This window comes from Achromobacter sp. ACM05, from assembly GCF_019218915.1.
In the GTDB taxonomy this organism is placed as follows: domain Bacteria; phylum Pseudomonadota; class Gammaproteobacteria; order Burkholderiales; family Burkholderiaceae_B; genus Achromobacter; species Achromobacter animicus.
In genome coordinates, this window is record NZ_JAHUWQ010000005.1 from 112,661 (window position 1) to 225,688 (window position 113,028).

The following is a 113,028-nucleotide window of genomic DNA, read 5'->3' on the forward strand; positions in this document are numbered from 1 at the left end:
ATGACCAAGATGCCCGAGCTGGTCGCCTTCATGCACAGCATGATCGGCCTGGCGGCGGTCGCGATCGCCGTGGCCGTCGTGGCCGAGCCGCACGCCTTCGGCATCGCGCCGCCCGGCATGGCCATCCCGACCGGCAACCGCTTCGAGCTCTTCATCGGCACGTTCGTGGGCGCCATTACGTTCTCGGGTTCGGTCATCGCCTTCGGCAAGCTGTCCGGCAAATACAAGTTCCGGCTGTTCCAGGGCGCGCCCGTGGTGTTCCCCGGCCAGCACATGCTGAATCTGGCGCTGGCGCTGGCGATGCTGGGTTGCGGCCTCTGGTTCATGCTCACGCAGGAATGGACGCCGTTCATCATCATGACGCTCATCGCCTTCGTGCTGGGCGTGCTGATCATCATCCCGATCGGCGGCGCGGACATGCCGGTGGTGGTGTCGATGCTGAACAGCTATTCCGGCTGGGCGGCGGCGGGCATCGGCTTCTCGCTGAACAACCCCATGCTGATCATCGCCGGCTCGCTGGTGGGCTCGTCGGGCGCCATCCTGTCCTACATCATGTGCAAGGCGATGAACCGGTCGTTCTTCAACGTGATCCTGGGCGGCTTTGGCGGGCAAGCGGGCGGTGGCGCGGCGGCAGGCGATGCGCAGCAGCGCAGCGTCAAGTCGGGCAGCCCGGACGACGCGGCGTTCCTGATGACCAACGCCGAAAGCGTCACCATCGTGCCGGGCTACGGCCTGGCTGTCGCGCGGGCCCAGCATGCGCTGAAGGAACTGGCCGAAAAGCTGACCGCGCGGGGCGTGACCGTGAAGTACGCGATCCATCCGGTGGCCGGCCGCATGCCCGGCCACATGAACGTGCTGCTGGCCGAGGCCGAAGTGCCTTACGACCAGGTCTTCGAGATGGAAGACATCAACAGCGAGTTCGGCCAGACCGACGTGGTGCTGGTGCTGGGCGCGAACGACGTGGTCAACCCGGCCGCCAAGAACGATCCCAAGTCACCCATCGCCGGCATGCCCATCCTCGAGGCCTACAAGGCGCGCACGGTTATCGTGAACAAGCGCTCCATGGCCTCGGGCTATGCCGGGCTGGACAACGAACTGTTCTACATGGACCGCACGATGATGGTCTTCGGCGACGCCAAGAAGGTGCTCGAAGACATGGTCAAGGCCGTGGAGTAACCACAACGCCAGGCGCTGCGCGGCGGCTAGCCCTGCGCAGCGCGGCGCAACTGCTCGTCGACCACTTCGACCCAATGGCGCACCGGCGTATCGGTGCCGCTTTGCAGATGCCCGATGCACCCGATGTTGGCCGACAGGATCACATCGGGACTGCCCACCGCGATGGCGCCCAGCTTGCGGTCACGCAGCTCCAGCGCGATGTCCGGATTCAATACCGAATACGCGCCCGCCGATCCGCAGCACAGATGCTTGTCCGCGAACGGCTGCAGCTCAAATCCCAGATCGACCAGCAATTGCTCTGACAACGGCCGCAGCCCTTGCCAGTGCTGCAACGTGCACGGCGGGTGAAACGATGCCCGCGTGCCGGCCGGCAGGCGCGACCGCAGCATGTCGGCGTGCGGCGCGACGATCTCCGCCACGTCCTTCACCAGCGCCACGATGTCGGCGGCTTTCTGCGCATACGCCGGGTCGTGGCGCAGATGGTGCGCGTACTCCTTGACCATGGCGCCGCAGCCCGACGCATTCATGACGATGGCCTCGACCTTGCCGTCCTGCACCAGCGGCCACCACGCGTCGACGTTGGCGCGCATCTGCGCCACGGCTTCGCCCTGCGCGTCCAGGTGAAAACTGACCGCGCCGCAGCAACCGGCGCCCGGCGCGATGCGCGCGCCGATGCCGACCGCATCCAGCACGCGGATGGTGGCGGCGTCGATGGTGGGCATCATGGCCGGCTGCACGCAGCCCGCCAGCATCAGGACCTGGCGATCGTGTCGCGCCACCTGCGGTAGCGGTCCGGCGTCGCGGCGTTCCGGCACCTTGCGCCGCAGGGCCTGGGGCAGGATGCCGCGCAGGCTCTGACCCAGACGCATGGCCGGCGCGAACATCGGCGACAGCATTGCCTTGCGCAGCAACGTGCGCTTGGTCTTGTCGCCCCACGACCGCTCCACGCGCTCGTCCACGATCTTGCGGCCGATGTCGACGAGGTGGCCGTACTCGACGCCGGACGGGCAGGTGGTCTCGCAATTGCGGCAGGTCAGGCAGCGGTCCAGATGCTGCTGCGTGGATTGCGTGGGCTCCTTGCCCTCCAGCACCTGCTTGATGAGATAGATGCGTCCGCGCGGGCTGTCCAGTTCGTCGCCCAGAACCTGATACGTGGGACAGGTGGCCGTGCAAAAACCGCAATGCACGCAGCGGCGCAGAATCGCGTCCGCCTCGTTGCCCAGATCGGTGCCGCTCGCCCAGGAAGCCAGATTGGTTTGCATGATGTCCTACAGCTCCAGGACCAGGCGGCCGGGGTTGAAGAGGCCGGCGGGATCGAGTTCCTGCTTCAGCCTGCGGGTGATTGCGCCGACACCCGGCGCAAGCGGATGGAACACGCCATCGGCGGGCGGCGGGGTATCGGCGGGCCGGAACAGCGTCGCGTGGCCGCCGTGGCGGGCCGCCGTCTCGCGTAGTTCAGCGGCATCGCGCGGACCGCTCAGCCAACGCTGGCCACCGCCCCACTCCACCAGCGTCGGTCCCAGTTCCAGATCGGCGGTGGTTGGCGGCAGGGCCAGCCGCCACAATGGCCGGTCTGGCGCAAAGAACGGGTGCGTCTGCTCGCGCAACGACCGCCACCATGCGTCGGCCGCATCCGGCGCCAGCACATCGCCGCCGATCAGCGCTCGCGCGCTGGCCAGCGCGGGCGGCGCGCCCGACAGGCGCACCATCGTCATGCCGTCCGCGCCTTCGGCATCGCTTGACCAGCCCGATGCCGAGATCGGCAGCGGCTTGCCCCGCCAGAAGGCAAAGTTGGCCAGTGCCTGCGCCTGCGTCGCGGGCAACGCCAGCGTCATCTCTTCCATCGGCTTGGGCACGACCTTCAGCGACACCTCCAGGATGGCGCCGAAGATGCCGTGCGAGCCGGCCAGGAGGCGCGACACGTCATAGCCCGCCACGTTCTTCATGACCTCGCCACCGAAGGAAAGGATGCGTCCTTCCGAATCCAGCAGTTGCGCACCGAGCACGAAATCCTTGAGCGCCCCCGCGCTCATGCGGCGCGGGCCCGACAGGCCGGCTGCGACGCAGCCGCCCACGGTGGCGGTGGGCGCAAAATGCGGCGGCTCGAAGGCCAGCATCTGGCCGTGCTCGGCAAGCGCGGCCTCCAGTTCGGCCAGCGGCGTGCCGGCGCGCACCGTGACGACGAGTTCGGATGGGTGGTAGCTGACGATGCCGCGGTACGGCGTCATATCCAGCAGGCAATGACCATCCTGCGGCCGCACGGGACGGTAGTTACCGTAGAACCGCTTGCTGCCGCCGCCCATCACGAACAGGGGTTTGTGGCCGGCACGGGCCGTCATGACCTGGTCGCACAATTCCGACAGGACAAAATCCATAAGGGATACGTCCTAGAAACGGGCGAGATCGGGGAAGCGCAGTTCTCCCGCATGGACGTGCATCTTGCCGTATTCGGCGCAGCGTGCCAGCGTGGGGATGACCTTTTCAGGATTCAGCAGGCACGGCGGATCAAAGGCCCGCTTGACTGCCAGGAACGCGTCGAGTTCTTCGCGAGAGAATTGCACGCACATTTGATTTATCTTCTCCATTCCCACACCGTGCTCTCCGGTCACGGTTCCTCCCACTTGCACGCACAGCTCAAGAATGGCCGCACCGAATTTCTCGGCGCGCTCCACCTCGTCCGGCTTATTCGAATCGAACAGGATCAGCGGATGCAGATTGCCGTCGCCTGCATGAAAGACGTTGGCGCATCGCAGGCCGAATTCGTCTTCCATCTGTTCAATGGCGCCCAGTACGCGCGCCAGATGACGGCGCGGTATCGTGCCGTCCATGCAGTAGTAATCGGGCGACACGCGCCCGGCAGCGGGAAACGCGTTCTTGCGCCCCGCCCAGAATTTCAACCGTTCCGCCTCGGACGCCGACACCTGGCAGCGCGTGGCGCCGGCTTGCCGGAACACGGCCTCCATGCGCGCGATCTCGTGCGCCACCTCTTCGGGCGTGCCGTCCGATTCGCACAGCAGGATGGCCTGCGCGTCCATGTCGTAGCCCGCGCGGACAAACGGCTCGACCATGTGGGTGGCGCGCCGGTCCATCATTTCAAGACCCGCCGGAATCATGCCTGCCGCGATCACCTGCGTGACCGCATTGCCTGCCGCCTCGACGCTGGAAAAGCTGGCCATGACGACCTGCTGGCAGGCCGGCTTGGGGATGAGCTTGACGGTCACTTCGGTCACGACGCCCAGCATGCCCTCGGACCCGACGAATACAGACAACAGGTCCAGTCCGGGCGCGTCCGGCGCGTGCGATCCCAGTTCGACCACGTCGCCGTCGATCGTGACCACACGCACGCGCAGCACGTTGTGCACGGTCAGGCCGTATTTCAGGCAATGCACGCCGCCAGAGTTTTCCGCGACGTTGCCGCCGATGGAGCACGCGATCTGGCTCGACGGATCCGGCGCGTAATACAGCCCATACGGCGACACGGCTTCGGAGATCGCAAGATTGCGCACGCCCGGCTCGACGATCGCGGTCGTGCTGGCCAGGTCGATATGCTTGATCCGGTTGAATTTGGACAACCCAAGCAACACGCCCTGGCTGTGCGGCATGGCGCCGCCCGACAATCCCGTTCCGGCGCCGCGCGCGACAATAGGCGCGTTCAGGCGCTTGCAGATGCGCATGATGGCCTGCACCTGCGCTTCCGTTTCGGGCAGGGCGACGACCGCGGGAATCGAGCGGTAAAGGGATAGGCCATCGCATTCGTAAGGACGGGTGTCCTCTTCGCGATAAAGCACACAGTGCGCGGGCAACGCGGCCGACAACGCCTCGATGAGCTGCTGCTGCGAATAAGGCGCCTGCACTTGTGCCAGGCCGGTTTCGACCAGTGAATTCATGAGCGCAACAATAGCGCGTGTGCCCATGTTAATCAGGCCGGGATTTACCCGCACCTGACGCATTTACCGGCATTTGCGGCCAGTTCATACGTAACCGGCCGTAAACCGTGAAGCAGCCTGTCGCGTAAAAGCAGCAGGCGCTGACGGATCGAGGGAGGCCTTTGCAGCCTCCCCCTGTTGATTACCAGGACACGATCTTGCCTGGATTCAGGATGTTGTTCGGGTCAAACGCGTGCTTCAGACTGCGCATCAGATCCAGCGCGTCTTCGCCGTGTTCTTCCGCCATGAATTGCATCTTGTGCAGGCCGACGCCGTGCTCGCCCGTGCAGGTGCCATCGGCAGCGATGGCGCGGCGCACGAGGTTGTGATTGATGGCTTCCGATTCCTGCCATTCCTGCGCGTTGTCGGCGTCCAGCAGCATCAGCACATGGAAGTTGCCGTCGCCCACGTGGCCGACGATGGTGTACGGGAAGCTTGCGCGGTCCAGTTCCTCGACGGTGTCGCGCACGCAGTCGGCCAGGCGCGAGATCGGCACGCAGACGTCGGTGGTGCTGGCGCGGCAGCCGGGACGCAACTGCAGGCCCGCAAAATACGCGTTGTGGCGCGCGGTCCAGAGGCGACTGCGGTCTTCCGGACGCTCGGCCCATTCGAAGTCCATGCCGCCGTGTTCGGCCGTGATGGCCTGCACGGTTTCGGCTTGCTCCTGCACGCCGGCGGGGCTGCCGTGGAATTCAAATACCAGCAGCGGCGTTTCGCGCAGGGTCAGCTTGCTGTGCAGGTTGACGGCACGCACGCTGGCGGCATCCATGAACTCGACGCGCGCGATCGGCACGCCCATCTGGATGATCTCGATCACGCTCTGCACGGCGGCATCCAGCGTCGGGAAATTGCAGACGGCGGCGGACACGGCTTCGGGCTGTGGATACAAGCGCACGGTCACTTCGGTGATGATGCCGAGCGTGCCCTCGCAGCCCACGAAAATGCGCGTCAGGTCGTAGCCGGCCGACGACTTGCGGGCGCGGCCCGCGGTGCGGATGATGCGGCCGTCCGCGGTGACGACGGTCAGCGACATGACGTTTTCGCGCATCGTGCCGTAACGCACGGCGTTGGTGCCAGACGCGCGGGTGGCGGCCATGCCGCCCAGGCTGGCGTCGGCGCCCGGGTCAATCGGAAAGAACAGACCAGTGCTGCGGATCTCTTCGTTAAGCTGCTTGCGCAGCACGCCGGCCTGCACCGTGGCGGTGAGGTCTTCGGCGTTGATGGCGAGGACCTTGTTCATCTGCGACAGGTCCAGGCTGATGCCGCCCTGGATCGCAAGAATGTGGCCTTCGAGCGACGAGCCGGCGCCGTACGGAATCAAGGGAACGCGGTGCTCGTTGCACACCTTGGCGACGAATGCGACATCTTCCGTCGAGTGCGCGAAGACCACGGCGTCGGGCAGCATGGCGGGGTAAGGCGATTCGTCGCGGCCATGGTGTTCGCGCACGGCGGCCGATTCCGACAGGCGGTCGCCAAAGTGCGCACGCAGGGCATCCAGACAGGCGGCCGGAACCGCGCGGCGCAACGATTCGGCGTGCAAGGGAGCGTTCATGATCTCGTGGTTTCCCGGGTTCGATAATCCGAATATTCTACGCCGCCTCGCGTGCTGCGCCGCACACCGTCCCAGGCTGACGGTGCGCGGCGTGAATCCCCCTCATTTTCCGGAATCGCTTGCCGGAATCACTTGCCGGATTTACTTGCCAGACGTCAGCGCCACGCGGCGGCGTTCGCGCACGGCTTGCGCCAGGCGCTCCAGCACGGCCACGGACGCATCCCAGTCGATGCAGCCGTCGGTGATGCTCTGGCCGTACACCAGCGGTTGGCCCGGCACCATGTCCTGGCGGCCGCCCAGCAAATGGCTTTCGACCATGACGCCGACCAGGCGCGCATCGCCGGCTTCCATCTGGCGCGCCACGTCTTCGACGACGAGCGGCTGGTTCTCCGGCTTCTTGCTGCTGTTGGCGTGGCTGGCGTCGACCATGATGCGCTGCGCGAGACCGGCCTTGGACACGTCCTGGCAAGCGGCGTCCACGCTGGCCGCGTCGTAATTCGGCGTCTTGCCGCCGCGCAGGATGACGTGGCAGTCCTCGTTGCCCGCCGTGGACACGATGGCCGAATGGCCGCCCTTGGTCACCGACAGGAAATGGTGCGGCTGCGAGGCCGCCTTGATCGCATCGACGGCGATTTTCACGTTGCCGTCCGTGCCATTCTTGAATCCCACCGGACACGACAGGCCCGACGCCAGCTCGCGGTGCACCTGGCTCTCCGTCGTGCGCGCCCCGATCGCCCCCCAGGAGACCAGATCCGCGATGTACTGCGGCGTAATCATGTCCAGGAATTCGCATCCCGCCGGCAAGCCCATGCTGTTGATGTCCAGCAGCAGTTCGCGGGCGACGCGCACACCCTTGTTGATGTCGAAGCTGCCGTCCAGGTCGGGATCGTTGATCAGGCCTTTCCAGCCCACGGTCGTGCGCGGCTTCTCGAAGTACACGCGCATCACGATTTCCAGGTCCGCGCTCAGGCGGTCGCGCACGGGCTTCAGACGCTTGGCGTATTCGATGGCGGCGCGCGTGTCGTGGATGGAACACGGACCGATCACGACGATCATGCGATCGTCCATGCCGTGCAGGATGCGGTGCATGCCTTGCCGCGCGGCGAAGACGGTCTCGGACGCCTCCTTGGTGCACGCGAACTCGCGCATCACGTGCGAGGGCGGATTCAGTTCCTTGATTTCTCGAATACGAAGGTCATCGGTGTTGTGCGACACGGTACTGCTCCTGGGTTGCCCGCCACGGCGGCATAAAAAAAGCCGCCAGATTTGCTGGCGGCTTTTTTGGGGGGATTCTGTCCAAACTTCAGATTGAGCGCGTCCCTTCCTCCGCCAGCGGCTTCAGAAAACCAAAAAAATAAAAATAAAAGGCGGGGGACGCGAATTTCATGGGGACCGACTCTAGCACAGTTTTTTGAGGGCGTCACGCCGGATTTTTGCCGGATGCCGCCCCCATTTATGCCATCAGGCCGTGCCGCCGACCGTCAGGCCTTCCATGCGGACCGTCGGCATGCCGACACCGACGGGCACGCTCTGGCCGTCCTTGCCGCAGGTGCCCACGCCAGAGTCCAGCTGCAGGTCGTTGCCGATCATAGTGACGCGGTTCATGGCGTCGGGGCCATTGCCGATGAGCGTGGCGCCCTTGACCGGATACGTGACCTTGCCGTCTTCGATCATGTAGGCCTCGGAGGCCGAGAACACAAACTTGCCGTTGGTGATGTCGACCTGGCCGCCGCCAAAGTTGACGGCATACAGGCCCCGCTTGACCGAGGCGACGATTTCGTCGGCGGGCTTGTCGCCGGCCAGCATGTACGTGTTGGTCATGCGCGGCATGGGCAGGTGCGCGAAGGATTCGCGGCGGCCGTTGCCGGTGGCGGCGGTCTTCATCAGGCGCGCATTCAGCGTGTCCTGCATGTAGCCGCGCAGAATGCCGTCTTCGATCAGGACATTGCGTTGCGTGGCATTGCCTTCGTCGTCGATGTTGAGCGAACCGCGGCGGTCGGGAATCGTGCCGTCGTCGATCACGGTGACGCCCTTAGACGCCACGCGCTCGCCGATGCGGCCGGAGAACACGCTGGATCCCTTGCGGTTGAAGTCGCCTTCCAGGCCATGGCCGACGGCTTCGTGCAGCAGGATGCCGGGCCAGCCCGAGCCCAGGACAACCGTCATTTCGCCGGCCGGTGCGGGACGCGCCTCGAGGTTGACCATGGCTTCGTGCACCGCGCGCTCGACATAGCCCTGCAGCATCTCGTCGGTGAAGTAGGCCAGGCCCAGCCGGCCACCGCCGCCGGCGTGACCCATTTCGCGACGGCCATCGCGTTCGGCAATCACGGTGAGCGACAGGCGCACCAGGGGACGCACGTCTGCGGCCAGGCGGCCGTCGCTGCCCGCGACCAGCACCACGTCATATTCCGCGCCCAGTCCGGCCATGACCTGGATCACGTGGGGATCGCGCGCCCGCGCCATGCGCTCGATGCGCTCGAGCAGTGCGACCTTTTCGGGCGCGCTGAGGCTGGCGACGGGGTCGATGTCCGCATACAGGCTACGGCCCATCTCGGCCTCGACGTGAGCGGCGACCCTGACCTTGCCGGCGCCGCGGCGCGCGATGCCGCGCACGGCGTGCGCCGACGACAGCAGCGCGTCGGGCGACAGGGAATCCGAATAGGCGAATGCGGTCTTTTCGCCGCTGACGGCCCGGACACCCACGCCCTGGCTGATGGAGAAACTGCCCGTCTTCACAATCCCTTCTTCAAGGCTCCAGCCTTCGCTGCGCGTGTACTGGAAATACAGGTCGGCGTAATCGACCTTGTGGGTGAAGATTTCACCCAGTGCCCGCGCCATATCCGCTTCGGTCAGACCCCAGGGGTCTAGCAGAAGGGATTTGGCGGTGGCCAGGGAAGCAATGGCGGGATCGATGATTTTCATAGGCTCAGTTCAGGAACGGCACCGGGGCCGCGCATGCGCGTCATGGCGCTCAAGACCGTATCGTACCGCCGACAAGGACCCGGCGTCGCGCCGGACACCAAAAGTCGCGGTGCGCCGTGGTGGCAAATGCGGCACGCCATGCGGGACAAAATGATCTCGCATTATCTTGCCCATACAGATGGGGGCGGCATACTGGGCATCAAGTTAAGTATCAAGTTAAGCAATTACGCCCGGACCGCATCGCCTATCAGACGATTTCGATCTTGTCGTACGACCTGACAACAAAATGAAATCCGAGGGACGGAACACCGTTGTTCCAGGGGTATACCAACGCAGGGGGGTCACAAAGCCATAATGTATAACGCGTGCGTTTGCGACAAATTCAGCACGCAGCGAGCGCTCGGTTATTGACGCCAGACTCGCATCGATAGTTCCCCGCGCTGGCTTGCAGACGGACGATTTCGTCAGCCTGCAAGCCATTCTTGGGGTTGTCCGACAATCAACGATCCCAATGCAAACCCGTTAGCCAAGCAGCCGGTTGTTTCAGTTTGTCCCAAATTTAAGATATTGCTTCCTATGTTGTGAAAATTGCGGCGACCCGCAAGCGATAAGTCTTCCCGCGCTTTTGATACAAAGTAATTAGTCTGAGAATGACGATACCCCGACTTAAATTCTGTATTATGCGAAGCACAACAAATAAATAACTTCGCCGGCGATTAAAGCAGTTCCATAATCAGGAATAAACCATGGCCCGAGAAACCTACGCAGCTCTGCAAGCAAAGATCGAAAAGGAAATCAACAAGCTCCAAAAGAAGGCCGAAGTCCTCCAGACGAAGCGCCGCAAGCCGGTGATCACGTCCATCATCACGTCGATGCGCGAGTACGACATCACGCCTGAAGAAATCATCGCCGCGTACGGCGCCGGCAAGCCCGCCCGCGCTGCCACGGGTGGCCGCCGCAAGGCCGGCGCCCCCGCCCGCGCAGGCGGCGCCGCGAAGCGCGCGGTGGCGCCCAAGTATCGCCACCCGCAAACCGGAGAAACCTGGAGCGGCCGCGGCAAGGCGCCGCGCTGGCTCGCTGCCGAAGAAGCCGGCGGCGCAACCCGCGAGAGTTTTCTTATCAAGGAATAAAACCTATTCCTCAGTAAGAAATAAAACGGCGCACCATCATGGTGCGCCGTTTTTATTTTAGGAAACCACCGCCGAGAACCTTCCCCGCTCAACGCGCGGGGAATTGAATCTCTCGTTCAGCGCCGTTATTGCCGGGGAAATTGTCGAATATGGCGCGCACCAGATAGGGCATGGTGCGAAGCAAATCATCGCGCTCGCTCAATATGAAGGCGGTCGAACGGTATACCTCGGCACCGCCCTGCTGGGTATCCCGTATGAAGAGCGACAGCGAATTGCGCTGGACCACCATGGGCACGTCGACCCAGTCCGGCCCCCAGAAACCCGCGCCCATGCCCCACGGTCCTGGCCCATAAAAACCGCCATAGCCGCCATAGAAATACGGATCGTACGGACGGCGCACCATCACCTGCGTCTGCGTGGTGCCATAACGGAACGAAACCTCGAAGCGGGCCTTTACGCCTTGGCGGGCTTCGACCAGACCCGTAGCGCCGATACCCGCGCGCACCATGTCCTGGAACGACTGATATTCCAGATTATTGACTTGGGATGGGTCGGCGGGAACAAACTGATAGGTCTGGCCTTCGACAGCCGCCGGCCATTGCTGAAACGACGTCACGCGGGCCGAGACGGTCGGCGCGGCGCAGCCCGTCAACGTCATCGCCCCCAGGACGGCAAGAATACCGGCCCACCGGCCAAGACTGCTGAACCAAGACGACCTGGACATTTGCAACTCCTTCAGCGCACGACGGCGCCATCATAACGAGCTTTGACATAAGCGCTTGCCAAAAGTTTTCAGGCTAGCCCGTAAGCCCAAGGTTCCGCTCATCGGCCAGCCACTACAATAGCCTTCTTGTTCATACAGGACTGCAAATCCCATGCGCACCGACACGCCCGTTACCGTTTACCGCAAGGATTACCAGCCCTACCCCTACGAAATTCCCGAAGTCGCCCTCGCCTTCGACCTCGCGCCCGACGCGACCGAAGTGCGCTGCACGATGCACGTGCAGCGCAGGCCTGAGGCCAGCGCAGACGCCGCCCTGATCCTGGACGGAGAAGAGTTGGAACTCGTGTCGGTAGGCGTGAATGGCGAGCCGCTGCCCGCCGCCAGCTACCAGCTGTCCGAGCACACCCTCACGCTGCGTGGCCTGCCCGCCGACGCCACGGTTGAAATCGTCAGCCGCTGCAAGCCGTCCGCCAATTCCACCCTGATGGGTTTGTACGTGTCGGGCGGCAATTTCTTCACGCAATGCGAGGCCGAAGGCTTCCGGCGCATCACTTGGTTTGCTGACCGCCCCGACGTCATGTCGCGTTATCGCGTGACGCTGCGCGCGCAGCCCGAGTATCCCGTGCTGCTGTCCAACGGCAACCTGATCGCCTCGCGCCAGTTGCCCGACGGCCGCAACGAGGTCGAATGGGAAGATCCGTTCCCCAAGCCCTGCTATCTGTTCGCGCTGGTGGCGGGCAACCTCACGCATCGCGAAACCACAGTCAAGACGGTCAGTGGCCGCGATGTGCTGCTGCAGGTCTACAGCGACCCCGGCTCCGAAACCAAGACCGAATGGGCGCTGGATTCGCTGGTGCGTTCGCTGCGCTGGGACGAAAGCCGCTTCGGGCTTGAACTGGACCTGGACCGCTTCATGATCGTGGCCGTCCATGACTTCAATATGGGAGCCATGGAAAACAAAGGCCTGAATATCTTCAACGCGGCTTACGTGCTGGCCGATCCGCAGACGGCCACCGACGCGAACTACGAAGGTATCGAATCGGTCATTGGGCATGAATACTTCCACAACTGGACCGGCAACCGCGTCACCTGCCGCGACTGGTTCCAACTGAGCCTGAAAGAAGGCCTGACAGTCTTCCGCGACCAGGAATTCAGCGCTGACATGATGGCGCGCGACATGGACGCCGCAGCCGCGGCCAGCGCGCGCGCCGTCAAGCGCATCGATGACGTCGTGGCGCTGCGCGCCGCGCAGTTCCCCGAAGACGCCGGCCCCATGGCGCATCCGATCCGTCCGGAAAGCTACCAGGAGATCGGCAACTTCTACACGGCCACCGTGTATGAAAAAGGCGCAGAGGTCATCCGCATGCAGCACACGCTGCTGGGCGAAACCGGCTTCCGCGCGGGCATGGACGAATACTTCCGCCGCCACGACGGCCAGGCCGTCACGTGCGACGATTTCGTCGCCGCTATGGAATCGGTTTACGTCAAACAGCATCCCGGCCGCGACCTGTCAGTGTTTCGCCGCTGGTACCGGCAGGCCGGCACGCCCCGCGTTTCGGTCAGGCTCGATCACGACGCCGCCGCGCGCTGTTGCACCGTGACACTTACCCAGTCGTGCCCGCCCGTCGGCGTCGAAAAGAAGGCCGGCCCCGACTACGTCAAAGCGCCCTTCCACATTCCCTTTGCGATCGGCCTGCTGGACCGCGATGGCAACGCGCTGCCGCTGCGCCACGAGGGCGCCGTCGTGGACACCGCACTGCTGGAACTGACCACGCAAAACCAGCAATGGGTGTTCGAAGATATCGCCGAACGGCCCGTGCCTTCGCTGCTGCGCGACTTTTCCGCGCCGGTCATCGTGGACTACGACTGGTCCAACGAGGAACTGGCGCTGCTGTCCGCACACGATGGCAATCCGTTTGCGCGCTGGGAAGCCGGCCAGGAACTGGCCACCCGCCAGATTCTGGCGCTCGCGGACGCCCGCCAGGCGGGCCGTACGCTGCACGCCGAGGCGGCTTTCATCGACGCCTGGCGCGCGTTGCTCACCGATCCCGCACTGGATGCCGCCTACCGTGCGCGCGCCTTGGCGCTACCGTCGGAAAAGACACTGGCCGAACGCATGCAGCAGGTGGATCCGCCCGCTCTGGCCGTGGCGCGCGACTTCCTGCGCGCCGAACTGGGCCGTCAACTCCAGGCCGAGTTCCGCCGCGCCTTCGACGAGAACCAGACGCCGGGCGAGTACAGCCCCGCCCCGATTCCCGCCGGCATGCGCGCCCTGAAGAATCTGGCGCTCAGCCACCTGATGGCGGCCGGCGAGCCCGAAGCCCAGCGCCTGGCCGAACAGCAGTACACCAATGCGGGCAACATGACCGACAGCATGGCCGCGCTGACTGCCCTGATCAATTTCGGACAAGGCGACTTCCCGCAGCAGGCGCTGGCCGCTTTCTATACGAAATGGAGCGCCAATCCGCTGGTGGTGGACAAGTGGTTCGCGTTGCAGGCGGCCGCCCGCTCGACAACCGTGCAAACCGCCCGCGAGCTGATGAAGCACCCGGCCTTCACGCTGCGCAACCCCAATCGCGCCCGCGCGCTGATTTTCCAGTTCTGCCTCAACAATGCCCGCGGCATGCACCATCCGGACGGCTCCGGTTATGCCTTCTGGGCCGAGCAGGTGCTGGCGCTGGACGCGCTGAACCCGGAAATCGCCGCGCGCCTGGCGCGTGCGCTGGACAACTGGTCGCGCTTCGTCCCCACGCTGCGCGCGCCCATGCAGGCCGCGCTTGAAAAAGTGCGCCAGCACGACGGCCTGTCGCGCAACGTGCAGGAAATCGTATCCAAGGCTTTAGAATTCGCCGCATAGGGAGATCCTTTTGAAACGTAAAACACTGACTCAATACCTGGTGGAGCAGCAACGCTCCGCCCAAGCCCTGGCGCCGGAAGTCCGGCTGCTCATCGAAGTGGTGGCGCGCGCCTGCAAGGCCATCAGCCATGCGGTCAGCAAGGGCGCGCTGGGCGGCGTGCTCGGCAGCCTGGAAAGCGAAAACGTCCAGGGTGAAGTCCAGAAGAAGCTGGACGTGCTGTCCAATGAGATCCTGCTGGAAGCCAACGAATGGGGCGGCCACCTGGCGGCCATGGCCTCGGAAGAAATGGAAACCATCCATCTGATCCCGAACCGCTACCCCAAGGGCGAATACCTGCTGCTGTTTGATCCCCTGGATGGCTCGTCGAACATCGACGTGAACGTCTCCATCGGCACCATCTTTTCGGTGCTGCACGCGCCGCATGATGTGTCGGGCGCCCCCGTCTGCGAAGACGACTTCCTGCAGCCGGGCAACAAGCAGGTGGTGGCCGGCTACGCCGTCTACGGTCCCCAGACGATGCTGGTGCTGACCATCGGCAACGGCGTCGTGGGCTTCACGCTGGATCGCGAAATGGGATCGTGGGTGCTGACGCACGAGAACATCCGCGTGCCGGAAGACACCAAGGAATTCGCCATCAACATGTCGAACATGCGGCACTGGGCCCCGCCGGTCAAGCGCTACATCGACGACTGCCTGGCTGGCTCCACCGGCCCGTTGGGCAAGGATTTCAACATGCGCTGGATCGCCTCGATGGTGGCGGACGTGCATCGCATCCTGACCCGCGGCGGCATCTTCATGTACCCGTGGGACGCGCGCGAACCCGGCAAGGCCGGCAAGCTGCGCCTGATGTACGAAGCCAACCCCATGAGCTTCCTGATCGAACAGGCGGGCGGCGCGGCCATCAACGGCACGCAGCGCATCATGGACATCCAGCCTGAAAAGCTGCACCAGCGCGTGAGCGTGATCCTGGGTTCCAAGAACGAAGTCGAACGCGTGGGCCGCTACCACGCCGAGGACGCGGGCAAGTAAACAGCGTCCGTTCGTCGCGCAGCAAAACAAAAGCCCCGGCCATGACAGCCGGGGCTTTTGCTTGGTGCAGACACTAAAGAGTCAGGCTGGCTTACTTGACCTCTTCGATCGACTTCACGTCGTCCTTGTTGATCTGAACCTTCTTGCCGTTCTGTTCGTATTCATACATGCCCGACTTCTTGTCGTATTCGGGCTCGTCGGGCGCTACGGTCGAAGATCCGTCGCGTTGGTTGATAACCGAAGGCGACGAGCATCCGGCCAGTACTCCAACGCCGGTCATCACCAGGGCCAACGTCATGGTCTTCAGGTTCATGGTCGTGTTCTCCGAGTGTTGAATAGTGATTTCACTCTAGCCGAATCGACCCCCGAAATCGTGTCGGGTTGTGCGCAAAATGCTTAAGAACGTAATCGGACCTGGCCCCAATAAAGAAAAACCCCTCTAAGGGCGCGCCTGAGAGGGGTTGCAACCGTATACAAGCGGCAAGCGTGCTTACACCTTGGCGTGCGCCTCGATGAAACGGCGTACGGACGCTTCGTCGCAGTCCATCACTTCGACGCGCTGCGGCAGCGATTCAAGATCGGCGAGGTTGCCGGGCGGCGTCGCGGGACGGCCAAGCGCTTCCTCGATGGTCTCGGAGAACTTGGCCGGCAGCGCGGTTTCCAGCACGAGCATGGGAATGCCCGGCTCGACGAATTCGCGCGCGACCTTCACGCCATCCGCGGTGTGCGGGTCAACCAGCACGCCAGTAGCGTCGTACAAGGCGCGAATCGTCGCCAGACGGTCCACATGCGAGCTGGCGCCCGACACGAAGCCATACTGCGACTCGAACTGATCCTTCATGTCGGACAGATCGAACGCGCCATCCCGCGGCAGCGCCGTCCACAGCGCCTTCACGCGATCGGTATCGCGGCCCACCAGATCGAACACGAAGCGCTCGAAGTTGGAGGCGCGCGAGATATCCATCGACGGGCTGGAGGTGGCGTACGTCTGCTCGGCGGGACGCGGACGATACACGCCGGTACGGAAAAACTCTTCCAGCACGTTGTTCTCGTTCGTGGCGAGCACGAGGCGGCGGATCGGCAAGCCCATGCGGCGGGCAATGTGACCCGACAGGATGTTGCCGAAGTTGCCCGACGGCACGGCAAAGGACACTTGCTGTCCGGCGCGTTCGGTGGCGCGCAGCCAGCCGTGGAAGTAGTAGACGACCTGGGCGGCAATGCGCGCCCAGTTGATCGAGTTCACGGCGCCCAGGCGATACCGGTTCTTGAAGTCCAGGTCGCCGGCCAGCGACTTGACGATGTCTTGCGCCTGGTCGAACACGCCGCGCACGGCGATGTTGTGGATGTTCTCGTCTTGCAGCGAATACATCTGCGCGCGCTGGAAGGCGCTCATGCGGCCGTGCGGCGACAGCATGAACACCGCCACGCCCTTCTTGCCGCGAAGCGCGTATTCCGCCGCCGAGCCCGTGTCGCCGGAGGTGGCGCCCACGATGTTCAGCGTGGTGCCGCGCTTTTCCAGCACGTATTCGAAAACCTGGCCAAGAAACTGCATGGCCATGTCCTTGAACGCCAGCGTCGGCCCTTCCGACAAGCCCAGCAACGACAGCCCGCCGTCGAGCGGACGCAGCGGCACGATGTCCTCGCTGCTGAAGATTTGCGGCGTGTAGGCGGCGCGAGTCAGACGGCGCAGGTCGTCCGCAGGAATGTCCGTGGCGAACAGCGACAGCACTTCGAATGCCAGGTCGGCATACGACAGGCCGCGCCAGGATTCCAGCGTTTCAGCGGAGACCTGGGGCAGCGTCTGCGGCACGGCCAGCCCGCCGTCGGGCGCCAGGCCTTCGAGCAGGATGTCGGAGAATTCGAGCGGGGCCATGCCCCCGCGCGTCGAGATGTATTTCATATCAATGGCTCCTCGATGGGCCGGACTCCCTGGCGAGGGAGCCAGGCTTCATCAGGTCAGGTTCTCCACGCGCAGACGCGTCACCTTGGACCGCACGAACGGCAGCGACTCGATGCGCTCGATGGCCTGGTTGACGTTGCCTTCCATGGCCTCGTGCGTGAGGAAGATGATGTCCGCGCCGCCGATGTGCGACGGTTGCTGGATCATCGAACCGATGGAAATGCCGCGGTCGGCCAGGATGCGGGCGATGTCCGCCAGCACGCCCGGCTGATCGTCGACGCGCAGGCGCAGGTAGTAGGACGTGCTGACCTGTTCGATCGGCAGGATGGGCGTGTCCGACATGGCGTCCGGCTGGAAGGCCAGATGCGGCACGCGGTTGCCCGGATCGGCGGTGTGCAGGCGCGTCACGTCGACCAGGTCGGCCACGACGGCCGAGGCGGTAGGCTCTTCGCCTGCGCCCTGCCCGTAATACAACGTGGGGCCGACGGCGTCGCCCTTGACCAGCACCGCGTTCATCGCGCCTTCGACGTTGGCCAGCAGACGCTCGGACGGCACCAGCGCCGGGTGCACGCGCAGTTCGATGCCGTCGGGGCGGCGCTTGGTGATGCCAAGCAGTTTGATGCGGTAACCCAGACGCTCGGCGTGCTCGATGTCTTCGGCTGCCAGTTGCGAGATGCCTTCGATGTGGGCGCGGTCGAATTGCACCGGCACGCCGAATGCCAGCGAGGCCAGCAGCGTCAGCTTGTGCGCGGCGTCCACGCCTTCCACGTCGAACGTGGGATCGGCTTCGGCGTAACCCAGGCGCTGGGCTTCGGCCAGCACGTCGGCAAACGGCAGGCCGCGCGAACGCATTTCGGACAGGATGAAATTGGTGGTGCCGTTGATGATGCCGGCCACCCACTGGATGCGGTTGGCGGTCAGGCCTTCGCGGATCGCCTTGATGATGGGGATGCCACCGGCGACGGCGGCTTCAAAGTTCACCATCACGCCGCGCTCAGAGGCGGCGGCGAAGATCTCGTTGCCATGCTTGGCCAGCAGCGCCTTGTTGGCCGTGACCACATGCTTGCCGTTGGCGATGGCTTCCAGCACCAGCTCGCGGGCCAGCGTGTCGCCGCCGATGAGCTCGACGACGATGTCGATCTCAGGATCGCGCACCAGCGCGTGACCGTCCGTATCAACCACGATGGAATCGCCCACGCGGGCGCGGGCCTTTTCCACGTCGCGCACGGCGGCGCGGACGACTTCAATGCGGCGGCCGGCGCGGCGCGCGATTTCCTCGGCGTTGCGGGACAGCACGGTCCACGTGCCGCCGCCAACCACGCCAAGACCCAGCAGACCCACCTTCATGGGTTTCATCGCGCCGCCCTCTGCGGGCGGGCGTTGAGGGGAATTCATTTCACTTCTCCATAATCCTGTGCATGAAGCTGTTGCCACCCGATCGCGATGCCGCGGATCCGGCTCCGCCGGTCCGCAGGCATGCCCCTTCAGAGGGGGAAGCGCGCAGCGCTGCGGGGGTGGGCACCCATCACTTCAGCAGACCGTCCTTGCGGAACATATCTTTGATGCCGCGCACCGCCTGGCGGGTACGCTGCTCGTTTTCGATAAGAGCGAAGCGCACGTATTCGTCGCCATACTCGCCGAAGCCGATCCCGGGGGACACGGCCACTTTCGCATCCGACAGGACACGCTTGGCAAATTCCAAAGAGCCCATCGCCCGGTAGGGTTCGGGGATCTGCGCCCAGATGTACATGGACGCCTTGGGAATTTCCACATTCCAACCTGCTTCATGCAGGCCGCGCACGAGCACGTCGCGGCGGCTTTGATACTGCGCCACGATTTCGTTCACGCAGTCCTGCGGACCGTCCAGCGCGGCGATGGACGCCACCTGGATCGGCGTGAACGTACCGTAGTCGTGATAGCTTTTGATGCGCGCGAGCGCGTTCACGAGCTCGCGGTTGCCGACCATGTAGCCGATGCGCCAGCCCGCCATGTTGTAGCTCTTGCTCATCGTGAAGAACTCGACGGCGACGTCGCGCGCGCCGGGCACCTGCATGATGGACGGGGCCACGTAGCCGTCGAACGTGATGTCGGCGTAGGCCAGATCATGCACGACGAGGATGTCGTGTTCCTTGGCCAGCGCGACCACGCGCTCGAAGAACGACAGGTCGACGCACTGCGCGGTCGGGTTGCTGGGAAAGCCCAGCACCATCATCTTGGGCTTCGGGATGGATTCGCGCACGGCGCGTTCCAGTTCCTCGAAGAAGTCCACGCCCGGCGTCATGCGCACGGAACGGATGTTGGCGCCGGCGATGACGGCGCCATAGATGTGGATCGGGTAGCTGGGATTGGGCACCAGCACGGTGTCGCCGCGGTCCAGCGTGGCCAGCATCAGGTGGGCCAGGCCTTCCTTGGAACCGATGGTGACGATGGCTTCGGAGTCCGGATCGAACTCGACCGCGTAGCGGCGCTGATACCAGTCACAGATCGCCTTGCGCAGACGCGGGATGCCCTTGGACACCGAGTAGCCGTGGGTGGTGGGACGGCTGGTCGCCTCGACCATCTTGTCGACGATGTGCTTGGGCGTTGCCCCATCCGGATTGCCCATCGACATGTCGATGATGTCTTCGCCACGCCGACGCGCCGCCATCTTGAGCTCGCCGGTAATGTTGAAAACGTACGGGGGCAAACGCTCGATGCGAGAGAACTTCCTCATGATGGGAATCCTTAGGGGCGAAAAGGCAAAAAGACCAGGGCGCGGTCGCGCGAAGGGGAAAGGGGGCTTAGAACCGCGCCAGCACACGATTGCAGCGCAGCAAAACCCTGTAATCTAGCGCAACGACGCCTGAGGGGCAAATGGGAAAAAAAAGCCCCTTTTCCCTCGTGGATACGTTGCAACATGCGCCGTGTCCGATGCGCTATTATCAAGCACGTATAGCCGGAGTTTTTATTGAAGCTGCATACCGATCCTGCGACGGCCGCTCTTAACACTGTCACCGCTTACGGCGATGGCTATATCGAGGTCAACCAGGTACGTTTTTCCTCCTCGGTCGCTTTCGGCCCCGAAGGCGAAGTGACCATCTGGCCCGTTGAGTCGCCGGCCGACATTACCTCCTCCCTCTTGCTCCAGGCAGCCGGATTGTCCGAGCCCGCCCGCAACCCCCTGGATTTTCTGGATGCCCCGGAAGCCGCGCCCAGCCGGCCGGCCAACGCGCCCGAAGTCCTGCTGGTGGGCACCGGCGGCAAGCAGCTGTTCCTGCGCCCTGAAGTATTGCGTCCCCTTTTGGCCGTGGGCATTGGCGTGGAAACGATGGACACCCACGCCGCCTCGCGCACCTACAACATCCTGATGGCTGAGGGACGGCGCGTGGTCGTCGCCCTCATCCCGCCCAATGGAGCTACCAGTCAATGACGCCGAGCATAGGCAAACCCGCCCCGCTGTTCACCGCCGAAAGCACGATAGGCCCCATCAGCCTTGAACAATGCCAGGGGCGGGCCGTGATCCTGTATTTCTACCCCAAGGACAACACGCCCGGCTGCACCACCGAAAGCCAGGATTTCCGCGATCTGCATGGCGACTTCCTGTCGGCCAGTGCGATCGTGATCGGCATCTCGCGCGACTCGCTGAAGTCGCACGAGAATTTCAAGGCCAAGTACGAGCTTCCTTTCCCTCTCATCTCCGACGCCGACGAAACCGTCTGCAACCTGTTCGGCGTCATCAAGCAGAAGAACATGTATGGAAAGCAGGTGCGCGGCATCGAACGCAGCACCTTCTTGATCGACGCCTATGGCGTGCTGGTGCAGGAGTGGCGCGGGGTGAAGGTCCCGAACCACGCGAAGGAAGTCCTGCAAGCCGCCAAGAGCATCGGTTAGCCGCACAGGAAACCCGTCAGGCGCTATAGCCGGCCCAAACAGGAGAGTGACGCATATGCCGCTTCCGAAGTTGCCTACCCGCCCCGCAGCCATCCTGACCTTCCCCTCGGGCGAATCCGCCCGGGCGCAGGCCCGCACGACCAAGACTGCCGCTGCGCGGTCCAACACCCAGGCTGCCCTCGCCGACGACGAGGACGAGCTGCTGGTCCAGCCAGAACTTGATGGCCTGGCGGCGCCGGCGCGCAAGGCCCACACGCCGTCCCCTGCCCACGAAACGCCACCGCCCGCCCCGGCCGCGCCCGCCGCCCGCGCCCCAGCGCGCCAGGCCAAGGCCACGCCCGCGCCGGCCAAGCGCAGCAAGGCGCGCGCCGAGAACGCCCCGCGCAAGTTGTTCGTGCTGGACACGAACGTGCTGCTGCACGATCCCAGCTCGCTGTTCCGCTTTGAAGAACACGACATCTTCCTGCCGATGATGACGCTGGAAGAACTGGATCACCAGAAGAAGGGCATGTCCGAGGTGGCGCGCAATGCGCGTCAGGTCAGCCGTTCGCTGGACTCGCTGGTGCAGGACGCCACGCACCTTGACGAAGGGCTGGAACTGGCAAAGCTGGGCAACAAGGACGCCACCGGCCGTCTGATGTTCCAGACGACCGCCATCCACAGCACCCTGCCCTCGGACCTGCCGATGGGCAAGGCCGACAACCAGATCCTGGGCGTGGTGCGCGCCCTGCAGGAAAAGTACCCGCAGCGCGAGGTCGTGCTGGTGTCCAAGGACATCAACATGCGCCTGAAGGCGCGCGCGCTGGGCATGGCCGCCGAAGACTACTTCAACGACCACGTCCTTGAAGACTCGGACTTGATGTATTCGGGCGTGATGCAGTTGCCCGAAGACTTCTGGAACAAGCACGGCAAGGACGTCGAATCCTGGCAACAGGGCGGCACCACCTTCTACCGCATTCACGGCCCGCTGTGTTCGCAGTTCGTCGTCAATCAGTTCGTCTACTTTGAAGGCCAGATGCCGCTGTATGCGCAGGTACGCGAAGTCAGCGGCAAGATGGCGGTGCTGGCCACCCTGCGCGACTACACCCACGGCAAGAACAATGTCTGGGGCATCACGGCGCGCAACCGCGAGCAGAACTTCGCCATGAACCTGCTGATGAACCCGGAATGCGACTTCGTGTCGCTGCTGGGCCAGGCGGGCACCGGCAAAACGCTGCTGGCGTTGGCGGCGGGCATCACGCAGGTGCTCGAAACCAAACGCTATACCGAGATCATCATGACGCGCGTCACGGTGCCTGTCGGTGAAGACATCGGTTTCCTGCCTGGCACCGAAGAGGAAAAGATGCTGCCCTGGATGGGCGCGCTGGAAGACAACCTCGACGTGCTGAACATGGGCGATGGCGAAGGCAACGGGGACTGGGGCCGCGCGGCTACCATGGACCTCATCCGCTCGCGCATCAAGGTGAAGTCCCTGAACTTCATGCGCGGCCGAACCTTCCTGAACAAGTACCTCATCATCGACGAAGCGCAGAACCTGACGCCCAAGCAGATGAAGACGCTGGTCACCCGCGCGGGTCCCGGCACCAAGGTGATCTGCCTGGGCAACGTCGCCCAGATCGACACCCCCTACCTGACCGAAGGCAGCTCCGGCCTGACGTTCGTGGTCGACCGCTTCAAGGGCTGGCCGCACTCCGGCCACGTCACGTTGCAACGCGGCGAACGTTCGCGTCTGGCCGACTACGCGGGCGACGTGCTGTAGTTCTTCTTCGCGCGCAACAAAAAAGCCCCTTGATTGCTCAAGGGGCTTTTTTTACCGCCGCGCGCCGATTATTTGTCGGCGGCGTTGGTGATGGCATTGCCCGCCCGGGACACATCCTTGCCCATGCCGGCAACGGTATTGCAACCGGCCAGCACGAAGCCGAATACGACAAAGGCAGTCAGCACAAACTTGCCGCGCATGCTCTAACTCCAAAATGAAAAGATGAAAGCGCCTATGCTCAGGCGATCTGCACGCGCAGTTCGCCCAGGCCTTCGACGCCGCCCGTGATCACGTCACCTTGGCGCACGGCGCCCACGCCTTCAGGCGTACCGGTGAAGATGATGTCGCCGGGCTGCAGTTCAAACAGGCCCGACAGATAAGAAATGCTTTCCGGAATGTTCCACAGCATCTGCGAAATGTCGCTGGATTGCTTGCGCTCGCCGTTGACGTCCAGCCAGATGGCGCCCTTGTCGAGCGTGCCGACCACGCTGCGCGGGTGGATGGGACCCAGCGGCGCGGACTGGTCGAACGCCTTGCCGATTTCCCAGGGACGGCCCTGCTTCTTCATTTCGCCTTGCAGGTCACGACGGGTCATGTCCAGACCCAGCGCATAGCCCCACACGCATTCGTTGGCCTGATCGACGGGGATGTCGCGGCCGCCCTTGCCCAGCACCACGACCAGCTCCATTTCGTAGTGCAGGTTGGACGTCTTGGGCGGGTACGGCATCTTGCCGGTTTCGCCATCGGCCACGAACAGCACCGCGTCGGCGGGCTTGCAGAAGAAGAACGGATCTTCACGGCCGGTGAAACCCATTTCCTTGGCGTGTTCGGCGTAATTGCGGCCGACGCAATACACGCGGCGCACGGGGAACAGCGCGGCGCTGCCGGCAACGGGAACCGCGACGGGCGGCTGGGGAGGCAAAACGTAGTCCATGAGCTATCAACCTATGACAAATACGTGACCGGAAAAACCGGGAAAAATATTACCCCGACGCGCGCGCGCTTGGCTTGCCCTGTGACCCCGCGATGGGGCGGTGTTGTTGTTGGGCGGCCGGGCGTTTGAAAAAGCACTCGCGAGTGTAGCCCTTTCTGCGGCCAAAGCGAGTGCCGGATGGATCGGAAGCCCACAAGACAGCGGCGCGGCTGCGACTGGCCGCAGCCGTCGCGGCCGCGCCGCAGGAAGGCGCCAGCCGGCGCGATGATGCCGGCTGGCCGATAGCCCGATCAGCCCTTGGTGTAGCGCTCGGCGCTGCGCACGATTTCCTCGTGTGCGGCGTCCACGCCCTTCCAGCCCTTGACCTTGACCCACTTGCCCTTTTCCAGGTCCTTGTAGTGCTCGAAGAAGTGCTGGATGCGGGAGATGTCTTCCGTCGGCAGATCTTCGTAGGACTTGATATTGCGGTACGGGGGGTACAGCTTTTCGATCGGCACGGCCAGCAGCTTGGCGTCGCCGCCCGACTCGTCGTCCATTTCCAGCACGCCGATGGCGCGGCAGCGCACGACGGCGCCGATCTGGATCGGGAACGGGGTCAGGACCAGCACGTCGGCGGGGTCGCCGTCTTCGGACAGAGTCTGGGGGATGTAGCCGTAGTTGCACGGGTAGTGCATGGCCGTCAGCATGAAGCGGTCAACGAAGATCGCACCGGAATCCTTGTCGACCTCGTACTTCACCGGGTCGGCGTTCATGGGGATTTCGATGATGACGTTGATGTCTTCGGGCAACTTCTTGCCAGGGGAGACGCGATCAAGACTCATGGTTCAACCTTGTTTGTCTGAAAAGATATTCAAATCGAGCCGTCGTCCTCGAACGGCGGCTTGGTGGTCGGCACGGGCGCCGCGGGCGGCGCCGGCTTGGCGGCGGGCGCCGCAGGCGCAGGCATCGGCGCGTACGTGGGCACCGGCTCGTCGAAAGCGGCAGCCGGGATCGGCGCGCTGTCGAAGTATTCATCAATGTCGGACGTGCCGCGTGCCAGCGGCGCATCTTCGGGTGCAAGGGCGCGGTCGTGCTGTGCCTTGCTGACGCGCGCGTCCGGGTCCAACACGTAGTCCGAGGCCGACGCGGCGACGGGCGCTGCCGCGGCACCAGCGGGCAAGGCCGGGTAATCGCCGCCGACGTCCGTGTCGCTGTCGGTGTCCGACAGGCCGACGGCATAGCCGCCTTCGGCGTCCACGCGGTAGGGATCCGAACCGGTGTCCGCGGCGGGAAGCGCTGCATCCGAGGCCAGCACGGGCAGAGCCATGCTGGCGGCCGTCGCCAGGCGCCAGTGGCGCACGGCGTCGACCGGGCGATCCAGGCGATCATAGAGACTGCCCAGCAATGCATGCGTCTGCGCATCGCTGCGTCGCGCGAGGCTGCGCAGCAAATAGCGTTCGGCCTGGCCCCAAAGCTGGCCGTTCAGGCACAGCATGCCCAGCGCAGTCAGCAGGTCGGGATCGGTAGGACGTTGATGCAGCCAGGTTTCAGCCTTGGCCAGGCGGCGCGACACGTGTTCGGCGTCGCAGCGGGCGTAGGCCGCCACCAGGGCGGGATTGAACTTGACGGCGATGGCCGACTCCAGCACACGGGCGGCTTCGTTGGGTTCGCCAGCGGCTTCGAAGGCCGCCGCGCCCGCCAGGGCGATTTCAGGCAGCAGGCGCTCTTCGGCCTTGAGGTCTTTCCAGATGGGGCGCCAGGCATCCTGGCCTGCCGCAGCCCGCAGGCGCGCGGCGCCGGCCGCGTCGATCAGCACGTCGGCTTCAGGGCGGCCCAATGCATTGCGGCGCAGAAGACCGCGCGCCAGCGTGAAGACCTGCTCTTGGTGATTCAAGGCCGTATGTGCGCGCAGCAGCAGGCGCATGGTGTGCAGATGGCGCGCGCCACCGTCGGCCAGTGGCCCCAGCACGGTCAAGGCCCGCTCGGCGCGGCCCTGATCCAGCAGCATATCGGCGGAAACCGTGGCCGTGGCTTCAAGCAGGCCGGGATCCGTGCCGGCCTGTTCCTGCGCGTTGGCAAGCAGGCGATCGCGCCGGTCGAATTCACCGAGGCCATGCGCGGCACGGGCGGCCGACAGCGCGGCCAGGACGCGGCGCGTACGGACCTTGGTCTGGTCCAGAAGCTTCGTCAGGTCTTTTTCGGCATGGGAATAGCGGCCTTCGAGAAGACCAATCCAGCCACGTTCCAGCAATTCATGGTCGCGCGCCTGGGCACGCTTGCCGCGCCAGGCCCGGACGCGATCGGGAATGGCGAGCAGCCATGCCAGCAGGCGCAGGCCGACATACAGGATGATGAACGTCGCGACGATGAGCAGGACGGCGAGCGTCAGCGACATCTCGATGCGCCACGGCCACACCAGAAGCAGCACGTTGCCCGAATGCGAGCGCAGAACCACCGCCAAGGCGACGGCGACGACGGCGAGCAGCAGGGTCCAGAACCAGGTACGCATGAGCTCAGTCCTGCTCGCTGGTCTTGAAGCCCGCGGCGCGCAAGGCCGCGACGGCATTCAGGCTGTCCGCCACGTCCGGCATGCGCACGGCGATGTCGGTCTGGGCCAGCTCGCGCGCGAGGGTTTGCGCGGCGACGGTGTCGGGCGAACGGCCATCGAAGTATTTGGACAGCGTCGAACCGACGTTATCGAGCTCGCTCTTCCAGACGGACGGCTGGCGCATCAGCATTGCCAATTGCGCCGTCAGCAGCCGCTGGCGCAGCGTGCCGCGCACCTGATCGGCTTGCTCGGGCGACAACAACAGCGCGGCGGGTTCATCCACGCGCTGGATGGTGATGAGTCCGCCAAGTTCATGGGCCAGCGCGGAGCCCGCGCGGCCAGGCCACGAGGCGACTTCGGCGCGCCAGCGCTGCCACCAGGGCGCGTCGGCGGGGAGCCCTGCCTGCGGATCAACGACGGGGGCCGGCGCGGGAGGCTGGGCCTGGCCTACCGGCGCCACGCCGGGCGACACGGTGTCCGGCACCAGCAGCGGCGCCTTGCCGATCAGCGCGACCAGGCGCTCGATGCGGCCCGACTGGGCGGGGATATCGACGGTGGACACGGCGCGCAGGCGGTCCAGGTCGCCGTTGATCGATTGCTGCAGGCTGGAGAAACGCGGACGGTCGGCGCGCGCAAGGCGCGATTGGGCGGTTTCCAGCGCAACGATCGCGTTGGAGACATTGCCCGCCAGACGCAATTGCTGGTTGGCGATCGTCAGCAGACGCTCGACGTCGTTGGCCAGCAGTTCGTCGCTGGCGCTGTCGTTGAAGTTCTGCCAAGCCTGCTGCAGGGCGTTGTACTGGCTTTGCGTCTCGCGCAGCGTGTCTTCGAGTTCGGCGACGCGGCCCGACTGCGCCTGCGCCAGAGCGAGGGCTTCGCGGGTGTCCTTGCGGGCTTGCGCGACGTCGGCGCCGAGCGTATCCAGGCGCGTTGCGACTTCGCGGCCGGCGGAGACGAACTGGGTGCGTTGCTTCCACAGCGCATAACCCAGGCCAACGGCCAGCAGGATGACGATTATCAGGGCGGTGACCAAGGGGCCACTGCCGCGCTTGGCCGGACGGGCCTTGACGGAGTCGGCCGGGGCCGATGCGGACGCACTTGCGTCCGGGGCGGCCGGATGAACGGCCGAATCGGTAGCGGGAGTCTTATCTGTCATGACGCGATTGTATTCGGTGTCAGTCCGAACCAACGAATCAAGCAGCAACAAAAGCCTGGAATATCGACTCGTCGTTCGGCACGCAGATTTTTACCATCGCCGCTCCGGACGCGCCATGACAGGACGGTGGCAGGCGGCGCACCAGCGAGGGGTGCGTGATCACAAAGCGGCAGCGCAGCCACCAGTCAGTCAGACCTGCTGCGTGAAGCTGATTCTGGACGGCGTCTGCGCCCTCCCCGCTGGTGAGCAGCCAGGTGGCGATAACACCCGTATCGGCCCAGCGCCGCACGTTAGCGAGCTGATCAGGCGTCCAGCGAGCCGGCTGCCGCTGGTAGGCGGCGTGACGCGTTACGTGAACGCCATGGGCCTCGAGTTTGTCGCCGAGCCAATCGCGTCCCTGGGTGCCACGCACCACCAGCACGCGCGCGGGCAGCGTAGGCTGAGCCTCGAGCACTCGCCACAGCGCCTCGGAATCGTGGGTGGGTGCGGACTCGTCCGGATGCAGAACTGTTGTATTCGCGCCAAAGAAGCCCGTCTCGCGCAGCGCCTGTGCGCTGGCGGGCCCGACCGTGGCCGCGGCCACGCCCGCGGGCCAATCGGCGGCGCCTTCAGCCTGGGAAAGCTGGTTCAGGTACTGGCGGGCCGCATTGCCGCTGACGAACACGACGAGGTCGAACGCCGAAGGCCGGGGCAGGTCTTCGGATGCGACGGAGATGGGATGGATTTCAAGCGCGGGCAGGATGCAAGGCTGCCAACCGGCGCCCTGCAGGCGGCCAGCCAGCGCTTCGTTGCGCCCCGCGGGCCGCGTCAGGATGGCGATGCGCGGCCCTTCGGCGGCTGCAAACGCCGGATCCATCAGTGCGGCTCGTTGTGCAGGAGTTCGCGGAGGATCGCCGCGGCGCCCGCGTCCAGCAATTCGGAGGCGGCGGCTTCGCCGATGGCTTCGGCCTGATCCACCGGACCGGTGTGCGTGGCGTGAACGATGCGGGTGCCGTCGGGCGACGCGACCAGCGCGCGCAGCGACAGTGTGTCGCCGGCGATCTGGGCAAACGCGGCCAGAGGAACCTGGCAGGAGCCGCCCAGCTTGCGAGACACAGCGCGCTCCGCGAGCACGCAGGCGGTGGTATCTGCGCTGACCAGCGGCGCGAGCCACGCACGCATGTCGTCGCGATCGTCGCGGATTTCGATGCCAAGAGCGCCCTGCCCTGCGGCCGGCAGGCTGTCGGCCGGGTCGAGCAGGCTGCGAATGCGCTCGCCCAAGCCAAGACGTTCCAGACCCGCCGCCGCCAGCACGATAGCGGCGTAGTCGCCTTTGTCGAGCTTGCCGAGGCGCGTATCCAGGTTGCCGCGCAGGGGCTTGACCACCAGGGCGGGAAACCGGGCACGGATCTGGGATTCGCGGCGCAGACTGGACGTGCCGACCACGGCGCCCGCGGGCAAGTCCGCCAGCGAGGCATACCGGTTGGACACGAAGGCATCGCGCGGATCCGCGCGATCGAGGACGGCGCAAAGCTCGAACGGGGCTTGCAGATCCACCGGCACGTCCTTGAGGGAGTGGACGGCGAGATCGGCGCGCCCGTCGAGCAGCGCGTTTTCGAGTTCCTTGACGAACAGACCCTTGCCGCCCACCTTGGACAGCGTGCGGTCGAGGATCTGGTCGCCTCGGGTCGTCAGGGTAAGAAGTTCAACTGCGCACGCTGGGTACAGCGTGCGCAGCCGATCGCGCACATGCTCGGCTTGCCACAGGGCAAGCCGGCTGGCGCGGGTCGCAATGACCAGACGTTGCGGCAGAGACACGTGATGCCATCAAACGAAGTTGGAGACGATGATCGTCGCGACTACGCCGAGGATGGCCAGCACGAACAGACCCTGAAGAAGGCTCAGGCCCGATTCGGTTTGCTGGGGATCGGTGGATCTACGCAGACTCATGTGCTGATTCCTTGGAAGCGTTCTTGCGGCTTGCAAGCCACCGTCCAAGGACAACAACGAGCAAGGCGCCAATAATTTCAGCGGCGATTTTAACCGTAGTCGGCTGAACGCCAAATTGACGCTCGACAATAACGTCGGTGACCAGCATGCCACCAGCGATCCAGCCCAGGAGGCCCGCGCCGAAGGTGACGACCAGCGGATAGCGGTCGATGAGCTTGAGCACCAGCGTGCTGCCCCAGATGATGATCGGCACACTGACGACCAGGCCGAAGATGACCAGACCCAGCTGATGGTCGGCGTGCGCGTTCTGCGCAGCGCCGGCGATGGCGATCACGTTGTCCAGGCTCATCACGAAGTCAGCGATGATGATGGTCTTGATGGCCGCGACGATGGATGTGCCGCCCTTGATGTCGCCATGCGCATCGTCTTCGGGAACCAGGAGCTTGACGCCGATCCAGACGAGCAGCAGCGCGCCCACGACCTTCAGGAACGGGATGTTCAGAAGCTGCATTGCGAAGGCGATCAGCACGACGCGCAGAATGATTGCCCCTGCGGTGCCCCACAAAATGCCTTGCATCCGCTGCTTGGGCGCCAGGTTGCGACACGCCAGCGCGATCACGACAGCGTTATCGCCGCCGAGCAGGATGTCGATAAGGATGATTTGGAATACCGCTGCCCAACTCAGCGTCTGAAAAAACTCAAGCACTTTGAACCCCCGAAGGCATTTATGAAAAGAATGGCCGGTCCCGGCCCGGCCGCCCTGCCGCGCGCCTTCGCGCGGCAGGTTTATTTAGAAAAACATATTATTGTAGTTCAGCTTTCAGTCAGCTTTCTGGCGCATCAGTAAAACTTTACCAATCAGCAGCACCAGCACTGCACCGAGTGCGCCCGACATCAGCGCGAAGCTATGCTGCGTCACACCCAGCGCGGCGTCAATACGCGCAACGGGCTCTTGCAAAGCCGGATCGCCCACCAGCAGTTCGCCCGCGATGAAGCCCAACAGCGCCGCACCGACCCAGACGATGAGCGGGAAGCGTTCGATGACCTTCAGGAGCAGCGTGCTGCCAAAGATGACCAGGGGAATACTGATGGCCAGGCCGAGCACCAGCAACGTCGTATCGCCCATTGCCGCGGCGGCGACGGCCACCACGTTGTCCAGGCTCATGACCAGGTCGGCGATCATGATGGTGCGGATGGCGGTGAAAAGATTGCCCTGCGTCTTGCCGGCGCCGTCTTCTTCGCCTTCCGGCAGCAGCAGCGTCACGCCGATGTAGACCAGAAGCAGTGCGCCGATCAGCTTGAGCCACGGCAGCAACAGCAACTTGGCCGCCACGAGCGTCAGCACGATACGCATGATGATCGCAGCGGCGGAACCGACCACGATCGCTTTTTTCTGTTGTGCCGGAGGCAGTGAACGCGCCGCCAGCGCAATAACCACGGCGTTGTCGCCTGATAGCAGAATGTTGACCCAAATGATCTGGAGCAACGCGATCCAGAATGCCGCTGAACTGAGTTCCATGCCTCTCTTTCCTAGGTGTGATCCCCCTAGGACAAAACCAAATTAATGGATGAATTTGAACGGAGAAACGTACTGACCGTCTTGGTGCGAGCCCGACGGCATTCTTGCTGGTACGCGCAAAATTTCTTTCATTATAGTTTCGTTCAGCTTTCCGTATGATTGCCCCGACCGCTTCCTGGACGCGGGATTACCCTAAGAAATCACCAAAAAGATGGACGAAAAAAAGCCCGCCGAAGCGGGCTTTTTATTGCGCAATGCTGAGACTTACAGCACCGACTTGAGCAGCTTGCCCATTTCGGAGGGGTTGCGCGTGGTGCGGATGCCGCAGGCTTCCATGACTTCCAGCTTGGCGTCGGCCGTGTCGGCGCCGCCGGAGATCAGCGCGCCGGCGTGGCCCATGCGCTTTCCGGGAGGGGCGGTGACGCCAGCGATGAAGCCGACGACCGGCTTCTTCATGTTGTCCTTGGCCCACTGCGCGGCGTTGACTTCGTCCGGACCGCCGATTTCGCCGATCATGATGACAGCGTCGGTGTCGGGATCGTCATTGAACAGCTTGAGCACGTCGACGTGCTTCAGGCCGTTGATGGGGTCGCCACCGATACCGACAGCGCTGGATTGGCCCAGGCCCAGTTCGGTGACTTGCGCCACGGCTTCGTACGTCAGGGTGCCCGAACGGCTGACGATGCCGATGCGGCCCTTGCGGTGGATGTGACCGGGCATGATGCCGATCTTGATTTCGTCCGGGGTGATCAGGCCGGGGCAGTTCGGGCCCAGCAGCAGCGTCTTGCTGCCCTTGGCCTTCATGCGGTTCTTGACTTCGAGCATGTCGCGGACCGGGATGCCTTCGGTGATGCAGATGACCAGTTCCAGCTCGGCTTCGACGGCTTCCCAGATGGCGGCAGCGGCGCCGGCGGGCGGCACGTAGATGACCGACACGGTGGCGCCGGTGTCAGCCTTGGCGTCCTTGACCGATGCGAAGATCGGCACGCCTTCGAAGTCTTCACCAGCCTTCTTGGGGTTCACGCCGGCCACGAAGGCGGCCTTGCCATTGGCGTACTCACGGCACATGCGGGTGTGGAACTGGCCCGTCTTGCCCGTGATGCCCTGGGTGATGACCTTGGTGTCCTTGTTGATCAGAATCGACATTGTGAATCCTTGATTTTCTCTTTACTTGACGGCGGCTACGACGCGGGTGGCAGCTTCGGCCATCGTGTCGGCGCTGATGATGGGCAGACCCGATTCAGCCAGCATCTTCTTGCCGAGCTCTTCGTTGGTGCCCTTCATGCGGACGACCAGCGGCACGTTCAGGTTGACGGCCTTGCAAGCAGCGATCACACCTTCGGCGATGACGTCGCAGCGCATGATGCCGCCGAAGATGTTGACCAGGATGGCCTTGACGCTCTTGTTGGCCAGCATGATCTTGAAGGCTTCGGTGACCTTCTCGGCCGTGGCGCCGCCGCCGACGTCCAGGAAGTTGGCCGGCTCGCCGCCGAACAGCTTGATGGTGTCCATCGTGGCCATGGCCAGGCCGGCGCCGTTCACCAGGCAGCCGATGTTGCCGTCGAGCTGGATGTAGGCCAGGTCGAACTTGCTGGCTTCGATTTCAGCAGGATCTTCTTCGTCCAGGTCGCGGTAGGCGACGATTTCCGGGTGACGGAACAGGGCGTTGGAGTCGAAGTTGAACTTGGCGTCCAGGGCGATGATGTTGCCCTTGCTGTCGCGGTTCAGGGGGTTGATTTCGACCAGGGAGGCGTCGGTGTCCATGTAGCACTTGTAGAGCTTCTGGAACACGTCAACGGCCTGGGCAGTCGAGTCGGCGGGCAGGCCGATCGCGTTGGCGATCTTGGTGGCTTGCTCGGCGGACAGGCCGGTCAGCGGGTCGATGTATTCGGTGATGATCTTTTCGGGCGTGGAGTGAGCCACTTCCTCGATGTCCATGCCGCCTTCGCTGGAAGCGATGAAAGCGACATTCTGCGTGGCGCGGTCGGTGACCAGCGACACGTAGTATTCCTTCTGGATGTCGGCGCCGTCTTCGATGTACAGGCGGCGGACCTTCTGGCCTTCGGGGCCGGTCTGGTGCGTGATGAGCTGCATGCCCAGGATTTCGGAGGCCAGCTTGCGGACGTCGTCCAGCGAGCGGGCCAGCTTGACGCCGCCGCCCTTGCCGCGGCCACCCGCGTGGATTTGTGCCTTGACGACCCAAACCGGTCCACCCAGCTTTTCAGCGGCAGCCACGGCCTCGTCGACGGAAAGAGCGGGGATCCCGCGCGGCACGGGGACGCCAAATTGCTTCAGCAGTTCCTTGCCTTGATACTCGTGGATTTTCATGTGTTACCTGTCAGGACGTATGAGAAAAAGAAGGTGAATCGGAGGACGACTCGGCCGATGCCTCAGCGCTACCCCCGGTGTACCACTCGGGATAATGCTCAGCCACCACAGGGCCGCCAGTGCTGAGCGCATGGCAGCCGTCCAGTTGGAATGGACGCCGGTTCGGGTTGGGTTCCTGCCGCCGGCGGTTGGCCATGGTCTGGACCGCCGCGGTGGGAAGCACCTGCGACAGTTCGGTCATGTGCGTACAGCCTTCCACATGCCCGAACCGCTCTTTGACCTGGCGACGGAACCCCTTGAGCAGGTTCATGCCGATCAGGTCAGTGTACGCCGGCTCGATGGCCTTGCAATGCTCGCCGTAAGGCGCCGCGTCATAGACGGCCTGAGCCGCCACGATCGAGAATTGCTCGTCGATGGTGATGCGCAGGTGCATATGGTGGATGGGTTGCCCCGCCTTGAACATCTCGCCGTCGCGCTTGGGAAAATCGTACGCCTTGACGTCGATAAGCTCGGCTTCCAGGTCCCAGTTGCCGTCGTCGCGCGCGTACGACTGCACACGTATGGAACGCGTATGCAGCGGCTGACGAGGACAATCCGGCGGTGGCAAGGGCATGCGTGGGGCCTGCGGGGCAGAGACGGCCAGCGCGTAATGGTGCGCGGCAACAAAACCTTCAAAGTATAGCGCAGGCGGCCTGCCGCAATCGTATTAATTGGCCGGGGGATGGCCCGCTATCCCACACGCTGCCATGCGCGGCGGCGGCCACTCGCATTGGACCGTCGCCAGATCGGCCCTGGATTCACCGTCGGTGGATCGCAAAAAACCCGGCGCGCGCAAGGGAGCACGGCCGGGGGGGGGAATGCGGCGCCCGGCGCCCGCGCGCCGGGGACGGACCACGGCTTCAGGCCGCGTCGCGCAGCGCGCGGGCCGCCTGGACCATGCCAATCAGTGCCGCCTCGGTTTCCGGCCAGGCACGGGTCTTCAGGCCGCAATCGGGGTTCACCCACAGGCGCTCCTTGGGCAGGCGGGCGGCAGCCTTGTTCATCAGGTCCACCATCCAGTCCACCTCGGGCACGTTGGGCGAGTGGATGTCGTACACGCCGGGGCCGATGTCGTTCGGGTAACGGAAATCCTCGAACGCCTTGAGCAGTTCCATGTTTGACCGCGACGTTTCGATCGTGATCACGTCGGCGTCCATGGCCGCGATGGATTCGATGATGTCGTTGAACTCCGAATAGCACATATGGGTGTGGATCTGCGTCTCGTCGCGCACGCCAGCGGTCGACAGGCGGAAGCAGTCCACGGCCCAGTCCAGGTACGCCTGCCAGTCGGCGCGGCGCAGCGGCAGGCCCTCGCGGATGGCGGGCTCGTCGATCTGGATGACGTTGATGCCGGCCGCTTCCAGATCCACGACCTCGTCGCGCAGGGCCAGCGCAAGCTGGCGGCAGGTCTGTTCGCGCGGCTGGTCATCGCGCACGAACGACCATTGCAGGATGGTGACCGGACCCGTCAGCATGCCCTTGACCGGCTTGCCGGTCAGCGACTGCGCGTAGGACGACCAGCCGACCGTCATGGGCGCGGGGCGCGCCACGTCGCCGAAGATGATCGGCGGTTTCACGCAGCGCGAGCCGTAGCTCTGCACCCAGCCGTTCTTCGTGAAGGCAAAGCCGGCCAGCAGCTCGCCGAAATACTCCACCATGTCGTTGCGCTCGGGCTCGCCGTGCACCAGTACGTCCAGGCCCACTTTTTCCTGGAAGCGGATGACTTCCTCGATCTCCTTGCGGATGGCGGCTTCGTACGCGGAATCCGTCAGGGCGCCGGCCTTCCAGTCGCGGCGCAGCGCGCGGATTTCGGCGGTTTGCGGGAACGAGCCGATGGTCGTGGTGGGATAGGCGGGCAGCCCCAGCTGCTGCTGTTGGCGCGCGATGCGGCCGGCGAACGGCGCGCGGTCGCGCGACACGCCCGGGGCGGCAGCCATGCGCTGGGCCACGGCCGGATTGTGAATGCGCACCGAAGCGCGTCGCGCGGCCAGTGCAGCGCGTTGCGTGGCCAGCCCGTCCTGCACGGTCGGGTCCGTGGCGCTGTCGAGCGCGCGGCCCAGCAGGCTCAGCTCATCCAGCTTCTGGGCGGCAAAGGACAGCCAGCTCTTGAGTTCGGCGTCCAGATCCGTTTCGTTTTCCAGGTCGACCGGCACGTGCAGCAACGAGCAAGACGGCGCCAGCCACAGGCGGTCGCCCAATTGACGCGCGACCGGAGCCAGCGTGGCGATGGCGGCGTCCAGGTCGGTGCGCCAGATGTTGCGGCCATTGATGATGCCCGCGGACAGCACCTGCCCGTCATTCAGGCCGGCGACCACCGCGGCCAGCTGCTCCGGCGCGCGCACCAGATCCACGTGCAAACCGGCCACCGGCAAGGCCTGCGCCGTCGGCAGGTTGTCCTTCAGACCGTCGAAGTAGGTCGCGACGAGCAGCTTGACCGGGTTGGCGGACAGCGTTTCGTAAACCTGTTTGAACGCGTCGCGCCAGGCTTGCGGCAGATCGAGCGCCAGGATGGGCTCGTCGATCTGCACCCACTCGACGCCCAGCTTGGCAAAGCGCGTCAACACGTCCTGGTAGACCGGCAGCAGCGCCGTCAGAAGCTGCAGCTTGCCGGCATCGGCGGGACCGTCGGCGAATGCGTCGCCCTTGCCCAGGAACAGCCAGGTCAGCGGGCCTGGAATGACCGGCTTGACCTGCAGACCCAGCGCCTGCGCTTCCTTGAGCTGTTCAAACAGGGTGTCGCGGGCAACGCGGAAGGTCTGGCCGGGCACCAGCTCGGGGACGATGTAGTGGTAGTTGGTATCGAACCACTTCGTCATTTCGCAGGCGGCGGCGGGCTTGCCCGACGGCGCGCGTCCGCGGCCCATGCGAAAGAGCGTGTCCAGCGAGACCGCCTCATTGTCCTTCTGACCGAAGCGCGCGGGCACCGCGCCGAGCAGCGTCGTCCATTCGAGGATCTGGTCGTACCAGGCGAAATCGCCCACGGGCACAAGCTTGACGCCCGCTGCCGCCTGAAGGCGCCAATGGCGGGCGCGCAGTTCGCGGCCCGTTTCCTCCAATGCTTCGGCGGTTTGCTTGCCGGCCCAATAGGCTTCAACGGCGCGCTTGAGCTCGCGTTGGGCGCCAATGCGGGGGAATCCCAAATTATGAATCGTAGTCATGTGAACTCGCCATCCCACAAAATTTGTTCAAGTGACGAGCATTCTGACGCCAAATCAAAATGAATCAAAATCAATGTCTACATTCATAAGATGAAGAAATCTCATAGAATGCCGGCTTGGTCCCGGAAAGGTAGATTCATCGCCGGGATGCCCTCGTAGTTTCGTCTTGTATGAAGCCGCCCCGATGCTGGAAATTCGCCATCTTGAAACACTGACCGCCATCCGTGACGGCGGCAGCCTGCAGGAAGCTGCAGAGCGCCTGCACCTGACTCAATCGGCGCTGTCGCATCAATTGCGGGACCTGGAAACCCGGCTGGGTACGCCCCTGTTGAATCGCCGCACGCGGCCGGCCCGGCTGACGACGGCGGGCTTGCGGGTACTGGCGCTGGCCGACGAGGTCTTGCCGCGCATCCGCGCCACGGAGCGCGATTTGCAGCGCCTGGCTGCAGGACGCACCGGCCGGCTGCACCTGGCGATCGACTGCCATTCCTGCTTTCAGTGGCTGATGCCGGCGCTGGACGCCTTCCGCGTGCAATGGCCGGATGTGGCGCTGGACCTGTCCGCGGCGTTCTCCTTCGCCCCCCTGCCCGCGCTGGTGCGCGGCGACCTCGACCTGGTCATCACGTCGGACCCGCAGCCGCTGGACGCAGTGGACTACCTGCCGCTATTCAAATATGAACTGGTGCTGGCCGTGTCCGAATCCAACCCGCTTGCCGGCAACAAATTCGTCATGCCGGAGCAGTTGGCGGACCAGACGCTGATCACCTATCCGGTGGACAAGCAGCGCCTGGACGTCTTTACCGCCTTCCTGGACCCGGCGGACGTGGAGCCGGCCGCCATCCGCAAGGCCGAGCTGACGCCGATCATTGCGCAACTGGTGGCGAGCAATCGCGGCGTGGCAGCCCTGCCCAATTGGGCGTTGACGGAATACATGAATCAGGGATGGCTGCGGCTTTGCCGCCTGGGCCCGCAAGGCGTCTGGCGCACGCTGTATGCGACGGTGCGTAGCGAGGACACGGACGCCTCTTATATCGATGAATTTCTGACCATTACCCGCGACGTCTGCTTCAAGACGCTGTCGGGCATCAAGTCGGCGAAGTGATCACGTAAGGGACAGCGACGACTGCAGCGGCGCCGACTGGCCGGACGCCAGCGGGAACAACGCCCGCCGCCCCCGCGTCAGTCTTCGTCGCCCTCGCCCAGGATGCGCCGGATGACGTCGTGCGCGAAACCGCGGCTGGCCAGAAAGCGCGCCTGCTTTGCATAGACGGTGCGATCTTCGGGCTTGGCGCTGAAGCGCTTTTTCCAGACCTCAAGCGCCCGGTCGTATTCGGTGGCGCGAAGCTGGTCGCGCAATTCCGCGACCTGATTGTCGTCCACGCCGTGCTGGCGCAGTTCCTGCACGATGCGCGCCGCACCCTGCCGTGAGGCGCGCCGATGGACCAGGCTTTGGGCGAAGCGCTCGGTGGACAGCCAGCCCTCTTTCTCAAGCGCGTCCAGCACGGATTCGACTTCGGCTGCGTCTTCGGCGTAAGCGGCCAGCTTGCGCGCCAGTTCTTCGCGCGCGTGTTCGCGCCGCGATAGATACCCCACTGCCCGCATCTTCAACGACGGCCCCTTGCGGGCCTGCTTGCCATCAGACGTGGTTGCCTCGCCAGGGCTGTCGGCAGGGTCGGCACGCCGGCCGCGCGCGGCGCCGCGTTGAGCGGAACTACGTTGCTCGGAACTGCGCTGCCACAGGCCGGCGGGTTCGACGCCATCGGCCGAATCGTCAGGCGCCGCGGCCTCGCGGGCCACCCGCGCATCGGACGTGCGCTGCAAGCCTTGCGGCTTGGCGACCGTTTCGAATTCGTCGTCCAACCTGGCGCGTTGGCGCTCGGCGGATGCGGGAGTCGATTTCCAGCTCATGCGCTTTCCTGCTTGCTAAACAAAACGGCAGGCCCAAGGGAAAAACGGCAGGCCCAAGAAAAAACGGCAGGCCCAAGTGGCGCCTGCCGCGTTTCCCAGCCCAGACGGGCCGGCGAAGGGGCTAGCCCGAACCGCGGCGAGCCCAGTCGAATGCCCGGGATTACTCGGCGGTGTCTTCCGCCGTGGGCACGAATTCAGCGGCGCGGCTGACGATGCCCTGGTTTTCGCGGACGCGGTTTTCGATCTCGATGGCCATGTCCTTGTGTTCTTTCAGGTATTCGCGGACGTTGTCCTTGCCCTGGCCGATGCGGTTGCCGTTGTAGCTGTACCAGGCGCCCGACTTGTCGACGACGTTGGCGGCCACACCCAGGTCGATGATTTCGCCTTCGCGCGAGATGCCGGCGCCGTACATGATGTCGAACTCAGCCTGCTTGAACGGCGGCGCCACCTTGTTCTTGACGACCTTGACGCGGGTTTCGTTGCCAACGACCTCGTCGCCCTTCTTGATGGAGCCAATGCGGCGGATGTCCAGACGCACGGACGCGTAGAACTTGAGCGCATTGCCGCCGGTGGTGGTTTCGGGGTTGCCGAACATGACGCCGATCTTCATGCGGATCTGGTTGATGAAGATGACCATGCAGTTGGTCTTCTTGATGGTGGCGGTGAGCTTGCGCAGGGCCTGGCTCATCAGGCGGGCCTGCAGGCCGGGCAGCGAATCGCCCATTTCGCCTTCGATTTCAGCCTTGGGAACCAGCGCGGCCACCGAGTCGACGACGATCAGGTCGACCGAGCCCGAGCGCACCAGCGCGTCGGTGATTTCCAGTGCCTGTTCGCCCGTGTCCGGTTGCGAGATCAGCAGGTCGGACAGATTGACGCCCAGCTTGGAGGCGTACTGGACATCCAGGGCGTGTTCGGCGTCGACGAAGGCGCAGGTGCCGCCCAGCTTTTGCATTTCGGCGACGACCTGCAGCGTGAGCGTGGTCTTGCCCGACGATTCCGGACCGTAGATTTCAACGACGCGGCCGCGCGGCAAGCCGCCGACGCCCAGCGCGATGTCCAGACCGAGCGAGCCCGTGGAAACCACCTGGATGTCGTGCGAGACCTCGTTGTCGCCGTAGCGCATGATCGAGCCCTTGCCGAACTGCTTTTCGATCTGCGAAAGTGCGGCGGCAAGCGCCTTGGCTTTTTCCGAAGCGGCGGCCTTGGTGGTTTTGTCGTCCATGAGGAGTCCTGTCTGTAACGTATCTGGAAGTCGGAAAACTGCGGGTCTGGCAATGAGGTTCAGATTATGGCATCGGATTGTACTGGACAAATAACCAGTGTGCCAGTTCTTTGCACGTATACCCTGAGTGGCAAGCCCGGCGGCGTGTGACAGAATCCGGAGCGATCCCGGTATTTTGCCCTTTTTCCGCCCCCGGGCCGCGGTGTTTCTTCCTAGCAGCAGCCCATGCGTATCCTGATCGCCGAAGACGACAGCATCCTGGCCGACGGCCTGTCCCGCTCGTTGCGCCACAACGGCTATGCCGTGGATGCCGTGCGCGATGGTCTTTCCGCCGATTCCGCGCTGGCCGCCCAGGCTTTCGACCTGCTCATCCTGGACCTCGGCCTGCCGCAGCTGGCCGGACTTGAAGTGCTGCGCCGCCTGCGCGCCCGCAATTCCGCCCTGCCCGTCCTCATCTTGACTGCCGCCGACAGCATCGAACAGCGCGTCAAGGGCCTGGACTTGGGCGCCGACGACTATATGGCCAAGCCATTCGCGCTGTCCGAGCTCGAGGCCCGCGTGCGGGCGTTGACGCGACGCGGCGCGGGAGGCGGCGGCACCATGCTCAAGCATGGCAAGCTGCTCTTTGACCAGACCGGCCGCGTCGCCATCGTCGACGACCAGACGCTGGATCTGTCGGCGCGTGAGGTCAGCCTGCTCGAGATCCTGCTGACGCGCAGCGGCCGCATGGTCAGCAAGACCCAGCTCGTGGACCACCTGTGCGAATGGGGCGAGGAAGTCAGCACCAACGCCATCGAGGTCTATGTGCATCGCCTGCGCAAAAAGCTCGAGCCCAGCGGCGTGAAGATCGTCACCGTGCGCGGCCTGGGCTACTGTCTTGAGCGGGACCAGGGTGCGGCGTACCTCGCAAGCTGAGCCCGCCCCAGAGCCGCTCAACCAGGAAGCCCTGGACATCATGCAAGCCGGGTCCAAGGGCCCGAGTTTCGCGCCGCCGCAACGGTCGCTGCTGGGCGAGATCCTGGACTGGATGCTGGCGCCGCTGTTCCTTTTGTGGCCCATGAGTGTCGCCATCACCTACGTGGTGGCGCAGAACATCGCCAACGTTCCCTACGATCGCGCGCTGGCCAACAACCTGCACGTGCTGACGCGCCAGGTTCACGCGCAGGATGGCCGCGCCGTGCTGAAGATGACCGATGCCGCCCGCGACGTGCTGCGCGCCGACGAGACGGACAGCGTGTTCTGGCTGGCGCTGGGCAGCCGCGGCGAATACCTGGGCGGCGACCGCGCGCTGCCGCTGCCGACCACCGTGGGCCAGCCCCGCCCCGGCGAAGTCCAGTACGAAGACGACACGCTGCGCGGCTTTGGCATCCGGCTGGCCTTCACCTGGGTGGACCTGCACCTGCCCGGCACGCAGCCCGCGCTGTTCATCGTGGCCGAGACCGTGGAAAAGCGCACGCAGCTCGCCAACGACATCATCAAGGGCGTGATCATTCCGCAGTTCGTGGTGCTGCCCATCGCCGTGCTACTCGTCTGGTTCGGCCTGTCGCGCGGCGTGGCGCCGTTGAATGCGCTGCAGCAGCGGCTGCGCGCACGCCGGCCCGACGACCTCTCGCCCATCGACGAACGCGCCGCGCCTTCCGAGATTGCCCCGCTGGTCGCGGCCATGAACGACCTGCTGGACCGCCTGTCCGCCAACGTGCAGGCGCAGCGCCGTTTCGTGGCCGACGCGGCGCACCAGTTGAAGACGCCCCTGGCGGGATTGCGCACACAGGCTGAACTGGCGCTGCGGGACGCCAGTCCCGAGGAAATGCAGTCCAGCCTGCGCCAGCTCGTGACCGGTTCCGAGCGCGCGACCCGGCTCGTCAATCAGTTGCTGCTGCTGGCCCGGGCTGAAAATCCCAGCGCCATCGGCCTGACACGCACCGACATCAACGCCATCGCTTACGAGCAGACCATGCACTGGGTGCCGCTGGCGCTGTCGCTCAGCACGGATCTGGGGTTCGAAGGCTCGGACACGCCTGTCGAGATCAATGGCAATCCGCTGCTGCTGGCCGAGCTCCTGAACAACCTGGTCGACAACGCGCTGCGCTACACCCCGCGCGGCGGCCATATCACCGTGCGCGTGCTGCAAGCGGACGGCCAAGGCATCCTGGAAGTCGAGGACTCCGGACCGGGCATTGCGCCCGACGAACGCGAGCGCGTGTTCGACCGCTTCTACCGCGTGCTGGGCACGTCATCCGACGGCAGCGGCCTGGGCCTGGCCATCGTGCGCGAAATCACGCAGAAGCATCAGGCGAGCGTCGAAATCGGCGACCATCCCACCGAACACTCCGACTTGCCAGGCACCCGCATCCGTGTCGTTTTTCCCCTCTACACGCCGCCAGCCGAGACGTCCGACAGCTAAGGACTATCCCTAGCCTTCCCAGGCGCGTTTACTGTTTGTTTCAATTTTAAGATTCAAGTAAGGGTCACGTCAGAACCTCGTCAGCCTCGGCCCCCAATGTGGCGATAGCTCGATGTCGGTCTCGCCGGCGGAGGGTCAAGCACGGCGGAAAACCGCCGGCCTAAAAAACGAGGAGACATCATGAGCACAACTACCATGGCAGGCCGCGGTCCATCCGCGGATCCGCGTCCGATGACCAAGGAGGAGCGCAAGGTCATCTTCGCGTCTTCACTCGGCACGGTGTTCGAGTGGTATGACTTCTATCTGTACGGCTCGCTCGCAGCCATCATTGCCCAACACTTTTTCTCCGGCGTGAACCCGACCGCGGGCTTCATCTTCGCGCTGCTGGCCTTCGCGGCCGGTTTCGCGGTGCGGCCGTTCGGCGCGCTGGTGTTTGGCCGGCTGGGCGACCTGGTCGGACGTAAATACACCTTCCTGGTCACGATCGTGATCATGGGCCTGTCCACGTTCCTCGTCGGCATCCTGCCCAGCTACGCGAGCATCGGCCTGGCCGCTCCCGCCATCCTGATCGTCCTGCGCCTCTTGCAAGGCCTGGCGCTCGGCGGCGAGTACGGCGGCGCGGCAACCTATGTTGCCGAACACGCCCCGCACGGCCGCCGCGGCTTCTATACATCCTGGATTCAAACCACCGCAACGCTGGGTCTGTTCCTGTCGCTGCTGGTCATCCTGGGCATCCGCACGTTCATGGGCGAAGACGACTTCAAGGCCTGGGGCTGGCGCATTCCGTTCCTGATCTCGGTCGTGCTTTTGGGCATCTCGGTCTGGATCCGGCTGCAGCTGAACGAATCCCCCACCTTCAAGCGCATGAAGGAAGAAGGCAAGGGTTCGAAGGCGCCGATCGCCGAATCGTTCGGCCAATGGAAGAACCTGAAGGTCGTGCTCCTGGCGCTGCTGGGCCTGACCGCCGGCCAGGCCGTGGTCTGGTACACGGGTCAGTTCTACGCCCTGTTCTTCCTGACGCAGACGCTGAAGGTCGACGCCAACACCGCGAACATCCTGATCGCCATCGCGCTGCTGCTGGGCACGCCGTTCTTCGTGATCTTCGGCGCGCTGTCGGACAAGATCGGCCGCAAGCCCATCATCATGGCGGGCTGCCTGATCGCTGCCGCGACCTACTTCCCGATCTTCCAGGGCCTCACGCACTTCGCCAACCCGGCGCTGGAAAAGGCGCAGGCGTCCGCTCCGGTCACCGTGATCGCGGACCCCAGCACTTGCTCGTTCCAGTTCAACCCCGTGGGCACCGCGTCGTTCACCAGCTCTTGCGACGTGATCAAGTCGTTCATGGCCCGCAACTCGGTGAACTACCGCAACGAAGCAGCTCCGGCCGGTTCGGTGGCCCGCGTCAAGATCGGCAACGAAGAGTTCACCTCGTTCGACGGCCGCTCGCTGGCGCCCGCCGAGTTCAAGGCCAAGGTTGCTGAACTCGACAAGACGCTGACCGCCTCCATCCGCAGCCACGGCTACCCGGCCAAGGCCGATCCGGCCCAGACCAACAACGTGATGGTCGTGGTGCTGCTGACGATCCTGGTGCTGTACGTGACCATGGTGTACGGCCCGATCGCCGCCATGCTGGTGGAAATGTTCCCGACGCGCATCCGCTACACGTCGATGAGCCTGCCCTACCACATCGGCAACGGCTGGTTCGGCGGCTTCCTGCCTCCCGTCGCGTTCGCAGTGGTGGCTGCCACCGGCAACATCTACGACGGCCTCTGGTATCCGATCATCATCGCGGTCATGACCCTGGTCATCGGTACGCTGTTCGTGCGCGAATCCAAGGACAACGACATCAACGCCTGATAGACCATCCCCCGCCGGGCGGGACTGCTGCGCCTGCCCGGCCTTTCAAAAGCTCCTTATGGGAGCTTTTTTTTATTCGCACTTTCAGGACCATGTCAGACCGGCGCCAGTAGACTGAGCGCTCAGATTACGGCCTTGCGCAAGATTGCCTGACGATTGATCCCCCTGTCAGACGATTGCAGGGTTGCTCTTCTGACACCGATGCCGCGTTCCCCGCGAGCCTTTTATGACGCGGCATTGTGTGCTCCCGTACCGGCCCGACTCTTTATTGAGCCGGGCCGCTTTTTTTTGTGGCCGCGGATCGTGCGACCGCTCGTGCCAAGACAAAGGGCGGCCGCAATGCGACCGCCCTCTTCATGCCTTTCGATGGCACACGGCCGGCCTCGCGGCCGGCGCGGATCAACGACGCATGCCCACGCCGATCGCGACCACACCCGCCACGATCGCGGCAATGCCTGCCCACGTCGGGATGGGAACCGACTTCTCGGTTTCCGCGGTGGCCTTCACGGATCCGATCTGCAGGACCGTTTCCTCGGACTTGTAGCTGAAGCCCTTGTAGGCCAAGGCAACCACGCCCAGGACAATCAGGATCGCGCCAATGATTTTCATGTATTTACTCCAATCTCACGTTGGTGCGCGGGACATTACCGGATAGGCTGATCGCTGTCAGTGACAGAACGTGTCGCCTGTTGCGGGCGTACTCAGCCCCTTCGGCAAAGCCGCCGTGTCGTATAGAATCAACCCTTTTGGCCGACGCTCATGTGGTTCAAGAACCTCAAGATTTACCGCCTCTCCTCGCCCTGGACCCTGACCGGCGATCAGCTTGAAGACACGCTGGCAAAACATGCGTACCAGTCCGGCAACAACCTCGAAATGCAAAGCCTGGGCTGGGTGCCCCCGCGCGAGAACGGCGGTCTGGCCCACGAAGTCAATGGCCAGATCCTGCTCAGCCTGCGCGCTGAAAAGAAGCTTCTGCCGGGCACCGTGATCAACCAGGTCGCCAAGGCGCGCGCCCAGGAAATCGAAGAGCAGCAAGGCTACAAGCCGGGCCGCAAGCAGATGAAGGAAATCAAGGAGCGCGTCACCGACGAGCTTCTGCCGCGCGCCTTCAGCGTCTATCGCGACACGCGCGTGTGGATCGACCCGAAGAACAACTGGCTCGTCATTGACGCGGCTGCGTCGGCCAAGGCCGACGAAGTCATCGGCCTGCTGGCCAAGTGCGTCGATCCCTTCCCGCTGGAAAACCTGTACGTCGCCCAATCGCCAGCGTCGGCCATGACCGGCTGGCTGGCCGAGGACGAAGCGCCCAGCAACTTCACCATCGACCAGGACACCGAGCTGCGCTCGTCCGGCGAAAGCGGCGCGGCCATCCGCTACGTCAAGCACTCCATTGACGCCGACGACGTGCGCCGCCACATCCAGTCCGGCAAGCAGTGCACGCGCCTGGCCATGACCTGGGCCGACCGCGTGTCGTTCGTGCTGACCGAAGGCCTGGACGTCAAGCGCGTGGCGCCCCTGGACGTACTGAAGGAAGGCAACGAAGGCGTCGCCGCGAATGACGACGAAAAGTTCGATTCCGACATGATGCTGATGACCGGCGAACTGGCCAAGATGATGGCCGAGCTGGTCGAGGCGCTGGGCGGCGAAAAGAAGATCTAAGCCTTTACCGGCATCGGCAACAAGGGCTGCCCCTGACGGAGCAGCCCTTTTTCATGCCTCGACGCTGCGGTCGCGGCCGGCCTGCTTGGCCTTGTACAACGCCTTGTCGGCGCGATCGATAAGATACGCGTAGTCGGGATGGCCATCGAAGGTCGCCACGCCGATGCTGGCCGTCACCTGCAGCGCGCCCGCCTCGGCAAGCATGAAGCGGTGCCGGCGGATTTCGGCATTGAGTTTTTCAGCGGCGGCCAGCGCGGCGCCGGGTCCCGTGTCCACCAGCACGACCAGAAATTCCTCGCCGCCATAACGGAACACGAAGTCGCTGGAACGACAGGTCTGATGGACGACCTCGGCGAACTGGCGCAGGATCTGGTCACCTCCCGCGTGGCCATGCGCATCGTTGATGGCCTTGAAGTGATCGATGTCCAGCAGCAGCACCGAAAAGCTTGACCGCTGACGCTGGGCCAGCGAGATCTCACGGCCGATGACGGACGGCAGGAATCGCCGGTTCAGCACGTTGGTGAGCGGATCGCTGCCGCTTTCGATCTCGGCCACCATGTCGAACAGGCCGTTGAGCAGATGCTTGATACGCGCCACCAGCTCTTGCAGTTCACGAACCTGGTCGGGCAGCGATTCCTGTTCGTGGCCGCTGCCTTGCATCATCCGCGGCAGCACCGTGTCATCCAGGCGCGCCACGGCCTCCGTGATCTGGCGTAGCGCCGGCGCGCTTTCAAAGAGCACCGCGCCCTTGTGCTGCAGCCACAGACCGAACTCCGAGGCTGCCAGACGCGGCAGCGCCTGCTCCGGCGTCCGGTAATGCAGGCCGATCAGCACCGCCTGACTCCACTCCAGCAACGCGGCGCGTTGGCGCTCCCGTTCGGTCGAGATGTTCTGCCCCAGCGCGAAGAGGCGATAGGCCTCGTCGTTGCGCGCGCCGCGGTTGATGTCGCGCATGAACGCGCGGCTCATCTGCTCGATCGCCAGATCGAACAGGTTGCAGACGTATTGCGTGGCCACCGATGTCGCCATGCCATCCATGCCGCTTGCGCGCAGACGCTGCGCAATCTCGTTCTTCAGGATGCGGGCGCCTGCCATCACCAGATGGATCGGAATGTGGACGCGCGCATGGACCTCGCCGACCTTTTTCTGCGTGGCCAACAGCACGTCGATGTCGCCCTGGTCGCGCACACACAGCAGGCCCTTCAACCAATGCGTCATGCCGCGATGCAGGCGTGTCGACACAATTTCATGCGAGAGCCGCGGGCCGGCCTCGGCATCGGCGAGCAAGGTCGAATAGAAGGCATCGACGAGCTGCGTGGCGTGGTCCGACACCACCGCCGCAACCTGGCCGCGCGTATCGGCGTCGACCGATTGATAGACCGCTTCCCAGGCCTGCGCGTTGGATGCGCTCAGGTAGCAATCCTGGCCGCCGGCCGCGTTTGCGGGGACCGCGTTTGCGGGGGCTGCAGGAGGAACACCGGTACTGCTCGAAGACATAAGCTCATCCGCCCAAGAACGGCGTGCGCGCCTGGCAGCGGCGCGCGCCCGAAAAACCAGCGCGGATTATGCTTGAATTCACCGCGGCGGGGCCGCGCTTGCGGCGCCGCCAAGAACCGTTGACGTCAATCCAGGCCGTGGAAGACCGAATCGTCGGGACCGACATGCGACGGATGCTGCCACGTCACGTCACGCAGCGAATGCTGCACCAGCCCTTCCACCCCCAGCAGCACGGCGAAGATCGCCATGCGGATGGGAATGCCGTTATCGGTCTGGCGGAAGATGGCCAGACGCGGATCGTGGTTCAGGTCCACGCTGAGGTCGTTGGCGCCCGGGCGGCTGTCGCGCGGCAGCGGGTGCATCACGATGGTCTCGGGGCTGCAATAGGCGTCGATGATGGCGCGGTTGACCTGGAAGTCCGGCGTGTAGCCTTCGTTCTCTTCGTTGGCGAAGCGCTCCTTCTGAACGCGCGTCGCGTAGATGACGTCGGCGCCGGCCAGGCCTTCGGCCAGCGAAGACTTCTGTTCGATGATGTTGCCGTTGCGGCTGGCCTGCTCGACGATGTAGGTCGGCATCTCCAGGCCCTTGGGCGAGATCAGCGAGAACTTCACGTTCTTGTACAGCGCCATCAGCTTGATGAGCGAATGCACGGTGCGGCCGTATTTCAGGTCGCCGACCATCGCGATGTGCGCGCCGTCCAGCAACTTACCCAGGCGCGAGAACTCGGTCAGGATGGTGTACAGGTCCAGCAGCGCCTGGCTGGGGTGTTCGCCCGGGCCGTCGCCGCCGTTGACCACGGGAATGTTCGTGGCGCGCGCAAATTCCGCCACCGAGCCTTGATCGGGGTGGCGGATGACCATCGCGTCCACATAGCCGCTCATGACGCGGCTGGTGTCGTAGATGGACTCGCCCTTGGCCATCGACGAGAACGTGAAGCCGGTGGTGTCGCACACCGAGCCGCCCAGGCGGCAGAAGGCGGAACCGAAGCTGACGCGGGTGCGGGTGCTGGCCTCGAAGAACAGGTTGCCCAGCACGGCGCCTTCCAGCACGCGCGAGACCTTCTGACGGCGCGCGATGGGCTGCATCATGTCGGCCACGCGGAACAGGTCTTCGACGGAGTCGCGGGTGAACTGGTCTACCGACAGAAGCTGGTTCTTGCCTTCAACGGCGATGCGATCACGCAGGGGACCATCTTGTACGCTTTGCGTATATTTTTCCAGCAGCACACCGTTTTGCACGATTTCGCTGACAAAGCGCTGCACGACTTCCGGCATCGCGCGGAATTCCTGCGAACCTTCAGGCAGAAGCCAGGTATCAAGCGCCCGGCGCTTGACGCCAATGCGCGTGGCAAACACGTCGCGGGTGAGGTTGAGGCGGCGCATGGCGTCGCGCAGGAAGGCTTGCTGGGAGATGCTCATGACGGGCCCCAAAAAGAGGATTTATATACGCAGTGCGCATATTATTCCGACCATCTACACAAGTCCAATATTTTTGCGCATACGGGTTTACCCGCGCTTTTACCGCTGAGCGTAGGCCGCCGCCTGTGGTGTCGCCGTCACGGCCTGTCCGGCCGCGAACCAGCAAGCCGCGCAGAAGGCCAGCATGCTTGCCACGAAGCAAATCAGCGCCAGCAATTGCGCGGGCCAGTGGCCTCGCGTCAGGTGGCCGCTGTAGCCTTGCCGCAACAGGCTGACCTGCGCCAGGTACGCAAACGCCACCCCCAGGCCGGCCAGCACCAGACCGGCCAGGAAAAACAGCAGGGGAATCTGCAGATCGGGCGCGGCGATGTCCGGCCCCACGATGCCCAATGTGAATCCGACCAGGATCAGGGCGGCACCGCCATTCAACCATCCCAGAAAACGAAACGCGCCGGCCAGCAGCGCGAACGACGTGCCGTTTGCGCGGAGCTGCTGGGCGCGGGCGTCCATGGTATTAGCCGCCGGTCGCGCTACGGCACGTCGGCGTCGCGCTCTGTATCGACTTGCGCGCCGCCGCGATCTCGGCCTCGTCCCAGCGCCCTTCGCCCAGCACCGTCACGGTCACCTTGGAGGTGGCGGGACCATCGGCCTCCGCGGAAATCAGTTCGAGCACGGTTGCCGGCTGGCCGACCTTGTAAAGCTGGATTTCGTCCGGCGCGCCCTTCTCGCCAAGGCTATGGCGCCAGGCATAAGAGACGCCATAAGGATGGCTGACCTGCGTATGGCACGCGCGCACGTATTCGCCGGCTCGGCGGAATGCCGCCTGATAATTGGTGTCGACGCTGAAGGTTTCCTTCTTTGCGGTTTCCGACTCGTAGACCCCGGTGCTGGCGCATCCGGCCAACGTGGCCGCCAACGTGACAGCCACCCATACAGACTTGCGCATGATTCTTCCCGCCATTGCTATTCGGACTTTCGCGATTATGCCAGCGGCTGCAAAAAGGCCACGCCGAAAGTGCCCAAGTACGGCACTTCCTGCGCGGCCTTGCGCCGTCATGACGGCAAAGGGCCTGATGCCCTACCGCTTTTCCGCGGCTCCTTCGATCTTTTCCCCGCCCCGCTGAATATCTTTACCGGCCCCGGCGACGGTGTTGCACCCCGCCGTCAGCGCAGCAATAGAAAGCATCATGACGAGAAAGACTTTGTTCTTCATAAACATCTCCTGTCTGGGCATGGAAAAAACCGAACCCAGCATACCTCAAAGGCCGCCTCGGTGACACAAGCCGGTCACGTGTAACAACACCGACAAAAAACCGTCACCACCCTTACGCGCCGGTGACACTTGCGACGCATTCTCGCCTGTCGCGTATTTGCCGCCAATGGATTAGGATGCGCACATGACGAAGAAACAAGCATCACAATCCGCTGGCGCCAGCCCGCAAGGCTGGGGCTGGGAACAGCCCCAGTGCCGCGGACAGGCCGCCCTGGCGCTGTTCATCGACGACCTGCATCGCATCTTGCAGACCCATGCCGCCGGCAAGCTGGCGGATAGCAGCACGCTGGCGGACGCGCAGGCCCAGGTCAATGAATTGCTGGCGCGGTACAACGAAATTTCTGCCGCACCGGAAATTTTTCTGGGGCAGTCAGTCGAACTCAAAGAAGGCATCGACCGCAGCGGCGTAGCGCATACGGTGCCGATTTTTTCGCCGCGCCTGAAACAGTCGCTGGTGTCGATGCTGGGACAAGGTCCGGGATGACAACCCGGCAAGCGGCCCGGCTGGCGATCGCAGAGTACAGCCCCCAAAGGAAGGAGACTACAAGATGAGCACGGACAACGTTGTTGAGTTTCTCCGCCTGCTGTCCCTGGACGTCACGCTGGGCACCGCTGCCCAACACGCCGCAAGCCAGGCAGACGCGCCGCTGGCCCTGGCCCGCTTGGCAACCTCACACGGTCTGCCGTGCAACGCTTCGGATTGGTCTTCCTTTGCACGCAACTGCCTGGACAACCTCGACCTGACCGAGGGCGACACGGGCATGGCGAACGCCACGATCTGGCAACTGGTGCAGGATCCCGCCCACGGCACCACCATTCCCGCCAGTGCCATCACCCGTGTGATCGGCATCATCTCGCAGCCCGAAGGCGAGCCGCCGGTGGTTGGTCACGTCGTTAGCGATCTTGCGCCCCGCGCCCCGATGAGCATGGCGCCGCACCCCACGGGTTCCTGATCTTCCGGGGCTCGCAGCCCACTCAGGGATGCGGGTTCAGGACAGACCTTTCAAGCCTGTCCCTTCAAAAAATCAATCACGCCGGCCGCGCCGCATGCGCCGCTGGCCATGCAGGCGGTCAGCAGGTAGCCGCCCGTCGGCGCCTCCCAATCCAGCATTTCCCCCACACAGAAAACGCCGGGCACGGCGTTGAGCATCAGCCCGGCCGTCAGTCCCTGGAACGCAACCCCGCCCGCCGTGCTGATCGCTTCGTCGATCGGGCGAGCTCGCCGCAGCGTCAACGGCAAGGCCTTGATCCGCTGACCGAGGCGCTCGGGGTCCTTGAAGTCTTCGGCGCTGGCGCATTCCCGCAGCAAGCCCGCCTTCACCCCCGTCAGTCCCAGTCGGCTTTGCAGATGGCTTGACATCGAGCGGGCGCCGCGCGGATGCGTCACCGCCGCCATCACCTTTGCGTGCGGCCAGTCCGGTGCAAGATCCAGCATGGCCACGGCGCTGCCATCGGCCTCGATTTGGTCGCGCAGGGTTGCGGACAATGCATAGACGAGGCTGCCTTCAATGCCCGTTTCGGACACGACGAATTCGCCCTGGCGGACAGGCCCGCCGCAGGACATGGCCACCGACTTGACCGGCTGGCCGGCAAAGCGGCTGCGAAAATGATCGGACCAGTCCACGTCGAACCCGCAGTTGGCGGGCCGCAATGGCGCAACCGGCACGCCGTGCGCCTGCAGATCCGGCACCCAGGCGCCATCGGATCCCAGCTTGGCCCAACTGCCGCCGCCCAGCGCCAGCACGACCGCATCCGCTGCATGGCGCGCTTCACCGTCGGGCGTCGCAAAGCGCAGCAAGTCCACGCCGGGATTGTCACCACGCCAGCCAAGCCAGCGATGCCGCATATGAAACCGCACGCCCTGTCCGCGCAGCCGGGCAAGCCAGGCCCGCAACAGCGGCGCCGCCTTCATCTCCTGCGGAAACACCCGGCCCGACGAGCCCACGAATGTCTGGATACCCAACGCATGCGCCCAATCGCGCAGACCGGCGCCGTCTATCGTCTGCAGCCATGGCTGCACGAACGGGGCGCCGTCGCCAAAGCGGGCAAGGAAAGGCTCGGCGGGCTCGCTGTGCGTCAAGTTCAGACCGCCCCGTCCCGCCATCAGGAATTTGCGTCCCACCGAGGGCATGGCGTCGAAGACGTCCACCTGCGCCCCGGCTTCGCTCAGCCTTTCCGCCGTCATGAGACCGGCGGGGCCGCCCCCGATGACGGCAACGCGTTTGGCGGACAGGCTCATGGCGTCGTCGCCTTCATGACGGGACGCGAGCGGGAAAAGGCGGAGAGCATGCGGGAGAAGTCGGAAGGAAAAGGGACGAAAGCACGGCGCAGCCATGGGGCGCAGATTGTCTCACGGCGTCAGTGGGCTTCCCACGAGCGCGCGTCGCATCTGCGCGTTCCCTTGTCCCGAATGGCTCGCAGCGGCCATTTCTTGACCGCAGACGCCAAGCCTATGTTTTTGCGGGAAAAATTCGATATACGCAGCAGCTATCCCAAGGGTTTTCCACAATCCCTGTGGGTAACTGCCGCGTTCTGGGGATCGTGTCAGGCGCGCTCGGCCGCGTGCATGGGGCCGGACCAGGGCTCGGCATCGAGCTGGAAACGCAGTTCCTGATATTCGCCGTCGACCGCGACGCTGCGCAGCAGGCCGGCATCTAGCGCCTGACCGAGCGCGCGGCGGCACAGGGTTTCGGGATCGTCCGGCAGCGACTGGAACACGCCGTCGGGGATGCGCAGCCTCAGCAAGGCAGAGGGATCGCCGCGGTCGGCCGGACGGCCGATATGGATGTGGGCGGGATACCCGTGCGGGCACCAGATGCCCACGTGGTACTTGCCCTCAGCGCCCGTATCAGCAACGTAGCCGGGATGATCGTATTTTGCGGTTCCCATGGACACTCCTTCTGTGCGGCAATGTAGCGCGCGTGGCCCATGGTAGCGCAGGGTTGCGGCCGTGTGCGGCCGCGGATACCCGGGAAACTCCGGACGCGAACCGCGCATGACCCAACGCAATCGCCAGGCGAAAAAAAAGCCGCGACAATGTCGCGGCTTTTTTTACTGCGGTCTTGCCGGGCGCATTTGAAACGCGCCGCCGGGAGACCGGGTACTGCTTGAAACTGGTTGCGGGGGCAGGATTTGAACCTACGACCTTCGGGTTATGAGCCCGACGAGCTGCCAGACTGCTCCACCCCGCGTCTGATGTGTGAATCATACATCATTTTGAAATCTTGCGCAGCGCACCCACGCGAATGTTTCCGTTTTTCGACAGAAAACCGCGAAAAACATTGGCGACGTGGCGCAGGATCGTGCCAAGGCGCCCGGTGCAATTCAGGCAGATCACCTGCGCACTATCCAGCGCGGTGAGGCGCACCGCGCCGCCGTAGGACACCCCGTGAACCTCGCCCGCGTTGAGCCGGGCCGGTACGACGCGATGCAGGCCGCCTGCGGCTTCCAGGCCGCTTGCCGCTTCCTCGACGCGCACGCTGCCTTCGACGCAGACAACGGCAGCGCCTGCGCGCAGGACGAAACTCCGGCTGGCGCCGGCGGGTAGTTCCAGGCGAAGGCCTGGCGAGGCGGGGTCGGAATGCGGGGTCATGATGATCTCCAAAAGGACCATCACAGGCTACGCGCGCCCTGCTTTGCGCAACAGCCACAAAAATCGGCTTTCTGTACCGATGCAGAGGGTCGATTTTGTGGCTGTTATGGTGTACTTTGCCTGCATCTGTGCCTACCCACCGTCCAACTCCGGGGAGCAAGATCGGCGCATGGAACCTCAACCGCTGTACCTACGCCTGGCCAATCACTACCGGCGCGCTATCCAGACTGGCGTGCTGGCCCCCGCCCAGCGCATGCCCTCGGTTCGCACGCTGGTGCGCACCCATCATGTCAGCCTGTCCACGGCGCTGCAGGCCTGCCGCCAGCTCGAGGACGATGGCCTGATCGAGGCCCGTCCCCGCTCCGGCTACTTCGTGCTGAAACCTCGCCGCAACAGCATTCCGCCCGTGGCCGAGCCGGACATCCGCCAGACCCTGGGCGCGGCGCAGTATGTCGGCATCCACGACCGGGTTTCGGACTTCATCGCCAAATGTGAAGCGCACCCGGTCAGCGCCAACTTTGCGCTGGCCGCGGCGGTGCCCCAGGCTTATCCGATGGAGGCGCTCAAGCAGGCGATGACGCGCGCACTGCGGCAGTCGCCCGAGGTGCTGGTCAGCCCGGTACCGCCGCAAGGGCATCCTGACCTGCGCGGCGTGCTGGCCCGTCGCGCGCTGGCCAACGGCATCAACGCCACGCCGGACGACGTCATCGTCACGCATGGCTGTATCGAGGCCCTGAATCTGGCGCTGCGTGCCGTCGCCCGGCCGGGCGACACCATCGCCGTGGAATCGCCCGCCTACTTCGGTCTGCTGCAGATCCTGGAAAGCCTCGGCATGCGCGCGCTCGAGATTCCCACCAGCCCCCAGCACGGGCTGTCGATCGAAGCGCTGGACCTGGCCTTCCAGACGCACGGCAATATCCGCGCCGTCGTCGTCGTGCCGAACTTCCAGAATCCGCTCGGTTGCGTTATGCCCGACGCGCACAAGGCGCGGCTGGTGGCGCTGTGCGAGCGCCAGCAGGTGCCGCTCATTGAAGACGACACATACGGCGCACTGACCGACGACGACACCCCGCTGGCCGCGGCGAAATCCTGGGACGCCACGGGCAACGTCATCTATTGTTCGTCGATGCACAAGACGCTGGCCCCCGGCATGCGGCTGGGCTGGCTGCTGGGCGGCCGGTGGAAAGCCCGGATCGCCATGCTGAAGTTCGCGCAAAGCCGGCCCAACGAACCGCTGGCGCAGATCGCCGTGGCGGAGTACATGGGCTCGCGCGCCTACGATCGCCATCTGGCCCGGCTGCGGCGAGAACTGAAGACGCAGCGCGACCTGACCGCCGAGGCGATCGCCGCGCATTTTCCGCGGGGCACGCGGCTGAGCGTGCCGCAAGGCGGGATGCTGCTCTGGGTGGAAATGCCCGAGGGCGTGTCGGGCATGGACGTCTTCGAGGCCGGGCTGCGGCAAGGGATTCGCGTGGCGCCCGGCGCGATGTTCTCCAATGGCGCCCGCTACAACCACTTCCTGCGCATCAGTTGCGGACAACGCATCACGCCGGAGATCTCGCACGCACTGGTGACGCTCGCGCGCATCGTGGAAGAAAGGACAGCATGAACGCGGAACTGCATCAATTCATCGCGGACTATGGCCTGTGGGCCGTGCTGGGCGGGACCTTCCTGGAAGGCGAAAGCGTGGTGGTGTTTGCGGGATTCCTGGCGCACCAGGGATTGTTCCATCTGCCCTACGTCATGCTCTGCGCGTTCGCCGGCTCGTTCATGGCGGATCAACTGCTGTTCCTGCTGGGCCGTCGCTACCGCGACCATCGCTACGTGCAGCGCATCCGCGCCAAGCCGGCGTTCGGCAAGGCGCTGGCGGCCATCGACCGATATCCCAACGGATTCATACTGGCGCTGCGCTTTCTGTATGGGTTGCGTACGGTGGGGCCGGTTGCCGTGGGCGTGTCCAAAGTGCCGGCCTTGCGTTACCTGGTGCTGAACGCCATCGCCGCCATGATCTGGGCGCTCTGCTTCAGCCTGCTGGGTTTTGTCTTCGGCCGGACTATCGAAGCGCTGCTGGGACGCCTGCACGGCGTGGAAACCAAGCTGGCCGTGGCAGTGGCGCTCGGCGTGCTGGTGTGGCTGGCCTATCAGGTCTACGCGCGCCGCCGCAAATAGCGGCGGGCGCGTTCAGAACACCAGTTTGCCGTTTGCGCGCTGCACATGGCGGCGGCGCGCGTTGCGGTACAGCATGCCGATGATGGGCAGCTTTGCAAGGCGGCGCAGGATCGGGTGACGCTGGTCGAAGTCGTGCCAGGCCTTGAAGCCATGGCCCATGCGCTCCCAGCTCTCCCTCGCCTCGGGGGAAAGCTTGCCGGGGTCAAATGCCGCCAGCTTTGCCGCTTCCGAAACGCGCGCCACGAGGGCGCGGTTCCGGCCATCCAATGAATACTGATTCCGCATGGGGCCGCATATTACCCGGGCTTGGCCTGCCGTGGCGGCGGGCCGGTTGCGCGTTGCTTCGGCGCAATGGCGCCGCTTTTGACCGCCTCGCGCAAGCCGTTGTAATTGAAGGAGTTTGTGAATCTATGCCCGCGCTATCCCAAGGCTTGTCCACAGAACCTGTGGGTAACTGCCGCCGGGCGCATCACTTCAGGGCGGTCAGGACCATGTCACGCACGCTTTCGAAACCCGCGACGTATTGCGGATTCTCGGAACGCGCCAGCAGGCCGGAGTAATTCTGCTCCAGTTGCGCCTCGATGGCCTCGCGCAGGCCCGGCGAATTCTTCGCCAGATGCAGCATCGAGAGCAGCGTGGTATTGAGCGCGTCGATGCGCCCACCCTGATGCGAGATGGTGTGCACGACAACGGCGATCTGTTCCTGGATGTCCATGATGTAAGCCTCCTGGCGATGAAATCTGGCGCGAATCCTAGCATGGCGGCCGGGCGCGCCAGGGCTGACAGCAAGCGGCGCGCCTCCCCTGCCGCGGCTAGGCAAGCACCGGACGCGGCGCTAGCATGAAGCGTAGCCGCAAGAGGCACCGCGGCGCACGCCGCCGGCGCTGTCTCCGGGCGCCCGGCTCAACCGGAGCGCGCACATGAAAACGATCCAGAACTATGTCCCGCCAAGCGCCCAGTCGCTGCAACGGCTGCAAGACAGGCTGGGCTATTCTGACAGCAGAATGGCCGAGCTGGCCGGACTGGACGCTTCGACGCCATGGCCCAGTTATGTGGGCGGGCCCGAACCTCGCACGCTGGGCCGGCAGCGGCTGTTCTACATGATGGCCCGTCTGACGCTGGAAGAACCGGAATGGCAACGCGTGCTGGCCGCCATGCGTGAGGCCGGCGCGCATTTCGATTGCCAGGATCCGCACGGCGATGGCGCGGCGCCGCCGCCCGAACCGATGGCGGACGAAGAGCGCAAGTTCGGCATGCTGCTGGTCAGCCGCAACGGCTCGTTCCACGAAATGGAGCAACTGCGCGAGTTCGCCCATTTTGCGCACGAATCGGACGTCAGCCGCTTCGTGCACAGCGCGTTCTATGACAGCGACATCGACCTGTGCCGTTTCAGCTTTGCGGACCACGACGGCCTGGACGCCACCAGCCGGGACCGCATCTTCGATGCCGCGCACAAGACCATCACACGCTTCGAGTTCGACGGCCGCATCTATCACGGCGGCATTCCGCCCGAGTCCGACGGCTAGCGGCAACGCATTGACGCGGGCAGGCAGGCGCCTGTACCGTCGCCACTTCGCCTTCCCGCTCAACGCCATCGCTCATCGCATGAACGAACGACTTGACGCCATCGACCGGCAACTGCTGAGCCTTCTGCAGGCCAATGCGCGCGAACCCGCCGCCATCCTCGCGCGCAAGCTTGGGCTGGCGCGCACCACCGTGGTGGCGCGCATCGCGCGGCTGGAGCGCGAAAGCATCGTTTCCGGCTACGGCGTGCGCCTGGGCCGGCTGCTCGAAGAGGCGGCGGTGCGCGCCTATTGCTTCATCAGCGTGCTGCCCAAGACGCCGGCCGCCGTGATCCGTGAACTGGAGCGGATGCCGGAGGTCGAGGAAGTGTCCTCGGTCAGCGGCCCCTACGACTACCTGATCTTCCTGCGCTGCGAGACCCACGAACAACTGGACGCGCTGCTGGACCGTATCGGACTTATCGACGGCGTGAAGCAGACGCAGACCTCGATCGTGCTCAGCCGCAAGGTTGATCGGCGCAGCGCGGTTGCCGCTCCCTGAGCCGCCGCGCGCCCCTCGCGCGTCTTTCCGGCAGGCGTCACATGGTGGTGTAATGGGGCCTGTCGCGAATCCTGGATTTTTCATGCTTGCTCGCCTTGCCCCTGCCGCCGCCCTCCTCGTCCTGTTGACCGCGTGTTCCAGCATGAGCGAGGTCACGTCCGTCAACAAGGACCAATACAGCGTCACCTATAGTTCCGGCACGCAATTGCTGAGCTGGGTCGAGATCAAGAACCAGGCATTGCAGCGCGCCGACCAGCACTGCCAGTCGCTTGGCCGCAAGCTGGTCAAGCCCAGCGTGACGTCCAACCACGCCACCGGGCTGGGTTCCAAGCGCGCCACGGTCACGTTCGAATGCGCGCCCATCGATCCTCCCAAGAACACCGCTCAGTAAGCGCCCACGGCCACCATCGTGAACACTCTCCTGCCTGTGGGCATCACCATGGGCGATGCCGCCGGCATCGGTCCCGAAATCGTCGTCAAAGCCTGTGCGCAGGGATTGGGCGCGCCCTGTGTGGTGTATGGCGATGCTGGCGCGCTGCGCCGCGCGGCGACGCAATTGGGCGCCCGCCTGGATATCACCGAGATCGCGGACATCAGCCAGGCCCGGCCGGACGCGGCTGGCATCCAGGTGGTGGCTTGCAGCCCCACCCTGCCCGCGGACCTGCCGCTGGGTAAGGTCAGCGCCCTGGCGGGCCGCGGCGCCTACGATTATGTGTGCGCGGCCATCGACGATGCGCTTGCCGGACACATCCGCGCCATCGTGACCGCCCCGCTGAACAAGAAGTCCATGCACGAGGCCGGCATCGACTATCCGGGCCACACCGAAATCCTGGCGGACCGCTCCGGCACGCAGGACTTTGCGATGATGCTGGCCAACAATGAGCTGCGCGTGCTGCTCGTGACCATCCACGTCGCACTGGCCGACGTCATGGCGCGCATCACGCCGCAGGCCGAATTGACCGCGATGCGGCTTGCGGATCGCGCCTGCCGCCAGATGGGCATCGCGCAGCCGCGCGTCGCCGTCGCGGGTCTGAATCCGCATGCGGGCGAAGGCGGCAAGTTCGGCCGCGAAGACATGGACATCATCGAACCGGCCATCGCTGCCGCCCGCGCGGAAGGCATCGATGCCAGCGGCCCCTGGCCGGGCGATACCGTCTTCATGCGCGCCCGCCGCGGAGAGTTCGACATCGTGGTGGCGCAGTACCACGACCAGGGCCTCATCCCGGTGAAGTATCTGGGCCTGGACCACGGCGTGAACGTCACCGTCGGCCTGCCGTTCGTGCGCACCAGCGTGGACCACGGAACCGCATTCGACATCGCCGGCCAGGGCGTGGCCGACCACGCGTCGCTGGTGGAAGCGTTCGATCTGGCGCTGGCGATGACGCCTTGAGCGCGTAAAGATCCGCAGACTGCCTCAGCGCGCGGACGCTTGCGGCCTTCTCGCGACGGGTCCGCGACGGTGCGGGTCTACAATACGCCCCGTTTCCGGCGCCCCGCGCCGCCGCTTTTCCGTTCTTCCTCCCTTCCCATGTCCCGCCTCGTTCGACTTCTGCCCGACCGCTTCACCCTCTACCTGATCTGCACCGTCATCATCGCCAGCTTCCTGCCCGCCCATGGGCAAGGCGTGGTGGTGTTCGGCTGGATCACCAACGTGGCCGTCGGCCTGCTGTTCTTCCTGCACGGGGCGCGCCTTTCGCGCGAGGCCATCATCGCCGGCCTCACGCACTGGAAGCTGCATCTGACCATCTTCTCGGCCACGTTCCTGATGTTCCCGCTGCTGGGGCTGGCGCTGCAACCCGTGCTGGAGCCGCTGGTCACCCCGGAGCTTTACCTGGGCATCCTGTTCCTGTGCTGCCTGCCTGCCACCGTGCAATCGGCCATCGCGTTCACCTCCATGGCGCGCGGCAACGTGCCCGCCGCGGTGTGCAGCGCGTCGGCCTCCAGCCTGCTGGGCATCTTCCTCACGCCCCTGCTGGTCGGTACGGTCGTCGCCAACGCCGGCAGCGCGCCGATCTCGTTCGACGCCGTCGGCAAGATCATGCTGCAACTGCTCCTGCCGTTCGTGCTGGGCCAGTTCGCCCGGCGCTGGATCGGCGCGTGGGTGCACAAGCGCAAGGCCATGCTGAAGTTCGTGGACCAGGGCTCTATCCTGCTGGTGGTCTACACGGCGTTCTCCGAGGCCATCAATGAAGGCCTGTGGAGCAGCACCCCGATTCCCGCGCTGGTCGGCCTGGTCGTGAGCTGCGGCGTGATCCTGGCGCTGGCGCTGGGCCTGTCCGCACTGGCCGGCCGGATGTTCGGCTTCAGCATCGAAGACCGCATCACGCTGCTCTTCTGCGGCTCGAAGAAAAGCCTGGCCAGCGGCATTCCGATGGCCCAGGTGCTGTTCGCCGGTCACGCCGTGGGTGCTGTGGTGCTGCCGCTGATGCTGTTCCACCAGATCCAGCTCATGGTCTGCGGCGTATTGGCGGCGCGCTACGGCAAGCGCCCCGACGCCACGCACTGATCGCCGTCTCGTAAAAAAACCGCGCTGCTGCGCGGTTTTTTTTTGATGTGGCGATGTGCGGAATCAGTACATGTCCCGCGGCTGCGCGCCGGAGAAGTTCAAAAAGCGCGTGCTGGAACCCTGGAACGTCAGGCGCACCGTGCCGATCGGGCCGTTACGCTGCTTGCCGATGATGATCTCGGCCGTGCCCTTGTCTGGCGAATCGGGGTTGTAGACCTCGTCGCGGTAAATGAACAGGATCACGTCCGCATCCTGTTCGATTGCGCCCGATTCGCGCAGGTCGCTCATGACGGGGCGCTTGTTGGGACGCTGTTCCAGGCTTCGGTTGAGCTGCGACAGTGCGATCAGCGGGCAATTCAGTTCTTTGGCCAGACCCTTGAGCGAGCGGCTGATTTCCGACACTTCGGTGGCCCGGTTTTCGCCGGAACCGTTGCCGGACATGAGCTGCAGGTAGTCGATGATGATGAGGCCAAGCTGGCCGCACTGGCGCGCCAGACGACGCGCGCGGGCGCGCACTTCCATGGGACTGAGCGCCGGCGATTCGTCGATGTAGACCTGCGCATCCTGCATGAGCTGCACGGCGTGCGTGACGCGCGGCCAGTCTTCAGCGATCAGCTTGCCCGTACGCATGCGGTGCTGGTCCAGGAGTCCCACGGAACCCAGCATACGCATGGCGAGCTGCACCGCGCCCATTTCCATGGAGAACACCGCCACGGGCAGGCCCTCTTCGATGGCGACGTGCTCTCCGATGTTCATGGAGAACGACGTCTTGCCCATGGACGGGCGGCCGGCCACGATGATCAGGTCGCCACCCTGCATGCCCGACGTCATCTTGTCCAGATCGGTGAAGCCCGTGGGCACGCCCGTCACGTCGGACGTGCTCTCGCGGTGGTAGAGCTCGTCAATGCGCTCGACGACCTGCGTCAGAAGTGGTTGGATCTCCTGGAAGCCGGCCGCGCCGCGCGCGCCTTCCTGGGCGATCTTGAACACCTTGGATTCGGCCTCGTCCAGCAGCTGCCGCGCTTCCTTGCCCTGCGGGTTCATGGCGGCCGACGAGATTTCGTCCGCGATCGACACCAGCTTGCGCAGCATCGCGCGCTCGCGCACGATCTCGCCGTACCGGCGGATGTTGGCGGCCGACGGTGTGTTGTGCGCCAGGGCATTCAGGTAAGCCAGCCCGCCGGACTCTTCGGCCTTGCCCGCGCTGACGAGGGACTCGTGCACCGTGATGACGTCGGCCGGGCGCGCCAGACCAATCAGGCGCGCAATGTGGTGCCAGATCAGCCGGTGGTCGTGACGGTAGAAGTCTTCTTCGAGAAGCACATCCGCGATACGGTCCCAGGCAGCGTTGTCCAGCAGCAGTCCGCCCAGGACCGACTGCTCCGCCTCGATGGAATGCGGGGGGACGCGCAGGTACTCGAGCTGGGAATCGGCGGGTGTGTTCATGGCTTCAATAGTAACGGCTGCAGGATATCCGCGACGCGGAAAAACCCTTGGATGTCGCGCGAGGGGAATCGGGCAAGGATGGGGCGCAGCGGCATGGCGATGCCGCACAGCACGCGCGCCAGGCGCTTCAAGCGGGCCCTGACCTCGGGGTCGGGATTGCAGTCCAGGTAGACATCGAGCGCCAGCTTGCCCAGCGTGCGCGCATCTGCATCACCCAACTTGCGCAGCGACACCAGCGAGGCCAGCATCTGGAACAGGTCATAGGCCTGCGCCAGCGGCCGCGACAGCGTCGCGCCGATGTTTTCCTCGAAGTCGATGCGCCAGATCTCGCCATCGCGCAGCGTAACGTTGCGGATCTGCGCCCCGCCATGCCACATGCCGCGGGCATGGAAAGCGGCCAGATCGGCCGCCGCGGCGCGCGCGAGCCACATGCGCGAGGTGGAGTCTTCGTTGCGGATGAGGTCCGCCAGGTCTTCGCCCACGAACTCCAGCACCAGCAGGTTCTGCTCCCGCCACCACACCTCGGGGACGCGCGACCCTGCTTCCAGCAACTGCGCCAGGCGCTGCCCTTCGTGGGCCAGACCGTTGCGCAACAGCACGCTGGGACGCGGAAACTCGCCCAGGAAGACCTTGCAGCCCACGGCGAGGAACAAGGCGCGCACGTAGCGCAGCACATAGCTCACGCTCTGCAGGATGCCGGGCCGGCGCCGCTTGATGATGCAGCGCACGCCATCTATCGTCACATCCCGCACCGAAGGTTCACGCGACGCATCCACGCTGTCGAGCCAGGCTCGCAGGCCGGGCGGCGCGTTGTGATGGACAGGCGGATGAGTCAAGAGGTCCTCTGGAATGACAGCGTAAAACGAGGGTGCGTCGCCGCGCACCATTCAGCACGACATCGGCACAGGGCTGAAAAAAGAAAAAAAGCCGGCGCGCGGGCCGGCTTCTTTTTACCGCGACTGCCGGATCAGGACAGTTCGCCTTCGACCAGAACCGTGATGTCGACCACGACGTCGGCGTGCAGGGCGACCTGGACCGGGTACTCGCCGATGGCCTTCAGCTGGCCATTGGGCAGACGCACTTGGGCCTTTTCGACAGCTTCGAACGAAGCCTTCTTCAGACCTTCGGCGATGTCGGCGTTGGTGACCGAACCGAACAGACGACCGTCAACGCCGGCCTTCTGAACGATCTTGAGCTGGTAGCCGTTCAGGCGCTCGCCCAGGGCTTGGGAAGCGGCCAGCTTTTCAGCCTGGACCTTTTCCAGCTCGGCGCGGCGGGCTTCGAATTCCTTCAGGGCGGCGTCGGTTGCGCGACGGGCCTTCTTCTGGGGAATCAGGAAGTTGCGGGCGTAGCCATCACGCACACGCACGACTTCACCCAGGTTGCCCAGGTTGACGACTTTTTCGAGCAGAATAACTTGCATTTCAGTGCCCCGGATTAGTTGTGGTTGTCGGTGTAAGGCAACAGAGCCAGGAAGCGCGCGCGCTTGATGGCGGTGTCCAGCTGGCGCTGGTAGATTGCCTTGGTGCCGGTCAGGCGAGCCGGGATGATCTTGCCGTTTTCTTGCACGAAGTCGCGCAGGGTGTCCAGATCCTTGTAGTCGATCTCTTCGACGCCGGCTGCGGTGAAGCGGCAGAACTTACGACGCTTGAAGAGCGGGTTCTGCTGCGTGAATTTGCGTTTTTCTTTGCGTTTTCCGAAGAAAGCCATGATATGTGCCTTTATGTTTGAGGGGACGGGGTCAATGCCCACTTCCCCATAACCTATCCGAATTCAGAAGGCGCTCTCGCACCCTGTGTCTCATTGCCTTCAGGCCACCTGCGGATCGCGTCCAGCGCTTCCGCTGATCTTGCGCGCCTGCTGCAGATGCAGCTTGATCTTCACCGAGTCCTTGCGGGCGGGAGCCAAAAACCCCTGCACCAGCAATTCAGACCCTAAAGCGGTGTTTCTCAAGAGCAGCGCCAGATCTCCCAGTGCCACGGCGGAAATCGTCAGTTCGACACGGCGCGGGTGGCCGGCTTCGATGACTTCCGACTCGTGCGCCAGCAGCATTTCCAGCGCTGGCAAACCGGCGGGTGTGTGGCGCAAAGGCTCGCATTCGAGAACGCGGGCGCTGAGTTCCAGCTTGTTCATCCTGCCTGGTACCGAGGGGACTTGATGCAATGAGCTCTGCGTGAGCCTGCTTACTCGGCCTGAGCCGGAGCAGCTTCCGCCGAAGCCTTGCGGGCTTCTTCGCGCTCGACCGACTTCATCATGATCGACGGGGTGGTCTGGGCCTTCTTGGTCTTGATGACCAGGTGGCGCAGCACGGCGTCGTTGTAGCGGAACGAGTGTTCCAGCTCATCCAGCGTGGCTTGGCCGCACTCGATGTTCAGGCAGACGTAGTGAGCCTTGACGAGCTTCTGGATCGGGTAGGCCAGTTGACGGCGGCCCCAGTCTTCCAGGCGATGGATCGAGCCGCCTTGGCCCGTGACCAGCGCTTGGTAACGCTCGACCATGGCGGGCACTTGCTCGCTTTGGTCGGGGTGAACAATAAACACTACTTCGTAGTGACGCATGAGTAAAACTCCTTGAGGATGTCTTGCTGGCCAAACGTCTTGCACCCGCGCTTTCCATCATGGGTGGATCAACATCGTTGACGTTTCGCCGCAAGGGGCAGCCCGCTACCCAAAACCATGGGTGGTCGAGCAAGAAAGCTCTCGATTATCACCGATTGGGCGGTCGCTTGCAAGCCGGCGTAGGCTTAAGAAATAAGGGACGCGTTTCGGGCAGGTTCCTGCCCGCCAGTTGCAGGCAGGTCGGCGGCGGTAATCGCCCGAGGCCGGTTGACGGCGCTGACCATGACGTAGCTGATGATCATGAGCAGGAACCAGGATCCCAGCTTGGCGATGGACACGGCCTGCCAGACCTGCGCCTGGTTGGGATAGCGCCACGCATTGGCGAAGGTGCCGATGTTTTCGGCAAACCAGATAAAAAGCGCCACCAGCACGAAACCCAGCAGCAGCGGCATGCTCCGGTAGACCTGCCAGATCCGGAAATACACCCACGTGCGCGCGAACAGGACGGCGGTCATGGCGAACAGCGCCCACCGGAAGTCCATCACGTAATGGTGCGCGAAGAAGTTCACGTAGATCAGCACCGACAACACTGCGGTCGCGGCCAGCGGCGGATGCGCGCGAAAGCGGAAATCGAACAGCCGCCACACGCGGGCCAGGTAGCTGCCCACCGCGGCGTACATGAAGCCCGTGAAAAGCGGCACACCGCCGATGCGCAGCACGCTGGCTTCGGGATAGATCCACGAGCCGGCGGCGGTCTTGAAGATTTCCATGCAGGTGCCGACCACATGAAACATCAGGATCACGCGCGCTTCGCTCCAGGTTTCCATGCGCAGCGCGAGCAGCGCGGCCTGGATACCGAGCGCGGCGAGCGTCAGGAAGTCGTAGCGCGCCAGCGCGGCATCCTTGGGATACCACCAGTGCGTGCCCAGCAGCAGCGCGCACATCAGGCCGCCGAACAGGCACGCCCACGCCTGCTTCACGCCGAAGCGGAAGAACTCGTAAAGCGCCACGCCAAAGCGGCCGCGGCTCGCCAGATTGCTGGCCAGCCGCGCTTCCCATTGCTGCAGATCGGCGATGAGCGGCCAGTCGCTGGCCGCCGGGTGGCGCACGGGCGTTCAGCCTTCGACGACGGCGTAGGCCGAGTGGTTGTGAATGGACTCGAAGTTTTCCGCCTCGACGCGATAGCGCGCGATGCCGGGGTGCGCGTTCAGGCGGGCCGCCACGTCGCGCACCAGGTCCTCGACGAACTTGGGATTGTCGTAGGCGCGTTCAGTGACGAACTTTTCGTCAGGGCGCTTGAGCAGCCCCCACAGTTCGCACGAGCCTTCGTCTTCGATCAGGCGGATCACGCCGTCCATCGAGATGTCTTCATTCAGGATGGCCGACACCGTGACGTGCGAACGCTGGTTGTGCGCGCCGTATTCGGAGATGGCCTTCGAACACGGGCACAGGCTGGTGACCGGCACCTGGACCACGAGCTCGAATTCGACGCGGTCGGCCTGCGCGCGCGCGACCCACTGGACCTCGTAGTCCAGCAGGCTCTGCACGCCGGAGATCGGCGCGGACTTGTTGATGAAGTACGGGAACGATGCCGTGATGTCGCCGCGTTCGGCATGCAGCAGCGGCAGCATGTCGGCCGCCATGGTGCGGAACAGCGCCGGCGTCATGGCCGTGGTGCGGTATTTTTCGAGCAGGGCCACGAAGCGGGACATGTGCGTGCCCTTTTCTTCGGGCGGCAGGGCCACGGTCAGCGTCCAGCTGGCCACCGTGCCTTGCGCCGAGCCGTCGCCGCTCTGGACCAGCATGGGATGACGCACGCCGCGAATGCCAACGCGCTGGATCGGGATATGCCGCGTATCGGTGGCGCTCTGGACGTCGGGCATCACGATGGCGGGGTCGATCGGAGAATTCATTTCGGCTTACCTGTCCGGGCCGGTCCGCCATGGCGCAACGTGCTGGCCCAGTTGTCTTGAGAAGGGGCTAATTATCGCCCAGCCACGCGCAATGAGAAGGGGTAACCCCACGGCGCCATGCGGGCGGGGCCGGAACAGTGTGTTTCATCCTTGCGTCCGAAGACGCATGTCCTCGGCCGCAAGGATCAGCCGGAATCAGGCCGGCCGGATCACTTCAACAGGTCGGCGTAGCGCGTGCGGATCGACTGCTCGATGCCCGCGGCATCCAGGCCGAGCCCCACCAGCAGGGCCGATTGCTCGCCGTGGTCGATGAATTCATCCGGCAGGCCAAGCTGCAGCACCGGAATCAGCACGCCGGCGGCGCTCAGCACCTCGAGTACCGCGCTGCCTGCGCCGCCCATGATGCAGGCGTCTTCCAGGGTGACGAGCGCGTCGTGGCGGCTGGCCAGATCCAGGATCAGGTCGCGGTCGATCGGCTTGGCAAAGCGCATGTCGGCGACGGTGGCATCCAGCTTGCCGGCGGCGCCCAGCGCAGCCTGCACCAGCGTGCCAAAGCCCAGGATGGCGATTTTCTTGCCTTCGCGGCGGACGACGCCCTTGCCCAGTTCAACGGTATCGAGGCTCTGACTTTCAGCCGCGCCGCAGCCCGCGCCGCGCGGGTAACGCACCGATGCCGGACCGGGGTGCTGATAACAGGTCGACAGAAGCAGGCGGGTTTCGTTTTCGTCGGAAGGCGTGGCCACCACCATGTTCGGCACGCAGCGCAGGAAGGCGATGTCGTAATTGCCGGCGTGCGTGGCGCCGTCGGCGCCCACGATGCCGGCGCGGTCCAGCGCAAACGTGACGTCCAGGTTCTGCAGGGCGACGTCATGGATGAACTGATCGTAGCCGCGTTGCATGAAGGTGGAATAGATGGCGACGACCGGCTTCTGGCCTTCGCAGGCCACGCCCGCGGCGAACGTGACGGCATGCTGTTCGGCAATGCCCACGTCGAAATACCGCTGCGGGAAGCGCTGTTCGAATTCGACCAGGCCGCTGCCTTCGCGCATGGCGGGCGTGACGGCCACAAGGCGCGCATCCTGCTGCGCCGTGTCGCACAGCCACGTGCCGAACACCTGCGTGAAGGTGCGCTTGCCCGGCGCCTTCGATTGCTGGATGCCGACCGCCGGATCGAACTTGCCGGGACCGTGATAAAGCACGGGATCGGCTTCGGCCAGCTTGTAGCCCTGGCCCTTGCGCGTGACGACGTGCAGGAACTGCAGGCCTTCGAGGGCTTTCAGGTTCTGCAGCGTGGGAACCAGCGCGTCCAGGTCATGGCCATCGATGGGGCCAACGTAGTTGAAGCCGAACTCTTCGAACAGCGTGGCGGGCGTGACCATGCCCTTGGCGTGTTCCTCGAAGCGGCGCGCCAGCTCAAGCACCGGCGGCACGTGCTGCAGCACCGCCCGCCCCACGTTCTTGGCCGTGGCGTAGAAGCGTCCGGACATCAGGCGCGCCAGATAGCGGTTCAGCGCCCCCACCGGCGGCGAGATCGACATGTCGTTGTCGTTCAGGATCACCAGCAGGTTGATGTCGGGTGTGACGCCCGCGTTGTTCATGGCCTCGAACGCCATGCCCGCGGACATGGCGCCGTCGCCGATCACGGCAATGTGCTGGCGCTGTTCGCCCGCATTGCGCGAGGCCACCGCCATGCCCAGGGCCGCGGAGATCGACGTGGACGAATGCGCGGTGCCGAAGGCGTCGTACTCGGATTCGCTGCGCTTCGGGAAGCCCGAAATGCCACCTTGCTGGCGCAGCTTGGCCATGCCGGCGCGGCGTCCCGTCAGGATCTTGTGCGGATAGGACTGATGACCCACGTCCCACACGATGCGGTCGTGCGGCGTGTCGAACACCTGGTGCAGCGCCAGCGTGAGTTCGACGGTGCCCAGGTTGGACGACAGGTGTCCGCCCGTTTTGGACACCGACTCCAGCACAAAGCCGCGCAGTTCATCGGCAAGCTTTTTCAGTTCGCGGCGATCCAGGCGCTTCAGGTCAGCCGGCGATTGAATACGGTCCAGTAAATCTGTCGTCATGCTTTTATGGGGTTCGTTGGCCCGGCCTACCAAGAAGGCCGGGCTGATCTCGGATCAGCGGTCTCGAAGAACGATGAAGTCGGCAAGCTGGGCCAGACGCGCGCCGGCGTCGCCCAGCGGCGCCAGGGCGGCCAGCGCCGCCACGCGCAGTTCCTCGGCAAAGGCCCGGGCTTCGTCCAGGCCCAGCAGGGACACGTACGTAGGCTTGTTTTCGGCGGCGTCCTTGCCCGGCGTCTTGCCCAGGCTGGCGCTGTCCGCGGTGACGTCAAGAATATCGTCGACCACCTGGAACGCCAGGCCCATGGCCTGCGCGTAGGCGTCCAGCGCCTGGCGCGATGCCGAGCTGGCGCCCGCTACGATGCCGCCCAACGCCACGCTGCACGCCAGCATGGCGCCGGTCTTCATGCCGTGCATCATCTGCAGTTCATCGCGCGACAGCGAGCGGCCGACGCTGAACAGGTCGATCGCCTGCCCGCCCGCCATACCCTGGCTGCCGGCCGAGCGGGCCAGCGACTGGGTGGCCTGGACGATCAACGCCGGGGCGATCGGCATGGACGCGATCAGTTCGAAGGCCAGCGGCTGCAGCGCGTCGCCCGCCAGCATGGCGGTGGCTTCGTCGAACTGCACGTGCGTGGTGGGACGGCCACGGCGCAGCGTGTCGTCGTCCATGCAGGGCAGATCGTCGTGGATCAGCGAGTAGGCGTGGATCAGTTCGACGGCGGCGGCCGCGCGGTCCAGCGAGGCCTCGATGGCAAGCACGCTGCCGCTGACGGGGCAGGCCTGTCCGGCGGCATAGACCAGGGCGGCGCGCACGCGCTTGCCGCCGCCGAGCACGGCGTAGCGCATGGCTTCATGCAAGCGGGCAGGCGCCTGATCCGCCGGGGGCAGCAGGTCGTCGAGCACGTCTTCGACGTGGCGCGCACGGCCTTGCAACCACTCGGAAAATGCGAGTTGAGTTTGCTTCATTGGTGTCTTATTCGTCGTCCAGCGCCGCGGGATCCAGCGGCCGCAGCAGGCCGCCTTCGAGGACCTTGACCTGCTGCTCGGCCTGCGCCAGGCGATCCTGGCACACCCGCGTGAGCGCCACGCCGCGCCGGTAGGCAGCCAGCGATTGCTCGAGCGGCAGCGATCCGTCTTCCATGGCCGCGACCAGTGATTCCAGTTCGGCCAGCGCCGTTTCGAAATCCTGGGGCAAGGGACGATCGTCGTTCTGCGGATCAGCTTGAGTGGGTTTGGCCAAACGGGCCTCCGGGGCACTTGGGGGTGGATTAATCCGTGAATTGTACGAGATAGCCAGGCGCGGCCCGGATGCGTCCCATGCCCTATGCCTGCGTGCCCGCCAGGCCCGCCACCGCCGCCAGGAGCGCCGGGGCGACGTGATCCCGAAGATGCGAAGCCTCCAGCAAGCTGGCCGGCCCGCCGCAGCTCATGACGAAGACGCCTTCGCCCGTGATGGACGTGAACGGCACGGCCACGGCATTGATGCCGGATTGCCATTCGCCGATGGCGCAGCAGCAGCCGGCCTGCGCCAGTTCGGCGCGCGCCCGCGCGATGGCCTCGGGCGCCGGCGCCGCCTGGTCCAGGCGCGCGAGGACGGCGTCGCACTCGTCTTCGGGCAGGCTGGCCAGGTACGCACGCCCCATGGCGCTGTCCAGCGTGGCGCGGTAGCCCACGGGGAGGCGCAGGTACAGCGCGGACGAACCGTGGATCGCTTCGACGTAGGTCATGGCGTCGCCGTCGAAAGCGCCCAGCGCCACCGCGCCGCCGGTCTCGCGCGCCAGATCGGTCATGGACGCCTTGGCCAGTTCGCGCACTTCCAGGCCGGCGAGCAGGCCGAATCCCAGCGCCAGCACGCCGTAGCCGGGCGAATACTTGCCGGTGTCGGGGTGATAGCGCAGGTAACCCAGTTCCGTGAGCGTGTAGGTGATCCGGCTGATGGTGGGCTTGGGCAGGCCGGTCAGGCGCGCCAGATCCAGGTTGCCCAGCGCGGCCACGCCGTGGCGGAAGCACCGCAGCACGTCCAGGCCGCGCGCCAGCGCCGTGATGAAGTCAGGGGAATTGGCGCCCTCGCCCGCGCCGGCGGCCCGCTTGCGGCGTGCGGGCAGGCTCAGTTCAAGCTTCTGGTCCGGCTTGGACGGCGGGAGGGTGATGCGCTTGGCGCCAGAAAACGGTTGCATTTATATACGCTTCGTTTTTATAGTTTATTTCGAACGACAGAATTAAATTCCATATTCCGGAATTTAAAACATCCAAGGAGACCTGGCAAGCGACGCGTGAACGATATTGCGCGTCAGCCAAGCCAGGCCCGGCGATCCACTCTGACCATGCGACTTCAAGGGGAAAACATGATTCGCAACAGCTTCAAACTGCTCGCCACCCTGGTGCTCAGCGCCGCCGCGCTGGGCGCCCAGGCCGATACGTATCCGTCCCGCCCGATCAAGGTGATCTCGCCCTTCCCGGCGGGCGGCGCCACCGACGTGCTGACGCGCGTCCTGGCCGAGCGGATGGCCAAGAACCTGGGCCAGTCCATGATCGTGGAAAACAAGGCCGGCGCAGGCACGTCGATTGGGGCGGCCTATGTCTCGCGCGAAGCGCCGGACGGCTACACCATCCTCATGGCCACCAACTCGACGCTGGTGACCAACCGCTATCTCTACAAGGAACTGCCCTACGACCCGGACAGCTTCGCCAAGATCGGCATGGTGGGCGTCGGCCCGCTGGTTCTGCTGTCCTCGCCCAAGCGGCCGTTCAACAGCACGCAGGACGTGGTGGCGTACGCCAAGCAGAATCCGGGCAAGCTGACGTTCGCGACCTTCGGCCCGGGCACGTCGTCGCATCTGGCCGGCGAACTCTTCAAGGAACGCGCCGGCATCGACATCCTGCATGTGCCCTTCAAGGGCGCCACGCAGGCCCTGCCCGCGCTGATCAGCGGCGACGTGGACCTGTTCTTCGACATGGTGGCGACCGGCATGCCGCAGGCTGACGCCGGCAAGGTCAAGGTCTTTGCGATCACGAGCCCCACGCGCCTGGCGACCGAGCCCAACGTGAGCACGCTGGCCGAGCAAGGCTATCCCGCGTTCGACATGACCGCGTGGTTCAGCTTCGTAGCCCCCAAGGGCACGCCGGCACCCGTTGTCGAGCGCCTGCAGGCCGCGCTGACCGAAACGCTGAAGGACGAAGCGGTGAAAAAGCGCCTGCTGGACATGGGCATCGACCCGCGTTCGGGCACGGCGGCCGAGCTGGACAAGCAGATCAAGACCGAGCAGCCCATCGTGTCGCAGCTCATCAAGCAGGCCAACATCGTCCTGCAATAAGCCTGCCTTCACGCCGGTTTCGTGACAAAACGTTCGCGGAGTGCCGGCCCGCGACCGGTGTGCCCGCGGCCCTGCCGCGAGCATGCCTTTCCCCCCGACAGCGCCCTCACGGCCCTGTCGGTTTTTTACGCGCGGCCTAACCCCTGGATACAGAAATCGGCATCACGTCGCTGCTAAGGTAAGGCGCAGTCGCCGAACCATTCCGGGAGCCCGATGCCTCAGACCGAAGACCGATACGCCCGCCTGGACTCAGCCCGCTGGCTGGCTGCGCTGGCCGTCGTTCTGCTGCACAGCGCCGCACTCATCGTCAGCGATCCCGCCGCCCACGGCCGCGGCGCATGGCTGGCCGCCAATCTGTACGACTCCGCCGCACGCTGGTGCGTGCCCGTCTTCGTGATGGTGAGCGGCGCCCTGCTGCTCGACCCCGACAAGCCCCAGGACGCGCGGCGCTTCTACAGCCGCCGTCTTGCGCGCATCCTGGCCCCGCTGCTGTTCTGGACGCTCTTCTACCTGGCATGGCGCACGGGGCTGGACTGGTGGGACGACGGCCGCATCGATTTTTCGTTTTGGCCGCGCAAGGTCGCGCAGGGCGAGCCCTACTACCACCTCTGGTACCTGTACATGATCGTGGGCTTGTACCTGTTCGCGCCGCTGGTCCGCGTGCTGTATGTGCGCAGCACGCCGAAGGCGCGCGCGCTGTGGGTCGTCGGCATCCTGGGCGTGGCGATTCTTGACGCCCTGTACCGCCGCGCGCTCGGCGCGCCGCATGGCTTTTTCCTGACGTGGTTCCTGCCTTACCTGGGCTACTTCGTCGCGGGCCGTCTGATCTTCGATGGCGAGATGCGCGTTCCGCGCCCGGGCCTGATGCTGGCCGCCACCGTGGCCGCGACCGCGTTGGGCGTGACCGTCATGTCCAACGGCCACGTGCTGGACACCTACTTCTACGACTACTTCAGCCTGACGGTGCCGTTCATGTCGCTGGCTGCGTTCCAATGGATCGTGTCCTCGCCGCGATTGCCAAGGCTAGCAGCGCTGGCCCCGTTGACGTTTGGCGTCTATCTCATCCATCCCGTCTTCCTGGATGTCGCGCGCCGCGTCGGCGCTTTTTCGGGCCAGGACCGCGATGCGTGGGTGGTGCCGCTCCTGACGATGATGGTGTTCGCCTTGTCGGCCGCCAGCAGCTGGTTGCTCAGGCGTCATCCGGCCACCCGCCGGCTCGTCTGAAAGACCTACGGAATAAAGGGTTAATCGCGGTTTGCGCGCGGTCAAACCCACCCCGGGATTCACGCGAATGGCCTGCCCTTTTGCCACGGGCGTCGTACAAGCCCTTGGGGTACAATTCACGGCTTATTTGATCGGCCAGACACCGATTTTTCTTCGCGCCAGTACGGATTCAACCAGGCTCGAATTCACGAACAAGGCCCCCGGCAAACACCGCGAGGGACCTGGACTTGAACAAAAGCGCCTGGCAAGGCTCAAACCGTCCTGGCTTTTTTATCCGAGCGGAGGGAATCATGACCGACATCGGTCGGATGGCACATGTCGTGCCAGCTCGCACCCAGCTACCCGTCAGCGCTTATTTTGACGAAGCCCTCTTTGCCCGCGAGCAAGAACTCATTTTCAAGCAATCCTCGCTGTACGTCGGCCACCAGAAATTGGTGCCCGAAATCGGGGATTGGCGTACGTTGGTCCAGGAAAACGGAGGGCGCTCGCTGGTTCGCAACCAGCATGGCGTCGAACTCATCTCAAATGTCTGCCGTCACCGTCAGGCATTGATGCTTGGTGGCGAAGCCGGCAACGTGGCCGGCAACTGCAACACGCACGGCAACCTGAAGGCAACTGGCGGCAACATCGTCTGCCCGCTGCACCGCTGGACGTACAACAACCAAGGCGAGTTGTTGGGCGCGCCGCAGTTCGAAACCACGCCCTGCATGAATCTGCAGAAGTTCCGCCTGCGCGATTGCCACGGGCTGCTCTTCGAAGGCCCGCGCGACCCGGCTGCCGACATGGCGCCGCTGTTCGGGCGCCCCGAGTTCGACTTCGGCGACTACGTGCTGGACCACGTTGAAGTGCATCAGTGCAACTACAACTGGAAGACCTTCATCGAGGTCTACCTCGAGGACTACCACGTCGGCCCGTTCCATCCCGGACTGGGGCGTTTCGTCACCTGCGACGACCTGACCTGGGAGTTCAACGACTGGTACAGCCTGCAGAAGGTGGGCGTGCACAACGCGCTGGCGCAGCCGGGTTCGGACGTGTACAAGCAGTGGCACGACCGCCTGCTGTCGTTCCGCGAAGGCGACGCCCCCGACTTCGGCGCCGTGTGGGTCACGTACTTCCCGACCCACATGATCGAGCTCTATCCGCACGTGCTGGTGCTGTCCACGCTGTACCCGAAGGGCCCGCAGGAAACGGTCAACGTGGTCGAGTTCTACTACCCCGAAGAAATCGCTGCGTTTGAGCGCGAGTTCGTCGAGGCGCAGCGCGCGGCCTACATGGAAACGGCCATCGAGGACGACGAGATCGCCGAACGCATGGATGCCGGCCGCAAGGCGTTGATGCTGCGCGGCGTGAACGAGACCGGTCCCTACCAGTCGCCCATGGAAGACGGCATGCAGCACTTCCACGAGTGGTACCGCCGCATCATGCAGTCGGTGTAGTCCCCACCGCCTCAGCCCGCATGACAAAGGGCCTTGCGACATCCTTTACGGATCGCAAGGCCCTTTTTTCGTCCAGCGGCGTTGTGCGGTTCAGCGTCCGAGTTTAACGTCCAATAACGCCCGCCACCGTCCGTTCGCCGATCGCCAACCCCACCGTCATGCCGACGCCAGAGTGCATGACCGCCACCGTGGTGGCCGCGTCCACCGGCATCACGGAAAACGGCGCCGGTCCGTGCGCGCCGTAGACGCCTTGCCACCGCTCGACCACGCGCAGCCGCGCACCCAGCGCCTGCGAGGCCAGATCCAGCATGGCGTTGTCGACGGCTTCGTCGTTGAATGGCAACGCGTCCTGCCCGTACTGGTGCGAGTCGCCGATGATCAGTTCGCCGTACGGCGTGGGACTGATCAGCAGGTGGATGCCGTTTTCCAGCAGCATCGGCGTACGCGCCTGGATCACGCCGCGCAGCGTCTGCGCCGTCGGCAGGTCCGAGAACGCGCCGTAATGCACGCAGGACAGGCCGGTGAGCAGCGGCCGGTCCAGCGCGATGGGCGGGCCGTCGAACACCGCACGCAGCATCTGCAGGCGCGTGACCTCCAGGTTCAGCGGCGCGAATTGTTCGGGCAACAGGGTCAGGTAATCGTGGCCGGGACACACGAACACATGCGACGCCTTGAAGTCGCCCGCCGAGGTGCTGACTTCGCCGTTTTCCACGGCGCGCGCCAGGGTTCCCGTGATGAAGTCGATGCCCAGCGAGGACTGCAGATAGTGCGTGATGGCCGGCAGCGCCTCGCGCGAATAGATCTGCAGGTCATCGTGGCCGCGCAGCGCCAGGCAGTGATGGGCCAGCTGGCCGTTGTACAGCGCCCCCACCTCGCGAGCCGATAGCAGGTCGGCACGGTACCCTTCCTGCCGCAGCCGCATGTCCGCGAATTCCCGCAACACGTCGGCCTCGTCGGCATTGCGCGCCAGCACCAGCGCGCCATTGGCACGCACATGAAAACCCGCCTTGTCCGCCAGATCGAGCCACAGCTCGCGGGACTGCTGCGCGTGCGACAGCATCGTGCCGGGCGCCTGGCCCGTCACGATGACCTGACCGAAGTTGCGGATCGTCGCGCCGTGCGCCTGGCGGCTGCGCTCGATGACGGCCACGGACAGGCCGCGCTTGGCGGCCGCCCAGGCATGCGCGATGCCGAGCATGCCCGCGCCCACCACGATTACGTCGTAAGTCTTCATTTTTGAACTACTGCGAGAGGAATGTCGGGGAGACCCCCGCGGGTCTCCCGATGCGCGGCGGCGCGCTGCCGCCGCCATGGGTCAGGAATTACTTCTTCTTCGGCTCGGACTTGCCGTCGTAGCGCTTCGTCCACTCGGCAATGATGCGGTCGCGGTTCGTTGCGGCCCACGTGAAGTCGTTCTTGATCATGCGCGAAGTCAGATCGGCCGGCAGGTTCGGATTGGCGGTCGCGATCGACGGGATCGCCAGCACCGCGAAGTTGGCCTTGTACAGCTCGTTGGCTTCGCGGCTTGCCGAGAAGTCAGCCAGCTTGCGGGCGGCGTCGAGGTTCTTGGTGCCCTTCATGATGGCGGTGGCTTCGACTTCCCAGCCCAGGCCTTCCGACGGGAACACGGCTTCGACCGGCGCGCCGTCGGCCTTCAGCTTGGCGGCGCGGTAGTCGAACGAGATGCCGATCGGGAATTCCCCGGCGGCAGCCATGTTGCACGGCTTGGAACCCGAGTGCGTGTATGAGCCGATGTTCTTGTGCAGCGCGTCCATGTAGGCCCAGCCCTTTTCTTCACCGAAGATCTGCAGCCAGGCGCTGACGTCCAGGAAGCCCGTGCCGGACGAGGCCGGGTTCGGCATGACGATCTTGCCGGCGTACACCGGCTTGGTCAGGTCCTGCCACGACGTGGGCTTGGGCAGCTTCTGCTTTTCGGCTTCGATCGTGTTGAAGCAGATGGCGGCGGCGTAGCCGTCCATGCCGACCCAGGCCGGTTCGGCCTTGGCGTCGCGCATGTTGGCGGCGATCTGGTCCAGGCCCTTCGGGGCGTAGGGCTGCAGCATGCCTTCCTTGTCCATCAGGCCCAGCGCCGTGCCGGCCAGACCCCAGATCACGTCGGCCTTGGGGTTGTTCTTTTCGGCCAACAGCTTGGCGGCGATGATGCCGGTGGAGTCGCGCACCCACTGGATCTTGATGTCGGGATTGGCCTTTTCGAAGGCAGCCTGATAGGCCTTGATCTGGTCGGCTTCCAGCGCCGTGTAGACGGTCAGCGTGGTCTCGGCCGAGGCGGCGCCCATCACGCCCGTCAGGGCGGCGGCCAATGCAAGCAGCTTGTAGCGATTCATGAACAACTCCGTGAGTGAGCGGAAAAGCAGGGTGAACGAGGTCCCCACGGCCGGCGGCTGCCGGCTGCGGATCGTGGTGAGTCAAAGGTCTGTAGGTGGCCCGGGACGCCGGGCGGCAAGCGTCTAGTTCAGGGGCGGTCGCCTCGCGACAGTCGGGCTTCGATGTCGTCGACCACCGCGGGCAGGTCGGCCACCGTGTCGATCAGGTAGTGCGGGCCGGCCGGATTCAGTTCCGCGCGGGCAGCATCGCGTGCCGCGTCGCGGGCGGGTTCGGAAAGGCCCTTGTACTCATCCAGCGTCAGGCCCGCGGCGTTGCCGGACAGCAGCAGCCCCACGGTCCACATGCCCGCGCGGCGGCCCTCTTCGATGCCCGGCGCGGTGTCGTCGACCTTGATGCAGCCGGCCACGTCGGACAGCCCCAGTTCCACTACATTCTTCAAGGCCATGGCGGGCGCGGGACGCGCACGCGTCACTTCATCGCTGGCGACGATGCAGTCGGGCGTCAGGTCCTCGGTGGCGGCACGTTCGACCACGCGGCCCATCACGCTGGCGGGATAGCCGGAGCACGATCCGATCTTCAGTCCGCGCGTGCGCAAGGCGCGCATCACGTCCGCGGTGCCCGGAATGGCGGCCGAGTACTGCGCCACTTTTTCCAGCTGCATCGGCAGAAAACGCTCGTAGATGGCGGTGACGTCGTCGTCGCTCGGCAGGCGGCCGAAGCGGGCCTGGTACTGGCTGGCAATGGCGGGCTGGTCGCACAGCGTGCGGATGTGATCCCACTTGCCCATGCCCATCGGGCCGCGCGCTTCTTTCAGCGACACGTCCATGCCGAACTGCGCAAACGCATCCACGAACACCTTGGTGGGGGCAAAGGAACCGAAGTCGACCAGCGTGCCGGCCCAGTCGAAGATCACCGCTTCTAGGCGGACGGGCAAAGGTTGAGCAGTCATGAAAGTCATCCTGAAAAAATGATCGGTCAGCGGGACGCCGGGCGCCGCCAGGCCTGGGTGCGCGCCACCAGGGCGCGGCTCGCCAGGTGCAGGACCAGCGCGGCGACGGCGGAACTGGCCATGATGACCGTGCACATGGCGGCGGCCGGGCCGATGAAGCCGGCGTCGTCCATGTTCAGCACGGCAACGGCGGCCAGCACCGTGGACGGGCTGTACAGAAACACCACCGCCGACACGGTCGTCATGGCGGACACGAACAGGTAGCGGGCCACGTCCAGCGCCGCGGGCAGGCACATCGGCAGCGTCACGCGCAAAAAGGTCGTCAGGCGCGGCACCTTCAGCGATGCGGAGGCGGCCTCGAACTCCGGGTCCAGCGCATTGAGCGCGGTGGCGGCCGTCAGGTGGGCGCTGGTATAGAAGTGCACCACCGTGCACAGCACGAGCAGCGGCATCGTGCCGTACAGCACGTTCAGCGGGTTCGACACGCTGTTGAAGAAGAAGATGTAGCCCAGACCCAGCACCAGCCCCGGCACCGCCATCGGCATCAGCGCCAGCATGCCGGTCGTGCCGCGCAGGCCGCGCGCCATCGTGCTGCGGGCCGGCACCTTCTCCATCATCCACGCACCGACAAAGACCACCAAAGTTCCGACGAGCGCGGTGCAGAACGCGAGTTGCAGGCTGTTGCGCCAGGCGAGCCAGCCGCCGCCGTCCATGTTGTCGAAGTCGTACGAACGCAGCGACATCGACAGGTTGTACGGCCACATCTTCACGAACGAGGCCCAGACCGCCACGCCGATGATCAGCAGCAGGAAGGCCGCCATCACGCCCGCCAGCGCCAGGAACGCCGCGTCGCGGCGGCCGTTCACGCCGGCCGCGTAAGGCTGCGCGCGGCCGCTCATCTGGGCGCCCTGACGGGCACGCAAGCGGCGGTCCAGCACGAAGGTCAGCAGCGCCGGCAGCAGGAGCAGGATGCCAATCGCCGCCCCCTTCGGAAAATTCTGCTGCCCCACCACCGCCTTATAGGCTTCCATCGCCAGCACGTTGTAATCGCCGCCCACCACCTTGGGCACGCCGAAGTCCGTGACGGTCAGCGTGAACACCACGCAGCAGGCCGAGAACACCGCATAGCGCGTGCCGGGCAGCGTGACCGTCATGAAGGTGCGCCACGGCCCCGCGCCCATGGCGCGTGCGGCGTCATACAGGCGCCCATCTGCCAGCGCCAGGCCGGTCAGCAAAATCATGAGCGCATGCGGAAACGTGTAGAAGGCCTCGCCGACGACGATGCCCCAGAAGCCGTAGATGGTGGCGCCGCCGGTCAGGCCCTTGAGCAGGCCCTGATTGCCAAGCAGGTAGACCAGCGCAATGCCGGGCAGCAGCGACGGCGCCAGCAGCGGCAGCAGCGCGATCGTGCGCAGCAGGCCCTTGCCCGGCAGGCGGGTGCGGGTGAGGCCATAGGCAAAACCGTACGCGCACGGCACCACCAGCAGGGTCGTCACGACGCCCACGGCCAGGCTGCGCCCGACCATGTCCATGAAGCCGTCGGCGCTGATGATGCTGGCGATGACCGACAGGCCCGCCCAGCCGCCGTCAGCGTCCGTGACCGATTTGAGCAGGATCGCCGCCAAGGGCAACGCCAGGAAAAGCAGAAGGCCAAGCGCCAGGCCGCCCTGCCCCAGCGCCAGGCCCAGCGCGCCGACCCACGCGGGCAAGGGGCGGCGTCCCAAGGCGGGCAGCGGCGCGGATGCGGATGTGGGGATCGCGGGCGCAGCGGAAACCGCGGCGGGCTGGCCGATGGCGCGGGAATTGTTCACGGCCGGATCAAGCGTAGGCGCGTATCGCATGGCGCGGCAGCTCCACCCAGCAGCGGCCGGCAGCGTGAGCGCCCAACAGGGCGTCTCCGGTTTCAGGGGACACGATGGAATGGACCGTGGCGCCGGGCACGCCTTCCAGGCGTAGCGCAAGACGATAACTGCGACCCAGGAACACGCCGTCCAGCACGTCCGCGAGCATGGAATTAGGCTCTTCCGGCTTGGTCATGCTGACGCGCACGGCCTCGGGACGCACGAAAAGCCTGCCGGACCCGGCGTCCAGGGCCGCATCCACCGCCAGCTCCTGGCGGCCCACGCGGGCGCGGTGGGTGTCGATGCGTTCGAACGGCAGCCAGTTGGCCTCGCCCACGAAATCGGCGATGAAGGCCGATCCTGGCTGACGATACAGTTCGCGCGGCGTGCCGTACTGTTCGATGACGCCGCCGTTCATCACGGCGATGCGGTCGGCCATCACCATGGCCTCTTCCTGGTCATGCGTCACCATGAGCGTGGTGATGGACAGGCGCTTTTGCAGCGCACGAAGTTCGATGCGCAGGTGTTCACGCACCCGCGCATCCAGCGCGGACATGGGTTCGTCCAGCAACAGCAGGGACGGCGACGGCGCCAACGCGCGCGCCAGCGCCACGCGCTGCTGCTGGCCGCCCGATATCTGGCCGGGGTATTTGTGCGACGCGCCCGCCAGACCCACCAGCGTCAGCATTTCCTCGACGCGGCTGGCGACGTGGCTGCGGTGGGCGCGCTTGCCGCTCAAGCCGTAAGCCACGTTCTGGGCCACGGTCAGGTTCGGAAACAGCGCATACGACTGGAACAGGATCCCGTAGTCGCGCGCCTGCGGCTCGGCATGGGAGATGTCGCGGCCCGACAGCACGATGGTGCCGCTGTCCTGGCGCTCCAGCCCGGCAATCGCGCGCAGCAGCGTCGTCTTGCCGCAACCCGACGGCCCCAGCAGACACACCAGCTCTCCGGCGCGGATATCCAGCGACACATCGGCCAGCGCCGTGTGGGTGCCGAATCGCTTGACGAGATTCTGCACGGAGAGAAAGGCGGTATCGCGTTGGGGCATGAGGCCTCCGGTCTGGGAACGAAGGCAGTATGGAATCGGCGTATTGAGCGTTTATGACACTTCGCGCAAATGCAGTAATAAAAACATCAAATTATTTTGGTGTACTGGCGGTCTTGCGCATTGCGTCCAATCCTCGCCCCCGATCGTGCTCGTCGCCGAACTCAAATCCTTCTATGCCGTGGCCCGCTGCGGAACCGTCACCAAGGCCGCCGCCCAACTGGGCGTGAGCCAGCCCACGGTGACCGGGCAGTTGCGTCAGCTCGAATCGCGCTACGGCATCGAACTGTTCCACCGGCAGGGGCGCGGCATGCGGCTGTCGGACGCCGGGCAGAACCTGATGCCGATGGTCGAGAAGCTGGTGCAGCAGGAGACCGAGATCGACTTCCGGCTGCGCGACGCGAGCGATCTGCGCGAGGGCAACCTGCGCATCGGCGCGACCGGCCCGTACTACATCATGGACACCGTGCGGCGCTACAACCAGCGCTATCCCGGCATCGACCTGACCGTCACGATCGGCAATTCGCAGTCGATGCTCCGGGCGCTGCAGGATTACCGCATCGAGATTGCCACGTCTTCCTTTCTGATGGATGACAAGCATCTGTACCGGCGCAAGATCGCCGCGGACCCGATCCGCGTGGTGGTGCACCGGACACATCCGCTGGCCCGGCGCGGGCAGGTGCGGCTGGCCGATCTGGCGGAGTATGCATTGCTCCTGCGCGAGCCGGGCTCCATGACGCGCCAGCTGACCGAAGAGGCGCTGCAGGCCGCCGGCGTCACCGTGCGCCGCACGCTGGAAATCGGCAGCCGCGAATCGATTCGCCAAGCCATCCTGTGCGAGCTGGGCATCAGCCTGATCCCATCGCGCGAAATCCCGTCCCACCCCGATCTGGCGGCCCTCGACATCGAAGACGCCGGCATCGTGATGAATGAGTACCTGTACTGCCTGCGCGAGCGCCAACCGGTGCAGCTTATCGCGCGCTTTCTGGAGATGGCGCCGGCAGCCGGCTGACCGTTGCGGTCACTGCCCGCCTCTTCCCCTTGCGGCCACTCAGGAGACAACCATGGCCTTGACCCTGCAGGATATCGAACAGCTTTTCCTGGAACGCGGGCACCGTTCCTATCATGGCGAATCCGTCAGCCATCTGCGGCACGCGCTGCAGACGGCGACGCTGGCCGAACAGAACGGCGCCAACGCCCATCTCATCACGGCGTGCCTGCTGCATGACCTGGGCCACCTGATCGCCGACCGGCCCGGCACGCCGACGCTGCGCGGCATCGACGACAAGCATCAGTATTTCGTGCTGCCCTTCCTGCGCGGCTTGTTCAGCGCCGCCGTGCTGGATCCCATCCGCCTGCACGTCGAGGCCAAGCGCTACCTCTGCTATGTCGAACCGCAGTACGAAGCGAGGCTATCCGAGGATTCCCGCCGCAGCCTGGCACTGCAGGGCGGCAGTTTCGACGCCGGCCAGGCGGTGGACTTCGCCAGCATGCCCGGCGCGCCCGACGCGATCCGCCTGCGGCGGTGGGACGACATGGCCAAGGTGCCGGGGCTGGCGACGCCGCCGCTCGATCACTTCCTGGAAATCGCCGAAAGCGTGTCCGGACGCGTCAAGCTGGCCGCGGTCTGGTAACTGCCCGCCCGCGACCATGAAAAAAGCCAGGGTATAGGCCCTGGCTTTTTGTCGTTCATTCGCCCTTGGCCACCGGCCGGGCGGGATCGCTGCACCATTCGCTCCAGGAACCCGGATACAGGCGGGAACCGGACAGGCCGGCGATTTCCATCGACAGCAGGTTGTGGCAGGCGGTGATGCCCGAGCCGCACTGGTGGACGATGGACGCCGGATCGCGCCCCGCCAGAAGCGCCCCGAATTCCGCGCGCAGCGCGTCGGCTGACTTGAAGCGGCCGTCCGGCTGCAGATTTTCGCCGTTCGGGCGGTTCAACGCGCCGGGGATATGGCCGGCCACCGGGTCCATCGGTTCCACTTCGCCGCGATAGCGATTGGCGGCGCGCGCGTCGATCACGGTGAAGGCCGGCTGGGCGATGTTGGCCAGCACCGTCTGGGCGTCCACCGTGCCGGCCAGCGGCGCGCCTGGCTCGACCGGCTTGCCCGGCTGCACGGCGGGCGCCGCGTCGTGGCTGACGGGCAGGCCAGCGGCCGTCCAGGCTTGCCATCCGCCGTCCAGCACGGCGACCTGGTCATGGCCCAGCCACCGCAGCATCCACCACAGGTGCGCCGCATACATGCCGCCGCTGGCGTCGTACGCCACGACCAGCGTGCTGGGGGTCACGCCGTGGGCGGCCATCAGCGCGCCGAACTGGGCGCGGTCCGGCAGCGGATGGCGGCCGTTCTTGCCCGTCTTCGCGGCGGCCAACTCGGTTTCATGATCCAGGTAGCGGGCGCCGGGAATGTGGCCCGCGTCGTAGGCCTGGCGGCCCGCCGCATGGTTGGTCAAATCGTGGCGCACGTCGAACACGCGCACGTCGGGCGTATCCAAACGCGCGGCCAGGTCAGCGGCGGAGATCAGGGTCGTCGTCATGCGAGGGGGCTCCTGTGGAATTCGGCGGATGCTGGGATCAGACGGGCTTGGGATCGCGCATGGTGCGCCACACCGACAGCAGGCCCGCGAAGATGATGAGGCCCATGCCGGCCCAGGCCACGACGTCCAGATGGTCGCCCCAGAAGCCCATGCCGATCAGCGCCGCAAAAATGATGGTGCTGTACTGCAGGGCGGCGGTCAGCAGCGCCGACCCCATGCCGAACGCCCGGGTCATGGCCAACTGGCCAAACAGCCCCGCGACGCCCACACCCAGCAGCGAAAGATAACCGGTCCAGTCCGCATAGCCCCAGCCTTCAAACGCCAGTCCGGCGCCGCTGGACGCGCACACCGCGACCGAGAAGAACAGCACCGTGCGCCATTCGGGTTCGCCGATGCGGCCCAGCTGGCGGATCTGCATCATCGCGATGGCGGACATGGCGCCCGCCCCCATGCCGAGCAAGGCGGCAAGCCACTGGTCTTCGTTGATGCTGGGCCGCAGCACGGCAATCACGCCCATGAACCCCAACGCCACGGCCAGGATCCGCACCGGATCGCGTTGCGCCCCGCCCCACCCCAGCATCCAACAGGCGATGAACAGCGGCGCCGTGTAGTTCAGGCTGGTGGCCGTGGCCAGCGGCAGATGGGAGATGGCAAAAAAGCCCAGCCACATCGACGTGACGCCGGACAGATTGCGCCAGATGTGCAGCTTCCAGCTCGTGGGAATGATCGACTGGCGGCCGGCGCGCGCCCAGATCAGCAGAAGGATCACCGACGGCAGGCCGCGAAAGAGCACGACCTGCGGCAGCGACGCGCCGTGTTCGGTGCCGAGCTTCACGAACGACCCCATGATGGCGAACATGGCGGACGCCACCAACATCCAAAGTGCCTGCATGCGGGTCTACGCTAAGGGAAAAGGGGGGATGGAATAAGGGAAAGCGATACTATACTCTCCGTCACCCGGAGCGGAGCCGGCGAGTCGGGGAACTGGCGAGGCCCCGCGATGTCGAAATCCGGGTATTTGCCGCTCGCAGAGGAATAAAAAAACATGAAACGCATTGTTCTGTTCGTCATCACCAACCTGGCCGTCATGCTCGTGCTGTCGGCCACGCTGCGCATCCTGGGCGTGGACCGTGTCATCACGGCCAACGGGATCAACTTCAACGCGCTCCTGATCTTCTCGGTCGTGGTCGGCTTCACCGGCGCCATCATCTCGCTCCTCATGAGCAAGCCGATGGCCAAGTGGAGCACCGGCGCGCAGGTGCTGGATCCCAACGCGCCCCGCAACCAGCGCGAAGCCTGGCTGGTCGACACGGTCCACCAACTGGCCGACCGCGCCGGCATCGGCCGCCCCGAAGTCGCCATCTACGAAGGCGCCCCCAACGCGTTTGCCACCGGCGCGTTCAAGAACGACTCGCTGGTCGCCGTGTCGACGGGCCTCCTGGAAAGCATGTCCGAAGAGGAAGTCGCAGCCGTGCTGGCGCACGAAGTCGCGCACATCGCCAACGGCGACATGGTCACCCTGACCCTGATCCAGGGCGTGGTGAACACCTTCGTCATCTTCCTGGCGCGCGTGGTCGGCTACTTCATCGACCGCGTCGTGTTCAAGAACGAACGCGGCATCGGCCCGGGCTACTTCGTCACGGTGCTGGTCTGTGAAATCATCTTCGGCGTCCTGGCCTCGATCATCGTGGCCTGGTTCTCGCGCCAGCGCGAGTACCGCGCCGACGCCGGCTCGGCTCACCTGATGGGCGCCCGCGAACCGATGATCCGCGCCCTTGCCCGCCTGGGCGGCCTGGAACCGGGCGAACTGCCCAAGTCGTTCGAAGCGTCCGGCATCACCGGCAAGGGCGGCCTGGCAGCCATGTTCGCCTCGCACCCGCCGATCCCGGCCCGCATCGCCGCGCTGCAGAATGCGCGCGTGATTTGACCGGCCCCGGCCCTTGGCCGCAAAAAAGCCCGCTTCGGCGGGCTTTTTTGCGTACGTATCAAGCACAAGTGCGTGGATGGGAGGCCTCCACCCAGGCCGCGCTCAGCACTCGACGATATTCACCGCCAGACCGCCCCGCGCCGTTTCCTTGTACTTGGTCTTCATGTCGGCGCCGGTTTCGCGCATGGTCTTGATGACCGAGTCCAGCGACACATAATGCTGGCCGTCGCCGCGCAGCGCCATGCGGGCGGCGTTGACAGCCTTGACCGAGGCCATGGCGTTGCGCTCGATACAGGGAATCTGCACCAGTCCGCCGACCGGGTCGCAGGTCAGGCCCAGGTTGTGCTCCATGCCGATCTCGGCCGCATTCTCCACCTGCTCCACCGACCCGCCCAGCGCCGCCGCCAATCCGCCGGCCGCCATGGAACAGGCCACGCCGACCTCACCCTGACAGCCCACTTCCGCGCCCGACAGCGACGCGTTGTACTTGTACAGCAGCCCGATCGCGGCCGCGGTCAGCAGGAAGTCGCGCACGCCATCGCGGTTGGCGCCCGGCACGAAGCGATCGTAATAGTGCAGCACCGCCGGGATGATGCCCGCCGCGCCGTTGGTGGGCGCGGTGACCACCCGCCCGCCCGCGGCGTTCTCTTCGTTGACGGCCATCGCGTACAGGTTCACCCAGTCCATGACGGACAGCGGGTCGGACAGCGTACGCTCGGCGCGCTGCGTGAGATTGCGGTACAGCTCCGGGGCACGGCGGCGCACGCGCAGCGGACCGGGCAGCTCGCCGTCCGCCTCGGGATAGTTGATGCCACAGCCGCGCGCCACGCAGTCCTGCATCACCTGCCAGATCCGGTCCAGCCCGGCGTTGACCTCCGAGGCTTCGCGCCAGGTCAGCTCGTTCTGCATCATGATCTGCGCGACGGTCATGCCGTTTTCCTGGCACATGGCCAAGAGCTCGCGTCCCATGCGAAACGGGTACGGCAACTGGTCGTGCGCGGCGATGACCTGGCTGTTGGACGCGCCCGCCGTGACGACGAAGCCCCCGCCCACCGACAGGTAGCGCGCCTCGCGCAGGCTCTGGCCGTCGGCGTCGAAGGCGTGGAATTTCATGCCATTGGGGTGTTCGGCCATGGCTTCGCGGCGGTAGAACATCAGGTGTTCCTTTTCCACGAAGGGCAGCGGGTACTTGCCCAGCAACGGCAGTTGGCGGCTGGCGCGTACGGAGGCGACCATGCCGGCGATGGCAGCCGGATCGACGGTGTCGGGCGCCTCGCCCATCAGGCCCAGCAGCACGCCCTTGTCGGTGCCGTGGCCCTTGCCGGTGGCGCCCAACGATCCGTACAGTTCGGCCCGCACGCTGGCGACCCGCGGAATCAGGCCGTCACGCTCCAGCCCCTGGGCGAACAGCAGCGCCGCCCGCATCGGACCCACGGTATGGGAACTTGACGGGCCGATACCCACCTTGAACAGATCGAAAACGGAAACGGCCACGCCAAACTCCAAGACATCCACAAATGATCAGGCAATGATACGCGTAGCCCCGGGCGCACGCAGCAAAGCCCCGCCGGGCGTATCCTGTATCTTCGCGCCGGGTGTCAAAGCCCGGCGGGGCATGCGATCATTACAGAATTATTACTTGTCATAAAAAGAACGGAAAAACGCCTGGATGTCTGGACTCATTACCCTGCTTGACTTCGCCGGCTACGTGGCGCTGCTGCTTTGGGGCGTGCACATGGTGCAAACGGGCGTCCAACGCGCGTTTGGTGCGGCACTGGGCGCGGCGCTGGGGCGCGCCCTTGGCACGCGGCTGCGGGCATTCTTTGCCGGCCTGGGCATCACGGCCGCATTGCAGAGCAGCACCGCCACCGGCTTGATGATCACCGGCTTTGCCGCGGGCGGCGTCGTCGGCCTGGTGCCCGCGTTGGCGGCCATGCTGGGCGCCAACGTCGGCACCACGCTGATCGTCCAGCTGCTGTCCTTCGACCTGACCGAGCTTGCGCCGATCCTGATCCTTGCCGGCGTCTGGATGTTCCGGCGCTACCCGCCGGGCCGCACCCGCGACCTGGGCCGGGTCTTCATCGGCCTGGGCCTGTTGCTGCTGTCGCTGCACCAGCTCGTCGAACTCTTTGCCCCCTTCCAGACCGCGCCCATGCTGGGCATGGTCCTGGACGCGCTGGCGACCCAGCCCGTCGCTGCGGTGCTGCTGTCCGCGGCATTCACCTGGGCGGCGCACTCCAGCGTGGCCGTGGTGGTGCTGGTGATGTCGCTGGCCAGCCACAACATGGTGGCGCCGCACGTGGCTTTTGCGCTGGTGCTGGGCGCCAACCTGGGCACGGCAATCAACCCGATGATCGAAGGCGTGACCGGCGACGACCCCGCCGCCCGCCGCCTGCCGCTGGGCAATCTGCTGACACGGGTGCTGGGCGTGCTGGCCGGCCTGCTGCTGCTGCCGCTCCTGCAGCCCTGGATGAGCGACCTGGCGCGCGACCCCGCCCGCGCGGTCGCCAACTTCCACACCTTGTTCAATGTGGTCATTGCCCTGGCCTTCCTGCCGCTCCTGACGCCGTACGCCGCCCTCCTCACCCGCTGGCTGCCCAAACGCGCCGACCCGAACGACCCGTCGCGGCCCCAATACCTGGACGAATGGGCGCACGACGTGCCGGCCGTGGCGCTGGGCAACGCCGCGCGCGAAGCCCTGCGGATGGCAGACATGCTGCAGACGCTGCTGCTCTACGCGCGGGCGGGCTTCAAGCGCGACAACCGCCACCGCATGGTGCAGGCGCGCCAGCTCGACGGCGCGCTGGACAAGCTGGAAAACGCCATCACGACGTATCTGGCGACGCTGGACCAGGAAAACATGACCCGCGACGACATCCAGCGGCTCGACGACATCCTGGCCTTCACCAGCAACATCGGACACGCTGGCGATATCGCCCATCACGGGCTGCTCAGCCACGTTGCCAAGTTGCGTAAACAGGGATGGACGTTCTCGCCCGAGCAACGCGCCAGCCTGGACGACACGCTGGGCCAGCTCATCGCCAACCAGCGCACGGCCGCCGCCCTCTTCGTGAACGACGACCTGCGCCAGGCGCGTTCGCTGGCCGGCGAAAAGGCGCGTTTCCGCACGATCGAAACCCAGGCGGCCGACACGCACCTGCAGAAGATCAAGTCGGGCCAGGTCGACGCGGCGGAAGTCGGCGCGTTGTATCTGGACATCCTGCGGGATATGAAGGGCATCAACTCGCATCTGGTGGGCGCGGCGGCGTACCCCTTGCTGGCACGCCACGGCGAGCTCTTGCCCAGCCGTTTGCGCGAGGCGGGGAATTAATAGCCCCCACGCCGCGCGCGCTTCGCGCGCTTGCTGCCCCCCGAAGGGGCGGCCCTGCATGAAAAAGCCGACCCGCGGGTCGGCTTTCTTTTGCGAAGGTCACATCCGGTGGGCCACTTTCGTGGCTAGGCTGCGCCGCCTCACAAATACCGCTTGAACCACTCCAGCATCCGCGCCCAGCCATCCTTCGCGGCCTCCGGGTGATAACTGGCGCGGTAATCCGCCAGGAACGCATGATCGGCCTCGGGATACACCACGATATCGGACTGCTTCGCCGCAGCGTTGCCGGCGGCCAGCTTCGTCTTCATGGCTTCCACATCAGACAGCGGAATGCTGGCGTCGCGCCCGCCGTACAGGCCCAGGACGGGACCATGCAGCTCGTTTGTCACATCCAGCGCGACTCGCTTGATGAGCGGCCCGTGGCCCACGCTGAGCTTGCCGTACCAGGCCACGCCCGCCTTCACGTCGGGATTGTGCGCGGCGTACATCCACGTCAGGCGCCCGCCCCAGCAGAAACCCGTCACCGCCACCCGGCGCGGGTCCCCGCCGTTGGCGGCGGCCCAGGCGACGCTGGCGTCCAAGTCGCCAAACACCTGTTCGTCCGGGACCTTGCTGACAAGTTCGGAAATGAGCTTCGGGATGTCGGTGTAGGAGGATGCGTCGCCCTGGCGCTGATACAGATCGCAAGCGACGGCCAGATAGCCGGCCTTGGCGACCCGGCGGCAGATGTCTTTGATGTGTTCATGCACGCCAAAGATTTCCTGGATCACCAGCACGATCGGCAGATCGCGCTTGCCCTCGGGCGCCGCGTAGTAGGCATCGATGGGGCCACCCGTGACGGGCAGCTGGAAATCCCCGTGGACGAGGCCCTGCGTGTCCGTGTGTATCACGGTGGGGGCGACATTGCCTGCGGCGGTGGAAAAACTCATGGAGAACTCCTTGGTTGGGGTCGACGAAAGCCGGCCATCCCCACCGCCGTGCCAGCGCTAGTGCTGGTGGCCGTGCTCCGCATGCGGCGCGCCATGGTCATGGCCGCCATGGTCGTGCCCGTGGTGCATCAGGGTCGTCACGCTGTAGATCAGCGCCACACCCACGCCGACCAGCAGCAATTGCGGGACGGCATCGGACAGGGATACCCGCTCGTGCATCTGCGGCATCAGGTCGGCCACCGAGATGTACAGGAAGCTGCTGGCGGCAACCACCAGAATGTACGGCGTCCAGTCCTGCGCCTGCTGCAGCACGAAGTAGCCTATTATGCCGCCGACCGCTGAACACAAGCTGGTAAAGAGAATCAGCGCGAAGGCCCGGCGGCGGCGCAGGCCGGCATTGATCAGAACGACGAAGTCGCCCAGCTTGTGCGGTATCTCGTGGATGATGATCGACGCCGCGGTCAGCACCCCCAACAGCGGATCGGTGAGAAACGCCGCGGCGATCAGCACGCCATCGCACAGGTTGTGCAGCGAGCTGCCGATCAGGATGAGCATCCCGCCGCGCCCCGCCTCGTGCCGGTCGTGTCCCTTGTGGTGGTGATGGCCGTCGCCTTCGTGGTGATGGCTGTGGCGCAGCAGCGCAATCTTCTCCAGCACGAAGAACCCGATCAGCGACGCCAGCATCAGCCCGAAGAGCACATGCGCGTTGCCAACGCCGGTCTCGAACGCTTCGGGCAGCAGGTGCAGCAGCGCGACCGACAGCAGCACGCCCACCGACAGGCTCACCATGTGATGCAGGTATTTGGCAAAGACCTTGTACGCGAGCCAGCTCGCGATGAGGACAGCAATAAGGCCGCCGGTAATGGTGGCGAGCAAAACCCAGAGCAGCAACATGGAGGGGGAAAAGATCAGGCGGGGGGAAGCGCAACATTATATTGTTGCAATCCAAAAACCGGAAATGGGCCGTCCGAAGACGGCCCGGGGCGCTCTGTCCCTTTAGTGCGCCTGTTCCCAGTTCTTGCCCATGCCCACTTCCGCGACCAGCGGCACACGCAGCGTCGCCACGTTGCACATCAGGCGCGGCAGCGCCTCCTTGACCAGCTCCAGCTCCTCGTCCGGCGCTTCCATCACCAGTTCGTCGTGCACCTGCATGATCATGCGCGTCTGCAGCTTCTCGCTGTCGAGCCAGTCCTGCACCGCCACCATGGCCATCTTGATGAGGTCGGCCGCGGTGCCCTGCATGGGCGCATTGATGGCCGCCCGCTCGGCGCCCTGCCTGCGCGGCCCCGAGGCGCCGCGGATTTCCGGCAACTGCAGCCGCCGTCCAAAGACGGTTTCCACGTAGCCCTGCTCGCGCGCCAGGCGCCGCGTGTCGTCCATGTACATGGCCACGCCGGGATAGCGCGCAAAGTAGCGGTCGATGTAAGCCTGCGCGGCGTCGCGCGTGATGCCCAGGTTGGACGCCAGGCCGAACACGCCCATGCCGTAGATCAGGCCAAAGTTGATGGCCTTGGCGGCACGGCGCTGATCGGTGGTCACGGCGTCCAGCGGCACGCCGAACACTTCGGATGCGGTGGCGCGGTGGATGTCTTCGCCCGCCGCGAAGGCGCTTTGCAGATTCGCGTCGTCCGAAACGTGCGCCATGATGCGCAACTCGATCTGCGAATAGTCTGCGGACAACAGCAGGCCGCGCTCGGCAATGAACGCCTCGCGCACCCGACGCCCGGCCTCGGTGCGGACCGGAATGTTCTGCAGGTTGGGATCCGACGACGCCAGACGCCCGGTGATGACGGCGGCCTGCGAATAGTGCGTGTGCACCCGCCCGGTCGCCGGATTGATCATGCGCGGCAGCTTGTCCGTGTAGGTGGACTTCAGCTTGGACAGCCCGCGGTAGTCCAGCAACACCTGCGGCAGCGGATAGTCCAGCGCCAGCTTGCTCAGCACTTCCTCGTCCGTGGAGGGCGCGCCGCTCGCGGTCTTGCGCACCACCGGCAGCTGCATGCGGCCGAACAGGATTTCGCCAAGCTGCTTGGGGGAATTCAGGTTGAACGGCTGGCCGGCGAGTTCATAGGCCTTTTGCTCGAGCTGCAGCATCTCCTGGCCCAGCTTGTTGCTCTGGCGGCCCAGTTCCGCGGCATCGACCTTCACGCCGTTGCGTTCGATGGTGGTCAGCACGCCGGACACCTGCATTTCCAGGCGATAGATGCGTTCCAGCCCTTCGTCGGCAGCGACCATCGGACGCAGCACCTGATGCAGTTGCAGCGTGAAATCGGCGTCTTCGGCCGCGTAATGCCCGGCCTTGTCCACCGCCACTTCGTCAAACCCGATCTGCTTGGCGCCCTTGCCGCAGAGGTCCTCGTAGGACACGCCGCTGCGTCCCAGATAACGCTGCGCCAGATCGTTCAGGCCCACGCCGCGATGCGATTCCAGCACGTAGGCCTGCAGCATCGTGTCTTCAGCGGCGCCGGCCAGGCGGATGCCTTCGTTGGCGAACACGTGCGTGTCGTACTTGGCGTGGTGCAGCAGCTTGGCGCGCGCCGCGTCTTCCAGCCAGGGCTTCAAACGGGCCAGCACTTCATCCTTGGGCAACTGGACCGCACCGTCGGGACCCCGGTGCGCGACCGGGATGTAGCAGGCCACGCCGGGCGCCACCGACATCGACAAGCCCACCAGCCGGGCCTGCATCTCGTCCAGCGACGTCGTCTCGGTGTCCAGCGCAACCAGCGATGCCTGCTGCATCAGTTCCATCCAGGCGTCGAACGCGGCCCAGTCGGAAATGATGCGGTAATCCAGCGTGGCGGGCGCGGCGGGCGCCTCGTGCGCGACGCGCGCATCGCCCGTGGGCACGCGCTCGACATCACCGGTCAGGTCGCGCAGCCACGTGCGGAAGCCGTAGCGTTCGTACAGTTCGGTCAGCGTGGCGTCGTCGCGCGGGCGCGGCATCAGGTCATCCACGCTGTCGATGTGGCCGGTCAGATCGCAATCGCACTTGACCGTGAGCAGTTGGCGCGTCAGCGGGAAATTGGGGATGGCTTCGCGCAGGTTGTTGCCGGCCACGCCCTTGATGCCATAGGCGCCTTCGATCAGCTTGTCAATCGAGCCGAATTCCGTAATCCATTTGGCGGCCGTCTTGGGCCCGACCTTGGTGACGCCCGGGACGTTGTCGACCGTGTCGCCCACCAGCATCAGGTAGTCGACGATACGCTCGGGAGGCACGCCAAACTTGTTCACGACGCCGGCTTCGTCCAGGACCTCGCCGCTCATGGTGTTGACGAGCGTGACGTGGCTGTTGACCAGTTGCGCCAGGTCCTTGTCGCCCGTAGAGACGATGGTGTGAACGTCATGCTGCGCGGCACGATGTGCCAACGTGCCAATGACGTCATCCGCCTCGACGCCTTCGATCGCCAGCACAGGCCAGCCCAGAGCGCGCACCGCGCGGTGGATGGGATCGATTTGTGCTGCTAGGTCCTCAGGCATAGGGGGACGGTGCGACTTGTATTCCGGATACAGATCGTCCCGAAACGTCTTGCCGCGAGCATCGAAGATACATGCGGCATACTCTGCCTTATGGTCAGATACAAGCTTGCGCAGCATATTGACCACGCCGTAAAGCGCACCTGTCGGTTCGCCTTGCGCGTTGCGCAAATCGGGCATAGCGTGGAAAGCGCGGTACAAGTAACTTGAACCGTCGACCAGTAATAGCGTTTTTTTCATGGTTACAAAGGCAGATATGGATACACCCGCCGGCAAACAAATTCCGCTGATTATGTCAGAGATAAGGACGGCGGCAGACAAGCTCGCTCACATCGGGCCCGCAGTCAGCGTTTTCGGTAGCGCACGAGTCAGCCGTAATTCTCCGTACTATGAAACCACCATCGCGATCTCCGCGGCGCTGGCAGAAGCTGGCTTCGCAGTCATCGCGGGCGGCGGCCCCGGCATCATGGAAGCCGCCAACAAAGGTGCATTTGAAGCAGGAGGCACGAGCATCGGGTTGAACATCAGCCTGCCGCACGAAGCCCACAACAACGAATTCCAGACCATCAGCCTGTCCTTCGAGTACTTCTTCCCTCGCAAGGCAGCGTTCTTCATGCACAGCTTCGCCTACGTGGCGATGCCCGGCGGCTTTGGCACGCTGGACGAGCTCTTCGAAGCGTTGACGCTCATCCAGACGGGCAAGGTGCCGCCGGCGCCGATCGTGCTGGTCGGCAGCGAGTACTGGTCGGGACTGGCCGAATGGCTGGGCGACCAGGTGCTCGGCAACGGCATGATCGGCGCCCACGACCTGGATCTTTTCATCATCGAAGACGACCCCGTCAAGGTGGTGCGAAAGGTCGTGGAATTCCATGAACGGGTGATGTCCGCCGAACAGTACGCCCCTTCCCTGCCCGCCTGACACGGCGGCTGTGCTACGGACAGGGCGTCGCCCGCGCTTGTCCGCACGCACCGCAACCTTCAGTCAAGGCGCTGCCTACGTCATCGCCTTGACGATCGCCTCGCGCGCCAGCCCCACGAACTCGCTTTCGCCGGGGCGGGCAGCGAGCAACCTGAATTCCACCGATGGCAACGCCGGCAAGCCGGGCGCCTGCAGCCGCGCCATGCCCGCACCCAGCGCCGATTCGTTCAGGCACGCAACGCCCAATCCCGCGGCGACGGCCAACTGCAGTCCCGCGACGCCGGACGCCACGTGCGATACCGCATACGGCACGCCGCGGCGCGACAACATCCGCTCTACGTATTGGCGCAGCGCGCAGGTTTCCGGCAGCGCCAGCAACGGCAAGGGTTCGGCCAGCGGCGGCGTCACGCCCTCGGCCGCCATCCACAGCAGCGGTTCACGCCGCAGCAGCGCGCCGTCCGCCCGGCCGCGCGTCGCGCCCCGCTCCTGGATGACCATGGATATGCCGACGTCGATCTCGCCGCGCTCGTAAGCCGCTTCGATCGCGCCGCTTTTCATGATGGTGACGTGCAGCCGCACCTGCGGATACTGCTCGTTCAGGCGGCGCAGCAGACGGGCGACGTCCCCCGGCCGGAAGTAATCGGTGATGCACAGGCGCAGTTCGCCCCGAAGCGCCACGCCGCGCAGGTCGCGGTAGGCCTCGTCGCTCAGGGCCAGGATCGTGCGCGCATGCGCCAGGAGGCGCTGACCGGCCGGCGTGGCGCGCACGCCCGCTTTGCCGCGCACCAGCAACGGCTGGCCCGCCCTGTCCTCCAGCTTGCGCATCTGTTCACTGACGGACGATTGCGACAGGAACACCTTGGGCGCCGCGGCCGTCAGGCTGCCCGCGTCCAGCACCGCAACCAGCGTGCGAAGCTGGTCCAGGTCGAATCCGCTCATGATTTATCCAACGGCTAAATCGATGGATGAAATCGTAATTTCCCGCTTTTCCGATGTCAACGCGCTTTCTACACTGGCCCTGTACCTACCCAACCGGAGAGCCGTCATGCCCCACATCGTCATCCATCGTTCCGGCACAACCGATGCCGCCATTGACCAACGCATCGTCGAATCCGTCGCCGGGCTGACCCAGTCCGTGCTCGGTAAAAAGCTGCCCGTCATCGCCATCACGCTGCAGCACATTCCGCACGAACTCTGGTTCATCGGCGGGCGTCCTTTGTCCGAGCAGGGCAAAAACGCATTCCACCTGGACATCAGCGTCACGGACGAGACCAACACCAAGTCCGAGAAGGCGCGCTTCATCAAGGACGTCTATGCCGCGTTCCAGGAGATCCTGGGCGAACTGCACGAGTGCTCGTACGTCCATGTGATCGACGCGCGCGCGGCGGCCTATGGCTATGGCGGGCGAACGCAAGAGTACCGGCACCAGCACGGCGCGGTGTAGCCGGCGGCCGCAGTGGTTGCAAAAAAAAGCCGCGCACCCGAAGGTGCGCGGCTTTTCATTGATCCGGCGACAAGGCGGCGACTGCCGCCTTCAAGCTCAGACCGCGGCTTCGCGCGCGGCGCGCTTGCGCTCGTTTTCGAGCAGGTAGCGCTTGCGCAGACGGATCGACTTCGGGGTGATTTCCACCAGTTCGTCGTCGTCGATGAATTCCACGGCGTATTCCAGCGACATCTGGATCGGCGGAACCAGGCGCACGGCTTCGTCGGTGCCCGACGCGCGCACGTTGGTCAGCTGCTTGCCCTTGATCGGGTTCACGACCAGGTCGTTGTCGCGGCTGTGGATGCCGATGATCATGCCTTCGTACAGCGCATCGCCCGGGTTGACGAACATGCGGCCGCGATCCTGCAGCTTCCACAGCGCGTAAGCCACGGCGTCGCCGTTGTCCTGGCTGATCAGCACGCCGTTGCGGCGCTCGCCGATGGAGCCTTCCTTGATCGGCGCGTACTCGTGGAAGATGTGGCTCATCAGGCCCGTGCCGCGCGTCAGCGTCAGGAATTCGTTCTGGAAACCGATCAGGCCGCGGGCCGGGATCAGGTATTCCAGACGCGTACGGCCACGGCCGTCCGGCTGCATGTCCTGCAGGTCGCCCTTACGGCGGCCCAGCTCTTCCATGACGCCACCCTGGTGCGCGTCTTCGACGTCAACGGTCAGCGACTCGAACGGCTCGCACTTCACGCCGTCGATTTCCTTGAACACCACGCGCGGACGCGACACGGCCAGCTCGTAGCCTTCGCGGCGCATCGTTTCCAGCAGAATGGTCAGGTGCAGTTCGCCACGGCCCGACACTTCGAAAACCGTGTCGTCGCCCGTGTCGCGCACACGCAACGCCACGTTGGACTTCAGTTCGCGATCCAGACGGTCGCGCACCTGGCGGCTGGTCACGAACTTGCCTTCGCGGCCGGCCAGCGGCGACGTGTTCACCATGAAGTTCATGGTCAGCGTCGGTTCGTCGATGCGCAGCATCGGCAGCGGTTCCTGGTTGACCGGGTCCATCACCGTGCAACCGATGCCCAGGTCTTCAATGCCGTTGATCAGCACGATGTCGCCGGCTTCGGCTTCGTCCACCACGACGCGCTCCAGGCCATGGAACTTCAGCACCTGGTTGATGCGGCCGCGGCCGCCTTGACCATCGGGACCGAACTTGTAGGCCACTTCCATGCCCGGGCGCATACGGCCACGGTTGATGCGGCCCACGCCGATCTTGCCGACGTAGCTGTTGTAGTCCAGCGAAATGATCTGCATCTGCAGCGGGCCGTTGGGATCGTCCTCGCGCTGCGGCACGTGTTGCAGGATGGCTTCGAACAAGGGACGCATGTCGCCTTCGCGCACATCCGGCGTCAGGCCGGCGTAACCGGACAGACCCGATGCGTACACGACCGGGAAGTCCAGCTGCTCGTCGGTGGCGCCCAGCTTGTCGAACAAGTCGAACGTGGCGTTGATGACGAAATCGGTGCGGGCGCCCGGACGGTCGACCTTGTTGACCACGACGATCGGCTTCAGGCCCAGGGCCAGAGCCTTGCGGGTCACGAAAATGGTCTGGGGCATCGGGCCTTCGACCGCGTCAACCAGCAGCAGCACGCCGTCGACCATGGACAGCACGCGCTCGACTTCACCGCCGAAGTCGGCGTGGCCCGGGGTGTCGACGATGTTGATGTGGGTGCCTTCGTACTCAACGGCACAGTTCTTGGCCAGAATCGTGATGCCACGTTCCTTTTCCAGGTCGTTCGAGTCCATGACCCGTTCGGTCAGCGCCTGGTTTTCGCGGAAAGTGCCGGATTGGCGCAGCAGCTGGTCGACCAGGGTGGTTTTTCCGTGGTCAACGTGGGCGATGATGGCGACGTTGCGCAAGGCGCGAGTCATAGCGAGTCCTTTAAGGTCAGGGTGGAGGGCAGCAAGCCCTCCGGCAATTCGTTCAGTGCAAGCAATGCCTGCTTGGGGTCTGGCATGGCCTGCAAGGCTTCCAGTTCAACGGCGCGTTCCAGAGAGAAGGGCCCGACGTGCGTGCGCCGCAGCGCCGTCAGGTGGGCGAAACAGCCCAGCACGCGCCCGATGTCCTGGGCCAGTGTTCGGATGTATGTGCCTTTACTGCAAGCCACATCGATCTCTGCCTGCGTCCCGGTCAGGGACAACAGCTCGATGCGGTATATCGTGATCTTGCGCGGCGCCCGCTCCAGCTCGATGCCCGCGCGGGCGTACTCGTACAGCGGCTTGCCGTCGCGCTTGAGCGCCGAGTACATCGGCGGAATCTGCTCGATGGTGCCCGAGAAACGTGACAGTGCATCGCGCAGCGCCTGTTCCTCGACAACAAAACCGGGTTCGGCGGTCGCGGTGAGGTTGCCCGTCAGGTCGCCGGAATCGGTTTCCGATCCAAATTGCAGCGTAGCGCGATATGCCTTGTCGGCGTCAAGCATCGCGCCGGAAATTTTGGTGGCGCGGCCCATGCAGCACACCAGCAGGCCGGTGGCAAAAGGGTCCAGCGTGCCGGTATGGCCGGCCTTGGCCGCGTCCATGGCGCGTTTGGCGCGCTGCAAGGCGTGATTGCTCGACAAACCCACAGGTTTATCAAGCAACAGCACACCGTCGAGCGCAAGCCCGCGTCGTTTAGCCATCGTCGAAATCCGGAAAAAAATGAAGCAGTGACGACAGCCCGATCAGGACTTGTCTTCAGGCTCGTCGGGTACGCCCGAGTGCGGGCCGGGGCGGTTTGCGCGGTCGATGAGGATCGACATTTCGATGCCACGGGCGACTTGCTCGTCGTGGAAGAAGCGCAAAGTGGGGACGGTGTGGATGTGCAGAAGCTTGTAGAGCTGCGAATGCAGCCAGCCGGCCTTCTCGTTCAGCAAGGTGGTGGCGGCTTCGGGCTCGGCGCCCAAAACCGTGAACCACACCTTGGCATGCGCGTAGTCGGTCGACAGTTCCACACCCGAAATCGTGATCAGTCCAGCGCGTTTCGTGTCGATTTCGCGCTGGATGATCCCGGCCAGATCCTTCTGGATCTGGTCGGCCAGCCGCAGATTGCGGCCGGGAATGGCTTTGGACTTGTGACGGCTCATTAACAATGCCTGGCGCGTGCTTTACAGCGTGCGCGCAATTTCCTTGATTTCAAAGACTTCCAGCTGGTCGCCCACCTGGATGTCATTGTTGCCGCGCAGCGTCAGACCGCAATCGAAGCCCGACTTGACTTCCTTGACGTCGTCCTTGAAGCGGCGCAGCGACTCGAGGTGCCCCGTCCAGTGAACCACGTTGTTGCGCAGCAGGCGGACCTGGGAATCGCGGCGCACGATGCCGTCGAGCACCATACAACCGGCGATGTTGCCGAGGCGGGAGATGCTGTACACCTCACGGATCTCGACCAGGCCGATGATTTCTTCCTTCTTCTCGGGTGCCAGCATGCCCGACATGGCGGCCTTAACCTCATCCACGGCGTCGTAGATGATGTTGTAGTAGCGCACGTCGATGCCGTTGTTCTCGGCAAGCTTCTTGGCGCTGGCGTCGGCGCGCACGTTGAAGCCGATGACGACGGCGTGCGAGGCGATGGCCAGGTTGATGTCGGTTTCCGAGATGCCGCCGACCGCGGCGTGCACGACCTGCACACGCACTTCGTCGGTGGACAGCTTGACCAGCGACTGCACCAGGGCTTCCTGCGAACCCTGCACGTCGGTCTTGACGATGAGGGTGAGGGTCTGGGTGCCTTCGCCGAGGTTGTCGAACATCGATTCCAGCTTGGCAGCCTGTTGGCGGGCCAGCTTGACGTCGCGGAACTTGCCTTGGCGGAACAGCGCGATTTCGCGCGCCTTGCGCTCGTCGGACAGCGCCATCAGTTCGTCACCGGCGGCCGGCACTTCGGTCAGGCCCTGGATCTCAACGGGGATCGAGGGACCGGCCGTCTGGATCGGCTTGCCGTTTTCGTCGAGCATGGCGCGCACACGGCCAAAGCTTGCGCCGGCCAGCACGACGTCGCCGCGCTTGAGCGTGCCGCTTTGCACGAGAATCGTCGCGACCGGGCCACGGCCCTTGTCCAGACGGGCTTCGATGACCAGACCCTTGGCGGGTGCGTCTTCGGGCGCCTTCAGTTCCAGCACTTCGGCTTGCAGCAGCACGTTTTCGAGAAGGTCGTCGATGCCCTGGCCGGTCTTGGCGGACACGCCCACGAACGGCACGTCGCCACCGTATTCTTCCGGCACGACCTGCTCGGCAACCAGTTCCTGCTTGACGCGTTCCGGGTTGGCGGCGGGCTTGTCGATCTTGGTCACGGCCACCACGATGGGCACGCCTGCGGCCTTGGCATGGTGGATGGCTTCACGCGTCTGCGGCATCACGCCGTCGTCGGCGGCAACCACCAGAATCACGATGTCGGTCGCCTTGGCGCCGCGGGCACGCATGGCGGTAAACGCCTCGTGGCCCGGGGTGTCAAGGAAGGTCACCATGCCGCGCTCGGTGCGGACGTGGTAGGCGCCGATGTGCTGCGTAATGCCGCCGGCTTCGCCCGCGGCAACCTTGGCGCGGCGGATGTAGTCCAGCAGCGAGGTCTTGCCGTGGTCGACGTGGCCCATGACGGTCACGACCGGCGCGCGCGGCAGTTGCTCGGCTTCGGATTGGGTGGCGGATTCGTCCAGGAAGGCTTCCGGGTCGTCCAGCTTGGCGGCGATGGCCACGTGGCCCAGTTCCTCGACCACGATCATGGCCGTTTCCTGATCCAGCACCTGGTTGATGGTGACCATCTGGCCCAGCTTCATCAATTGCTTGATGACTTCGGCGGCCTTGACGGACATCTTGTGAGCCAGGTCGGCCACGCTGATTGTTTCCGGCACGTGGACTTCACGTGCGATGAATTCCTGCGGCGCCGGCTCGTTGCGGCGGTCGTTCTGCTGGTTACGGCCACCACGGCCGCCCGACTTGCCACCGCCCTTGCCACCCGCACGCCAGCCGTCACGGCTGGCCGGGGCTGCCGGCTTGTCGGCCGGCTTCTTGCGCGACGAATCATCGGACCAGGTCGAAGCGACTTCGGCGGTCTTGATGGTTTTCTTGGCGCCAGGGGCAGCCGGCTTGGCGTCCTTCTTGGCCGCGGGGGCGGCGCCGGGCTTGCCGGCAGGCTTGTGCAGCGTGCCGGAGATCGGCGCGGCGGCAGGCGCCTCGGGCTCAGGCGCGCGCAGCACCTTGCGGGGACGGTTCAGCATTTCGCGCAGCGCGGCGGCCTCGGCCTCGGCGGCGCGGCGGGCTTCGTCGCGGCCTGCGGTCGTGGCGGAAGCGGCCAGCGGCGGCGCGGCACGGCGGTTGTCGACGCGACCACCCACCTTGGGCGCAGCGGCGGGCGCGGCGGCGGCGGGCTTCACGGATTCGGGTTTCGCGGCAGGCTGCGCCTGGGCGACAGGCGCGGCGGCCTGGGAGGAAGATGTTTCGGACTTATTGGCTAGCACAGCAGGTTCCGGCTTGGCTTCTTCAGCCAGAGGCTCGGTGGTTTCAGTCTTGATTTCGGGCTTGGCCTCTTCGGCCACGGGCTCGGCAGGAGCAGGCGCCGGCGTCGGTTCGGGTTCAGGCTGAGCCTGGACTTCAGGCGCTTGGGCCTCGACGGGGGCGGGCGCTTCGGCCGCGACGGATTCGGGTGCCGCGGGCGCTTCTGCCGGGGCGGCGGCTTCGGCTGCGACGGGCTCCTGCTGCGGCGCTTCGGCCTGGGCGGGAGCTTCGGCCTCTACAGGCGCCGTTTCGCGAGCTTCTGCGGCGACAGGCGCCGCCGGAGCTGCGGGTGCAGCCGGTGCGGAAACCTGCGGAGCGGCGTCTGCCGCGACTTCTTCTTCGGGACGGGCCGAGGCGGCCTGTTCGGCGGCGAGTTCGGACGGGTCGCGCTTGACGAAGACGCGCTTCTTACGCACTTCGACCTGGATCGTGCGCGAACGCCCGGTGGCGTCGGCTTGCCGGATCTCGGAAGTCTGGCGGCGCGTCAGCGTGATCTTCTTGCCTTCGGTTGCGCCGTGTGCGCGACGCAGCGATTCGAGCAATTTCGCCTTGTCGCTGTCGGTGACGGAGTCGTCGACCGATTTGAGGTCAACGCCAGCCGAACGCAGCTGATCCAGCAGCACGTTGGCAGGCATTTTCAGCTCGGTAGCGAACTGGGCGACGGTATTACTCGACATTAGGCTCTCTCTTCCCTATAGGCAGCTATTACAAACAACGTGAACTTGCGGTGGATGAAGCGGCTGCAGCGCCCACCGCAGACCCGTGTCCTTTTGGTTATTCTTCGTCGAACCAATGGGCGCGGGCACGCATGATGAGATCGCTGGCTTCCTGTTCGGTCAGACCGGCGATTTCCGCCAGTTCGTCCGTTGCCAATTCGGCCAGATCATCACGCGTATGCACTTGACGCTCGGCCAGCTTGGCGGCCAGTTCCGGCGTCATGCCTTCGAGTTCAAGCAAATCCTGTGCGGTCTCAAGGCGCTCTTCCTGGGCGATTGCCTCGGTCAGCAGCGCATTGCGGGCACGGGCGCGCAACTCGTTGATGGTGTCTTCGTCAAACGCCTCGATTTCCAGCAGTTCCTGCATGGGAACGTAGGCGATTTCCTCGATACCGGTAAATCCTTCGTCGATCAGGATGTCAGCGACTTCCTCGTCGACGTCCAGCTTGCTCATGAACGTGGTGCGCAGACCCGAACGCTCGACTTCCTGGCGGTTCAGGCTTTCTTCCGGCGTCATGATGTTGATCTGCCAGCCGGTCAGTTCGGACGCCAGGCGCACGTTCTGGCCCTTGGCGCCGATGGCCTTCGGCAGGTTTTCCTCGTCCACCACGACGTCCATCGCATGCTTGTCTTCATCGACAACGATGGATTCGACGTTGGCCGGCGCCAGCGCGCCGATGACGAACTGCGCGGGGTCTTCGGACCACAGCACGATGTCGACCTGCTCGCCGCCGAGTTCGTTGCGCACGGCGGTCACGCGCGAACCGCGCATGCCCACACACGTCCCGATGGGATCGATACGCTTATCGTATGCCACGACGGCGATCTTCGCACGCACGCCGGCATCGCGGGCGGCAGCCTTGATCTCGAGCAGACCCTGCTCGATTTCGGGCACTTCATTCTCGAACAGCTGGCGGATGAACTCGGGCGACGTGCGCGACAGGATCACTTGCTGGCCACGCGCGGCGTGGTCAACACGCAACACGAAGGCACGGACGCGGTCGGCAACCCGGAGGTTTTCCTTGGGGATCATTTCGGAGCGCGGCAGGCGCGCTTCGATCTTGCCGGTTTCGACGATGGCGTCGCCCTTGTCCATGCGCTTGATCGTTCCGGACACGATGGTTTCACCACGGTCCAGGAAGTCGTTCAGCACCTGTTCGCGTTCGGCGTCGCGGATCTTTTGCAGGATGGCCTGCTTGGCCGCCTGGGCGCCGATACGGCCGAACTCGATGGGTTCGAGGGGCTCTTCGATGTACTCGCCTTCCTTGATGCCGGGGACGATTTCCTCGGCATCCGACAGCATTTCCTGCTTGTCGGGTTCTTGCAGACCGGCCTCGTCGGGCACGACCAGCCAGCGGCGGAAGCCTTCGTGGTCTCCCGTTTCCCTATCGATGGAAACACGAATGTCCGCATCATCCTTGAAGCGCTTTTTCATGGCCGAGGCCAGCGCACTTTCGAGAGCGCCGAACACGACGTCACGCGTGACGTTTTTTTCACGCGCCAAGGCATCGACCAACAGAAGAATTTCGCGACTCATCGCTTTTTGCCCTTGAAATCCAGAACGGGATCCAGTTTTGCACGCTCGATATCTTCGACCGTGAAATTCAACACCTGGACTTCGTTCTTTTTTGCCTCAAATTCGAGACCGAACACGGTCTTGTGCATCACAGCAGTTGCGTCGGCTGCGGCCTCGTCTTCCGGCACGGTCAACGTGCCCGAGAAGACCTTGCGGCCGTCCAATGCCTCACGCAGCTTGATTTCGATGCGCTCGCCTGCGAAACGGCGGAACTCGGCCTCGGTGCGCAGCGGCCGGTCAACACCCGGCGAACCCACTTCGAGGCGCTTGTAGTCGATGTTCTCGACCTCATAGACCCGCGACAATTGGCGGGACACCTGCTCGCAGTCTTCGATGCGCACACCGCCGACCCGATCGATCGTGACGCGCAAAAGGCCCAGGGCGGCACGTTCCACGTCGACAAGTTCGACGTCCATGCCGGCCAGAGCCTCTTCGGTCAATGCGAATAAATCAGCCATATACTCAAAAAAAATGGGCTGTACGCCCAGCCCACCGATATTGCACAGAGCCCAGCCGCTTCCCTACTACACGTAAGGAGCAATGCTGGGCAGTGCCCTATATTGCGACCTAATTTTTGGCTTGCGCCGCCCTGATTTCCCGATCCGGTGCCGAACCCGGCTTTCGACGGACTTGGCTGGGTACTCAGGCGCCTGTGCGCCTTCCGCGAAAAGCGGCACGCGCCAAGGAGATTGCTGCAAACAGCGCCCGGCAACACGCCAGCCAGCAACACGCCAGCACAAGGCCGTACGCCCGATCGGCCCAAATGCAGCCAACAAGCATGCAGCCGACGTGCTTTTTGCGGTAAAGCGCACTTAAAGAATCCAGTGCTTCCAGCAAAAAGCCATGACGCGAAGCCATGAAAACCATTGATTTTACCAGATAAACGGGAAAATCGCCTGATTCGTCACGGGCTTACGTTTATATGGGACGGATGCGGGGCGGCGGCGCAGTCTGCGGGCCGCCCTGCGGGGATCAGCGACCCTGACGTCCCCGGCCACCGCCCATGACGCCCAGCCGCGATTCGTGAGCCGAAGCGCTGCGGGGTTGCCAATCGTCGCCACGCTGGCCGCCGTCGGCGCGGGGACCGCCACTACGCGGCGCACGCGGCTTGCCACCGGCGCCCGGACCCTTGTTGTTGCCGCCGGTGCGCGCGCCTTCGGCCTTGTTGCCGCCGCGACCGCCCGCGGCGGGCTTGCCGCCACGACCCGGATTGCCGCTACGCGCGCCTGCCGGTTTGCCGCCAGCCGGCTTGCCGCCGCCAGGCTTGCCACCGGACTTACCGCCAGGACGGCGGCCAGCGCCAGCCGGCGCATCGCCCATGCCGCCCGCTGCCGGATTGCCGGCCACCGGACTGCCGGCCACCGGGCTGCTTGCCATCGGATTGCCGGCCGCGGCGTTCGCTGCGGCGCGGGGACCGCGTGCGTTGCCGCCCGCGCGCCCACCCGGCTTGCCGCCGGCCTTGCCGCCCTGCTTGCCACCGGACTTGCCGGCGCCCGCGGAGCGCGGACCCGATTTGCCCTTGCGATTGCCCAGGCCGGGTTCGCCCGAGAGCGGGTGGCCGTTGGCGTAACCACCGGCGATCATGAGGCCGGTGCCGAAAGGATCAGAAGGACACGCCGCAGCCTGCCCTGCACTGCCCAGGCCGCCGCCCTGCAACTTGCCACGGCGGCCGATGCGGGCGCCGTTCATGCCGTTGCGGTCGAGCGTGCCGAATCCGGGAGGCAAGGCGCTGTCGTGCGATTGCGGCTGCTTGGAGCGGCGACGGTTGCCCGACGAATCGTCGTCATCGCGCAACAGTCCCAACTGGACCATCAGCGCGGTCACCAGCGAAGCGTCCAGTTCGTCCCAGCGGCCACGGCGCAGCGTGCGCGGCAGCACGACATCGCCGAAGCGCGTGCGGATCAGGCGGCTGACAGTGACGCCGACCGCTTCAAACATGCGGCGGACTTCGCGGTTACGGCCTTCCTGCAGCGTGACACGGTACCAGCGGTTGCTGCCGTCGCCGCCCAGGTAGTCCAGCGCGCCGAACGCGGCCAAGCCGTCTTCGAGTTCGATGCCGTCGACCAGCGACTGGCGCTGCGCCTCGTCCATTTCGCCCAGGACACGAACGGCGTACTCGCGTTCCGTGCCATAGCGGGGGTGCATGATCCGGTTGGCCATGTCGCCCGACGTCGTGAAAATCAGCAGGCCTTCGGTGTTCAGGTCAAGGCGGCCCACCGAGAGCCACTTGCCGGTACGCAGCTTGGGCAGCCGGGCAAACACGCTGGCGCGGCCACCGGGGTCGTCGTGGCTGACGATCTCGCCGGCGGGCTTGTGATACAGGATCACGCGCGGCGGCTTTTTCGTGTTGGTGCGCATGATGGGCTTGCCATTGACACGCACCTGATCGTTGGGCCCCACGCGCTGACCGATATGCGCCGGTTCGCCGTTAACGGACACCCGGCCCGCGACGATCAGCTCTTCCATTTCGCGGCGCGACCCGATGCCTGCGTCGGCCAGCACCTTGTGCAGCTTGGGCATGACCACTTCGCTGTTCAGGTACTTGCCCAGACGCTGCTCCATGCGGTCAGCCGTATCCAGGTAGGACAGCGCCTGCTCGGCTTCCTGCTCGCCACCCCGGGAGTCCACGGACTCGACCGGTGCGGCGGGCGCAGTGGCCTGCCCTTCGGCGGCGGGCGCCTGTTCGGCGGCAGCGTCGCCGCGGCGGCGGCGGAACGGGGTCCTCAGCTTGCGGCCGCGGCTGCGGGCGCCGGCTTCGCCCTCGGCGGCCGGTTCGCGCGCGGCGGAGGATTCCGGCTGCGCGCCGGCAGCGGCGTCATCCGAACGGGGGGTGTCGTCCTGCATTGCTGTATTCGTTGTCACTGGGACAGCTCCGAATTTCAAACTTGGGTAGGCCTGCCGGGAGCAGGCTCGTCATCATCTGGGGACGCCGAATCCGGTTCAGACCCGGACCGGTCGGGGTCCGCCTGTTCCGAAGCCGCGGCGGCAGCATCGGGTTCGGACTGAACAGCCTCGTCAAGACCGTAAACGGGCTCACGCCTGGCGTCGCCAGGGGCCTCGGCATCGGTCTTGTCAGTCGGGTCAGTCGGTTCCGCGTGTTTTGCGTTCTCGACTCTTTCCTTTGCAGCACCGGCCTCGGAGGCATCGGCGGCCATATCGGAAATGTCGTTGCCAGCTCTGTCGTCGGGAAGATCGGACGAGAGCGGCGTATTGGACAAGCCTTCGGCTTGCTCCCGGACGATGGATTCGTCGGCGGGATCCGCGCCTTCTTCTGTGCGCGAAAGCTGGGATTCTACGCTATCGATGGCCGCTATGGGGACATCGTCTTCCGAAACAGACAATTCCGCAACGGGGAAAATCTCGGAGGATTCGGCATCAGGATCGGCAGCAGGCGGGTTTTCGCCTTCTTGCGACGCTTGTTGCGGGGCGTCCGCCCCCTGCTGGACGATGCCGTCCGCCCCGGATTCAGCCGCTTGCGCGCCATCTTCCGCCGGCGCCGCGTCCGCACCACCCTCGCCATCAGCCGGCTCCGGCGACGCGTCCGCACCGCCCTCGCCATCAGCCGGTTCCGGCGTCTCGCCCAGCACCTGCTGCACTTCGCCCAGATCCAGCCCGGCGAGCGCGGCGGCAGCGTGCGCGGTTTCCAGCGGCGGCAGCTCGTCCAGCGCACGCAGCCCCAGATCGTCAAGGAACTGGCGCGTAGTGCCGAACAGCGCGGGACGACCCGGCGCGTCGCGGTGGCCAATGACTTCGATCCAGCCGCGGTCCTCGAGGGCCTTCACGATCTGCGACGAAACCGTCACGCCGCGGATATCTTCGATGTCGCCGCGCGTCACGGGCTGGCGCCAGGCGACGATAGCAAGCGTTTCCATCACGGCGCGCGAATACTTGGGCGGCTTTTCAGGGCTGAGGCGCTCAAGGTAGCGCTGCATGCTGGGGCGGCTCTGGAAACGCCAGCCGGAGGCGAGCTGTACAAGCTCCAGCCCGCCGTCGGCCCAGTTGCCTTGCAAGGTCTCCAGAAGCCGGCGCACCGTGCTGCTGTCGAATTGTTCATCATCCCCGAACAGCTTGCGCATATCGGAAATCTGCATCGGCTGAACCGCGCACAGCAGCGCGGTTTCCAGCACGAGTATTGCCTCGCTATCGTTCATCGACATCCAAATTCAAAAATGGGCTAACTTGCGCTTGGTTGGAAATAAGGTTAATATTCTTTTCTCAGACGCGGGGTGGAGCAGTCTGGCAGCTCGTCGGGCTCATAACCCGAAGGTCGTAGGTTCAAATCCTGCCCCCGCAACCAATTTGATGAAGGCCTGGCATTCGCCGGGCCTTTTTCATTTGCGGCGCCGGATTCAAAATAAATAATCGAGCGGTCGGCGTGGCAATTCAAACCCGCGTGGCACTTCGAACCCGTGCCGCGATTCAATCGCGCACCGCAACTCAAACCAACGACGTGATTCGTTTCGACGCCACCGGCAGCGGTGCCGCGGAATCCAAATCCACGCATCTCGGCGCGGCCACCCGCGGATCTCCCAACGCGACGCTCGCCCGCAAACGACCGAGCCGCCGCAAAAGCGGCGACGCAACAGTCAATGTTGGCTTGCGAAATTGTCACTGGGTTCCTGTTTACCGCCTCGCCCACACCTCATGGCGCTGCCCTGCGCTAAAACCACCACGCCGGCGCCCGTAAGGCGGAATGCCTGCCGCGGCTGCGCGGCTGCGGCAATACGTCTGAGCAAATTCTGGAAAAGCTGGCACCAGCAACGCTGACGCCTATCGCCAATATGGCCGCGGAACGCGCCGGAACCTCCGGCACCAACCCTTTCCGCGAAGATTGATAGCAAAGACTAGAACCGACGGGCATCGGCCATTGCCGTGCGGCGGAAACGCCGCTGCCAGACCGGCTCGCCCCCTTGCGCAAACCGAGCCGGGCTCTGGATTGCGCCGGCCTGCCACCAGGCCGGAACGATTGTTAGGTATTTTTTGGGTTAAAAGCTGGCAAATTATACCGCCATCTATTCAGGCCTCAAGCTGCGGCGTACCCGTTATCGGCCCGCCAACCCGCCGCGCCGGCCTACCCCTCACCCGTCCGCCACTCAGCCCGCCGGCTTGTCCCACGGCGCCGACCCCAGCCGCTCGGCCAGATAATCCATCATCGAACGCAAAATCAGGGGCATCTGCCGGCGCGAGGCGTACACGCCATAAATGCCTAGCTCCTGGGGTTTGCATTGGGGCAGGATGACCTGCAGCTTGCCCGACGCGATGTATTCAGCCGCATAGTACGTGGGCAACATCGCGACACCCGCCCCTTCCACGGCGGCACTGCACAACACCGAGACTTCGTTGGCACTGATGCTTCCGCCCACCGGCACGTCGACCGGCTCGCCATCGCGCTCGAAACGCCACAGACTCTTGCCGAAATACGAATGGGTCAGGCAGTTGCGCAACGACAGATCCTCGACGCGCGCAGGCACGCCTTCGCGCGCGAGATATTCCGGAGACGCGCAGACCACCGATCGGCACACCGCCAGCTTGCGCGCAATCAGATTGGGATCCAGATCATTGGTGATGCGCACCGCGAGGTCGACCCGCTCTTCCACCAGATTGACCGCGCGCTCGACCAGCATCAGATCCACGGACGTTCCGGGGTGGCGTTTGACGTAGTCGGTGACGGCCGGCGCCAGATGGCGGGCGCCAAACGACATGCTCGTCGTGATGCGCAGCAGGCCGCGCGGCGTATCCTCGGGTGTGGCGACGGCGCTGTGCAGATCGCCGACCATATCCAGCATCTGGCGGCAGCGCGGCAGGGTTTCGGCGCCAGCCGGCGTGAGGCTCAGGCGCCGCGTCGTGCGATGCAGCAGGCGCACCCCAACCCATTGCTCCATCTCGGCCAGGTATCGCGACACCATGGCGCGAGACATGTCCAGATGCACGGCGGCCGCCGACAGGCTGCCCCGATCGGCAACCTCAACGAACACCTGCATGGCTTTCAGTCGATCCATCACTGTCTCGGCAAGTGCATCAGACCGTACCGGTTATACCGTATTTCCGTGCAGCATCCGCAACGGAATATCGATCAATGAAACGGGGTCCTTCGGCGCAATCACGCGGACGATTGGCCCAAAGCGTGACGCACAGCGGCAGCCACCTCCGGCACGGCCAAGCCGCGAACGATGAACACCAGCCGCGAGACGCGCACATCATCCGGCCATTCGTTCAAGGACTGCAACGGATACAACTCGCCATGCACGCCATGCACTTCACACGGACTTGATTCACCGGCGAAACAGACGATGCCTTTCATCCGGAGCACGCCCGGCCCGTAGCGCTCCTGGATACGCGCGACGCCTGCCAGAAACGCCGCTCGGCTCATCGGCGTTTCCAGCGTGAGCGAAAAACTGCTTACGTCCGCATGCCGTACCGCGGCCGACGACGAAAATGCGCCAAGCCACTTTGCCGTGACCTTTCCATCGCGACGAGCAAGCAGGTCCGGCCCTTGGAGCAAGCCAACGGCCAACGGGGCATCCGGGCGTTGCACGTAGTGCCGCGCGCCAGGATTGATGGCCTCGATCGCCAGTTCGACTTCGTGCAGTTGCGCCGCATCGACAAGATCGGATTTGCTGATTACGACGGTATCAGCAAGCGCAAGCTGCCGGGCCGCCTCGGGCTGCGCGCGCAGCTGTTCCGCGCCGTGCGCAGCCGACACCACGACGATTGCGCCGCGATACGCGTAGCGCTCGGCCAGAAAGCGTTCGTGCTTCAGTGTGAAGAGGATGGGCGCCGGATCGGCAAGACCGCTAGTCTCGATGATGACGCGCCGGAACGGCTTGATCTTGCGCGCGAGCGCCTGCATGAAGAGATCACGCAAGGTGTCGACCACCGAACCGCTGACCACGCAGCACAGGCACCCACCCTCGACCAGCACGACCTTGTCCGGCGCCAGACGCACCAGATGATGGTCCACGCCGATATCGCCATATTCATTGACGATGACCACCGCGTCGGCGTACTCAGGCGCTTGCAGCAGCCGGTTCAAGAGCGACGTCTTGCCGCTGCCCAGAAAGCCCGAGATGACGGTGACACCGATGCGCTTGTCTTGCACCGGCCGGTCGCCCTGCCCGCCTTGATCGCGGCCGCGCTTGTCGTCATTCATGCCGATCGCCTTAGTTGTCGATGCGCACTTGGTAAATACCCATGCTGTGGACCTACACGCACAGAGACGCGAACACCACCGCAAAAACCAAAAGGGCCACTCACTTGCGTGAGCGGCCCAAAATTCTTTTGGCTCCCCGAGCTGGGCTCGAACCAGCGACCTGCGGATTAACAGTCCGTCGCTCTACCGACTGAGCTATCGGGGATCTGCCAAGACCGAAATTATGAACTAAAAATTCGGCGCATGCAAATCTCGTTTTTTTCTGAATTTTTTGCGCTTCTAGTTGCCCATCGCGAAAAAACTCTGATATAGTTTCGGTCTTTCCAGATCGGGCCCTAAAAAAGCCGACGAACTGGAAGAAAAAAGATGTTTTGCTAGCGCTTTCCGGCTTGGTCCAGAAACAAAAGCAAATGGTCTTGCCGGCATAGCTCAGTTGGTAGAGCAGCGCATTCGTAATGCGAAGGTCGTAGGTTCGACTCCTATTGCCGGCACCAGATTTCCAAAAAGCAGCCCTCTCGGGCTGCTTTTTTCATTTCATCCCTGCCCGCCCTCAGCCCCACCCCGCCACCCCCGGCCGGGAACTCGCGCTGATCGCCGTGCATCCAACCCCCTTGGACCATCCCAGCGGAATAAACCATGCGCATTCTTCTCGTGGAAGACGACATGATGATCGGCGAAAGCGTACTGGACTGCCTGCGCGCGGAACACTACGCCGTCGATTGGGTTCGGGACGGCAGCGCGGCGGACTCCGCGCTGCGCACCGATCCTTACGACCTTGTACTGCTCGACCTGAGCCTGCCCAAGCGGGACGGACTGACGCTGCTGCGCGACATGCGCACCCGCAAGGACCGCACGCCGGTGCTCATCGCCACTGCGCGCGACGCGGTCAGCGACCGGATCGCCGGGCTGGACGCAGGTGCCGACGACTACATCGTCAAACCCTATGACGTAGACGAACTGCTGGCGCGCATGCGGGCACTGATCCGCCGCAGCGCGGGCCGGGCCGAGCCCATTTTCGAGCACGACGGCGTCACCATCGACCCGCAATCGCACGCCGCCATGGTCGACGGCGCGCCAGTGGCGTTGACCGCGCGCGAATGGGCAGTACTGGAACCGCTGATCGCGCGGCCCGGCATGATCTTCTCGCGCGCCCAGCTCGAGGAAAAACTCTATAGCTGGAAAGACAGCATCAGCAGCAATGCCGTTGAGGTTTATATTCATGGCCTGCGCAAGAAACTGGGTCCCAACCTGATCCAGAACGTCAGAGGCGTCGGCTATGTCATCCCCAAAACATGAGCATTCCGCTTAGCTATTCGCTGAGAGCCCGGCTGCTTTTCTTTCTGCTGGCCGCCATTGCGGTCGGTGCGCTGGTGCAAGGCGCAATCGCCTACCGCAGCACCCTGGCGCAGGCCGACGACATCTTCGACTCGCTGCTGCAGCGCACCGCCCTGTCGTTGGGCACCGGCGACGGGCTGCTGAGCACCGGCCCCACACATGCGCGCGGCGCCGGATCGCCGGTTGCCGATGACCTCATCATCCAGATCTGGACGCCGGACGGCTTGCGCGTCTTCAACTCACGCTCGCGCCTGCGCCTGCCCAGCCAGATCGTCTTGGGGTTTTCCGACGCGAAGCTGGAAGGCGAAACCTATCGCGTGTATTCGCTGGCCACGCCCTTCCAGGTGATTCAGGTGGCGCAGGACATGCGCGTGCGCAAGAACATGGCCAGCGCCCTTGCGCTGCGCACCGTCGCGCCGATTGCCGCCGCCGCGCCGCTGCTGATGCTGATCATCTGGTGCGTCGTCAGTTGGTCGCTGCGTCCGGTCAAGCGCGCGCGCGCCCAGGTGGCCGCTCGCCAGCCCGAAGATCTGTCGCCCGTCAGCGTCCGCGGGCTGCCTGATGAAATCCGCCCGCTGGTGCAGGAACTGAACCTGCTGCTCGAACGCATGCGCGGCGCATTTGCGCAGCAGAAGCAATTCGTGGGCGACGCGGCGCACGAACTGCGCTCGCCGCTGGCGGCGTTGCGCCTGCAGATGCAGGCGCTGCAGCGCGCAGCAGACCCCGCCGCGCGCCAGCTTGCCGAACAGCGCCTGACTGCCGGCATCGACCGCGCGACGCGGCTGGTCGAGCAGTTGCTGTCGATGGCGCGCCAGGAAGGCGCCCAGGAGCAGACGCCGCTGGCGCCGGTGGATCTGGCGGACGTGCTGCGGCAGGCGCTGTCCGAGACACTGCCCGAAGCAAACGCCAAATCCATCGACGTCACGCTGGACGGCGATACGCAAGCGCAGATGCAGGGCAATCGCGATGCGCTGGTGCTGCTGGTGCGCAATCTGCTGGACAACGCGATCAAGCACTCGCCTGCCGGTGGCCGCATCGGGATGCGCCTGGACCACGGCCCGGGCCGCATTTCGCTGATGATCGACGACGAGGGACCCGGCATCCCGGTCCATGAGCGCGAACGCGTGTTCGACCGCTTCTACCGGGCCGAAGGCAACACGACCCATGGCAGCGGATTGGGACTGGCCATCGCACGCACCATTGCCGACCGCCACGGCGCATCCATCACCCTTGAAGACGCGCCGTCCGGCCAAGGCCTGCGGGCGCGCGTCAATTTTCCCGCTTAGCCTGGATTTCTCCCGCTTAAGTTTCCCCTAAGTGTGCGGCCCGAAGATAGCGCCATGTTCCCAACATGATCGCAGGAGCCGACATGAAGACCACGCAAATCAAACCCTCGCGCCTCGTCCTGGCGCTGCTGGCAGCCGGCGCCATTGGCGGCGCAGGCGCAACCGCCTTGACCGGCAGCGTTTCGATGGCTGCCGAAGCCCCCGCCGCCACCGCTGCGTCCCAGCCGATCAGCGCGTCCGTGCCGCCCAACTTCGCGCAGATCACGCGCGAGTCCGGTCCGGCCGTCGTCAACATCAGCGTCAGCGGCACGCGCAAGGTGTCGGCCGCCGAAAGCGACGACCCGTTCGCGCAGTTCTTTGGCCAGGTGCCCGGCGCTCGTGGCCGCGCGCCGGCTCGTGAAGTCCCGATGCGCGGCGAAGGCTCGGGCTTCATCGTCAGTTCCGACGGCATCATCCTGACCAATGCGCACGTGGTCCAGGACGCCAAGGAAGTGACCGTGAAGATGACCGACCGCCGCGAATACAAGGCCAAGGTCCTGGGCGCCGACCCGCAGACCGACGTCGCCGTCATCAAGATCGAGGCGAAGAACCTGCCGGTCATCAAGGTGGGCGACGTGAACAAGCTGCAGGTGGGCGAATGGGTGCTGGCCATCGGCTCGCCCTACGGCCTGGAGAACACCGCCACCGCCGGCATCGTCAGCGCCAAGGGCCGTTCGCTCCCGGACGACACCTCG

The 113,028-nt window shown here is 64.9% G+C and carries 106 protein-coding genes and 4 tRNA genes (2 of these 110 only partly in view); 36 read left to right on the forward strand and 74 right to left on the reverse strand.

Going from position 1 to position 113,028, the window contains the following annotated elements:
- Positions 1-1,176: the 3' portion of an NAD(P)(+) transhydrogenase (Re/Si-specific) subunit beta gene (locus tag KW836_RS25235; protein WP_175138768.1), read on the forward strand. It extends 264 nt beyond the left edge of the window; only the last 1,176 of its 1,440 coding nucleotides appear in the window; the start codon falls outside the window, past its left edge; it ends in the stop codon at positions 1,174-1,176.
- A 26-nt stretch (positions 1,177-1,202) separates the two neighbouring features.
- Here KW836_RS25235 and glcF read toward each other — a convergent pair whose 3' ends face one another.
- From glcF to tldD, 6 genes are all read right to left on the reverse strand, one after another.
- A complete protein-coding gene (gene glcF, locus KW836_RS25240; protein ID WP_218345087.1) occupies positions 1,203-2,438 on the reverse strand; it encodes a glycolate oxidase subunit GlcF in 1,236 nt (411 codons plus the stop codon).
- Between the two features lie 6 nt (positions 2,439-2,444).
- The gene (glcE, locus tag KW836_RS25245; RefSeq protein ID WP_218345088.1) at positions 2,445-3,551 is read right to left on the reverse strand and encodes a glycolate oxidase subunit GlcE; all 1,107 of its coding nucleotides are present in this window, start codon (positions 3,549-3,551) and stop codon (positions 2,445-2,447) included.
- Positions 3,552-3,563: 12 nt separating this feature from the next.
- The gene (locus tag KW836_RS25250; protein ID WP_175138771.1) at positions 3,564-5,063 is read right to left on the reverse strand and encodes an FAD-linked oxidase C-terminal domain-containing protein; all 1,500 of its coding nucleotides are present in this window, start codon (positions 5,061-5,063) and stop codon (positions 3,564-3,566) included.
- Between the two features lie 181 nt (positions 5,064-5,244).
- Positions 5,245-6,654 carry an FAD-binding oxidoreductase gene (locus tag KW836_RS25255; protein ID WP_218345089.1) on the reverse strand — a complete coding sequence of 470 codons (1,410 nt, stop codon included), beginning with the start codon at positions 6,652-6,654 and terminating at the stop codon, positions 5,245-5,247.
- Between the two features lie 141 nt (positions 6,655-6,795).
- Positions 6,796-7,869 carry a 3-deoxy-7-phosphoheptulonate synthase AroG gene (gene aroG / locus KW836_RS25260; RefSeq protein ID WP_175124622.1) on the reverse strand — a complete coding sequence of 358 codons (1,074 nt, stop codon included), beginning with the start codon at positions 7,867-7,869 and terminating at the stop codon, positions 6,796-6,798.
- A gap of 246 nt (positions 7,870-8,115) precedes the next feature.
- A complete protein-coding gene (gene tldD, locus KW836_RS25265) occupies positions 8,116-9,576 on the reverse strand; it encodes a metalloprotease TldD (protein WP_218345090.1) in 1,461 nt (486 codons plus the stop codon).
- A 746-nt stretch (positions 9,577-10,322) separates the two neighbouring features.
- Here tldD and KW836_RS25270 point away from each other — a divergent pair.
- A complete protein-coding gene (locus tag KW836_RS25270) occupies positions 10,323-10,706 on the forward strand; it encodes an H-NS family nucleoid-associated regulatory protein (protein WP_218345091.1) in 384 nt (127 codons plus the stop codon).
- 88 nt (positions 10,707-10,794) lie between these two features.
- Here KW836_RS25270 and KW836_RS25275 read toward each other — a convergent pair whose 3' ends face one another.
- Positions 10,795-11,430: a DUF4136 domain-containing protein gene (locus tag KW836_RS25275; RefSeq protein ID WP_218345092.1), complete on the reverse strand. Its 636-nt coding sequence runs from the start codon at positions 11,428-11,430 to the stop codon at positions 10,795-10,797.
- Between the two features lie 151 nt (positions 11,431-11,581).
- Here KW836_RS25275 and pepN point away from each other — a divergent pair, with 151 nt between their 5' ends.
- Entirely contained in the window at positions 11,582-14,287 is a 2,706-nt protein-coding gene (gene pepN / locus KW836_RS25280) for an aminopeptidase N (protein WP_218345093.1), read from the forward strand.
- Positions 14,288-14,297: 10 nt separating this feature from the next.
- A complete protein-coding gene (locus KW836_RS25285) occupies positions 14,298-15,317 on the forward strand; it encodes a class 1 fructose-bisphosphatase (protein WP_175124626.1) in 1,020 nt (339 codons plus the stop codon).
- A gap of 91 nt (positions 15,318-15,408) precedes the next feature.
- Here the strand turns inward: KW836_RS25285 and KW836_RS25290 are convergent, their stop codons facing one another.
- The 4 genes from KW836_RS25290 to alaC form a co-directional block, all read right to left on the reverse strand.
- On the reverse strand, positions 15,409-15,630 hold the full coding sequence (locus tag KW836_RS25290) for a YgdI/YgdR family lipoprotein (RefSeq protein WP_056567306.1): 222 nt from the start codon (positions 15,628-15,630) through the stop codon (positions 15,409-15,411).
- Positions 15,631-15,807: 177 nt separating this feature from the next.
- Positions 15,808-17,217, reverse strand: coding sequence for a threonine synthase (thrC, locus tag KW836_RS25295; RefSeq protein ID WP_218345094.1), 1,410 nt, complete (start codon positions 17,215-17,217; stop codon positions 15,808-15,810).
- 51 nt (positions 17,218-17,268) lie between these two features.
- Positions 17,269-18,573 (reverse strand): homoserine dehydrogenase, encoded by a 1,305-nt coding sequence (locus tag KW836_RS25300; protein WP_175138809.1) that lies wholly within the window; start codon positions 18,571-18,573, stop codon positions 17,269-17,271.
- A gap of 169 nt (positions 18,574-18,742) precedes the next feature.
- Positions 18,743-19,930: an alanine transaminase gene (gene alaC / locus KW836_RS25305; RefSeq protein WP_056567313.1), complete on the reverse strand. Its 1,188-nt coding sequence runs from the start codon at positions 19,928-19,930 to the stop codon at positions 18,743-18,745.
- A 234-nt stretch (positions 19,931-20,164) separates the two neighbouring features.
- Here alaC and KW836_RS25310 point away from each other — a divergent pair, with 234 nt between their 5' ends.
- Genes KW836_RS25310 through KW836_RS25320 form a run of 3 tightly spaced genes read left to right on the forward strand, consistent with a single transcriptional unit; the run spans position 20,165 to position 22,846 of the window.
- Positions 20,165-20,626: an Mth938-like domain-containing protein gene (locus tag KW836_RS25310; protein ID WP_218345095.1), complete on the forward strand. Its 462-nt coding sequence runs from the start codon at positions 20,165-20,167 to the stop codon at positions 20,624-20,626.
- Positions 20,623-21,087, forward strand: a complete 465-nt coding sequence (locus tag KW836_RS25315) for a peroxiredoxin (protein ID WP_056567320.1) — start codon at positions 20,623-20,625, stop codon at positions 21,085-21,087. Before KW836_RS25310 ends, KW836_RS25315 begins: the two co-directional genes overlap by 4 nt.
- 55 nt (positions 21,088-21,142) lie before the next feature.
- On the forward strand, positions 21,143-22,846 hold the full coding sequence (locus KW836_RS25320) for a PhoH family protein (RefSeq protein ID WP_175124629.1): 1,704 nt from the start codon (positions 21,143-21,145) through the stop codon (positions 22,844-22,846).
- A 68-nt stretch (positions 22,847-22,914) separates the two neighbouring features.
- On the opposite strand, the gene KW836_RS25325 is transcribed toward KW836_RS25320, so the two are convergent.
- The 9 genes from KW836_RS25325 to KW836_RS25360 all read right to left on the reverse strand — a co-directional run bounded on the left by KW836_RS25325 (position 22,915) and on the right by KW836_RS25360 (position 30,077).
- Positions 22,915-23,046 carry an entericidin A/B family lipoprotein gene (locus KW836_RS25325; RefSeq protein ID WP_056567326.1) on the reverse strand — a complete coding sequence of 44 codons (132 nt, stop codon included), beginning with the start codon at positions 23,044-23,046 and terminating at the stop codon, positions 22,915-22,917.
- Positions 23,047-23,084: 38 nt separating this feature from the next.
- Entirely contained in the window at positions 23,085-23,780 is a 696-nt protein-coding gene (locus tag KW836_RS25330) for a fumarylacetoacetate hydrolase family protein (protein WP_128827800.1), read from the reverse strand.
- A 290-nt stretch (positions 23,781-24,070) separates the two neighbouring features.
- Positions 24,071-24,601 carry an inorganic diphosphatase gene (ppa, locus tag KW836_RS25335; RefSeq protein ID WP_218345096.1) on the reverse strand — a complete coding sequence of 177 codons (531 nt, stop codon included), beginning with the start codon at positions 24,599-24,601 and terminating at the stop codon, positions 24,071-24,073.
- Between the two features lie 29 nt (positions 24,602-24,630).
- Positions 24,631-26,268 carry a heme biosynthesis HemY N-terminal domain-containing protein gene (locus KW836_RS25340; RefSeq protein WP_218345097.1) on the reverse strand — a complete coding sequence of 546 codons (1,638 nt, stop codon included), beginning with the start codon at positions 26,266-26,268 and terminating at the stop codon, positions 24,631-24,633.
- Between the two features lie 4 nt (positions 26,269-26,272).
- Positions 26,273-27,463, reverse strand: a complete 1,191-nt coding sequence (locus tag KW836_RS25345; RefSeq protein ID WP_175124632.1) for a uroporphyrinogen-III C-methyltransferase — start codon at positions 27,461-27,463, stop codon at positions 26,273-26,275.
- 37 nt (positions 27,464-27,500) lie between these two features.
- Positions 27,501-28,319 (reverse strand): uroporphyrinogen-III synthase, encoded by an 819-nt coding sequence (locus KW836_RS25350; protein ID WP_218345098.1) that lies wholly within the window; start codon positions 28,317-28,319, stop codon positions 27,501-27,503.
- A complete protein-coding gene (gene hemC / locus KW836_RS25355) occupies positions 28,319-29,260 on the reverse strand; it encodes a hydroxymethylbilane synthase (RefSeq protein ID WP_218345099.1) in 942 nt (313 codons plus the stop codon). Before hemC ends, KW836_RS25350 begins: the two co-directional genes overlap by 1 nt.
- A gap of 9 nt (positions 29,261-29,269) precedes the next feature.
- Positions 29,270-29,392, reverse strand: coding sequence for a hypothetical protein (locus KW836_RS28010; protein ID WP_008164300.1), 123 nt, complete (start codon positions 29,390-29,392; stop codon positions 29,270-29,272).
- Entirely contained in the window at positions 29,379-30,077 is a 699-nt protein-coding gene (locus KW836_RS25360) for a TerC family protein (protein ID WP_218895259.1), read from the reverse strand. Before KW836_RS25360 ends, KW836_RS28010 begins: the two co-directional genes overlap by 14 nt.
- On the opposite strand from KW836_RS25360, the gene KW836_RS28015 reads away from it, so the two are divergent.
- Positions 29,964-30,239: a hypothetical protein gene (locus tag KW836_RS28015; RefSeq protein ID WP_255596348.1), complete on the forward strand. Its 276-nt coding sequence runs from the start codon at positions 29,964-29,966 to the stop codon at positions 30,237-30,239. The genes KW836_RS25360 and KW836_RS28015 overlap by 114 nt on opposite strands.
- Here KW836_RS28015 and KW836_RS25365 read toward each other — a convergent pair.
- The 5 genes from KW836_RS25365 to metE form a co-directional block, all read right to left on the reverse strand.
- Positions 30,213-30,911, reverse strand: coding sequence for a TerC family protein (locus KW836_RS25365; RefSeq protein WP_105238013.1), 699 nt, complete (start codon positions 30,909-30,911; stop codon positions 30,213-30,215). The two genes, KW836_RS28015 and KW836_RS25365, sit on opposite strands and share 27 nt — an antisense overlap.
- Before the next feature lie 264 nt (positions 30,912-31,175).
- Positions 31,176-32,057 (reverse strand): succinate--CoA ligase subunit alpha, encoded by an 882-nt coding sequence (sucD, locus tag KW836_RS25370; protein WP_056567350.1) that lies wholly within the window; start codon positions 32,055-32,057, stop codon positions 31,176-31,178.
- Positions 32,058-32,078: 21 nt separating this feature from the next.
- The gene (sucC, locus tag KW836_RS25375; protein WP_056567354.1) at positions 32,079-33,239 is read right to left on the reverse strand and encodes an ADP-forming succinate--CoA ligase subunit beta; all 1,161 of its coding nucleotides are present in this window, start codon (positions 33,237-33,239) and stop codon (positions 32,079-32,081) included.
- Between the two features lie 10 nt (positions 33,240-33,249).
- On the reverse strand, positions 33,250-33,852 hold the full coding sequence (locus tag KW836_RS25380; protein WP_175124635.1) for a DUF2889 domain-containing protein: 603 nt from the start codon (positions 33,850-33,852) through the stop codon (positions 33,250-33,252).
- Between the two features lie 286 nt (positions 33,853-34,138).
- Entirely contained in the window at positions 34,139-36,436 is a 2,298-nt protein-coding gene (metE, locus tag KW836_RS25385; protein WP_218345100.1) for a 5-methyltetrahydropteroyltriglutamate--homocysteine S-methyltransferase, read from the reverse strand.
- A gap of 184 nt (positions 36,437-36,620) precedes the next feature.
- On the opposite strand from metE, the gene KW836_RS25390 reads away from it, so the two are divergent.
- Entirely contained in the window at positions 36,621-37,538 is a 918-nt protein-coding gene (locus KW836_RS25390) for a LysR family transcriptional regulator (protein ID WP_175138779.1), read from the forward strand.
- 77 nt (positions 37,539-37,615) lie between these two features.
- On the opposite strand, the gene recX is transcribed toward KW836_RS25390, so the two are convergent.
- Together recX and recA are read right to left on the reverse strand one after the other, a co-directional pair.
- Positions 37,616-38,344 (reverse strand): recombination regulator RecX, encoded by a 729-nt coding sequence (gene recX / locus KW836_RS25395; RefSeq protein ID WP_218345101.1) that lies wholly within the window; start codon positions 38,342-38,344, stop codon positions 37,616-37,618.
- A gap of 160 nt (positions 38,345-38,504) precedes the next feature.
- A complete protein-coding gene (gene recA, locus KW836_RS25400) occupies positions 38,505-39,566 on the reverse strand; it encodes a recombinase RecA (RefSeq protein ID WP_175124639.1) in 1,062 nt (353 codons plus the stop codon).
- Positions 39,567-39,791: 225 nt separating this feature from the next.
- On the opposite strand from recA, the gene KW836_RS25405 reads away from it, so the two are divergent.
- From KW836_RS25405 to KW836_RS25415, 3 genes are all read left to right on the forward strand, one after another.
- Positions 39,792-40,481 (forward strand): response regulator transcription factor, encoded by a 690-nt coding sequence (locus KW836_RS25405; protein WP_175124640.1) that lies wholly within the window; start codon positions 39,792-39,794, stop codon positions 40,479-40,481.
- A 112-nt stretch (positions 40,482-40,593) separates the two neighbouring features.
- Positions 40,594-41,970, forward strand: a complete 1,377-nt coding sequence (locus KW836_RS25410) for a sensor histidine kinase (RefSeq protein WP_218345254.1) — start codon at positions 40,594-40,596, stop codon at positions 41,968-41,970.
- Positions 41,971-42,165: 195 nt separating this feature from the next.
- Complete coding sequence (locus KW836_RS25415; protein ID WP_370633080.1) at positions 42,166-43,827, forward strand: MFS transporter; 1,662 nt, start codon at positions 42,166-42,168, stop codon at positions 43,825-43,827.
- A gap of 399 nt (positions 43,828-44,226) precedes the next feature.
- On the opposite strand, the gene KW836_RS25420 is transcribed toward KW836_RS25415, so the two are convergent.
- Positions 44,227-44,436, reverse strand: coding sequence for a hypothetical protein (locus KW836_RS25420; protein WP_056322527.1), 210 nt, complete (start codon positions 44,434-44,436; stop codon positions 44,227-44,229).
- Between the two features lie 150 nt (positions 44,437-44,586).
- Here KW836_RS25420 and KW836_RS25425 point away from each other — a divergent pair, with 150 nt between their 5' ends.
- The gene (locus tag KW836_RS25425) at positions 44,587-45,486 is read left to right on the forward strand and encodes a recombination-associated protein RdgC (RefSeq protein ID WP_056567374.1); all 900 of its coding nucleotides are present in this window, start codon (positions 44,587-44,589) and stop codon (positions 45,484-45,486) included.
- A gap of 51 nt (positions 45,487-45,537) precedes the next feature.
- Here KW836_RS25425 and KW836_RS25430 read toward each other — a convergent pair whose 3' ends face one another.
- The 5 genes from KW836_RS25430 to KW836_RS25450 all read right to left on the reverse strand — a co-directional run bounded on the left by KW836_RS25430 (position 45,538) and on the right by KW836_RS25450 (position 49,614).
- On the reverse strand, positions 45,538-46,983 hold the full coding sequence (locus KW836_RS25430) for a diguanylate cyclase (RefSeq protein ID WP_218345102.1): 1,446 nt from the start codon (positions 46,981-46,983) through the stop codon (positions 45,538-45,540).
- Positions 46,984-47,108: 125 nt separating this feature from the next.
- A complete protein-coding gene (locus tag KW836_RS25435) occupies positions 47,109-48,401 on the reverse strand; it encodes an aspartate carbamoyltransferase (protein ID WP_056322519.1) in 1,293 nt (430 codons plus the stop codon).
- A 99-nt stretch (positions 48,402-48,500) separates the two neighbouring features.
- Complete coding sequence (locus KW836_RS25440) at positions 48,501-48,911, reverse strand: hypothetical protein (protein ID WP_175124643.1); 411 nt, start codon at positions 48,909-48,911, stop codon at positions 48,501-48,503.
- A 4-nt stretch (positions 48,912-48,915) separates the two neighbouring features.
- Positions 48,916-49,347, reverse strand: a complete 432-nt coding sequence (locus KW836_RS25445) for a BPTD_2524 family lipoprotein (RefSeq protein ID WP_175124644.1) — start codon at positions 49,345-49,347, stop codon at positions 48,916-48,918.
- A gap of 132 nt (positions 49,348-49,479) precedes the next feature.
- Positions 49,480-49,614 carry an entericidin A/B family lipoprotein gene (locus KW836_RS25450; RefSeq protein WP_105241420.1) on the reverse strand — a complete coding sequence of 45 codons (135 nt, stop codon included), beginning with the start codon at positions 49,612-49,614 and terminating at the stop codon, positions 49,480-49,482.
- A 184-nt stretch (positions 49,615-49,798) separates the two neighbouring features.
- On the opposite strand from KW836_RS25450, the gene KW836_RS25455 reads away from it, so the two are divergent.
- On the forward strand, positions 49,799-50,158 hold the full coding sequence (locus tag KW836_RS25455; RefSeq protein ID WP_175124645.1) for a hypothetical protein: 360 nt from the start codon (positions 49,799-49,801) through the stop codon (positions 50,156-50,158).
- A 64-nt stretch (positions 50,159-50,222) separates the two neighbouring features.
- Complete coding sequence (locus tag KW836_RS25460) at positions 50,223-50,627, forward strand: hypothetical protein (protein WP_175124646.1); 405 nt, start codon at positions 50,223-50,225, stop codon at positions 50,625-50,627.
- Positions 50,628-50,677: 50 nt separating this feature from the next.
- Here the strand turns inward: KW836_RS25460 and KW836_RS25465 are convergent, their stop codons facing one another.
- The 4 genes from KW836_RS25465 to KW836_RS25480 form a co-directional block, all read right to left on the reverse strand.
- On the reverse strand, positions 50,678-51,913 hold the full coding sequence (locus tag KW836_RS25465; protein WP_218345103.1) for a TIGR03862 family flavoprotein: 1,236 nt from the start codon (positions 51,911-51,913) through the stop codon (positions 50,678-50,680).
- 305 nt (positions 51,914-52,218) lie between these two features.
- Positions 52,219-52,563, reverse strand: a complete 345-nt coding sequence (locus tag KW836_RS25470; RefSeq protein ID WP_175124648.1) for a hypothetical protein — start codon at positions 52,561-52,563, stop codon at positions 52,219-52,221.
- Between the two features lie 225 nt (positions 52,564-52,788).
- A tRNA-Met gene (locus KW836_RS25475) sits at positions 52,789-52,865 on the reverse strand.
- A gap of 20 nt (positions 52,866-52,885) precedes the next feature.
- Positions 52,886-53,266 carry a hypothetical protein gene (locus KW836_RS25480; protein WP_255596258.1) on the reverse strand — a complete coding sequence of 127 codons (381 nt, stop codon included), beginning with the start codon at positions 53,264-53,266 and terminating at the stop codon, positions 52,886-52,888.
- Between the two features lie 169 nt (positions 53,267-53,435).
- Here KW836_RS25480 and KW836_RS25485 point away from each other — a divergent pair, with 169 nt between their 5' ends.
- Positions 53,436-54,875, forward strand: coding sequence for a PLP-dependent aminotransferase family protein (locus KW836_RS25485; RefSeq protein ID WP_218345105.1), 1,440 nt, complete (start codon positions 53,436-53,438; stop codon positions 54,873-54,875).
- The gene (locus tag KW836_RS25490; RefSeq protein WP_175138786.1) at positions 54,872-55,435 is read left to right on the forward strand and encodes a DedA family protein; all 564 of its coding nucleotides are present in this window, start codon (positions 54,872-54,874) and stop codon (positions 55,433-55,435) included. The genes KW836_RS25485 and KW836_RS25490 overlap by 4 nt, the downstream gene beginning before the upstream one ends.
- Before the next feature lie 12 nt (positions 55,436-55,447).
- On the opposite strand, the gene KW836_RS25495 is transcribed toward KW836_RS25490, so the two are convergent.
- Both KW836_RS25495 and KW836_RS25500 read right to left on the reverse strand, forming a co-directional pair.
- Positions 55,448-55,678: a hypothetical protein gene (locus KW836_RS25495; RefSeq protein WP_224776755.1), complete on the reverse strand. Its 231-nt coding sequence runs from the start codon at positions 55,676-55,678 to the stop codon at positions 55,448-55,450.
- A 226-nt stretch (positions 55,679-55,904) separates the two neighbouring features.
- Positions 55,905-56,150, reverse strand: coding sequence for a hypothetical protein (locus tag KW836_RS25500; RefSeq protein WP_056567399.1), 246 nt, complete (start codon positions 56,148-56,150; stop codon positions 55,905-55,907).
- Between the two features lie 205 nt (positions 56,151-56,355).
- On the opposite strand from KW836_RS25500, the gene KW836_RS25505 reads away from it, so the two are divergent.
- The 5 genes from KW836_RS25505 (at position 56,356) to KW836_RS25525 (ending at position 60,005) form a co-directional block, all read left to right on the forward strand.
- Complete coding sequence (locus KW836_RS25505; protein WP_218345107.1) at positions 56,356-56,961, forward strand: hypothetical protein; 606 nt, start codon at positions 56,356-56,358, stop codon at positions 56,959-56,961.
- Positions 56,962-57,040: 79 nt separating this feature from the next.
- On the forward strand, positions 57,041-57,499 hold the full coding sequence (locus tag KW836_RS25510; protein WP_175124655.1) for an Lrp/AsnC family transcriptional regulator: 459 nt from the start codon (positions 57,041-57,043) through the stop codon (positions 57,497-57,499).
- 82 nt (positions 57,500-57,581) lie between these two features.
- On the forward strand, positions 57,582-57,890 hold the full coding sequence (locus KW836_RS25515; RefSeq protein ID WP_175138789.1) for a hypothetical protein: 309 nt from the start codon (positions 57,582-57,584) through the stop codon (positions 57,888-57,890).
- An 18-nt stretch (positions 57,891-57,908) separates the two neighbouring features.
- Positions 57,909-58,889, forward strand: coding sequence for a 4-hydroxythreonine-4-phosphate dehydrogenase PdxA (gene pdxA, locus KW836_RS25520; RefSeq protein ID WP_218345108.1), 981 nt, complete (start codon positions 57,909-57,911; stop codon positions 58,887-58,889).
- Between the two features lie 138 nt (positions 58,890-59,027).
- Positions 59,028-60,005 (forward strand): bile acid:sodium symporter family protein, encoded by a 978-nt coding sequence (locus KW836_RS25525; protein WP_175124658.1) that lies wholly within the window; start codon positions 59,028-59,030, stop codon positions 60,003-60,005.
- A gap of 63 nt (positions 60,006-60,068) precedes the next feature.
- On the opposite strand, the gene KW836_RS25530 is transcribed toward KW836_RS25525, so the two are convergent.
- From KW836_RS25530 to KW836_RS25585, 12 genes are all read right to left on the reverse strand, one after another.
- Positions 60,069-61,451, reverse strand: a complete 1,383-nt coding sequence (locus KW836_RS25530; protein WP_056322477.1) for a replicative DNA helicase — start codon at positions 61,449-61,451, stop codon at positions 60,069-60,071.
- Positions 61,448-62,287: an RIO1 family regulatory kinase/ATPase gene (locus KW836_RS25535; RefSeq protein WP_175124659.1), complete on the reverse strand. Its 840-nt coding sequence runs from the start codon at positions 62,285-62,287 to the stop codon at positions 61,448-61,450. Before KW836_RS25535 ends, KW836_RS25530 begins: the two co-directional genes overlap by 4 nt.
- Positions 62,288-62,418: 131 nt before the next feature.
- On the reverse strand, positions 62,419-62,874 hold the full coding sequence (rplI, locus tag KW836_RS25540) for a 50S ribosomal protein L9 (protein ID WP_175124660.1): 456 nt from the start codon (positions 62,872-62,874) through the stop codon (positions 62,419-62,421).
- 14 nt (positions 62,875-62,888) lie between these two features.
- Entirely contained in the window at positions 62,889-63,161 is a 273-nt protein-coding gene (rpsR, locus tag KW836_RS25545) for a 30S ribosomal protein S18 (protein WP_006218308.1), read from the reverse strand.
- A 99-nt stretch (positions 63,162-63,260) separates the two neighbouring features.
- The gene (gene priB, locus KW836_RS25550) at positions 63,261-63,584 is read right to left on the reverse strand and encodes a primosomal replication protein N (protein ID WP_175124661.1); all 324 of its coding nucleotides are present in this window, start codon (positions 63,582-63,584) and stop codon (positions 63,261-63,263) included.
- Between the two features lie 50 nt (positions 63,585-63,634).
- Positions 63,635-64,009 (reverse strand): 30S ribosomal protein S6, encoded by a 375-nt coding sequence (gene rpsF, locus KW836_RS25555; RefSeq protein ID WP_056322467.1) that lies wholly within the window; start codon positions 64,007-64,009, stop codon positions 63,635-63,637.
- A 185-nt stretch (positions 64,010-64,194) separates the two neighbouring features.
- Complete coding sequence (locus KW836_RS25560; RefSeq protein ID WP_218345109.1) at positions 64,195-65,118, reverse strand: DUF817 domain-containing protein; 924 nt, start codon at positions 65,116-65,118, stop codon at positions 64,195-64,197.
- A gap of 6 nt (positions 65,119-65,124) precedes the next feature.
- Entirely contained in the window at positions 65,125-65,922 is a 798-nt protein-coding gene (folE2, locus tag KW836_RS25565) for a GTP cyclohydrolase FolE2 (protein WP_218345110.1), read from the reverse strand.
- Positions 65,923-66,131: 209 nt separating this feature from the next.
- On the reverse strand, positions 66,132-67,994 hold the full coding sequence (gene dxs / locus KW836_RS25570; protein ID WP_218345111.1) for a 1-deoxy-D-xylulose-5-phosphate synthase: 1,863 nt from the start codon (positions 67,992-67,994) through the stop codon (positions 66,132-66,134).
- 54 nt (positions 67,995-68,048) lie between these two features.
- A complete protein-coding gene (locus tag KW836_RS25575; protein WP_175138796.1) occupies positions 68,049-68,960 on the reverse strand; it encodes a polyprenyl synthetase family protein in 912 nt (303 codons plus the stop codon).
- A gap of 7 nt (positions 68,961-68,967) precedes the next feature.
- Positions 68,968-69,234, reverse strand: coding sequence for an exodeoxyribonuclease VII small subunit (locus KW836_RS25580; RefSeq protein ID WP_056567431.1), 267 nt, complete (start codon positions 69,232-69,234; stop codon positions 68,968-68,970).
- Between the two features lie 82 nt (positions 69,235-69,316).
- Positions 69,317-70,171: an IclR family transcriptional regulator gene (locus KW836_RS25585; protein WP_218345112.1), complete on the reverse strand. Its 855-nt coding sequence runs from the start codon at positions 70,169-70,171 to the stop codon at positions 69,317-69,319.
- A 168-nt stretch (positions 70,172-70,339) separates the two neighbouring features.
- On the opposite strand from KW836_RS25585, the gene KW836_RS25590 reads away from it, so the two are divergent.
- The 3 genes from KW836_RS25590 (at position 70,340) to KW836_RS25600 (ending at position 73,968) form a co-directional block, all read left to right on the forward strand.
- Positions 70,340-71,308 (forward strand): tripartite tricarboxylate transporter substrate binding protein, encoded by a 969-nt coding sequence (locus KW836_RS25590; protein ID WP_175124668.1) that lies wholly within the window; start codon positions 70,340-70,342, stop codon positions 71,306-71,308.
- 213 nt (positions 71,309-71,521) lie between these two features.
- Entirely contained in the window at positions 71,522-72,532 is a 1,011-nt protein-coding gene (locus KW836_RS25595; RefSeq protein WP_175138797.1) for an acyltransferase, read from the forward strand.
- A 290-nt stretch (positions 72,533-72,822) separates the two neighbouring features.
- The gene (locus KW836_RS25600) at positions 72,823-73,968 is read left to right on the forward strand and encodes an aromatic ring-hydroxylating dioxygenase subunit alpha (RefSeq protein WP_175124670.1); all 1,146 of its coding nucleotides are present in this window, start codon (positions 72,823-72,825) and stop codon (positions 73,966-73,968) included.
- Between the two features lie 103 nt (positions 73,969-74,071).
- Here the strand turns inward: KW836_RS25600 and KW836_RS25605 are convergent, their stop codons facing one another.
- The 5 genes from KW836_RS25605 to KW836_RS25625 all read right to left on the reverse strand — a co-directional run bounded on the left by KW836_RS25605 (position 74,072) and on the right by KW836_RS25625 (position 80,155).
- Positions 74,072-75,202 (reverse strand): TIGR03364 family FAD-dependent oxidoreductase, encoded by a 1,131-nt coding sequence (locus KW836_RS25605; RefSeq protein ID WP_218345113.1) that lies wholly within the window; start codon positions 75,200-75,202, stop codon positions 74,072-74,074.
- An 88-nt stretch (positions 75,203-75,290) separates the two neighbouring features.
- A complete protein-coding gene (locus KW836_RS25610; RefSeq protein WP_191576595.1) occupies positions 75,291-76,313 on the reverse strand; it encodes a putative 2-aminoethylphosphonate ABC transporter substrate-binding protein in 1,023 nt (340 codons plus the stop codon).
- A 128-nt stretch (positions 76,314-76,441) separates the two neighbouring features.
- Complete coding sequence (gene phnX, locus KW836_RS25615) at positions 76,442-77,272, reverse strand: phosphonoacetaldehyde hydrolase (RefSeq protein WP_370633077.1); 831 nt, start codon at positions 77,270-77,272, stop codon at positions 76,442-76,444.
- A 17-nt stretch (positions 77,273-77,289) separates the two neighbouring features.
- On the reverse strand, positions 77,290-79,104 hold the full coding sequence (locus KW836_RS25620; RefSeq protein WP_255596259.1) for a putative 2-aminoethylphosphonate ABC transporter permease subunit: 1,815 nt from the start codon (positions 79,102-79,104) through the stop codon (positions 77,290-77,292).
- Entirely contained in the window at positions 79,082-80,155 is a 1,074-nt protein-coding gene (locus tag KW836_RS25625) for a putative 2-aminoethylphosphonate ABC transporter ATP-binding protein (RefSeq protein ID WP_218345115.1), read from the reverse strand. Before KW836_RS25625 ends, KW836_RS25620 begins: the two co-directional genes overlap by 23 nt.
- 145 nt (positions 80,156-80,300) lie before the next feature.
- On the opposite strand from KW836_RS25625, the gene KW836_RS25630 reads away from it, so the two are divergent.
- Both KW836_RS25630 and KW836_RS25635 read left to right on the forward strand, forming a co-directional pair.
- Positions 80,301-81,164 carry a LysR family transcriptional regulator gene (locus tag KW836_RS25630; protein ID WP_218345116.1) on the forward strand — a complete coding sequence of 288 codons (864 nt, stop codon included), beginning with the start codon at positions 80,301-80,303 and terminating at the stop codon, positions 81,162-81,164.
- A 52-nt stretch (positions 81,165-81,216) separates the two neighbouring features.
- Complete coding sequence (locus KW836_RS25635) at positions 81,217-81,786, forward strand: phosphonate degradation HD-domain oxygenase (RefSeq protein ID WP_175124676.1); 570 nt, start codon at positions 81,217-81,219, stop codon at positions 81,784-81,786.
- 55 nt (positions 81,787-81,841) lie between these two features.
- Here the strand turns inward: KW836_RS25635 and KW836_RS25640 are convergent, their stop codons facing one another.
- A complete protein-coding gene (locus KW836_RS25640) occupies positions 81,842-82,693 on the reverse strand; it encodes a sulfurtransferase (protein ID WP_175124677.1) in 852 nt (283 codons plus the stop codon).
- A 37-nt stretch (positions 82,694-82,730) separates the two neighbouring features.
- Positions 82,731-83,585, reverse strand: a complete 855-nt coding sequence (locus KW836_RS25645; protein ID WP_175124678.1) for a DMT family transporter — start codon at positions 83,583-83,585, stop codon at positions 82,731-82,733.
- A gap of 153 nt (positions 83,586-83,738) precedes the next feature.
- Here KW836_RS25645 and htpX point away from each other — a divergent pair, with 153 nt between their 5' ends.
- Positions 83,739-84,620 (forward strand): protease HtpX, encoded by an 882-nt coding sequence (htpX, locus tag KW836_RS25650; RefSeq protein WP_056567464.1) that lies wholly within the window; start codon positions 83,739-83,741, stop codon positions 84,618-84,620.
- A gap of 102 nt (positions 84,621-84,722) precedes the next feature.
- Here the strand turns inward: htpX and KW836_RS25655 are convergent, their stop codons facing one another.
- Complete coding sequence (locus tag KW836_RS25655) at positions 84,723-86,114, reverse strand: L-serine ammonia-lyase (protein WP_175124679.1); 1,392 nt, start codon at positions 86,112-86,114, stop codon at positions 84,723-84,725.
- A gap of 175 nt (positions 86,115-86,289) precedes the next feature.
- Here KW836_RS25655 and KW836_RS25660 point away from each other — a divergent pair, with 175 nt between their 5' ends.
- Positions 86,290-87,951, forward strand: coding sequence for a Na/Pi cotransporter family protein (locus tag KW836_RS25660; protein ID WP_175124680.1), 1,662 nt, complete (start codon positions 86,290-86,292; stop codon positions 87,949-87,951).
- 140 nt (positions 87,952-88,091) lie between these two features.
- On the opposite strand, the gene KW836_RS25665 is transcribed toward KW836_RS25660, so the two are convergent.
- The 3 genes from KW836_RS25665 to polA form a co-directional block, all read right to left on the reverse strand.
- Positions 88,092-88,880 (reverse strand): dienelactone hydrolase family protein, encoded by a 789-nt coding sequence (locus KW836_RS25665; protein WP_175124681.1) that lies wholly within the window; start codon positions 88,878-88,880, stop codon positions 88,092-88,094.
- Positions 88,881-88,937: 57 nt separating this feature from the next.
- Positions 88,938-89,774: a ZIP family metal transporter gene (locus KW836_RS25670; RefSeq protein WP_175124682.1), complete on the reverse strand. Its 837-nt coding sequence runs from the start codon at positions 89,772-89,774 to the stop codon at positions 88,938-88,940.
- A 102-nt stretch (positions 89,775-89,876) separates the two neighbouring features.
- Positions 89,877-92,594: a DNA polymerase I gene (gene polA / locus KW836_RS25675; RefSeq protein WP_218345117.1), complete on the reverse strand. Its 2,718-nt coding sequence runs from the start codon at positions 92,592-92,594 to the stop codon at positions 89,877-89,879.
- Positions 92,595-92,646: 52 nt separating this feature from the next.
- On the opposite strand from polA, the gene KW836_RS25680 reads away from it, so the two are divergent.
- A complete protein-coding gene (locus tag KW836_RS25680; protein ID WP_175124732.1) occupies positions 92,647-93,273 on the forward strand; it encodes a TIGR00730 family Rossman fold protein in 627 nt (208 codons plus the stop codon).
- 75 nt (positions 93,274-93,348) lie between these two features.
- Here KW836_RS25680 and KW836_RS25685 read toward each other — a convergent pair whose 3' ends face one another.
- Positions 93,349-94,212, reverse strand: coding sequence for a LysR family transcriptional regulator (locus KW836_RS25685; protein WP_175137495.1), 864 nt, complete (start codon positions 94,210-94,212; stop codon positions 93,349-93,351).
- A gap of 106 nt (positions 94,213-94,318) precedes the next feature.
- Here KW836_RS25685 and KW836_RS25690 point away from each other — a divergent pair, with 106 nt between their 5' ends.
- On the forward strand, positions 94,319-94,717 hold the full coding sequence (locus tag KW836_RS25690; protein WP_175124685.1) for a 4-oxalocrotonate tautomerase: 399 nt from the start codon (positions 94,319-94,321) through the stop codon (positions 94,715-94,717).
- A gap of 96 nt (positions 94,718-94,813) precedes the next feature.
- Here the strand turns inward: KW836_RS25690 and typA are convergent, their stop codons facing one another.
- From typA to scpB, 8 genes are all read right to left on the reverse strand, one after another.
- Complete coding sequence (gene typA, locus KW836_RS25695) at positions 94,814-96,637, reverse strand: translational GTPase TypA (RefSeq protein ID WP_175124686.1); 1,824 nt, start codon at positions 96,635-96,637, stop codon at positions 94,814-94,816.
- Positions 96,634-97,386, reverse strand: a complete 753-nt coding sequence (truB, locus tag KW836_RS25700) for a tRNA pseudouridine(55) synthase TruB (RefSeq protein WP_218345118.1) — start codon at positions 97,384-97,386, stop codon at positions 96,634-96,636. Before truB ends, typA begins: the two co-directional genes overlap by 4 nt.
- 42 nt (positions 97,387-97,428) lie before the next feature.
- On the reverse strand, positions 97,429-97,830 hold the full coding sequence (gene rbfA, locus KW836_RS25705) for a 30S ribosome-binding factor RbfA (protein ID WP_175124688.1): 402 nt from the start codon (positions 97,828-97,830) through the stop codon (positions 97,429-97,431).
- Positions 97,831-97,851: 21 nt separating this feature from the next.
- Entirely contained in the window at positions 97,852-100,908 is a 3,057-nt protein-coding gene (gene infB / locus KW836_RS25710; RefSeq protein ID WP_218345119.1) for a translation initiation factor IF-2, read from the reverse strand.
- 97 nt (positions 100,909-101,005) lie between these two features.
- Positions 101,006-102,484 carry a transcription termination factor NusA gene (gene nusA / locus KW836_RS25715; RefSeq protein WP_056322387.1) on the reverse strand — a complete coding sequence of 493 codons (1,479 nt, stop codon included), beginning with the start codon at positions 102,482-102,484 and terminating at the stop codon, positions 101,006-101,008.
- The gene (rimP, locus tag KW836_RS25720; RefSeq protein WP_218345120.1) at positions 102,481-102,981 is read right to left on the reverse strand and encodes a ribosome maturation factor RimP; all 501 of its coding nucleotides are present in this window, start codon (positions 102,979-102,981) and stop codon (positions 102,481-102,483) included. Before rimP ends, nusA begins: the two co-directional genes overlap by 4 nt.
- 514 nt (positions 102,982-103,495) lie before the next feature.
- Positions 103,496-105,367, reverse strand: coding sequence for a 23S rRNA pseudouridine(2605) synthase RluB (gene rluB, locus KW836_RS25725; RefSeq protein WP_218345121.1), 1,872 nt, complete (start codon positions 105,365-105,367; stop codon positions 103,496-103,498).
- A 35-nt stretch (positions 105,368-105,402) separates the two neighbouring features.
- Entirely contained in the window at positions 105,403-106,680 is a 1,278-nt protein-coding gene (gene scpB, locus KW836_RS25730) for an SMC-Scp complex subunit ScpB (protein WP_218345122.1), read from the reverse strand.
- 63 nt (positions 106,681-106,743) lie between these two features.
- Here scpB and KW836_RS25735 point away from each other — a divergent pair.
- Positions 106,744-106,820: transfer RNA gene (locus KW836_RS25735), tRNA-Met, on the forward strand.
- A gap of 796 nt (positions 106,821-107,616) precedes the next feature.
- On the opposite strand, the gene KW836_RS25740 is transcribed toward KW836_RS25735, so the two are convergent.
- From KW836_RS25740 to KW836_RS25750, 3 genes are all read right to left on the reverse strand, one after another.
- Complete coding sequence (locus tag KW836_RS25740; RefSeq protein WP_218345123.1) at positions 107,617-108,522, reverse strand: LysR family transcriptional regulator; 906 nt, start codon at positions 108,520-108,522, stop codon at positions 107,617-107,619.
- A 101-nt stretch (positions 108,523-108,623) separates the two neighbouring features.
- The gene (locus KW836_RS25745) at positions 108,624-109,673 is read right to left on the reverse strand and encodes a GTP-binding protein (RefSeq protein ID WP_218345124.1); all 1,050 of its coding nucleotides are present in this window, start codon (positions 109,671-109,673) and stop codon (positions 108,624-108,626) included.
- Between the two features lie 129 nt (positions 109,674-109,802).
- Positions 109,803-109,878: transfer RNA gene (locus tag KW836_RS25750), tRNA-Asn, on the reverse strand.
- Between the two features lie 213 nt (positions 109,879-110,091).
- Between KW836_RS25750 and KW836_RS25755 the strand changes: the two genes are divergently transcribed.
- The 4 genes from KW836_RS25755 to KW836_RS25770 form a co-directional block, all read left to right on the forward strand.
- Positions 110,092-110,167: transfer RNA gene (locus KW836_RS25755), tRNA-Thr, on the forward strand.
- A 142-nt stretch (positions 110,168-110,309) separates the two neighbouring features.
- Entirely contained in the window at positions 110,310-110,969 is a 660-nt protein-coding gene (locus KW836_RS25760; RefSeq protein WP_218345125.1) for a response regulator, read from the forward strand.
- Entirely contained in the window at positions 110,966-112,294 is a 1,329-nt protein-coding gene (locus KW836_RS25765; RefSeq protein WP_218345126.1) for an ATP-binding protein, read from the forward strand. Before KW836_RS25760 ends, KW836_RS25765 begins: the two co-directional genes overlap by 4 nt.
- Positions 112,295-112,377: 83 nt before the next feature.
- Positions 112,378-113,028, forward strand: partial view of a DegQ family serine endoprotease gene (locus tag KW836_RS25770; RefSeq protein ID WP_175124697.1) — the 5' end (the start) only. 795 nt of this gene lie beyond the right edge of the window; the window shows 651 of its 1,446 coding nt (coding positions 1-651); it begins with the start codon at positions 112,378-112,380; the stop codon falls past the right edge of the window.

Bases quoted from the DNA above. Each gene is read 5' to 3' on its own strand.
- KW836_RS25625 (WP_218345115.1), bottom strand. From the start codon at position 80,155: ATGCCCCAACGCGATACCGCCTTTCTCTCCGTGCAGAATCTCGTCAAG.
- KW836_RS25480 (WP_255596258.1), bottom strand. From the start codon at position 53,266: ATGACCCCGCATTCCGACCCCGCCTCGCCAGGCCTTCGCCTGGAACTA.
- KW836_RS25600 (WP_175124670.1), top strand. From the start codon at position 72,823: ATGACCGACATCGGTCGGATGGCACATGTCGTGCCAGCTCGCACCCAG.
- phnX (WP_370633077.1), bottom strand. From the start codon at position 77,272: ATGACTTTCATGACTGCTCAACCTTTGCCCGTCCGCCTAGAAGCGGTG.
- pepN (WP_218345093.1), top strand. From the start codon at position 11,582: ATGCGCACCGACACGCCCGTTACCGTTTACCGCAAGGATTACCAGCCC.
- KW836_RS25325 (WP_056567326.1), bottom strand. From the start codon at position 23,046: ATGCGCGGCAAGTTTGTGCTGACTGCCTTTGTCGTATTCGGCTTCGTG.
- tldD (WP_218345090.1), bottom strand. From the start codon at position 9,576: ATGAAAATCATCGATCCCGCCATTGCTTCCCTGGCCACCGCCAAATCC.
- rluB (WP_218345121.1), bottom strand. From the start codon at position 105,367: ATGCAGGACGACACCCCCCGTTCGGATGACGCCGCTGCCGGCGCGCAG.
- KW836_RS25680 (WP_175124732.1), top strand. From the start codon at position 92,647: ATGTCAGAGATAAGGACGGCGGCAGACAAGCTCGCTCACATCGGGCCC.
- ppa (WP_218345096.1), bottom strand. From the start codon at position 24,601: ATGAGTCTTGATCGCGTCTCCCCTGGCAAGAAGTTGCCCGAAGACATC.
- KW836_RS25345 (WP_175124632.1), bottom strand. From the start codon at position 27,463: ATGACAGATAAGACTCCCGCTACCGATTCGGCCGTTCATCCGGCCGCC.
- KW836_RS25390 (WP_175138779.1), top strand. From the start codon at position 36,621: ATGCTGGAAATTCGCCATCTTGAAACACTGACCGCCATCCGTGACGGC.
- KW836_RS25380 (WP_175124635.1), bottom strand. From the start codon at position 33,852: ATGCCCTTGCCACCGCCGGATTGTCCTCGTCAGCCGCTGCATACGCGT.
- folE2 (WP_218345110.1), bottom strand. From the start codon at position 65,922: ATGAATTCTCCGATCGACCCCGCCATCGTGATGCCCGACGTCCAGAGC.
- KW836_RS25420 (WP_056322527.1), bottom strand. From the start codon at position 44,436: ATGAAAATCATTGGCGCGATCCTGATTGTCCTGGGCGTGGTTGCCTTG.
- polA (WP_218345117.1), bottom strand. From the start codon at position 92,594: ATGAAAAAAACGCTATTACTGGTCGACGGTTCAAGTTACTTGTACCGC.
- KW836_RS25415 (WP_370633080.1), top strand. From the start codon at position 42,166: ATGGCAGGCCGCGGTCCATCCGCGGATCCGCGTCCGATGACCAAGGAG.
- KW836_RS25275 (WP_218345092.1), bottom strand. From the start codon at position 11,430: ATGTCCAGGTCGTCTTGGTTCAGCAGTCTTGGCCGGTGGGCCGGTATT.
- KW836_RS25450 (WP_105241420.1), bottom strand. From the start codon at position 49,614: ATGAAGAACAAAGTCTTTCTCGTCATGATGCTTTCTATTGCTGCGCTG.
- KW836_RS25640 (WP_175124677.1), bottom strand. From the start codon at position 82,693: ATGACGACGACCCTGATCTCCGCCGCTGACCTGGCCGCGCGTTTGGAT.
- KW836_RS25425 (WP_056567374.1), top strand. From the start codon at position 44,587: ATGTGGTTCAAGAACCTCAAGATTTACCGCCTCTCCTCGCCCTGGACC.
- KW836_RS25435 (WP_056322519.1), bottom strand. From the start codon at position 48,401: ATGAGCATCTCCCAGCAAGCCTTCCTGCGCGACGCCATGCGCCGCCTC.
- KW836_RS25445 (WP_175124644.1), bottom strand. From the start codon at position 49,347: ATGCGCAAGTCTGTATGGGTGGCTGTCACGTTGGCGGCCACGTTGGCC.
- KW836_RS25490 (WP_175138786.1), top strand. From the start codon at position 54,872: ATGAACGCGGAACTGCATCAATTCATCGCGGACTATGGCCTGTGGGCC.
- KW836_RS25255 (WP_218345089.1), bottom strand. From the start codon at position 6,654: ATGAACGCTCCCTTGCACGCCGAATCGTTGCGCCGCGCGGTTCCGGCC.
- KW836_RS25605 (WP_218345113.1), bottom strand. From the start codon at position 75,202: ATGAAGACTTACGACGTAATCGTGGTGGGCGCGGGCATGCTCGGCATC.
- KW836_RS25320 (WP_175124629.1), top strand. From the start codon at position 21,143: ATGCCGCTTCCGAAGTTGCCTACCCGCCCCGCAGCCATCCTGACCTTC.
- typA (WP_175124686.1), bottom strand. From the start codon at position 96,637: ATGACTCGCGCCTTGCGCAACGTCGCCATCATCGCCCACGTTGACCAC.
- KW836_RS25530 (WP_056322477.1), bottom strand. From the start codon at position 61,451: ATGAACACACCCGCCGATTCCCAGCTCGAGTACCTGCGCGTCCCCCCG.
- KW836_RS25575 (WP_175138796.1), bottom strand. From the start codon at position 68,960: ATGAAGCAAACTCAACTCGCATTTTCCGAGTGGTTGCAAGGCCGTGCG.
- KW836_RS25760 (WP_218345125.1), top strand. From the start codon at position 110,310: ATGCGCATTCTTCTCGTGGAAGACGACATGATGATCGGCGAAAGCGTA.
- KW836_RS25315 (WP_056567320.1), top strand. From the start codon at position 20,623: ATGACGCCGAGCATAGGCAAACCCGCCCCGCTGTTCACCGCCGAAAGC.
- KW836_RS25740 (WP_218345123.1), bottom strand. From the start codon at position 108,522: ATGGATCGACTGAAAGCCATGCAGGTGTTCGTTGAGGTTGCCGATCGG.
- thrC (WP_218345094.1), bottom strand. From the start codon at position 17,217: ATGAAATACATCTCGACGCGCGGGGGCATGGCCCCGCTCGAATTCTCC.
- rimP (WP_218345120.1), bottom strand. From the start codon at position 102,981: ATGGCTGATTTATTCGCATTGACCGAAGAGGCTCTGGCCGGCATGGAC.
- recA (WP_175124639.1), bottom strand. From the start codon at position 39,566: ATGGACGACAAAACCACCAAGGCCGCCGCTTCGGAAAAAGCCAAGGCG.
- htpX (WP_056567464.1), top strand. From the start codon at position 83,739: ATGAAACGCATTGTTCTGTTCGTCATCACCAACCTGGCCGTCATGCTC.
- KW836_RS25595 (WP_175138797.1), top strand. From the start codon at position 71,522: ATGCCTCAGACCGAAGACCGATACGCCCGCCTGGACTCAGCCCGCTGG.
- KW836_RS25515 (WP_175138789.1), top strand. From the start codon at position 57,582: ATGCTTGCTCGCCTTGCCCCTGCCGCCGCCCTCCTCGTCCTGTTGACC.
- KW836_RS25620 (WP_255596259.1), bottom strand. From the start codon at position 79,104: ATGCGATACGCGCCTACGCTTGATCCGGCCGTGAACAATTCCCGCGCC.
- KW836_RS25500 (WP_056567399.1), bottom strand. From the start codon at position 56,150: ATGGACATCCAGGAACAGATCGCCGTTGTCGTGCACACCATCTCGCAT.
- sucD (WP_056567350.1), bottom strand. From the start codon at position 32,057: ATGTCGATTCTGATCAACAAGGACACCAAGGTCATCACCCAGGGCATC.
- KW836_RS25330 (WP_128827800.1), bottom strand. From the start codon at position 23,780: ATGGACTACGTTTTGCCTCCCCAGCCGCCCGTCGCGGTTCCCGTTGCC.
- KW836_RS25300 (WP_175138809.1), bottom strand. From the start codon at position 18,573: ATGAAACCCATGAAGGTGGGTCTGCTGGGTCTTGGCGTGGTTGGCGGC.
- KW836_RS25340 (WP_218345097.1), bottom strand. From the start codon at position 26,268: ATGCGTACCTGGTTCTGGACCCTGCTGCTCGCCGTCGTCGCCGTCGCC.
- rbfA (WP_175124688.1), bottom strand. From the start codon at position 97,830: ATGAGCCGTCACAAGTCCAAAGCCATTCCCGGCCGCAATCTGCGGCTG.
- KW836_RS25455 (WP_175124645.1), top strand. From the start codon at position 49,799: ATGACGAAGAAACAAGCATCACAATCCGCTGGCGCCAGCCCGCAAGGC.
- KW836_RS25745 (WP_218345124.1), bottom strand. From the start codon at position 109,673: ATGAATGACGACAAGCGCGGCCGCGATCAAGGCGGGCAGGGCGACCGG.
- KW836_RS25590 (WP_175124668.1), top strand. From the start codon at position 70,340: ATGATTCGCAACAGCTTCAAACTGCTCGCCACCCTGGTGCTCAGCGCC.
- KW836_RS25270 (WP_218345091.1), top strand. From the start codon at position 10,323: ATGGCCCGAGAAACCTACGCAGCTCTGCAAGCAAAGATCGAAAAGGAA.
- KW836_RS25485 (WP_218345105.1), top strand. From the start codon at position 53,436: ATGGAACCTCAACCGCTGTACCTACGCCTGGCCAATCACTACCGGCGC.
- KW836_RS25510 (WP_175124655.1), top strand. From the start codon at position 57,041: ATGAACGAACGACTTGACGCCATCGACCGGCAACTGCTGAGCCTTCTG.
- KW836_RS25585 (WP_218345112.1), bottom strand. From the start codon at position 70,171: ATGCAACCGTTTTCTGGCGCCAAGCGCATCACCCTCCCGCCGTCCAAG.
- KW836_RS25290 (WP_056567306.1), bottom strand. From the start codon at position 15,630: ATGAACCTGAAGACCATGACGTTGGCCCTGGTGATGACCGGCGTTGGA.
- scpB (WP_218345122.1), bottom strand. From the start codon at position 106,680: ATGTCGATGAACGATAGCGAGGCAATACTCGTGCTGGAAACCGCGCTG.
- infB (WP_218345119.1), bottom strand. From the start codon at position 100,908: ATGTCGAGTAATACCGTCGCCCAGTTCGCTACCGAGCTGAAAATGCCT.
- KW836_RS25665 (WP_175124681.1), bottom strand. From the start codon at position 88,880: ATGAGTTTTTCCACCGCCGCAGGCAATGTCGCCCCCACCGTGATACAC.
- KW836_RS25440 (WP_175124643.1), bottom strand. From the start codon at position 48,911: ATGGACGCCCGCGCCCAGCAGCTCCGCGCAAACGGCACGTCGTTCGCG.
- KW836_RS25525 (WP_175124658.1), top strand. From the start codon at position 59,028: ATGTCCCGCCTCGTTCGACTTCTGCCCGACCGCTTCACCCTCTACCTG.
- KW836_RS25350 (WP_218345098.1), bottom strand. From the start codon at position 28,319: ATGGATCCGGCGTTTGCAGCCGCCGAAGGGCCGCGCATCGCCATCCTG.
- KW836_RS25465 (WP_218345103.1), bottom strand. From the start codon at position 51,913: ATGAGCCTGTCCGCCAAACGCGTTGCCGTCATCGGGGGCGGCCCCGCC.
- KW836_RS25660 (WP_175124680.1), top strand. From the start codon at position 86,290: ATGTCTGGACTCATTACCCTGCTTGACTTCGCCGGCTACGTGGCGCTG.
- KW836_RS25460 (WP_175124646.1), top strand. From the start codon at position 50,223: ATGAGCACGGACAACGTTGTTGAGTTTCTCCGCCTGCTGTCCCTGGAC.
- KW836_RS25635 (WP_175124676.1), top strand. From the start codon at position 81,217: ATGGCCTTGACCCTGCAGGATATCGAACAGCTTTTCCTGGAACGCGGG.
- KW836_RS25410 (WP_218345254.1), top strand. From the start codon at position 40,594: ATGCTGGCGCCGCTGTTCCTTTTGTGGCCCATGAGTGTCGCCATCACC.
- rpsF (WP_056322467.1), bottom strand. From the start codon at position 64,009: ATGCGTCACTACGAAGTAGTGTTTATTGTTCACCCCGACCAAAGCGAG.
- recX (WP_218345101.1), bottom strand. From the start codon at position 38,344: ATGAGCTGGAAATCGACTCCCGCATCCGCCGAGCGCCAACGCGCCAGG.
- KW836_RS25670 (WP_175124682.1), bottom strand. From the start codon at position 89,774: ATGTTGCTGCTCTGGGTTTTGCTCGCCACCATTACCGGCGGCCTTATT.
- KW836_RS25250 (WP_175138771.1), bottom strand. From the start codon at position 5,063: ATGAATTCACTGGTCGAAACCGGCCTGGCACAAGTGCAGGCGCCTTAT.
- rplI (WP_175124660.1), bottom strand. From the start codon at position 62,874: ATGCAAGTTATTCTGCTCGAAAAAGTCGTCAACCTGGGCAACCTGGGT.
- sucC (WP_056567354.1), bottom strand. From the start codon at position 33,239: ATGAAAATCCACGAGTATCAAGGCAAGGAACTGCTGAAGCAATTTGGC.
- KW836_RS25470 (WP_175124648.1), bottom strand. From the start codon at position 52,563: ATGGGAACCGCAAAATACGATCATCCCGGCTACGTTGCTGATACGGGC.
- glcF (WP_218345087.1), bottom strand. From the start codon at position 2,438: ATGCAAACCAATCTGGCTTCCTGGGCGAGCGGCACCGATCTGGGCAAC.
- alaC (WP_056567313.1), bottom strand. From the start codon at position 19,930: ATGAGGAAGTTCTCTCGCATCGAGCGTTTGCCCCCGTACGTTTTCAAC.
- dxs (WP_218345111.1), bottom strand. From the start codon at position 67,994: ATGACGACAGATTTACTGGACCGTATTCAATCGCCGGCTGACCTGAAG.
- priB (WP_175124661.1), bottom strand. From the start codon at position 63,584: ATGAACAAGCTGGAACTCAGCGCCCGCGTTCTCGAATGCGAGCCTTTG.
- glcE (WP_218345088.1), bottom strand. From the start codon at position 3,551: ATGGATTTTGTCCTGTCGGAATTGTGCGACCAGGTCATGACGGCCCGT.
- metE (WP_218345100.1), bottom strand. From the start codon at position 36,436: ATGACTACGATTCATAATTTGGGATTCCCCCGCATTGGCGCCCAACGC.
- KW836_RS25505 (WP_218345107.1), top strand. From the start codon at position 56,356: ATGAAAACGATCCAGAACTATGTCCCGCCAAGCGCCCAGTCGCTGCAA.
- KW836_RS25405 (WP_175124640.1), top strand. From the start codon at position 39,792: ATGCGTATCCTGATCGCCGAAGACGACAGCATCCTGGCCGACGGCCTG.
- KW836_RS25685 (WP_175137495.1), bottom strand. From the start codon at position 94,212: ATGAGCGGATTCGACCTGGACCAGCTTCGCACGCTGGTTGCGGTGCTG.
- KW836_RS28010 (WP_008164300.1), bottom strand. From the start codon at position 29,392: ATGAGTCTGCGTAGATCCACCGATCCCCAGCAAACCGAATCGGGCCTG.
- KW836_RS25765 (WP_218345126.1), top strand. From the start codon at position 110,966: ATGAGCATTCCGCTTAGCTATTCGCTGAGAGCCCGGCTGCTTTTCTTT.
- KW836_RS25690 (WP_175124685.1), top strand. From the start codon at position 94,319: ATGCCCCACATCGTCATCCATCGTTCCGGCACAACCGATGCCGCCATT.
- KW836_RS25645 (WP_175124678.1), bottom strand. From the start codon at position 83,585: ATGCAGGCACTTTGGATGTTGGTGGCGTCCGCCATGTTCGCCATCATG.
- KW836_RS25610 (WP_191576595.1), bottom strand. From the start codon at position 76,313: ATGAATCGCTACAAGCTGCTTGCATTGGCCGCCGCCCTGACGGGCGTG.
- rpsR (WP_006218308.1), bottom strand. From the start codon at position 63,161: ATGGCTTTCTTCGGAAAACGCAAAGAAAAACGCAAATTCACGCAGCAG.
- KW836_RS25430 (WP_218345102.1), bottom strand. From the start codon at position 46,983: ATGTCTTCGAGCAGTACCGGTGTTCCTCCTGCAGCCCCCGCAAACGCG.
- nusA (WP_056322387.1), bottom strand. From the start codon at position 102,484: ATGAGTCGCGAAATTCTTCTGTTGGTCGATGCCTTGGCGCGTGAAAAA.
- truB (WP_218345118.1), bottom strand. From the start codon at position 97,386: ATGGCTAAACGACGCGGGCTTGCGCTCGACGGTGTGCTGTTGCTTGAT.
- KW836_RS25365 (WP_105238013.1), bottom strand. From the start codon at position 30,911: ATGGAACTCAGTTCAGCGGCATTCTGGATCGCGTTGCTCCAGATCATT.